The sequence below is a fragment of the Cohnella thermotolerans DSM 17683 genome (assembly GCF_000429825.1).
GTDB lineage: Bacteria > Bacillota > Bacilli > Paenibacillales > Paenibacillaceae > Cohnella > Cohnella thermotolerans.
On sequence record NZ_AUCP01000006.1, the window covers coordinates 1 to 115,343 of the forward strand.

Annotated in this window: 97 protein-coding genes, 2 pseudogenes and 1 riboswitch (1 of these 100 running past the window's edge); of the genes and pseudogenes, 22 read left to right on the top strand and 77 right to left on the bottom strand. The window is 60.0% G+C overall.

What is annotated here, in order from left to right; translation table 11 throughout:
- Positions 1–35: 35 nt before the first annotated feature.
- From ltrA to G485_RS0102890, 4 genes and pseudogenes are all read right to left on the bottom strand, one after another.
- Positions 36–1,472: a group II intron reverse transcriptase/maturase gene (gene ltrA / locus G485_RS0102875; RefSeq protein ID WP_027091291.1), complete on the bottom strand. Its 1,437-nt coding sequence runs from the start codon at positions 1,470–1,472 to the stop codon at positions 36–38.
- Positions 1,473–1,943: 471 nt separating this feature from the next.
- Positions 1,944–2,303 (bottom strand): annotated as a pseudogene (gene trxA / locus G485_RS0102880) (thioredoxin); the annotation flags it as partial.
- A 55-nt stretch (positions 2,304–2,358) separates the two neighbouring features.
- Positions 2,359–2,784 (bottom strand): RrF2 family transcriptional regulator, encoded by a 426-nt coding sequence (locus G485_RS0102885; protein WP_027091293.1) that lies wholly within the window; start codon positions 2,782–2,784, stop codon positions 2,359–2,361.
- A 62-nt stretch (positions 2,785–2,846) separates the two neighbouring features.
- Entirely contained in the window at positions 2,847–3,674 is an 828-nt protein-coding gene (locus tag G485_RS0102890; protein ID WP_027091294.1) for an aldo/keto reductase, read from the bottom strand.
- A gap of 131 nt (positions 3,675–3,805) precedes the next feature.
- Here G485_RS0102890 and G485_RS0102895 point away from each other — a divergent pair, with 131 nt between their 5' ends.
- On the top strand, positions 3,806–4,462 hold the full coding sequence (locus tag G485_RS0102895) for a DsbA family oxidoreductase (RefSeq protein WP_027091295.1): 657 nt from the start codon (positions 3,806–3,808) through the stop codon (positions 4,460–4,462).
- A gap of 666 nt (positions 4,463–5,128) precedes the next feature.
- On the opposite strand, the gene G485_RS0102900 is transcribed toward G485_RS0102895, so the two are convergent.
- The 9 genes and pseudogenes from G485_RS0102900 to G485_RS24880 form a co-directional block, all read right to left on the bottom strand.
- Positions 5,129–6,103, bottom strand: a complete 975-nt coding sequence (locus tag G485_RS0102900; RefSeq protein WP_027091296.1) for an ABC transporter ATP-binding protein — start codon at positions 6,101–6,103, stop codon at positions 5,129–5,131.
- Positions 6,100–7,092 carry an ABC transporter ATP-binding protein gene (locus G485_RS0102905; RefSeq protein WP_027091297.1) on the bottom strand — a complete coding sequence of 331 codons (993 nt, stop codon included), beginning with the start codon at positions 7,090–7,092 and terminating at the stop codon, positions 6,100–6,102. Before G485_RS0102905 ends, G485_RS0102900 begins: the two co-directional genes overlap by 4 nt.
- Positions 7,059–8,021 carry an ABC transporter permease gene (locus G485_RS0102910; RefSeq protein ID WP_027091298.1) on the bottom strand — a complete coding sequence of 321 codons (963 nt, stop codon included), beginning with the start codon at positions 8,019–8,021 and terminating at the stop codon, positions 7,059–7,061. The genes G485_RS0102905 and G485_RS0102910 overlap by 34 nt, the downstream gene beginning before the upstream one ends.
- Positions 8,018–8,989: an ABC transporter permease gene (locus G485_RS0102915; RefSeq protein WP_027091299.1), complete on the bottom strand. Its 972-nt coding sequence runs from the start codon at positions 8,987–8,989 to the stop codon at positions 8,018–8,020. Before G485_RS0102915 ends, G485_RS0102910 begins: the two co-directional genes overlap by 4 nt.
- Before the next feature lie 92 nt (positions 8,990–9,081).
- Positions 9,082–10,833, bottom strand: a complete 1,752-nt coding sequence (locus tag G485_RS0102920; RefSeq protein ID WP_027091300.1) for an ABC transporter substrate-binding protein — start codon at positions 10,831–10,833, stop codon at positions 9,082–9,084.
- A 427-nt stretch (positions 10,834–11,260) separates the two neighbouring features.
- Entirely contained in the window at positions 11,261–12,730 is a 1,470-nt protein-coding gene (locus G485_RS0102930; RefSeq protein ID WP_156922077.1) for an NAD(P)/FAD-dependent oxidoreductase, read from the bottom strand.
- Between the two features lie 81 nt (positions 12,731–12,811).
- Positions 12,812–12,911, bottom strand: a riboswitch (purine riboswitch).
- Positions 12,912–13,106: 195 nt separating this feature from the next.
- Positions 13,107–13,283, bottom strand: a pseudogene (locus tag G485_RS28730) (transglutaminase family protein); the annotation flags it as partial.
- Complete coding sequence (locus G485_RS0102935; RefSeq protein WP_027091302.1) at positions 13,217–13,402, bottom strand: hypothetical protein; 186 nt, start codon at positions 13,400–13,402, stop codon at positions 13,217–13,219. The pseudogene G485_RS28730 and the gene G485_RS0102935, both read right to left, overlap by 67 nt.
- Before the next feature lie 233 nt (positions 13,403–13,635).
- Complete coding sequence (locus tag G485_RS24880) at positions 13,636–14,127, bottom strand: CcdC family protein (RefSeq protein ID WP_035154537.1); 492 nt, start codon at positions 14,125–14,127, stop codon at positions 13,636–13,638.
- A 284-nt stretch (positions 14,128–14,411) separates the two neighbouring features.
- Between G485_RS24880 and G485_RS0102945 the strand changes: the two genes are divergently transcribed.
- Complete coding sequence (locus tag G485_RS0102945; RefSeq protein WP_027091303.1) at positions 14,412–15,317, top strand: cation diffusion facilitator family transporter; 906 nt, start codon at positions 14,412–14,414, stop codon at positions 15,315–15,317.
- A 104-nt stretch (positions 15,318–15,421) separates the two neighbouring features.
- Here G485_RS0102945 and cyoD read toward each other — a convergent pair whose 3' ends face one another.
- From cyoD to G485_RS24890, 5 genes are all read right to left on the bottom strand, one after another.
- The gene (gene cyoD, locus G485_RS0102950) at positions 15,422–15,763 is read right to left on the bottom strand and encodes a cytochrome o ubiquinol oxidase subunit IV (protein WP_027091304.1); all 342 of its coding nucleotides are present in this window, start codon (positions 15,761–15,763) and stop codon (positions 15,422–15,424) included.
- A 1-nt stretch (position 15,764) separates the two neighbouring features.
- A complete protein-coding gene (cyoC, locus tag G485_RS0102955) occupies positions 15,765–16,391 on the bottom strand; it encodes a cytochrome o ubiquinol oxidase subunit III (RefSeq protein WP_027091305.1) in 627 nt (208 codons plus the stop codon).
- Complete coding sequence (locus tag G485_RS0102960) at positions 16,391–18,358, bottom strand: cbb3-type cytochrome c oxidase subunit I (protein WP_420805716.1); 1,968 nt, start codon at positions 18,356–18,358, stop codon at positions 16,391–16,393. The genes cyoC and G485_RS0102960 overlap by 1 nt, the downstream gene beginning before the upstream one ends.
- 20 nt (positions 18,359–18,378) lie before the next feature.
- Positions 18,379–19,407: a ubiquinol oxidase subunit II gene (gene cyoA / locus G485_RS24885; protein WP_084423084.1), complete on the bottom strand. Its 1,029-nt coding sequence runs from the start codon at positions 19,405–19,407 to the stop codon at positions 18,379–18,381.
- 267 nt (positions 19,408–19,674) lie between these two features.
- Complete coding sequence (locus tag G485_RS24890; RefSeq protein ID WP_051317977.1) at positions 19,675–19,908, bottom strand: hypothetical protein; 234 nt, start codon at positions 19,906–19,908, stop codon at positions 19,675–19,677.
- A 396-nt stretch (positions 19,909–20,304) separates the two neighbouring features.
- Between G485_RS24890 and G485_RS0102975 the strand changes: the two genes are divergently transcribed.
- The 3 genes from G485_RS0102975 (at position 20,305) to G485_RS0102985 (ending at position 22,266) form a co-directional block, all read left to right on the top strand.
- The gene (locus G485_RS0102975) at positions 20,305–20,862 is read left to right on the top strand and encodes an HAAS signaling domain-containing protein (protein ID WP_027091307.1); all 558 of its coding nucleotides are present in this window, start codon (positions 20,305–20,307) and stop codon (positions 20,860–20,862) included.
- A gap of 3 nt (positions 20,863–20,865) precedes the next feature.
- Positions 20,866–21,720, top strand: coding sequence for a DUF4097 family beta strand repeat-containing protein (locus G485_RS24895; protein ID WP_051317978.1), 855 nt, complete (start codon positions 20,866–20,868; stop codon positions 21,718–21,720).
- Between the two features lie 117 nt (positions 21,721–21,837).
- Positions 21,838–22,266 (top strand): MarR family winged helix-turn-helix transcriptional regulator, encoded by a 429-nt coding sequence (locus tag G485_RS0102985; protein WP_027091308.1) that lies wholly within the window; start codon positions 21,838–21,840, stop codon positions 22,264–22,266.
- A 60-nt stretch (positions 22,267–22,326) separates the two neighbouring features.
- Here G485_RS0102985 and G485_RS0102990 read toward each other — a convergent pair whose 3' ends face one another.
- The 4 genes from G485_RS0102990 to G485_RS0103005 are packed head-to-tail and all read right to left on the bottom strand — an operon-like array spanning position 22,327 to position 25,123.
- On the bottom strand, positions 22,327–23,964 hold the full coding sequence (locus G485_RS0102990; protein ID WP_027091309.1) for a b(o/a)3-type cytochrome-c oxidase subunit 1: 1,638 nt from the start codon (positions 23,962–23,964) through the stop codon (positions 22,327–22,329).
- Positions 23,965–23,995: 31 nt separating this feature from the next.
- Positions 23,996–24,469 (bottom strand): cytochrome c oxidase subunit II, encoded by a 474-nt coding sequence (locus G485_RS0102995; protein WP_027091310.1) that lies wholly within the window; start codon positions 24,467–24,469, stop codon positions 23,996–23,998.
- A 33-nt stretch (positions 24,470–24,502) separates the two neighbouring features.
- Positions 24,503–24,688 (bottom strand): hypothetical protein, encoded by a 186-nt coding sequence (locus G485_RS0103000; RefSeq protein ID WP_027091311.1) that lies wholly within the window; start codon positions 24,686–24,688, stop codon positions 24,503–24,505.
- A 33-nt stretch (positions 24,689–24,721) separates the two neighbouring features.
- Positions 24,722–25,123, bottom strand: coding sequence for a cupredoxin domain-containing protein (locus tag G485_RS0103005; RefSeq protein WP_027091312.1), 402 nt, complete (start codon positions 25,121–25,123; stop codon positions 24,722–24,724).
- A gap of 118 nt (positions 25,124–25,241) precedes the next feature.
- On the opposite strand from G485_RS0103005, the gene G485_RS0103010 reads away from it, so the two are divergent.
- Together G485_RS0103010 and G485_RS0103015 are read left to right on the top strand one after the other, a co-directional pair.
- Positions 25,242–25,481, top strand: a complete 240-nt coding sequence (locus G485_RS0103010) for an AfsR/SARP family transcriptional regulator (RefSeq protein ID WP_156922079.1) — start codon at positions 25,242–25,244, stop codon at positions 25,479–25,481.
- A gap of 86 nt (positions 25,482–25,567) precedes the next feature.
- A complete protein-coding gene (locus G485_RS0103015; RefSeq protein WP_156922081.1) occupies positions 25,568–25,750 on the top strand; it encodes a hypothetical protein in 183 nt (60 codons plus the stop codon).
- On the opposite strand, the gene G485_RS0103020 is transcribed toward G485_RS0103015, so the two are convergent.
- The gene (locus tag G485_RS0103020) at positions 25,747–26,100 is read right to left on the bottom strand and encodes a winged helix-turn-helix transcriptional regulator (protein ID WP_035154574.1); all 354 of its coding nucleotides are present in this window, start codon (positions 26,098–26,100) and stop codon (positions 25,747–25,749) included. The genes G485_RS0103015 and G485_RS0103020 overlap by 4 nt on opposite strands.
- A gap of 712 nt (positions 26,101–26,812) precedes the next feature.
- A complete protein-coding gene (gene purT / locus G485_RS0103030; protein WP_027091316.1) occupies positions 26,813–27,973 on the bottom strand; it encodes a phosphoribosylglycinamide formyltransferase 2 in 1,161 nt (386 codons plus the stop codon).
- A gap of 144 nt (positions 27,974–28,117) precedes the next feature.
- Between purT and G485_RS28735 the strand changes: the two genes are divergently transcribed.
- The 3 genes from G485_RS28735 to G485_RS0103045 all read left to right on the top strand — a co-directional run bounded on the left by G485_RS28735 (position 28,118) and on the right by G485_RS0103045 (position 29,687).
- On the top strand, positions 28,118–28,273 hold the full coding sequence (locus G485_RS28735) for a DUF1540 domain-containing protein (RefSeq protein ID WP_084423085.1): 156 nt from the start codon (positions 28,118–28,120) through the stop codon (positions 28,271–28,273).
- A gap of 331 nt (positions 28,274–28,604) precedes the next feature.
- Positions 28,605–28,739, top strand: coding sequence for a hypothetical protein (locus G485_RS31190; RefSeq protein ID WP_276203328.1), 135 nt, complete (start codon positions 28,605–28,607; stop codon positions 28,737–28,739).
- A 252-nt stretch (positions 28,740–28,991) separates the two neighbouring features.
- A complete protein-coding gene (locus G485_RS0103045) occupies positions 28,992–29,687 on the top strand; it encodes a type 1 glutamine amidotransferase (RefSeq protein WP_027091317.1) in 696 nt (231 codons plus the stop codon).
- A 132-nt stretch (positions 29,688–29,819) separates the two neighbouring features.
- Here the strand turns inward: G485_RS0103045 and G485_RS0103050 are convergent, their stop codons facing one another.
- Both G485_RS0103050 and G485_RS0103055 read right to left on the bottom strand, forming a co-directional pair.
- A complete protein-coding gene (locus G485_RS0103050; protein WP_027091318.1) occupies positions 29,820–30,824 on the bottom strand; it encodes an aldose 1-epimerase in 1,005 nt (334 codons plus the stop codon).
- A gap of 272 nt (positions 30,825–31,096) precedes the next feature.
- The gene (locus G485_RS0103055; protein ID WP_027091319.1) at positions 31,097–31,747 is read right to left on the bottom strand and encodes an outer membrane protein assembly factor BamB family protein; all 651 of its coding nucleotides are present in this window, start codon (positions 31,745–31,747) and stop codon (positions 31,097–31,099) included.
- Positions 31,748–31,837: 90 nt separating this feature from the next.
- On the opposite strand from G485_RS0103055, the gene fumC reads away from it, so the two are divergent.
- Positions 31,838–33,229, top strand: a complete 1,392-nt coding sequence (gene fumC, locus G485_RS0103060) for a class II fumarate hydratase (protein ID WP_027091320.1) — start codon at positions 31,838–31,840, stop codon at positions 33,227–33,229.
- Between the two features lie 905 nt (positions 33,230–34,134).
- Here the strand turns inward: fumC and G485_RS24900 are convergent.
- Both G485_RS24900 and G485_RS0103070 read right to left on the bottom strand, forming a co-directional pair.
- Positions 34,135–37,359, bottom strand: a complete 3,225-nt coding sequence (locus tag G485_RS24900) for an efflux RND transporter permease subunit (protein WP_051317979.1) — start codon at positions 37,357–37,359, stop codon at positions 34,135–34,137.
- A 27-nt stretch (positions 37,360–37,386) separates the two neighbouring features.
- Positions 37,387–37,827 (bottom strand): MarR family transcriptional regulator, encoded by a 441-nt coding sequence (locus tag G485_RS0103070; RefSeq protein WP_027091321.1) that lies wholly within the window; start codon positions 37,825–37,827, stop codon positions 37,387–37,389.
- A 156-nt stretch (positions 37,828–37,983) separates the two neighbouring features.
- On the opposite strand from G485_RS0103070, the gene G485_RS29680 reads away from it, so the two are divergent.
- Positions 37,984–38,151 carry a hypothetical protein gene (locus G485_RS29680; protein WP_156922083.1) on the top strand — a complete coding sequence of 56 codons (168 nt, stop codon included), beginning with the start codon at positions 37,984–37,986 and terminating at the stop codon, positions 38,149–38,151.
- A 69-nt stretch (positions 38,152–38,220) separates the two neighbouring features.
- Here the strand turns inward: G485_RS29680 and G485_RS0103080 are convergent, their stop codons facing one another.
- The 8 genes from G485_RS0103080 to G485_RS0103115 form a co-directional block, all read right to left on the bottom strand.
- On the bottom strand, positions 38,221–39,333 hold the full coding sequence (locus G485_RS0103080) for a glycosyl hydrolase family 18 protein (protein WP_084423086.1): 1,113 nt from the start codon (positions 39,331–39,333) through the stop codon (positions 38,221–38,223).
- Between the two features lie 27 nt (positions 39,334–39,360).
- Complete coding sequence (locus tag G485_RS0103085) at positions 39,361–41,127, bottom strand: polysaccharide deacetylase family protein (RefSeq protein WP_027091323.1); 1,767 nt, start codon at positions 41,125–41,127, stop codon at positions 39,361–39,363.
- A 15-nt stretch (positions 41,128–41,142) separates the two neighbouring features.
- Positions 41,143–42,969, bottom strand: coding sequence for a glycosyltransferase family 2 protein (locus G485_RS0103090; protein WP_051317987.1), 1,827 nt, complete (start codon positions 42,967–42,969; stop codon positions 41,143–41,145).
- Positions 42,970–43,038: 69 nt separating this feature from the next.
- Positions 43,039–44,352: a nucleotide sugar dehydrogenase gene (locus tag G485_RS0103095; protein ID WP_027091325.1), complete on the bottom strand. Its 1,314-nt coding sequence runs from the start codon at positions 44,350–44,352 to the stop codon at positions 43,039–43,041.
- A gap of 30 nt (positions 44,353–44,382) precedes the next feature.
- The gene (locus tag G485_RS0103100; protein ID WP_027091326.1) at positions 44,383–45,819 is read right to left on the bottom strand and encodes a polysaccharide deacetylase family protein; all 1,437 of its coding nucleotides are present in this window, start codon (positions 45,817–45,819) and stop codon (positions 44,383–44,385) included.
- A gap of 22 nt (positions 45,820–45,841) precedes the next feature.
- Positions 45,842–47,299, bottom strand: coding sequence for a polysaccharide deacetylase family protein (locus tag G485_RS0103105; protein WP_035154544.1), 1,458 nt, complete (start codon positions 47,297–47,299; stop codon positions 45,842–45,844).
- Positions 47,300–47,768: 469 nt separating this feature from the next.
- Positions 47,769–48,704, bottom strand: a complete 936-nt coding sequence (locus G485_RS0103110) for an alpha/beta hydrolase (RefSeq protein ID WP_027091328.1) — start codon at positions 48,702–48,704, stop codon at positions 47,769–47,771.
- Between the two features lie 173 nt (positions 48,705–48,877).
- Positions 48,878–50,893: an elongation factor G gene (locus G485_RS0103115; protein ID WP_035154545.1), complete on the bottom strand. Its 2,016-nt coding sequence runs from the start codon at positions 50,891–50,893 to the stop codon at positions 48,878–48,880.
- 132 nt (positions 50,894–51,025) lie between these two features.
- Here G485_RS0103115 and G485_RS0103120 point away from each other — a divergent pair, with 132 nt between their 5' ends.
- Complete coding sequence (locus tag G485_RS0103120; RefSeq protein WP_027091330.1) at positions 51,026–53,176, top strand: YhgE/Pip domain-containing protein; 2,151 nt, start codon at positions 51,026–51,028, stop codon at positions 53,174–53,176.
- Here the strand turns inward: G485_RS0103120 and G485_RS0103125 are convergent.
- The 9 genes from G485_RS0103125 to G485_RS0103175 all read right to left on the bottom strand — a co-directional run bounded on the left by G485_RS0103125 (position 53,166) and on the right by G485_RS0103175 (position 62,651).
- Complete coding sequence (locus G485_RS0103125; protein WP_169732285.1) at positions 53,166–54,311, bottom strand: response regulator; 1,146 nt, start codon at positions 54,309–54,311, stop codon at positions 53,166–53,168. The two genes, G485_RS0103120 and G485_RS0103125, sit on opposite strands and share 11 nt — an antisense overlap.
- A 158-nt stretch (positions 54,312–54,469) precedes the next feature.
- Complete coding sequence (locus G485_RS30320; protein ID WP_169732286.1) at positions 54,470–54,634, bottom strand: hypothetical protein; 165 nt, start codon at positions 54,632–54,634, stop codon at positions 54,470–54,472.
- Entirely contained in the window at positions 54,628–55,137 is a 510-nt protein-coding gene (locus G485_RS30325) for a hypothetical protein (RefSeq protein WP_169732287.1), read from the bottom strand. The genes G485_RS30320 and G485_RS30325 overlap by 7 nt, the downstream gene beginning before the upstream one ends.
- Before the next feature lie 433 nt (positions 55,138–55,570).
- A complete protein-coding gene (locus tag G485_RS0103145) occupies positions 55,571–55,933 on the bottom strand; it encodes a response regulator (RefSeq protein ID WP_027091334.1) in 363 nt (120 codons plus the stop codon).
- A gap of 667 nt (positions 55,934–56,600) precedes the next feature.
- Positions 56,601–57,248, bottom strand: a complete 648-nt coding sequence (locus G485_RS0103150; RefSeq protein ID WP_027091335.1) for a nitroreductase family protein — start codon at positions 57,246–57,248, stop codon at positions 56,601–56,603.
- A 198-nt stretch (positions 57,249–57,446) separates the two neighbouring features.
- Entirely contained in the window at positions 57,447–59,705 is a 2,259-nt protein-coding gene (locus G485_RS0103155; RefSeq protein ID WP_027091336.1) for a hypothetical protein, read from the bottom strand.
- A gap of 233 nt (positions 59,706–59,938) precedes the next feature.
- Positions 59,939–61,150: a DUF3900 domain-containing protein gene (locus G485_RS0103160; RefSeq protein ID WP_027091337.1), complete on the bottom strand. Its 1,212-nt coding sequence runs from the start codon at positions 61,148–61,150 to the stop codon at positions 59,939–59,941.
- A gap of 268 nt (positions 61,151–61,418) precedes the next feature.
- Positions 61,419–61,706, bottom strand: a complete 288-nt coding sequence (locus G485_RS0103170) for an alpha/beta-type small acid-soluble spore protein (protein ID WP_027091338.1) — start codon at positions 61,704–61,706, stop codon at positions 61,419–61,421.
- Positions 61,707–61,796: 90 nt separating this feature from the next.
- Positions 61,797–62,651 carry a helix-turn-helix transcriptional regulator gene (locus tag G485_RS0103175; RefSeq protein ID WP_027091339.1) on the bottom strand — a complete coding sequence of 285 codons (855 nt, stop codon included), beginning with the start codon at positions 62,649–62,651 and terminating at the stop codon, positions 61,797–61,799.
- 181 nt (positions 62,652–62,832) lie between these two features.
- Here G485_RS0103175 and G485_RS0103180 point away from each other — a divergent pair, with 181 nt between their 5' ends.
- Positions 62,833–64,551 carry a hypothetical protein gene (locus G485_RS0103180; protein ID WP_027091340.1) on the top strand — a complete coding sequence of 573 codons (1,719 nt, stop codon included), beginning with the start codon at positions 62,833–62,835 and terminating at the stop codon, positions 64,549–64,551.
- Positions 64,552–64,759: 208 nt separating this feature from the next.
- On the opposite strand, the gene G485_RS0103185 is transcribed toward G485_RS0103180, so the two are convergent.
- From G485_RS0103185 to G485_RS0103205, 5 genes are all read right to left on the bottom strand, one after another.
- The gene (locus G485_RS0103185; RefSeq protein ID WP_035154553.1) at positions 64,760–65,968 is read right to left on the bottom strand and encodes a multidrug effflux MFS transporter; all 1,209 of its coding nucleotides are present in this window, start codon (positions 65,966–65,968) and stop codon (positions 64,760–64,762) included.
- Between the two features lie 369 nt (positions 65,969–66,337).
- Positions 66,338–67,639 (bottom strand): 6-phospho-beta-glucosidase, encoded by a 1,302-nt coding sequence (locus G485_RS0103190; protein ID WP_027091342.1) that lies wholly within the window; start codon positions 67,637–67,639, stop codon positions 66,338–66,340.
- A 21-nt stretch (positions 67,640–67,660) separates the two neighbouring features.
- The gene (locus tag G485_RS0103195; protein ID WP_027091343.1) at positions 67,661–68,635 is read right to left on the bottom strand and encodes an N-acetylglucosamine kinase; all 975 of its coding nucleotides are present in this window, start codon (positions 68,633–68,635) and stop codon (positions 67,661–67,663) included.
- Between the two features lie 32 nt (positions 68,636–68,667).
- Entirely contained in the window at positions 68,668–69,660 is a 993-nt protein-coding gene (locus G485_RS0103200; protein ID WP_027091344.1) for a LacI family DNA-binding transcriptional regulator, read from the bottom strand.
- 22 nt (positions 69,661–69,682) lie between these two features.
- Positions 69,683–69,922 (bottom strand): hypothetical protein, encoded by a 240-nt coding sequence (locus G485_RS0103205; RefSeq protein WP_027091345.1) that lies wholly within the window; start codon positions 69,920–69,922, stop codon positions 69,683–69,685.
- A gap of 295 nt (positions 69,923–70,217) precedes the next feature.
- Between G485_RS0103205 and G485_RS0103210 the strand changes: the two genes are divergently transcribed.
- The gene (locus G485_RS0103210) at positions 70,218–72,527 is read left to right on the top strand and encodes an ATP-binding protein (RefSeq protein ID WP_027091346.1); all 2,310 of its coding nucleotides are present in this window, start codon (positions 70,218–70,220) and stop codon (positions 72,525–72,527) included.
- A gap of 29 nt (positions 72,528–72,556) precedes the next feature.
- Here G485_RS0103210 and ald read toward each other — a convergent pair whose 3' ends face one another.
- The 4 genes from ald to G485_RS0103235 form a co-directional block, all read right to left on the bottom strand.
- Positions 72,557–73,690: an alanine dehydrogenase gene (ald, locus tag G485_RS0103215; protein ID WP_027091347.1), complete on the bottom strand. Its 1,134-nt coding sequence runs from the start codon at positions 73,688–73,690 to the stop codon at positions 72,557–72,559.
- A gap of 17 nt (positions 73,691–73,707) precedes the next feature.
- Positions 73,708–75,054, bottom strand: coding sequence for an aspartate aminotransferase family protein (locus G485_RS0103220; protein ID WP_027091348.1), 1,347 nt, complete (start codon positions 75,052–75,054; stop codon positions 73,708–73,710).
- A gap of 24 nt (positions 75,055–75,078) precedes the next feature.
- Complete coding sequence (locus tag G485_RS0103225) at positions 75,079–76,554, bottom strand: CoA-acylating methylmalonate-semialdehyde dehydrogenase (RefSeq protein ID WP_051317980.1); 1,476 nt, start codon at positions 76,552–76,554, stop codon at positions 75,079–75,081.
- Positions 76,555–77,489: 935 nt separating this feature from the next.
- Entirely contained in the window at positions 77,490–78,407 is a 918-nt protein-coding gene (locus tag G485_RS0103235) for a nucleoside hydrolase (protein WP_027091351.1), read from the bottom strand.
- 167 nt (positions 78,408–78,574) lie between these two features.
- Between G485_RS0103235 and G485_RS0103240 the strand changes: the two genes are divergently transcribed.
- Complete coding sequence (locus tag G485_RS0103240; RefSeq protein ID WP_035154556.1) at positions 78,575–79,396, top strand: DUF6492 family protein; 822 nt, start codon at positions 78,575–78,577, stop codon at positions 79,394–79,396.
- Positions 79,397–79,514: 118 nt separating this feature from the next.
- Here the strand turns inward: G485_RS0103240 and G485_RS0103245 are convergent, their stop codons facing one another.
- The 10 genes from G485_RS0103245 to G485_RS0103290 all read right to left on the bottom strand — a co-directional run bounded on the left by G485_RS0103245 (position 79,515) and on the right by G485_RS0103290 (position 95,600).
- Positions 79,515–80,426, bottom strand: a complete 912-nt coding sequence (locus G485_RS0103245) for a carbohydrate ABC transporter permease (protein WP_027091353.1) — start codon at positions 80,424–80,426, stop codon at positions 79,515–79,517.
- A 13-nt stretch (positions 80,427–80,439) separates the two neighbouring features.
- The gene (locus G485_RS0103250) at positions 80,440–81,330 is read right to left on the bottom strand and encodes an ABC transporter permease (RefSeq protein ID WP_420805719.1); all 891 of its coding nucleotides are present in this window, start codon (positions 81,328–81,330) and stop codon (positions 80,440–80,442) included.
- Between the two features lie 174 nt (positions 81,331–81,504).
- A complete protein-coding gene (locus G485_RS0103255) occupies positions 81,505–83,226 on the bottom strand; it encodes an ABC transporter substrate-binding protein (protein WP_027091355.1) in 1,722 nt (573 codons plus the stop codon).
- An 87-nt stretch (positions 83,227–83,313) separates the two neighbouring features.
- Entirely contained in the window at positions 83,314–84,888 is a 1,575-nt protein-coding gene (locus G485_RS0103260; RefSeq protein WP_027091356.1) for a response regulator, read from the bottom strand.
- Between the two features lies 1 nt (position 84,889).
- Positions 84,890–86,692, bottom strand: coding sequence for a sensor histidine kinase (locus G485_RS0103265; RefSeq protein ID WP_027091357.1), 1,803 nt, complete (start codon positions 86,690–86,692; stop codon positions 84,890–84,892).
- Positions 86,689–88,218: a helix-turn-helix domain-containing protein gene (locus G485_RS0103270; RefSeq protein WP_027091358.1), complete on the bottom strand. Its 1,530-nt coding sequence runs from the start codon at positions 88,216–88,218 to the stop codon at positions 86,689–86,691. Before G485_RS0103270 ends, G485_RS0103265 begins: the two co-directional genes overlap by 4 nt.
- A gap of 238 nt (positions 88,219–88,456) precedes the next feature.
- A complete protein-coding gene (locus G485_RS0103275; protein ID WP_027091359.1) occupies positions 88,457–90,556 on the bottom strand; it encodes a glycoside hydrolase family 36 protein in 2,100 nt (699 codons plus the stop codon).
- Between the two features lie 132 nt (positions 90,557–90,688).
- A complete protein-coding gene (locus G485_RS0103280; protein WP_027091360.1) occupies positions 90,689–92,020 on the bottom strand; it encodes an ABC transporter substrate-binding protein in 1,332 nt (443 codons plus the stop codon).
- 129 nt (positions 92,021–92,149) lie between these two features.
- Positions 92,150–93,790 carry a response regulator transcription factor gene (locus G485_RS0103285; RefSeq protein ID WP_027091361.1) on the bottom strand — a complete coding sequence of 547 codons (1,641 nt, stop codon included), beginning with the start codon at positions 93,788–93,790 and terminating at the stop codon, positions 92,150–92,152.
- Positions 93,783–95,600 (bottom strand): cache domain-containing sensor histidine kinase, encoded by a 1,818-nt coding sequence (locus tag G485_RS0103290; RefSeq protein WP_035154559.1) that lies wholly within the window; start codon positions 95,598–95,600, stop codon positions 93,783–93,785. Before G485_RS0103290 ends, G485_RS0103285 begins: the two co-directional genes overlap by 8 nt.
- 183 nt (positions 95,601–95,783) lie before the next feature.
- Between G485_RS0103290 and G485_RS0103295 the strand changes: the two genes are divergently transcribed.
- The 5 genes from G485_RS0103295 to pepT all read left to right on the top strand — a co-directional run bounded on the left by G485_RS0103295 (position 95,784) and on the right by pepT (position 100,746).
- Positions 95,784–96,671, top strand: coding sequence for a carbohydrate ABC transporter permease (locus G485_RS0103295; protein WP_027091363.1), 888 nt, complete (start codon positions 95,784–95,786; stop codon positions 96,669–96,671).
- Positions 96,671–97,501, top strand: a complete 831-nt coding sequence (locus tag G485_RS0103300; RefSeq protein WP_027091364.1) for a carbohydrate ABC transporter permease — start codon at positions 96,671–96,673, stop codon at positions 97,499–97,501. The genes G485_RS0103295 and G485_RS0103300 overlap by 1 nt, the downstream gene beginning before the upstream one ends.
- Positions 97,502–97,885: 384 nt before the next feature.
- Entirely contained in the window at positions 97,886–98,326 is a 441-nt protein-coding gene (locus G485_RS0103305) for a DUF1284 domain-containing protein (RefSeq protein WP_027091365.1), read from the top strand.
- A 333-nt stretch (positions 98,327–98,659) separates the two neighbouring features.
- Complete coding sequence (locus G485_RS0103310; protein WP_027091366.1) at positions 98,660–99,511, top strand: lipoate--protein ligase family protein; 852 nt, start codon at positions 98,660–98,662, stop codon at positions 99,509–99,511.
- 2 nt (positions 99,512–99,513) lie between these two features.
- Positions 99,514–100,746 carry a peptidase T gene (pepT, locus tag G485_RS0103315; RefSeq protein ID WP_027091367.1) on the top strand — a complete coding sequence of 411 codons (1,233 nt, stop codon included), beginning with the start codon at positions 99,514–99,516 and terminating at the stop codon, positions 100,744–100,746.
- A 160-nt stretch (positions 100,747–100,906) separates the two neighbouring features.
- On the opposite strand, the gene G485_RS0103320 is transcribed toward pepT, so the two are convergent.
- The 6 genes from G485_RS0103320 to G485_RS0103345 all read right to left on the bottom strand — a co-directional run bounded on the left by G485_RS0103320 (position 100,907) and on the right by G485_RS0103345 (position 106,058).
- The gene (locus G485_RS0103320; RefSeq protein ID WP_027091368.1) at positions 100,907–101,230 is read right to left on the bottom strand and encodes an MGMT family protein; all 324 of its coding nucleotides are present in this window, start codon (positions 101,228–101,230) and stop codon (positions 100,907–100,909) included.
- Positions 101,194–101,592: a hypothetical protein gene (locus G485_RS0103325; RefSeq protein ID WP_027091369.1), complete on the bottom strand. Its 399-nt coding sequence runs from the start codon at positions 101,590–101,592 to the stop codon at positions 101,194–101,196. Before G485_RS0103325 ends, G485_RS0103320 begins: the two co-directional genes overlap by 37 nt.
- 121 nt (positions 101,593–101,713) lie before the next feature.
- Entirely contained in the window at positions 101,714–101,941 is a 228-nt protein-coding gene (locus tag G485_RS0103330; protein WP_027091370.1) for a hypothetical protein, read from the bottom strand.
- A complete protein-coding gene (gene hydA / locus G485_RS0103335; protein WP_027091371.1) occupies positions 101,941–103,368 on the bottom strand; it encodes a dihydropyrimidinase in 1,428 nt (475 codons plus the stop codon). The genes G485_RS0103330 and hydA overlap by 1 nt, the downstream gene beginning before the upstream one ends.
- A 3-nt stretch (positions 103,369–103,371) precedes the next feature.
- The gene (preA, locus tag G485_RS0103340; protein ID WP_027091372.1) at positions 103,372–104,655 is read right to left on the bottom strand and encodes an NAD-dependent dihydropyrimidine dehydrogenase subunit PreA; all 1,284 of its coding nucleotides are present in this window, start codon (positions 104,653–104,655) and stop codon (positions 103,372–103,374) included.
- A gap of 20 nt (positions 104,656–104,675) precedes the next feature.
- Positions 104,676–106,058 carry an NAD(P)-dependent oxidoreductase gene (locus G485_RS0103345; RefSeq protein ID WP_027091373.1) on the bottom strand — a complete coding sequence of 461 codons (1,383 nt, stop codon included), beginning with the start codon at positions 106,056–106,058 and terminating at the stop codon, positions 104,676–104,678.
- 134 nt (positions 106,059–106,192) lie between these two features.
- Here G485_RS0103345 and G485_RS0103350 point away from each other — a divergent pair, with 134 nt between their 5' ends.
- Positions 106,193–107,872 (top strand): PucR family transcriptional regulator, encoded by a 1,680-nt coding sequence (locus G485_RS0103350; RefSeq protein WP_027091374.1) that lies wholly within the window; start codon positions 106,193–106,195, stop codon positions 107,870–107,872.
- 78 nt (positions 107,873–107,950) lie between these two features.
- On the opposite strand, the gene G485_RS0103355 is transcribed toward G485_RS0103350, so the two are convergent.
- The 7 genes from G485_RS0103355 to G485_RS0103385 form a co-directional block, all read right to left on the bottom strand.
- On the bottom strand, positions 107,951–109,069 hold the full coding sequence (locus G485_RS0103355) for an ABC transporter substrate-binding protein (protein ID WP_027091375.1): 1,119 nt from the start codon (positions 109,067–109,069) through the stop codon (positions 107,951–107,953).
- A gap of 124 nt (positions 109,070–109,193) precedes the next feature.
- The gene (locus G485_RS0103360) at positions 109,194–110,042 is read right to left on the bottom strand and encodes an ABC transporter permease (protein ID WP_027091376.1); all 849 of its coding nucleotides are present in this window, start codon (positions 110,040–110,042) and stop codon (positions 109,194–109,196) included.
- A complete protein-coding gene (locus G485_RS0103365; protein ID WP_035154564.1) occupies positions 110,042–110,854 on the bottom strand; it encodes an ABC transporter permease in 813 nt (270 codons plus the stop codon). The genes G485_RS0103360 and G485_RS0103365 overlap by 1 nt, the downstream gene beginning before the upstream one ends.
- A gap of 3 nt (positions 110,855–110,857) precedes the next feature.
- Positions 110,858–111,640, bottom strand: a complete 783-nt coding sequence (locus tag G485_RS0103370; protein WP_027091378.1) for an ABC transporter ATP-binding protein — start codon at positions 111,638–111,640, stop codon at positions 110,858–110,860.
- Positions 111,641–112,249: 609 nt separating this feature from the next.
- On the bottom strand, positions 112,250–113,431 hold the full coding sequence (locus tag G485_RS0103375) for an NAD(P)/FAD-dependent oxidoreductase (protein WP_027091379.1): 1,182 nt from the start codon (positions 113,429–113,431) through the stop codon (positions 112,250–112,252).
- A 35-nt stretch (positions 113,432–113,466) separates the two neighbouring features.
- A complete protein-coding gene (locus tag G485_RS0103380) occupies positions 113,467–113,901 on the bottom strand; it encodes a helical membrane plugin domain-containing protein (RefSeq protein WP_027091380.1) in 435 nt (144 codons plus the stop codon).
- Positions 113,902–114,336: 435 nt separating this feature from the next.
- Positions 114,337–115,343 carry the 3' portion of a sn-glycerol-1-phosphate dehydrogenase gene (locus G485_RS0103385; protein ID WP_027091381.1) on the bottom strand. Its footprint extends 169 nt past the window's final position, so 1,007 of the gene's 1,176 nt are visible here — the last part of the coding sequence; its start codon lies off the right edge, out of view; it ends in the stop codon at positions 114,337–114,339.

A 115,343-nucleotide genomic window follows, 5' to 3' on the forward strand; every position in this document is an offset into this window, starting at 1 on the left:
AATCGAGTAGGAGGAGGCGCCTAGCCTCCGTCCTCTCACACCACCGTACATGCGGGTCCGCATACGGCGGTTCCAAAAGGGTAACAAAGCTCCATATAACGAGTAAGCAAACTTTTCAGCCCTTTCGCTTCCCAATAGGAGGTCGGGAGGGCATTGTTTGTGTTTCGAGACATTTCCCATGCTCCTCGCCTGGAATAAGCCATCACGCGGCCTGCCCATTCTGGGACCCCAAGTGCTCGGAGCTCTCGGATTCGGGTCCGTACCCGTTTCCATTGCTTCCACAGGCACATGCGCAGTCTGCGGCGAATCCACTGGTCGAATTTCTCGCAGTGACCTTTCGCCGAAGCTAGTCGGAAATAGCCGATCCAGCCGATCATGTAGCGGTTTAGTTGCATAATCCGGTTTTCCATAGACATTGATCGCGTTCGGTTCGTCAGCTCTCGTATTCTCTCCTTGAATCGCGAGATGGTTTGTGGAGCTAAACGAATCGTGGCTTTCTTGTCCCTCAGGAAACTGAATCCGAGGAACTTACGGTTCCAAGGGCGATCGACCGCGCTTTTCTCTCGATTCACTTTCAGTTTCAGCTTTCCTTCTACAAAGCGTGTTACCGAATCCATGACGCGTTCACCCGCACGTTTACTGGCAACGAAGATATTGCAGTCGTCCGCGTAGCGGACAAATCGCAACCCTCGTTCCGTTAGCTCTTTGTCCAAGTCGTCTAGCAGAATGTTCGCTAAAAGCGGGCTTAGTGGTCCGCCCTGCGGCGTACCCTCTCCCGTTCTCTCGAACACGCCATTCGCCATGACCCCTGCGTTTAGATAGGCTCGAATAAGCTTTAGGACACGCTTGTCCGTCACTTTTCGGGCTACCCTTGCCATGAGCATGTCGTGGTTCACTCGGTCAAAGAACTTCGCTAAATCCATATCTACGACCCAGCGAAAGCCTTCTTGAATGTAATGCTGTGCTTGTTTTACCGCGTCATGTGCTCGCTTCCCGGGGCGGAAGCCATAGCTATGCCTCGAGAAACCAGCATCGAAGATCGGGTTCATCACTTGCAGAAGGGCTTGTTGAAGAAAGCGGTCCATCACGGTCGGGATGCCGAGCAGCCTTACGCCGCCTCCGGGTTTGGGGATTTCCACCCGTTTGACGGGCATGGGTCTGTAGGTTCCCGCGAGAAGTTCGGTCCTCACCGTCTCCCAGTGTGTTTTCAGGTAAGCTTGTAGATTCGCTACCGTTACACTGTCCACACCGGGCGCTCCTCCGTTCTGCACCACTCGCTTGTAGGCGAGCCTAAGGTTATCTCCTTTGAGCATTCGTTCTAACAAGTCGTTATTCGCTTCGCGAGAGGAAGGGGCGACTTGTGCCGACGAAGAACTCGGCACTCCGGCATACCCTGACGGCTTCACCGCTTCTCTTTGCCGCAAGCTCCCTTGCGGGATATTCTGCTGTCTTTGCTCTTCATGCGAACGCATCGGTTTCCTCTCTCCTTTCGGTTCAGCCCTTCCGGTTTCCGGCGTCCCGTACTCCCGTACTATGGCCTCTGCTGACTCCTGTAGATTCAGCGCGGCTTCTCAGCCGCGGTTACGAAATGATTTCGCGTATTCCACAGGCCTCCCCAGATAAGAACGTCATCTTTCTGCCCGCAACCACTCCATTTACACAGATAGCCTTTGGCGACTTTGGATTTCGTCATGTCGTGGTGACTCATCCGACTATCTCTGCCTCAGATGGAGTTTGTGTCCCTTGGCTCGTGCATTTGCCTCCAGCTTCCTTCAGATTCCACCTCACGGTGGACACCCTTGCTCTTGGCTAACGGTAGGCGTTCGCCAGCCCCCGTTCGGGACTTTCACCCTAGAGATGACGCCCATGCTGGGCGTACACGCAAACAAGCACCCGGGCCTGAAGGGCTTCGGGTGCTTGCCGAGCAACATATGCAGCTAAAATTACAGTTGGCTTTGAATTTTGGATTTGAGCGCGTCCTTGCTTTGCAGACCGACCAGCTTGTCGACCGGTTGGCCGTTCTTGAACAGGATCAGCGTCGGAATGCTCATGACGCCGAATTGGGAAGCCAGTTCCGGTTCTTCGTCGACGTTCACTTTCGCGATCGTAGCTTGGCCCTTCAGTTCTTCGGCCAGCTCTTCGACGATCGGGAGCTGCATTTTGCAAGGTCCGCACCAGGGCGCCCAGAAATCGAGCAGGGATACGCCTTCGGAGACCGTTGCGTTGAAATTTTCTTTCGTTACGGCTACTGCCATGTTACTCCACTCCTTTTGGGAATATATGATTGGATATTCATGCAATTTATGATGATCGGGATTGAATGAACCCCCGTTGCATCCTCATAAACCATCCCCCCGGCTAGACGTGTTGACGCTCCTTGATTTGCGCCAGCATCGAGCCGATCGTGATCTGCGAAAAGTAGCTCTCGAGCTGCTTCTCCGCTCCGCAAAACACTGAATTCATGACGTCCTGCATGTTCGAACCGACCAGACAGTCCATCTCGGGATTGCCCGAGCACCAGCTCGGCGCGAGCGAGCCAGCGGCCATCGCTCGATAGACGTCGGCCAGCGTCACGTTGTCCGGCTCTTGCGTCAGCTTGTAGCCGCCGCCCGAGCCTTCGCGGGTCGCCACAAACCCCAATTTGCGGAGACAACCGAGCACCTTCCGAACCCTCGCCGGATGGGTACAGACATTCGCGGCGATCTCTTCGCTGGAAGCCATCCCCTCCGGTCGGTGCGCCAGGAGCACGAGACTGTGGACGGCAATTACAAATTCGCTATTCATTGCGCGTCGCCTCCCCGGTTGTTACTGTAATAATATCAATTACAGTTGAACTTGTCAAGCGATCAGAAATCGACTTGATCGGGATCCGCCCCGAACCGCCGGTCTTCGTTCAAGCCGTCGATCCGCTCCATATCCTCCCGCGTCAGACGGAAATCGAACACATTCGCATTTTCGCGGATGCGTTCGGGCCGCACCGACTTCGGAATCGTTACGACGCCGAGCTGCAGATGCCACCGAATCAAAATTTGCGCCGGCGTCTTGCCGTACTTGTCCGCAAGCTCTTGCAGCAACGACACGTCCAGCCTGCCGTTCATCAGGGGGCGCCAGCTCTCCAGCTGGATGCCCTCGCGCTTGCAAAATTCGAGCAGCGGCTTGCGCGTCAGCAGCGGATGCATCTCCACCTGGTTGACCATCGGCTTGATCCGGCAGGAGCCCATCAAGTCCTCCAGGTGATGGATGAGGAAGTTGCTGACGCCGATCGCCCGCACCTTGCCTTCCTCATAGAGCGTCTCCAGCGCGCGGTACGTCTCTTTGTACTTGCCCGGAACCGGCCAATGCACCAAATAAAGGTCGACGTAGCCGGTGCCCAGACGTTCGAGACTGCGGTGAAAAGCTTCCAGCGTGGAATCGTACCCTTGCTCGCTGTTCCACACTTTCGTCGTGATGAACACCTGTTCCCGCGGAAGGCCGGAAGCGCGCACCGCCCGTCCCACGCTTTCCTCGTTCTCGTAGAGCGAAGCCGTATCGATCGCACGATACCCGGCTTGCAGCGCCGCGGCCACCGCGTTCTCCGTTTCCTCTCCCTGCTTGGACCTCCAGACGCCCAGGCCGAGCCTCGGCATCGAGATGCCGTTCAGCAGCTCCACCGTCGAATCGACGGATAAGTTCATGATGGTTCTTCCCTTCTTCGGTTATTCGTCGTCAGCACATATTTTATCATCTGCGCCCGGGCGCTGCACATTTGTATCCCGCCAACCGGTCTGTCATACTAGGGGGGACTACTCCCGACGAGGTGAAAACGATGCATATCCGCCTTTATTCCGATATGGTCTGTCCTTGGTGCCGCATCGGCAAGAAGAACTTATCCGACGCCATCCGCGAATGGGAAGACCGTACCGCCGAGGATATCACGGTCAGTTACCACGCTTTCCTGTTGGACCCGTCCCTGCCTCCGGAAGGCCTTCCTTTTAAACAAGCGATGTCTGCCAAAATGGGCGGAGAAAGCCGCCTCGCTTCCGCGCTCGAAAGGGTGCGGGAAGCCGGAGCGAACGTCGGCGTCACGTTCCGGTGGGACCGGGTAACGCGCATGCCGAACACGGTGCTCGCCCATCGGATTACCGCGCTGCTCCCCGAGGATCGCCGCGAGGAGTGGGTGGACGCCGTCATGACGGCGCATTTCGAATACGGGCGCGATATCGCCAAGCAGGATGTGCTGCTGGAGCTGGCGAACGACCTTGGGCACGACCCGAATGGATTGGCCGACCGGCTTGCCGCCGGCGAAGGAGAAGCCGAAGTGCAAGCGGATCTGCAGCGAGCGCAAAGGATGGGCATTAGCGGCGTGCCGTTCTTCGTCATCGATGACAAATTCGGATTGTCCGGCGCCTATCCGGCCGCCGAATTCGTTCGCGCGTTCGAGAAAATTGCCGAGCAAGCTAAAGCTTCGGAAGAGGCGCAATAAGCCGGAACAGCCGTCATGCCGTGCAATTGGGCCGGGCGGGCGATCTCTTCCGTGTACGATCGCCCCCCTCATCCCGAGCGGACACAGTCGAAATGGCCGCGATTTTCATCCCTGAGGCTCAACAAGGTGCTTTTGGGGCCTTGTTCGCTCGCTCCCTCCAGCCCAGACGCCCAACAAGGCGCTTTTCCGGCCTTGTTTACCCGCTCCTTCGGTCCCAGGCGCCCAACAAGGTGCATTTCGGGCCTTATTCATCAGCTCCCTCGGCCCCTGACGCTCAACAAGGTGCTTTTGGGGCCTTGTTCACCCGCTACCTCCGCCCCAGGCGCCCAACAAGGTGGTTTTTTGACCTTGTTGCTCGAGAGCGGCTGCGAGGTGAAAAAAAAGCCCGACCGTCGCGGCTCCCGGAGGGACGCGAAACGGACAGGCGTTTGAGACGTTCGCGGCGTTTGCGACGTTTGCGGAAATTGCGGTGTTTCCAACCCTTCCGAATCCTCCTGCGGCACTTGCTCAACTTGCGGCACTCCCTGCACTTGCAGCCCTGCACTTACGGCACTTACGGCACTTCCTGCGCTTCCACGCTTCCGAGACTCGCCGCATTTTGGGCGCTTGCCTTTGTTGCATTCGCTAACGAGCGTATCACCCACCCGGCAAACTCCGCCATCCCGCTCAGAACAGCGGGAAATGGCACGCGGCTTGCCGGCCCGGCGCCGCCTCCACTAAGGCCGGCTCCTCGACGCGGCACCTCTCTTTCGCGAACGGACAACGCGGGTGGAAGCGGCAGCCGGAAGGCGGATTCGCCGGCGAAGGCACTTCGCCCTGCAGAATGATCCGCTCCCGCTTACCCCGCAGCCGCGGCTGCGGAATGGCCGAGAGCAGCACCGCCGTGTACGGGTGCAGCGGCTTCGCGAACAGCTCGTCCGTACTCGCGACCTCCACTATTTTCCCCAGGTACATGACGCCGACCCGATTCGAAATATGCCGCACGACGTTGAGGCCGTGAGCAATGAACAAGTATGTAAGCCCCAGCTCCTGTTGGAGCTTCATCAACAGGTTCAGCACCTGCGACTGCACCGACACGTCGAGCGCCGACACCGCTTCGTCGGCGACGATGAATTTCGGCTCGAGCGCGATCGCGCGGGCGATGCCGATCCGCTGCCGCTGGCCGCCGGAGAACTCGTGCGGGTAGCGGTTGCGGCGGGTCGCGTCGAGCCCGACCAGCTCCATCAGCTGCACGACGCGGTCGTCGATCTCGGACGCGGACATTTTCCGATGCAAGCGCAGCGGCTCTCCGATCAGATCCTTCACAAGGAACCGGGGATTGAGCGAGCCCATCGGATCCTGGAAAATAATTTGCATCTCTTCGCGCAAGCCGCGCAGCTCCCCGGAGCCCAGCCGCTGAATGTCGCGGCCTTCGAACCGCACTTCCCCGTCCGTCGCCCGCTTCAGGTTCAGCATGACGCGGCCGAGCGTCGATTTGCCGCAGCCGGATTCGCCGACAAGGCCGAACGTCTCGCCCGGCCGAACGCCGAAGGATACATCATCGACAGCCTTCACATTGCCGACGACGCGGCTGAACAGCCCACGCTTGATCGGAAAATATTTTTTCAAATGACGGGCTTCGATCAAATACGGCTCGCTCATGACGTCTTCACCTCCGGTCCGCTCTCCAACCAGCACGCCGATCGATGGCCGTCCGGCGTCGGCAGCAGCGGCGGCTCCTCCCGGAAGCACCGCTCCTTCGCGTGCGGGCATCGCGGATTGAACCGGCACCCGGCCGGCAAGTCGCCGATGCCCGGAATGCCGCCGCGAATTGTGTAAAGCGTCGTGCCGCGTTCTCCCGTCAGCCCCGGAATGGACTGAAGCAGCCCGAGCGTATATGGGTGGCGCGGCCGCTCGAAAATTTCCTCCGCGGTCCCTTCCTCCACGATCGCGCCCGCGTACATGACGGCGATCCGGTCCGCCATCTCGGCGGCTACGCCCATATCGTGCGTAATGAGCAAGATGGACGTCTTCAGTTCACGCTTCAGCTTCTGCAGCAGCTCCAGGATTTGCGCCTGAACGGTGACGTCCAGCGCCGTCGTAGGCTCGTCTGCGATAATGAGCTCCGGGTCGCACGCCAGCGCCATGGCGATGACGACGCGCTGGCACATGCCGCCGGACAATTCGTGCGGATACTGCCCCGCGCGCACTTCCGGATCGGGAATGCCGACCAGCCGCAGCATGTCGACAGCTTTGTTCCAGGCTTCTCTAGCATTCATTTGCTTGTGGATACGGAGGGTCTCCGCGATCTGGTCCCCGACCGTAAATACCGGGTTCAGCGCGGACATCGGGTCCTGGAACACCATCGAGATCCGGTTGCCGCGAATCCGCATCATCTCGTCCTGCGGCTTGTTCGTCAACTCGTCGCCGTGGAATTTGATCTCCCCTTCGGCGATCACGCCGCCGGCGTAGTCGATCAGCCGCATTACGGCGAGCGAGGTGACGCTCTTGCCGCTGCCGGATTCGCCCACGACGCAGAGTGTCTGTCCCTTCTCGAGCGAGAGCGACACGCGGTCCGCCGCTTTGACGAAGCCCTTGTCCGTCAAGAAGCCGACCGTCAAGTCTTTGATTTCAAGAAGCTTTGGCGCCATCGGTCGAACCTCCTTCCGGTCAGAAGCGTCTTCTTCCTCGGGTCCATCGCGTCGCGGATGCCGTCGCCGATGAAGTTGACGGCCAGCACGACGATCAGGATGCACAAGCCCGGGTACACCGCCTGCATCGGATCGATGAGCATGTAAGCCTGCGCGTTGGACAGCATCAATCCCCAACTGGTTTGCGGCATCTGGATGCCGAGTCCCAGATAGGACAAGCCGGATTCGCTCAGAATCGCGTTGCCGACCATCAGCGTCGCGTTGACAATGATCGGAGCGGACGCGTTGCGCAGCAGATGGCGGAAGATGATGCCCCAGTCGGACACGCCGATCGCCCGGGCCGCTTCGACGTATTGCATCTCCCGAAGCTGCAGGAACGTGCCGCGCACGAGACGGGCGACGCTCATCCAGCCGGTCAGAGACAGAATCAGAATCATATAGGAAAATTTAGAGCCGAAAATGGCCAGTACCAGAATGTTCAGGAACAGCAGCGGGATGGAGTTCATGACGTCGACGAGACGCATGAAGAACGAGTCGATCCAGCCGCCGAAATAGCCGGAGATCGCGCCGATGAGCGTGCCGATGGCGACAGCGGCAACCGCGACGCTGAAGCCGACCAGCAGCGAAATCCGGCTGCTGTAGAGCAGCCGCGAGAATATATCGCGTCCCAGATCGTCCGTTCCGAGCAGATGGTTGCCGGAGCCGGCGGGCAAATTCGGGAACATCATATCGATCTTGGCGGGATCGTAGGGCGCGATCAAGGGCGTAAACAGAGCGACAAGAATGAAGAAGCCGAGCACAATGAGGCCGGTGACGGCTAAGCGGTTGCGCTTGAACTTCTTCCAGCCCGTTCGCCAAGCGCCCGGAGCGCGGGTGACGACATTCGCGCGATCGCCGCGAGAAGGTGCGGTCGAGACGGTCGGACTCATGCGGCTGCTCCCCCTCTCCTCGACAGCTTGACGCGGGGGTCGACGATCGCGTACATGATGTCGGCGACGAAATTGCCGACAATGACGAAGACGGCCGTTATAAGCGCGATCGCCATCAGCACGGAATATTCGCGGGCGACGGCCATTTGCACGAACAGCCGGCCCATGCCCGGCCAGTTGAAGACGCTCTCCGTGAGCGCCGCTCCGGATACGAGAATCGGCAGATCGAGCCCGATCACCGTGATGATCGGAATAAGCGCGTTGCGCAGCGCGTGCCGGAACACGACGCGGCGTTCCTTAAGCCCCTTCGCCCGGGCCGTGCGGATATAGTCCTGGTCGAGCACCTCCAGCATGCTCGCCCGCGCGTATTTCATGTAACCCGCCAGGAAGCCGAGCGACAGAACGGTCACCGGCAGCACCAGATGGTAGATCAAATTGCCGATGTCGCCTTTCTTGCCGATCGTGTACATGTCCGACAGCGGAAGCCAATCCAGCTTCAGCGCGAAAATCTCCTGCAAAATAATGCCGAACCAGAACGTCGGCATCGCGAAGCCGATGTAGGAGAGGAAAGAGGCGGTATGGTCGGACAGCCCGTACTCGGCGGTGCTGTTGTAAATCCCCCACGGAATGGCGATGACGAGGGAGAGCAGCCAGGCCGCGCCCATCAGCACCATCGTATTTTTGACGGTCGGCCAAATAATCTCGCCGACCGGGATATTGTTCTTGAACGTATACCCCAAATCGCCGCGCAGCAAATCGCCGACCCAACTCAAGTACTGCAACGGAAGCGGCCGGTCGAGCCCCATATTATGCGCCTGGATTTTGGCCACTTCCGGCGACAGGCCCGGAGACAGGAAAATCTGCCTGGGACCTCCCGGCGCGGCATGAATGAGCATAAACGTAAATAGCGAGATGAGCACGAGCACAAGGACGGACTGCAGGGTGCGGCGGATCAAATACTCGGTCATCGAAATCCCCCTAATCGTGTTAAGAGAGGGGGAGGATCCGCAGAACCCCCCCCTCTCCCCCCGTGTGCGTTACGCCTATGTTGTAAGGTCTTCTATTTGACCCACCAGTTGATGATATGGTAGAAATATCCGTACGCTATCGTGGGTTCCGGTTTGTCATCCTCCGCGTATTGCACCTTGGTGCTGACCGCTTCCGGCAAGCCGTATTGGTACAGGAAGACGTACGGTAGGTCGGTCGAGATTTCCTTGCCGACCTCCTTGTAGATAGCTGCGCGCTCGCTCTGGTCGACGGTGGAGTAGCCCTTCACCCACAAGTCGTCGAGCTTCTCGTTCTTGTACCAGCCCTGGTTCTGCCCGGCCGGGGGGAAGTACTTGGACGAGAAGATGCTCTCGGCGTCCGGATCCGGAGTGCTCAGCGACCAACCCATCAGAATCGCCGGGTATTTGCCCGGCGTCAGGTTCTGCTCGACCCAAGCGGAGAAATCGATCGCTTTGGGCGTCACTTCGATGCCGACGTCCTTCAGGTTCTGCTGAATGACGGCCGCAACTTGCTCGCGGCGGCTGTTGCCCGCATTGTATTGCAGCTCGAAGGAGAATTTATGTCCGTCCTTCTCGAGAATGCCGTCCTTCCCTGCTTTCCAGCCGTCTTCGGCGAGCAGCGCCTTCGCCTTCTCGGGGTCGTAGCTGTAGTTGACGGCCTCGTCGCCCGGATCGGCCCAGGAGCCCGGCAGGAACGGCGCGTTCATGAGGGCGCCGGTGCCTTTGAGGATGTTGTCGACCATGCCTTGGCGGTTCAGCGCGTAAGCGATCGCTTGCCGCGTCTTCTGGCCCTTGAACGGCGACCATTTGTCCGGGAAGTTGTCGTCCTTGAAGTTGAAGCCGAGGTATTCGTATTGCGGACCCGGCGCCAGAATGACGTTCAGGTTTTTGTTCGCCTTGACCGTATCCAGCAGCGGGAGCGGCACGGCGGAAGTGAGGTCCGCTTCGCCCTTCAGGATGGCCTGAATCTCCGTATTCTGGTCGGCGTAGATCTTGTAGGTCAGCTTCTGAATGTGCGGCTTGACGGAGCCCCAATAGTTCGGATCGGCTTCGAAGGTCAAATATTGGCCCTTCTGCCATTCCGTCCATTTCCACGGGCCGTTGGTGACCGTCTTGGCGATGTCGGCGCCGTAAGGATTCTTCACCAGATCTTTGACCGGAACGTCCTTCAACACGTGGGAAGGAGCGAGTTGGAGATGAAGCGAATATAAGAACGGCGCGTAGACGGATTTCAGCTTGATGTCGACCGTGTGATCGTCTACTTTGGTCATCTTCTCGATCTTGTCGAGCGTGCTGATTAACGGGGAGCCCGCATCCTTGTTAATCGCGGTTTGGATCGTAAAAATCAAGTCGTCGGCCGTTACGGGCTGGCCGTCGCTCCACTTGGCTTCCGGCCTCAGCTTGACCGTATAAGTCAAGCCGTCGGAACTGATCGTGGGCAGTTCGGCCGCAAGCGACCAGGGATCGGCGACGACGCTGCCGTGGCGGTCGAGGTCGTACAAGTAAGAAAGGATAAAGTTGGCCGTCTCTTGAGAGGCGGTGTCTTGAATATAAATCGGGTTCAGGTTGACAACGTCCGAGAAGGAGCTGATGACCAGATTGCCGCCGTCGACCGGTTGATTGGCGTCGGCGGAAGGGCTGGCGGACGGAGAAGCGGAGGCGCTGGACGAAGCTTCGGATGCCGGGGCGCTGGGCGAAGCGGAAGAACTGGAATTGGCCTTGTTGTTGCTGTTGCAGCCGGTCAGCAAGGCTCCCGCCAAAGCAAATACCGATAATAGCACGGTGAACTTGTTCGGGCTTTTCATAAGACGGATCACTCCTTTATTCGCATGGCTTCTTGCCGTACTCTGCGGTTCATCTTCACCGCAAAAATTCCCTTCGACATTTTCCGACTTTTCCGAATATTTCTGCCCCAAAAGAACCGGTATGTAGATAAATATTGCTTAAATGGACAAGTTCACCTCCGATGGGACCTGCATCCTATATCAGTTCTTCAGAAATTATATATTTTTATCCCAGAATTTACAATTGAAATCTCCTGTTTTTACAATCTTTTTTCATATTTATATGTATCTCTGGAATAAAAATACTTCATCGGAGAGAAGCTTTAAAGTGCCGTCAGGAAAAAGTTTTAAAAGGAAAAACGAACCTAAAGGCATGAACCGGTCCGAAAAATGAGAAAGCGGAACTCCGTCCGGATGTTCCGCCTTGGTGTGCGCCTTCATGATCTCCTTACGACAACGCCGGGGCCGCTTCCTTCGCGCCGACGCGCTCCGCGATGGCGCGGGCGATCCAGACGCCCGCCGCCCCGGCTTGCGCCAGGCCGCGCGTGACGCCGGCGCCGTCCCCGCCGCAATAGAGCCCTTCGATCTCCGACTCCAATCGATCGGTCAACAGCGGCCGCGCCGAATAAAATTTCGCCTCCACGCCGTAGAACAACGTATGCTCCGAGGCAATGCCCGGCGTCACCTTCTCCAGCGCTTCGACCATCTCGACGAGACTGCGCATCGTATTGTAGGGCAGCACGAGGCCGAGATCGCCCGGCACCGCTTCCTTGAGCGTCGGTTCCAGGAAGCCTTCCTTGATCCGCGATGCGGTCGAGCGCCGGCCGCGCAGAATGTCCCCATACTTCTGCACGATCACGCCCCCGTTCGACAGATCGTTCGCCCGCTTGCAAATTTCCCGCGCGTATTCGTTCGGCTTGTCGAACGGCTCCGTGAACTTGTGCGATACGAGGAGCGCGAAGTTCGTGTTCTGCGAGCCGAGCGCCGGGTCCTTGAACGCATGGCCGTTCGCCGCCATAACGCCGCTATGGTTTTCCACGACGACGTGCCCGGACGGATTGCTGCAGAACGTTCGCACCCGCGTGCCGACCGACGTGTTGAAAATAAATTTCCCCTCGTACAAGTGCTCGTTGATCTCGCGCATGACGATGTCCGACGTCTCCACGCGCACCCCGACGTCGACTTGATTGTTGTACATCTTGAGGCGGCGCTTCTTCAGCACGTCCGTCAGCCAGGCGGAGCCGTCCCGCCCCGGCGCGACGACCACGGTGTCGGCTTCGATCTCCTCCCCGTTCTTGAGCAGGATGCCGCGCACCCGGTGCTTGCCTTCCCTTTTCTCCGTCAGCAGGTCTTCGACTTCCGTCTTGAACCGCATATCGACGCGCGATTCCAAGTAATCGGCGATCGACTTCATAATCTCCAGGTTCTGCTCCGTGCCCAGATGGCGCACCTGCGCCCGCAGCAGCTTCAAGCCCGCGGCGTACGCGCGCTGTTCGATCTGCCGGACGACGTCGGTCGTCGGGTCGGTGATCGTCTCGGTCGCCCCGTGCTCCAGGTTGACCTGATCGACGTAGCGGATGAGCGACAGCACTTGCGACGACGGCAAATAATCGGTGAGCCAGCCCCCGAACTCCGTCGTGATGTTGAATTTCCCGTCGCTGTAGGCGCCCGCGCCTCCGAAGCCCGCGGTAATGGAGCAGGCCGGCAGGCATCCGGCGAACTCCTTCTTGCCGGCGGCCGGGGGGCAGAGCTTGATTTTCTCCTCGAGGATGGGACAGCTGCGGCGGCGGATCTCGTGCCCTTTGTCCACCAGCAGCACCTTCAGGCCCGGGGCCTTCCGCGTCAATTCGTAACAGGCAAAAATACCGGCCGGGCCGGCGCCGACAACGACGACATCATACCGATTCAATGAAGTCATCCTCCTGTAGTTAGGCTTCGTTCTGGCGTCCGCGGCCGGCTCTATGCAAAAAAATTCCCGACTGCGGACAGGTAGCGGATACAAGGATTCCACTTCCGTCGTAGTCAGGAATTTGCGGTTCCCGGTAGAGACTCCCGGCCCGTATTGCCGGGGATATACGATGGAAAGAAAAAACGTCTATGGCTTAGTTACGCAACCCAAATGCTACTCCGTTTATCCGCACATGTCAAGCGATAACCGCCAAAATTATTCGCCATTTCAAAATTAAATCGGAGCTATTGTCGAATTTTCGCCTAAAAAATCCTTTAAACCCGAACATTCCACCTGCCTAAAGCGATCTATTCTCCGGATTCCTTCGATTTCCCTTTGCCGGCTCTTATTCCCCCGCCGCCAGCCGAACGTCCACCTTCACCTCGAGCGTCTGCTCCGGGGTGCCGCGGTACACCCCCCTGACCGGCACGATGTCCAAATAGTCGCGGCCGTGGGCTAGCTTGACGTAACGCCAATCGACGAGGCTGTTGTTCGTCGGATCGAAGCCCTGCCAGCCGACGCCTCCAGCAGGAAGCCGAACACGCCTTCCTCCTCGCCTCCGATGCCCTTCGCATAGGCGGCGACGTCCGGATGGAAAGAAGCGTACACGGTCGGAAGCAGGTATTCCGCGTTGTCGTTCACGAACGCCTCGCTTCGGACTTTCGCAGCGCGATCGACACCGCCGTTCCTTGAAACGCCTCGAGCCCCTGTCAATATTTATTACGCAAAAGTCACAAATTCAACCCGTACAATTACGTGGACATTTCCTTTTGCGTTAGTTTTGAGTAATATTTCAACAAAAAAAGAAGCGATTTGCCTCTCCCGGGCATCTCGCTTCCGAACGTTCGGATTTGGCTCGTTCGATGCATCCTTCTTCAGGCCTGCGGCTCGGCGTCCAGCTTGCGCTTCAGCGCGATGAAGCCTCTGGCCATGGCGATCCGCCAGGGCAGAAGCATGCCGAACGCGAGCAGGAAGAACAGCGCCCCCGTCTGCGGAATCGTCACATGCCGCTCGACGACGTCGTGAAGCAGAATCCGCACCACAAGCAGAACGACGATAATGACGACGAACATTTTCGAGCGTTTGAGATAAATCTCGCCGTTCACAACCTCGAAGCGGGACGTCAGAATGAGCGGATAGGAGAAAAAGACCGCACCGACGGCGAATGCGGCGAGGCCCCACAACCATGGCACCCGCATCGCCGGAACGACGAACATGAGGAAGCCCGTGGCCATTCCGAACGGAGGCGCGACGATTTTGCGCAAAGCGGTGGGCTTGCTCGTCCCCCGAAGCCGGACAGCGATCACTAGCGCCCCTGCCAGGAGAGAGACGACGAGCGATAATATTTGCGGATGCGAAGTAGGCATGCGGTTTCGAACTCCTTTCGGACGGGAACATGCACCCTTCCTCTATTGTAATAGGCGCAACCGGCCGTAGCAAACCCCTGTCGAATTCGGAGATTAGAATTTGGCTCCCGTCTGTGTTAAACTAGAAAGAAGTGTGCAAGATAAGAAAGACGGAGAGGGTGATCGTCACCCATGAGACGGCGCAACGACAATCCGAACGGACGCGAACAGGCCTTCAACCGACCGGTTGAAGGCCTTCTTTCTTTTTTGCGCTCGGCAAACACTTTTTGAAGGAGTCATCATCCATGCCCCCAGCTCGTTCCAAACGTTTATTCGCCATTTGGATCAGCCTTGTCAGCAACGTCGTGCTGACCGTCATGAAAATCGTCGTGGGCCTGCTCGCAGGCAGCGCCGTCCTCGTGGCGGACGGCGTGCACAACGCGGGCGACATTCTCGCCACGGTGGCGGCCCTCAGTTCTTCGATGGTGTCGAAGAAGCCGGCGGACGAAGACCATCCGTACGGCCACGGCAAAGCCGAGGTCATCGCTTCCGCCATGGTGGCCATCATTCTCGTCGTCGCCGCTGTGTGGATCGGCTACCATTCCATCCTCTCGCTGTTCGAGCCGCCCAACGCCGAGAGCTGGCTGCCGTTCGTCGCGGCTTGCATCTCGCTCGTCTGGAAGCAAGCTCTGTACCTGTACACGATCCGGATCGGACGCGCGGAGAAGAGCAAGAGCGTGCTCGCCACCGCCTACGACCATCTGGCCGACGTCTACGCCTCTCTCGCTGCGGTCGTCGGCATCGGACTGGCCCTCATCGGCGGCAGGCTCGGCTGGGACTGGACGGCCTACGGCGACCCGGTCGCGGGCATCATCGTCTCCCTGCTCGTGCTGAAGCTCGGCATCGAGATCGGCAAAGATTCGGTCGACATTCTGATGGAACGAACAGTTCCCGCAGAGCAGCTCGCTCATTACGAGTCGCTGATCTCGGGTCTGGACGAGATCAAGCGCATCGACCGCGTGCGGGCGCGGGAACACGGCCACTATATTATCGTCGATGTGCGCGTGGGCGTTCCGAGCCATTATACGATCCAGCAGGGGCACGACATCAGCCGCCAGATCAAAAGCTGCATTATGGACAACGATCCCGAAGTGGTCGAGGTGATGGTGCACTTGAATCCGTGGAACGAAGGGGAGGACACGATCGTCTAGAACGCGCAAAGGACGCAAAGGGCTGCCCCCAGCGCGTGCCAAAAAGGCGCCGCCCCCGAGCCCGTCGTTGACGGGCCGCGAGGCGGCGCCTTTTTTTCGCCGCGTCAGGCGACGGCGTTGTAGGTCATAATCCAAATCGAGCCGATGACGATCGTCAGCACGATCACGAGGCCGAGAATGAGCGCCATCAGGTTCCAGCGCGGCTTCTTCTCTTCCCGCAAATGCATGAAGAAGAACAGCTGCACGACGAACTGCAGAACGGCCGTGACGAGCAGCACGACGCGAGCCGCCGTACCCTCCACGATGTCGTTCAGCACGGCGACCAGCGGAATGATGGTCAGCACGAGCGACAGAACGAAACCGATGACGTAAGACTTCAGCGAGCCGTGCGATTCGTGGGAATCGCCGTGCGCATCGTGCGAATGGCCGGTTGGATGCTGCGCCATCTTACATCACCCCCATCATGTAGACGATCGTGAAGACGAAGATCCACACGACGTCGAGAAAGTGCCAGTACAAGCTGATGACGTTCACTTTCCGCTTCGTTACGGAAGTGATGCCGCGCTTGCCGAGCTGGATCATCAGCGCGACCATCCAGCAGAGACCGACGGAGACGTGAAGTCCGTGCGTTCCGACCAGCGTGAAGAAGCCGGACAGGAAGGCGCTCGTCGAAATTTTCGCCCCTTCGTCCACCATCTTGATGAACTCGGACACTTCGAGTCCGATAAAGGAGGCGCCCAGGATGGCCGTTACGATCAGCCAGCCGATCAAGCCTTTGCGGCTGCCGCGGTTCATGCACAGAACCGCGAGGCCGCTGGTGAAGCTAGACGTGAGCAAGATGAACGTCTCGGCGATGACGCCCGGCATCTCGAACAGCTCGGATGCCGTCGGTCCTCCCGCGGTATTGTTATGAAGAACGATATAGGTTGCGAACAACGTTCCGAACAAAATACAGTCGGTGATGAGGAACAACCAGAACCCCATCTGCCGCAAGGCTTCCAGGTCGTGATGACCTCCATGCCCGTGATCGTGGCCATGCGCTCCTGCGACCGCATGGTTTCCTTGATTCGCCATCAGACTCCCCTCCTTGCAGCAGCTTCGGTGCGTTCGATCTCATCCACCGGAATGTAATAGTCGGTATCGTAATTGAACGAGTGCGCCAGCATGCAGGCTGCAACCCCGATCAGGCCCGGAATGGCCATCCACATCCAGTCGAAGACGAAGCCGAAGCCGGCGATGAACCAGAATGTCGCCTTGATGAACGGCATGCCGGAGTTCTTCGGCATATGGATCGGCTCCAGCGCAGGCTTCGGCCGCGGCGCGCCGCCGCTCGCCAGACGCTGCTTCTCTTCCCACCAGTCGTCGACTTCGCGGACTTGAGGATCGGTCGCGAAGTTGTACATCGGGGCCGGAGACGGAATCGACCATTCGAGCGTTCTGCCGTCCCACGGGTCGCCCGTCGTATCCTTCTCCATGAACTTGATGCTGTGCAGGATTTGCCACACTTGGAACAGGAAGCCCGCCCCCATCAGGAAGGCGCCGATCGTCGACACGAGGTTCAGGCCGAACCAGCCGGTGTCCCAGCCGTACGTGCTGTAGCGGCGCGTCATGCCCATCAGGCCGAGTACGTACTGCGGCATGAAGCAGACATAGAAGCCGATGTTCCAGAGCCAGAACGCCCATTTGCCGAGCTTCTCGTTCAGGCTGAAGCCGAACATTTTCGGCCACCAGTAGTACAGGCCGGCGAAGTAGCCGAAGGCGACGCCGCCGATCAGCACCTGGTGGAAGTGCGCGATCAGGAAGTAGCTGTTATGGAACTGGAAGTCCGCAGGCGCCACGGAGAGCAGCACCCCGGTCATACCGCCGACGACGAAGCACGGAATGAATCCCATCGTCCACAGCATCGGCGTTTTGAACGATATTTTGCCCTTGTACATCGTCAGAATCCAGTTGAACACCTTGACGCCGGTCGGAATCGCGATAATCATCGTCGAGATGGCGAAGAACGCGTTGACGTTGGCGCCGGAGCCCATCGTGAAGAAGTGGTGGGCCCAGGTGAAGAACGAGACGACGCTGATGCTCATGAGCGCGAACACCATCGAGGTATAGCCGAACAGCTTCTTCTTCGAGAAGGTGGCCACGACCTCGGAGAAAATCCCGAAGGCCGGCAAGATGACGATGTAAACCTCGGGGTGACCCCACATCCAGATGAGGTTGATGTACATCATCGGGTTGCCGCCGCCGTCGAGCGTGAAGAAGTGGGCGCCGAGGAAGCGGTCGATGAAGAGCAGCGCCAGCGTAACGGTCAGAATCGGGAACGCCAGAATGATCGTCAGGCTGCTCGCGAGCACCGACCATGTAAACATCGGCATCTTCATCAGCGTCATGCCGGGCGCGCGCATCTTCAGAATCGTGACGATAAAGTTGATCCCCGTCATCAAGCTCCCGATCCCGGAGATCTGAATGCCCCAGATATAGAAGTCCTGTCCGACGCCCGGACTGAACATCTTCTCCGTCAGCGGGGGATACGCCAGCCAGCCGCCGTTCGGCGAACCGCCGATGACGAACGACAGGTTGAACAGCATCGCGCCCATGAAGAAGAGCCAGAAGCTAAGCGAGTTCAGAACCGGGAACGCGACGTCGCGCGCGCCGATCTGCAGCGGAACCGCAATGTTAAACAAGCCGAACATGAGCGGCATCGCCATGAACAAAATCATGATGACGCCGTGCGTTGTGAAAATCTCGTTGTAGTGCTCCGGCTTCAGGAAGTCCATATTCGGCATGATGAGCTGCGTCCGCATGAGCAGCGCGTCCACGCCGCCGCGGAACAGCATCAGCAGCGCCGCCAGAATGTACATAATGCCGATCTTCTTATGGTCGACGGTCGTCAGCCATTCGCGCCAGAGCCAGCCCCACTTCTTAAAGTAGGTCAACACCGCGACGATGGCGACCGTCACAAGGACGATCGCCACGTCCGCGCCGTAAATCAGCGGGTCCCCGGTCACGAAGAAATCGGACGCGAAATCTTTAATCTTGTCCATTATGGGACACCCTCCTTCTCCTATTCATGATGATGCTCGTGCTCTTCCGTCGCGGCCGTCTGGCTCGCGGAAGACGCAGTCGCGCCCTCCGCCCCCATGTCCATGCCCTCGTGGTTCATGCCTTCGTGGCCGGAATCGTTCGCTTCGCCGGCCGACGACGAGGAGCCGTGATGGTGTCCGGAGCCGGTGCCCGCGCTGTACTTGGTGACGATCCTGTCGAACAATCCGTCCGGGAACGAAGAGTAGGTCACCTTCGTATCGATCACGCTTTGTTCGGCCAATTCGTCGTAACCTTGCTGCGACAGACTCGGCGACGACTTCTTGACGTCCGCGACCCACTGGTCGAATTCTTCCTGCGACGAAGCCTTCGCAATGAAGCCCATCTTGCCGAAGTGCTCGCCGGTGAAGTTCGCGCCCTTGCCCGGGTATTCCCCTTCTTCGTCGGCGATCAAATTGAGCTCCATGGCCATGCCGGACATCGTATAGATCTGTCCGCCGAGCTGCGGAATCCAGAACGAATTCATCGGCGAGTCGGCCGTCAGCTTGAATTCGACGGGCACGCCTTTCGGGAATTGAACGAAGTTGACCGTCGCGATTCCCTGCTCGGGGTAGAGGAACAACCATTTCCAATCAAGCGAGACGACTTCGATCGTGATCGGCTTCTCTTCGGAAGCGAGAGCCTTCGAAGGCTCCAGCTTGTGGGTGAACTGCACCGTAATGATCGCCAGAATCAAAATAATGACGATCGGAACGCCCCACATGACCGCCTCGATCTTGCCGCTGTGAGACCAGTTCGGTTTATAGGCCGCATCGCCTTGCTTCCGGTTGCTGCGGTACTTCCAGGCAATCCAGAAAGTCATGACCAGCACCGGCACCAAAATGATGACGCAAAGAATCGATGAAATAATAATCAAATCCAGCTGCTGGCGGGCAATGGTTCCCTTCGGATCGAGAACGCCCATGTTAACGCCGCATCCCGACAGAAGGAAGGCGATCGCTGCCAGCGGAAGCATGGCGGCGAGGCGACGATACCATCCCTTCATCTTCATTCAATCTCATCTCCTACTGCCTGTCGGCAACGTCATTGCGCGGCGGAACACACCCTTACCCGCGCTGCTGAACATAAGATATCAGAAAGTCCGGCAACATACCGCACAGTTAACAAAGGCGTCAATGAACGTTTGATAATTTGCAATAATTTGTTCACCGTTTCGACTTATGTGCAAACAAGCCCAATAAAAAAAGAAAGCCCGTGCGGAGAATACTCTCTGCACAGGCAATCTTTGCAGTTTGAGGGAGATGGTGCTTCCCGATGATTAGGTTCCTTCTTCGGCCGACTCCGGCACGTTCTCGCTGTTCTTCTGCATGAGAGGGGCGATCATGCCGAACATCAAAATTTGAACGCCGCCGACCAAGAAGCCGATGCCGATCATCAGCCCGAGATTCCGGTCGTTGAATTCGCGCATGTTCCAAACACAGCAGACGATCCCGCACAAGATGACGATCGCCGATATCCATTTAAGAGCTCTGAACATATCGAATCGCTTCATGTTCAATGCACTCCTTCCGTGAAAGCGCTATATGTGAACATTATATCACGGATTTGTGGCAAAATCATGTCTTTTGTTAAAAATAGTTGGATATCTATTCCTATTATGTGTCGAAGTCATGGCAAGGCACTCCCCGGCAGCATCCCCCTGATCGCGCCGCTTCATTCACGATGACGTTGCGAAAAGGCTAATCCCCAGGCGTCAGGACGACCCGCGAACATCGGTCATTAGATCCGTTCCATTGTTCTCCACAACCTCGACTCGGGTCGAGGGCGAAACTAAACCCCCGGCCGTTCGGATCCCGCCGCGGATGCCTTACAATTAAAGTCAGCAAAAAGAGCGGCGTCCCCATCCGGAGACAACCGGGAGAGGCCCGGATCGAACAAGGAGATTAACATGAATAAAAACGAATTTCTAGCAGCGCTCTACTATTACTTGGCCGAGATGCCCGAGCCGGAGCGAAGCAAACTGATGTGGGATTACGAAGCCTACTTCGCCTATAACCTGCAGAACGGCAAGTCTGAGGAAGAGATCGTCCGTGGGCTGGGGGACCCGGCGCGTCTGGCCGCGGAGGCACTTCGGGCAAGGCGCTTGCCGCCCCCGCCCCCTCAGCCGCAGGAGCGGCCGCAACGAATAGACGTCGCCAGGACGGTCGGCGTAACGCTGGTGCTCGTCTTGCTGAACTTGTTCCTGCTGCCGGTCGGCGTCTCGCTGTGGTCGGCGTTGCTGGCGTTCGGCGCCGGAACGCTTGCCGCCATCCTGGCCCCGTTGACGGTGGCGGCCGACTGGGCGTTTAACGGGGAATTTTCCCCCGCGACGCTGTTCGCCAGCATTGCGGCGACAGGAGCCGGCATTCTGATGGCGATCGTATTCGTCCAACTGGCCAAAGTCGGGCTGCGGGCGTCGGCCGCCTACGGACGCTGGACGCTGCGAACCTGGAGAGGAAGGAATTAAACGATGAGCAAACGTTGGCTATTCGTCGCGGCCGGACTCATTCTCGTCGGCATCGGAGGCGCGGCGTTTTACGGCTTCAATTTCAGCAAACCCCTCCCGGAATACCGGCAGCAATGGACGTTCGATTCGGGCGACCTTCGCGATCTCGAAATTTCGCTGGATTACCAATCGGTCAACATCGACTTCGTCCCCAGCAAGGACGGAACCAATTCCGTTCGGGTCGAAGGCAAGGCGAAGCAGGAAGTGATCGACCGGCTCAAAAACGTTCAGGTCAGCGACGGCAGCCTGATCATCGACCTGGACGAAAAGGCTCGTTGGTTCGGCTTGTCTCTCGGTAGCTTCAACGTCAAGCAGCAGGTCACCGTCGCTTTGACCGACGAAGCGGCTGCGGCGCTGGACCGCTTGCGCGTCTCGAGCGATGCCGGTTCCGTAACCGTCAACGGCGCCTCGGCGCGCTCGTCGGAGCTGAGCTCGGACGCCGGGAGCATTCGCGTTACCGATTATGAGGGAGAGCAATTGAAGCTCCGGTCCGACGCCGGCACCATCCGCGCGGACAACGTCAAAGCCCGCCTGGAGGCTTCTACCGATGCCGGGGGCATTCAGGTTCAGCATTTGACCGGGACCGCCAAGCTGTCGACCGATTCGGGAAGCGTCAAGCTGATCAAGGACGACACGTCGGGAGCCGATATCAAAACCGATGCGGGCAGCGTCCGGGTGCAGCTGCCGAAGACGTTCGGCGGCATTTACGATTTGCAGACGGATATCGGTTCCATCCATGCGCCGGAATCGAAGCATCTCACCGAGGACGTCGTCAAAGTGCGCACCGATGTCGGGAGCATTCACATTATCGAGGAATAGCGTTGAAGGCAAGAGGACGAGAAGTTCCCTCTTGCCTTTATTTATAGGAATACGCTCTGGCGATAACGGCCAATTTATGAGAAAATCTAAGAAACTAGGACATTTGGAGGCTTTGATGTGACCAAGCACGAAGAACTTGTCGAACTTTTCGGTTTGATCCGGCTTCATAATCGCCTGTGGAGGCAGGAATGGAGCAAGGATAATCCCCAGGACATTTCGATCAGTCAGGTGCAGACGTTGGATATCCTCGCCTCCGAAGGGCCCAAATCCAGCTCGTACCTCTCGCAAATGTTGGGCGTCACATCCGGGGGAATGACCGTCATCTCCGACAAGCTCGTCCGGCAGAATCTCGCCCAACGCATTAACGACGCCACCGACCGAAGGGTCGTCAAGCTGGAAATTACCGAAGAAGGTCTTGAGGCCTTGAAGGCCGTTCATAATAAAAGAGTCGCCCTCATGGAGAAAATGTTCCATACGCTGGACCAATCGGAAATTCGCTTCCTGATCGAAATATACCGCAAGCTGCTGAAGAGCTACCAAGAATGACTACAACGCCGCAAGGCCCGCATCCGTCGCCGGACCGGGCCTTGTTCGTTGTTAGAGGCGTCACCACATCTTGTAGCCGGGCGACCCCTTTCCGCCGCCGATCATGTCGATTAGCGGAAGCGTGTAGGCGATCACGATCAGAGCCGCCGATATCGCCACCCACAGCCCCCAGCGCTCGAACACTCGGGGCGTCTTCTCCGCCGTGTCGATCACCTCGCCGATCGGATATTCCTCTTCGCCTCTTGGCGCCCGCAGCAAGCCGACGACGGCGCACATCAGGACGATGAGACTAAGGAACAGAATGATGCCGCCGATCGCCATCGCCACATGATAAGGCATCCAGAGCACCGATTCGGGACTGTCGTTGTACGTCGTGTAATCGGTTCGGCGCGGATCGCCGAGCAGTCCGGAGCCGTGCATCGAGCCGGACATGAACAGCATCCCGACGCACCATAGCACGACTTGCAGAATGCCGATCCTGTTCAATCTCGCCGTCAGCCTTCTGCCCGTGACGACCGGAATGAGCCAGTAGCCGATGCCGAAGAAGGTGAGCGCGACGCTGGTCGCCACGGTCAGGTGGAAGTGCCCCGTCACCCACAGCGTGTTGTGCACGACGGCGTCCATCTGGTTGCTCGCGTTGACGAGCCCGCCCGCTCCGGCCGGAATGAATACGAGCATCCCCATGAAGGGCGCGAAGAAGCGCACGTCCCGCCAGGGCAGCTTCTTTAGCCAGCCGAACAGACCGGTCGCGCCTCTGGCCCGCCCGCTCAGCTCGAACGTCGCAAACAAAGAGAACGCGGTAATGAGCGACGGAACGACGACCATGAAGGTGAGCACTACCTGAAGGAACTTCCAGAAAGGCGCGATGCCCGGCTCCATCAGCTGGTGGTGGAAGCCGACCGGGATCGAGAACAGCAGCAGCAGAATAAACGAGAGCCGCGCGAGCGCGTCGCTGTATATTTTGCCGCCGATAATTTTCGGAACGATGACGTACCAGCACATGTAGGCCGGCATCAGCCAGAAATAGACGAGCGGATGGCCGAAATACCAGAACAGCGTACGGCTGAGCAGCACGTTGATCGTATCGACCCAGCCGAACGACCAGGGAATGAACTGAAGCAGCACGGTCGCCGCCACGCCGAGCGTCGCGATCTGCCACATGAGCATCGTGACGACGCCCATGAACGCCAGCAGAGGCGACAGCTTGCCGCGGTTGGTTCGCCGCCACGTCCGGTACTGGGCGAACACCCCGTAGCCGCTCAGCCAGCTGCCGACCACAAGCAGAACCAGCGCAATGTAAAAATACGGAGAAGCTTTAAGCGGGGCGTAAAACGTATACAGCACGGTCGCTTTGTTCAGCAGCACCATGACAACGCCAAGCGCGGTTCCCGCCCCCATGAGCGCGAAGCCGGCCCATCCCAGCTTGCGGGAGACCCCCGTCAGCGCTCCCCCCAGCGTGCGGCTCATCCCGGAATACAGAAATCCGATGATAAAAAAGGTAGTGAACACCAGCGCCATCAAGACGCCGTGCGCGGTCAGCAGCTGGTAATAGCCGATGCCCGCCGGAAGCGTCACCGATCCGCTCCTCACCATGCTCTGCAGCATGCCGCAAATGCCGCCCAGGAACAGGGCGGCGTATGCGAACAACAGGTGCGCCAGCACCAGCCTGCCGTCCTTGCGGTCAAACGACTGGATCATATATGCATCGTCCTTTCGGCGTTGCGTCTTTTTACTTCACGACCAGCTTCGTGAACATCATCTGATGCCCGATGCCGCAATACTCGTTGCATAGAATCAAATACTCTCCCGGTTTATCGAACGTATGGGACACCTGATTGATCTCGCCGGGCAGCACCATCATGTTGACGTTCGTTCCGGGAATTTCGAAGCCGTGCACGACGTCCGAGCTGGTAACCGTGAAGCGGACGGTTGAACCGGCCGGAACTTCCAGCGTTGCCGGGCTGTAGCCGAAAGCGTAAGCGACCATGACGGCCTCGTATTGCTTGTCGCCGATCCGCTTGATCTCCGGTTTGTCGAACGGCGGCGTCTTGTCTACCTTGGCCGGATCGATCGAATGGGAATGCCCTGCGCCCGGCGTATCCATCCCCATCGTGAAGGCCGACAGCCCGAGCACGAGCAGGAAGACGACCAGCATCGTCACCCCGAAGGTCAGCCATATTTTTTCCAAGCGATGAATGTGCATGAAGCTCCTTCTCCCCTCGTCGGCGAATGCCGGCTAATTCCGATGCACGTAAAGAACGAACACGGAAACCCACGTGACAACGAGGAAGGCGCCGAGCAGCATCACCGATGCGAACGTTCCCTTGAGCGACGGCTCCCCGGCGTTCGCCGGCTTCTCCCCGCCGGCCGGCCGCTGGTCTCCCGGCTCCTCCTTGCGTACGTCCGATACGCGTTTGGCCACGTTCCAATCCCCCTTCGAACCCGTCGCGGGCCGTTATTCAACGATCAGCTTGCCCGTCATTTCCCCATGGCCCGTTCCGCACATCACGTTGCAATAGAACTTGAACTCTCCGGCCTTGTCGGCCGTGAACGTGACGGATTGGCCGCCTTTCGCTTCCTGATCGTAGCCTTCGATCTTGAGCGAGTGGTTGCCCTGGGCGTTGTTCAGCTTGATCGTGATCTTGTCTCCCTTGGCCACCTTGATCTCCTTCTGATCGAATTCGAAGTTCTTGGCTTCGACCGTGATTTCCTTCGCGCCTCCGGATGCCGTTTGCCCGGACGATTCGGCCGACGCCGGCGCGGAGGAAGCCTCTTTATTGTCGTTCCCTCCGCCGCAAGCGCTAAGCATCCATGCCGCCATCAGCAGGATACCGACTGCAACCGACCACTTCTTCATGCGAGAGTCCCTCCAATGGATTAGGATCAATCTGTCATCATGGATCATCTTAAGGTCGGCGCGCGGTCCCTCACTGTGACCGATCTCACAACCGGCAGGCCCGAGTCATGAACTTTCTGTGACTATGCTCGCTGCGGACGGAGATCAGAACCGGCCAAGACCGGTGGTCCGTAAAGACGCGCTGATCGAGATCCTATGGCCGGATATGGATGCCAAAGAAGCCTACAGCCAGCTGTATGCAGGGATTTATCAGCTCCGCCGGTCCCTGGAGTCGGCGGGCATGCCGATTCGGATCGTCAACACCGGCAACAGTTCCTCCCTGGATCTGGGCGGCTTGTCCAGCGACGTCGACCTGTGAGAGAAGCGCCTTGGGAACGAGGGTGAAGTGGAGAAGCTGTCTTCGGAACATTATAAGAATTGCTGAATCTGTACAGGGGGGATTTCTTGGGGGAACAAGATTACGTGTGGGCGGAGCACCAACGCCAGCGTTTGCGGAGCGTCTGGCACCATTACGCCTTGCGGCTCGGCAAACGGCTGGAGGAGAGCGAAGAGCTAACGCTGGCCGCGACCTGTTACATCAGGTGCAACAACGCATGCCGTATATGGAAGAGACAGGACTTCGCCTAGGAACGGAACTGCGTCCGATACTTCTCGCCCCACGATTGCAGCGACCGGATCAGCGGAACGAGCGTCCGGCCCAAGTCGGTCATCCGGTAGTAGATCCGAAGCGGGGAGTCCTGGCCGATTTCCCGCTCGATGACGCCGTTCTTCTCGAGCTCGCGGAGCTGCAGCGTGAGCATTCGCTGCGTAATGCCGGGAATCAAACGCCGCAGTTCATTAAACCGCAGCTTGTCTTGCGCCAGGTGATAGAGAATGATCGCCCTCCACTTGCCGCCCATGATGTGCATCGGGATGCCGACGTATACCGGAGCCTGCGAGCCGCCGTCGGACACCCTTTTTTCTTTCTTCGTAAGCATATAAACCTCCGTCATTTTTAAGTATTCCTATTGTAACCGGACGCTCTGAACAATTTCTTAAAGCGAACGCGCGGGCGATGTCTTTCCAAAACTCTCCGATCGGAGCGGTCATACATCCTATTGGGATGGGCAAACATACTGGCCAGGTGCGGAAACGACGCATCTTCGGAAAAAAACGGGCAGCCGTAAAGCCGCCCGGGTTTCTTTTCTATTTCGCAATCCATATATTCAACTCGTCCCCTCCCCCTTCTTCGGGATGAGGCGTTTCCTGCTCGATTTCTATAGGATTCGGCCGATCGACTTTGCTGCAAGCCACAGTAGGGTCCTCCTTATTCCGGAATGAACTTCCCCGCTATTTTGCACAACTGTCGGGAACGTATTCGAGTCCGGCGCTGATTCCATGACTGCAGCCGGTTCACTTTGACTTAACCGTCTTGATTTTCCGGCAACGTGACGGAGACCCCTACCGTCCGAGAGCCGCTGGACTTACGGCTGCTCAGGGCCGAAGTGCTGGACGCTTAAGAAGTTCGCTTTATCTCGATACGGAAATCGCCAGACTTGCAAAAAAGGCGCCCGGCCTTCCCGCGATCCAACGATCGCGATAAGGTTCGAACGCCTTGCGAATGCGTGCGGTTTACTTGCTGTGGGTTGCGATCTCCCAGTTGACCTCTTCCATCGTGACGCTGGCCAGCTCCAGTTCCATCGCCTTGTTTTAAACGCCCTCCAGCTTCAGCTTGCCCAGCGCTTCGGCCGCCTTCGCGCGGGCGGCTTCGACCGTCTCGGCGGCGGCCAGCGCGACCGCCATCCGGCGGCCGGTCTTCGTCACCGGCTTGCCGAATATCCGCAGCTGCGTATCGGGCAGCGCCAACGCCTCTTCCGCACCGGTCAGCCGGTACGAGGACCATTCCCCGTCCGCCTTCAGCGGCCGGCTCGCTCCCGGCGACACGAGCTTGATCTCCGGAATCGGCAGTCCCATAATCGCCCTGACGTGCAGCGCGAACTCCGACAAGTTCTGGCTGATCAGCGTGACGAGCCCCGTGTCGTGCGGGCGCGGCGACACTTCGCTGAAATACACCTTGTCGCCGGAGAGGAACAGCTCCACGCCGAAGATGCCGACGCCGCCGAGCGCGTCCGTGATGGCGCGGGCGATCCGCTTGGACTCGGCAATCTGCGCTTCCGTCATCGCATGCGGCTGCCACGATTCGATGTAGTCCCCGTCCTTCTGAATGTGGCCGATCGGCGCGCAAAATTGCGTGCCGCCCGCGGAACGGACCGTCAGCAGCGTAATTTCCGAGTCGAAGCGGATAAACTCCTCCAAGATGACGCGTCCTTGCTGAACACGGCCGCCCTCCATCGCCGTCTGCCAGCTTCGGGACAGCTCCTCCTCGGAGCGGCAGACGCTTTGGCCTTTGCCGGACGAGCTCATCAGCGGCTTGACGACGCACGGAAAGCCCATCTCCCGGGCGGCCGCCGCAAATTCCTCGTACGTATCGGCGAAGCGGTATTGCGCCGTCGGAAGCCCGAGTTCCTCCGCCGCCAGCCGGCGAATGCCTTCCCGGTCCATCGTCAGCCGCGCCGCGCGGGCCGTCGGAATGACGCGGAAGCCTTCCTCCTCCAGCTTCACCAGCTCCGCCGTCGCGATCGCTTCGATCTCCGGCACGATCCAATCCGGCTTCTCCCGCTCCACGAGCTCGCGAAGCGCCTGCTTGTCCAGCATATCGATCACATAGCTCCGATCCGCCACATGCATCGCCGGCGCGCCTTCGTACCGGTCCACCGCAACCGTCTCGACCCCAAGCCGCTGCGCTTCAATGATTACTTCTTTGCCGAGCTCGCCGGAACCGAGCAGCAGCAACTTCTTCGTATGGAACATGTCCGCCCCTCCATCGGATATTGTCGTAAATCCCATTATACACGAACGGCAAGACGCACCGAAACGAGGTTCCGGTGCCCGAGCGGAGTATGAACGGCGCACATTTCACCCATTCTATTAGGGAGGACGGGAGGTGAGAACGCCATGGCCAAAGACGTGTTATGCGAAGTGAATTCCTGCAAATACTGGGCGAACGGCAACAAGTGCGCCGCTACCTCGATCTACGTGGTCAGCAACCGGGGCAGGGAAGCCCGCAATTCCGAAGAGACGGACTGCAAAACGTTCGAGCCGAAGGTTTAAGCAGCGCTGCGCGAAACAGGGGGGCGGCTCGGCGCAGAGCCGTTCCCTTGCGTTGCCGCTTCCCCCAGCATTATGCCCGCAATTGAGAATAATTATCATAAGCTGCAGAAAATTTTTCCCTGCTCTAGCCATTCTGTCCGGTCGGATCGGATCCGGAGCGCCCCAAGCGCTCGCGAAGCTGCCGCTGGACGACAATGCCAAAGCTCAACTGCTGGCCTAGTGGAAAAGCGGAACGCTCGGCTCCGAAGCGCTGCGGCTCGTTCCCGCCGGCTATAGGGAAGCCGTCGTCCGCGAAAGCGTCCGCCTGTTTACGGACGGCCTGCAGACGACGATGTTCGTCTCCGCCGCCGCAAGCGTGGCCGGAGCCGCCCTGACCTTGCTGCTGTTCCGTCTGTCGGCAAGCAGACGGGGCGGCGTCCCCGCTTCGGCCGATTCCGTCGCGAATCGCTCGTCTTCCGCGCCCTGACAGGGTACCCTCTACCCGGCCTCGCTTTCGCGAGGCTTTTGGCGCGCCGGCATCGTCTTCATGCGCTGACGATTGACACAAAATCTAACATCATATTTTCTGTGAATGGTCTATAAATCCAAATCCGGATTCTATGCCACATTATCATGTTAACTATGTTGACGATATCCAAAAACGGCTATAAAATTACGAGCATATCTTACAGGATGCAATTGGAGATTGCCCGGAACGCGGCAAACGAGGAGGTAGCGTATGAGGATTTTGATGCTAAAGCATTTTTCCTTCGACGACGAGAGCGCGATTGCGGGCTGGGCGGAACGCAAAGGCCATCCCTATACGCTGATCGAACCTCCCGAACAAGGAACATTGCCGGATCTCGATTCCTTCGATCTGCTCATTATTCTGGGAGGGCCGATGAGCGTTTACGAGGAGAGCCGCTACCCTTGGCTCGTTCGGGAAAAGCGGTTCATCCGCTCGGCGGCGGGCGCGGGCAAAGCCGTGCTCGGCATCTGCCTGGGCGGCCAACTGCTCGCCGAGACGCTCGGCGGAAGCGTCTATCGGAACGTCCACAAGGAAATCGGGTTCCACCCGATTGGGCGCACCGCGATCAAGCACCCTCTGTTCGAAGGCATGCCGGAACGATTCCACTCTTACCAGTGGCACGGCGACGCGTTCGAACTGCCGCCCGGAGCGGAAAGACTCGCCTATTCGGACGCTTGTCCGAACCAGGCCTTCGCTTACGGGCCGAACATTCTGGGCTTGCAGTTCCACCTCGAGACGACGCCGGCCTGCATTGAAGAGATGCTGCACCGCTGGTCGGACGAACTGAAGGAAGCGCCGTATATCCAGGACGCCGGACGCATCCGGGAGCAGCTCGCGCGCACCCGCGACTCGCACGCCATGCTTCACGGCATCCTGGACAATTTCGAGAAAGTCGGGGCGTTGTAAGGCAGCGGAGCCGAACGAACTGCTCCCGCCGATAGGCATGCCTGAGTTCCAATCTTCTCCAAGGAGCACCAAAATGAAGAAGCGGAGCCGCGCACAGACGTCTTCGCCTGCCGAAACTCCGCTCTCGATCTTTTAGCCGATGACGTACAATCTGCTCGTCTCTTCCCAGATTTCGCCCTTCTCCAGCCCGATCAATCCGATCTCTTCGGCCGGAAGCTCGACGTTCGGCGCGTTCACCAGATTCACCTGCGGCTCCGGACAGAAGAAGCCGCCTTGCGCTCCATTGTTCCAGATCATCCATTGCTTGTAGCCGGCGCCGACGTCGTAGACCAGCTTGACGCCCGCCCGCGTGTCGGTCAACTCCATGTAATTCCGCCCGTTCTGCGTCCGGGATGTGTAGTGATTGTCCATCGGTTCGAAGAACGGCGACTGCGTGCCCTCGATCATCTTCTTCTCGCCTTCGGACAGCGGCTGACGGCGTCCGGTCGGAAGCATCCGGCCGTCCGCTCCCATCTCCCAGCGCTCGCCGATCGTCAGCTTGAACCGGACGTCGTCCCGTCCGCTTCCCGGCGCGAACGGCGCGTTCACCGCCGTGTGGAACGCCAGCAGGCAAGGCAGCCGCTTGGCGCCGTTGTTGCGCACGGTAACCCGCTGAAGCAGCCCCTCTTCGCTCAGCGTATATTGCAGCTTCAGCGTGAATTCGAACGGCATATACTCGTAGATCGGGTGACCGGAATCGACCGTCAGCGACAGCGTGACGCGGCTCTCCAGCTTGTCCGCTCCGAAGTGGTCCACCTTCCACGCGGCCGTGTGCGCGAAGCCGTGAAGGTGGTTGCCTCTAGCCGTCTCGTTCACCGGGAATTGATACGTCGTGCCGTCCCACGGAAATTTGCCGGCGTCGTAGCGGTTGGGCGGGAACAGCACGGGAATGCCGTGAATGCCCGGGTTCGCTTTAAACGCTTCCATTTCCTCCGCGGCAGGCTCCCGCAGGAAAACGAAGTTCCGCTCCGTATCCCGGAACGCGATCAGATTGGCGCCGATCTGCGGCAGCACTGCCGCCTCGTAGGGCCCGGCCTGCAGCCAGACCGCTTGCTCTCCTTGATAGGTGCCCTCGTACGCCTTAGGAATCGTAACCATAAGATCCTCCTCAAGATCGATCGAAAAATGACTTGTACGTACATCTATCTCTAGCATAACACACTATGGCGGGAGAAGAGTAGTCCGAGCGCAGGCGGTCGAAGCGGCTATCGTTCGCAATCCCTTTGACCGAGAGGTCGCGGGCGGCCCCAATGAAAAGCGGCTGTCGCCGGGTTCCCTGAACCCGAGGACAGCCGTCTCTATTTCCGCATCAACGCTTCCGAGCGCTTCGAAGAACGGACGCAGCGGTATGTACAGCCGGTTGTCCGTCATCATCGGGGCCGGCTCGAGCGGCTTGACCGTTCCGTCGATTTTAAGCGTCGACCGGACTGTGGTTCATGTCCCCGCGGCCTCCGCCCCCGCCGGGAGTCCCCAACTTGAATTCGCGGCATTTGCGCCTCGGGCGCGTTGGCGTTCCTCCACTTCGCCTTGCCTGTCGCCGCGTCGATCGCGGTCCACCCGCCGCCGGACACGAACACCGTGTCTCCGTCCGCCAACAGCACGGGAAGCGCCGTACTGTTCGTTTGGTACGTCCACGCAAGCTTGCCCGAGGAAGCGTTCAGCTTGACCACCTTCCCGGACGCCGACGCGGCGTAAAGGTAGCCTCCCGCGATCTGCGGCGTTCCCCGTACCTTTTTGAGCGCATATTTCCATAACGTTTTGCCCGTATTCAAGGTCAGAGCCGTAATCCCGTCAGCCTTCACGATGTAGACCTTGTCTCCGGACACCGCTATGCGGTCGGCGATCGTCTCCGTCGTCGGAAGGCCCAAATCCGCCGTCCAGCGCGGGCTCGCCGCCGCCACCTTCCGGTCGAAGCTGTACGTTGTGTGCAAGTTGTACTTCGTCGCCCCCGCCGCCTGCGCGGCTTGCATCGTCCCCGTCGCGACCGTGCCGGCTAGAAGCAGTCCGGCCGTCGCCAGCATCCATTTTCGCTTCCGGCCGTGCAACTAAAACAACGATGAAGGGTAAGATTGCATGGGGAGTACCATTAGACAATCGGGAGGTCGGGCAAAATGGAGTTTCGCACGGAACACGATACGATGGGGGAAATTCAGGTTCCCGCCGAAGCGATGTGGGGCGCGCAGACCGAGCGGAGCCGGCAGCATTTCCGGATCGGCACGGAGAAGATGCCGCTGGAGCTGATTCGGGCGTTCGCCCTCCTCAAGAAAACGGCGGCCTCCGTCAACCGGGAGCTCGGGACGCTGGAGCCGGAGAAGGCGGACGCCATTATCGCCGCGGCCGAGGAGGTTTCCGAGGGCCGGTGGGACGAGCATTTCCCGCTTGTCGTCTGGCAGACGGGCAGCGGAACGCAGTCCAACATGAACGTGAACGAGGTCATCGCGCGAAGGGCCAATCAATTGTTGGAAAAATCGGGCAGCACGCTGCGCGTCCATCCGAACGACGACGTCAACAAGTCGCAAAGCTCGAACGACACGTTCCCGACCGCGATGCACATCGCAGGCAAGATCGCGGTCGAAGACGTTCTGATCCCCGCGCTCGACACCTTGAAGGAGACGCTGCGGGAGAAGATGGAGGCGTTCCGGCACATCGTCAAAATCGGCCGCACGCATCTGCAGGACGCCACCCCCTTGTCGCTGGGGCAGGAGATTAGCGGCTGGTGGGCGATGCTGGACCGCTCCGGACTCATGATCTGGGAGAGCGCGAAATCGCTGGGCGAGCTGGCGATCGGCGGCACCGCCGTCGGCACGGGCATCAACGCGCATCCTTCGTTCGGCGACAAAGTCGCCGAGGCGCTCAGCAAGGAGACCGGCAAAACGTTCGTCTCCTCGACGAACAAGTTCCACGCGCTGACGAGCCATGATCAGATGGTCTACGCGCATGGAGCGCTCAAAGCGCTGGCCGCCGATCTGATGAAGATCGCCAACGACGTGCGGTGGCTGGCGAGCGGCCCGCGCTGCGGCATCGGGGAGATCGTCATTCCCGAGAACGAGCCGGGCAGCTCGATCATGCCGGGCAAGGTCAATCCGACCCAATGCGAAGCGATGACGATGGTCGCCTGCCAGGTCATGGGCAACGATGCGGTCATCGGCTTCGCGGCGAGTCAGGGCAATTTCGAGCTGAACGTGTTCAAGCCGGTCATCTTGCACAACTTCATGCAGTCGGTGCGGTTGCTGGCGGACGCCATACGCTCGTTCAACGAGCATTGCGCCGTCGGCATCGAGCCGAACGAGCGGGTCATTCGTCGCAACCTCGAGCAATCGCTCATGCTCGTGACCGCGCTGAATCCGCACATCGGATACGAGAACGCGGCGAAAATCGCCAAGCTGGCCCACAAGGAAGGGCTCTCGCTGAAGGAAGCCGCCCTTGCCACCGGACTGCTGACCGCGGAGCAGTTCGACCGGATTATGCGGCCGGAAGACATGATCGGTGAGGTAAAGCTTTAATTTGCAGGCTTTTAACAGCCGCACGGGAGGCCGGGCGGCTGTTCGCGCGCAACCTCCGCCAGCTTTGCATAAAAACTTCAGATGCTTGTCCGGGATACTTCAGGGGATGTTTATCCCGTACAAAGTCCCCTTTCTTATTCGCGTCGGCACTCCGACTCCAATCGGGGGATTGCCTTGCTCTTACGGACCCTGGATCCGCTATTTCACGCCTGGAAGCTTATTTAAGCAATGGAACGGACAGACGATCCGTTATTTGCTTCAAAGCGTACCCCTAACGGGGAAAAACCGACGCATAGCGGAACCAGGGTCCGTTAGAATCTCAAAAACGCGATTTTCTAGCAAATAGCGGCCCCTGTGTCCGTTAGCGTTCGGATTTCTGCTCGGGTATGCTCCGAAGACGTTTTTGCTTGTGGAAAAATAGCTTGATGACTCCCGATGTTGTTTATGCAAAGCTGGCGCGCAAAATCGCCTTGCTCGTTATGCTTATTTATGCACGTCTGCCGCGTCATCGGACAGCGCCCCTTCCGATTTCGCTTCCGTCGCCGCAGCCAAGCAACGCCTCCTAGCAGCATAACCGCCTCCCGCCCATTTGCACGCTTATCTTCGTACCTCAGAAGCGACATTCGACGGCTCTCCCATCGAACCCCCTTGCCTAGCAACATATCTCCCTCCGACACATTTGCACGCTTATCCCCGCACCTCAGAAGGGACGCTCGACGGCTCCGCCTATTAAAGCCTCCCTGCTTTCCCCATCTTTTCGCGCACACGGACGGGCGAACAAGTTCCGCTGAGCAGCGGGGATAAGCCCGCAAAAATAGGCCAAGAGGGAATCCGCTCCCCTCCTAGAACAAAAGAAGCTTCCCCCAACGGTAGCCCGTCGTGCGGGGAAGCTTCTTTTCACTCGCTCAAACGCCGTCGCCGAGCGCTCCCGCCGTTGCCTGCGAAGAGCCGCCGCGACCCGCGCTTGCCGAAGATGAGCCGGCGGCGTCCGCGCCTTGCCCGCCGCGGCCCATGAACGGCCACCAATTGACCGGGCCGAACAAGCGGACCATGACGGGAATGAACAACGGCAGAATGACGACCGCGTACAAGAACAGGCCGCACAGGACGATGACGGCAATCTGCATCAGCGACAGCACGCCGGACGGCAGCATCGCCGCGAACGTTCCGCCCAGAATGATCGCCGCGGACAGAATGACCGTTCCCATGCTGCGCATCGCCTTCAGGATCGCCTCCTGCGGCGACAGCAGATGGCGGTATTCCTTGAAGCGGTCCATCAGGAAGATGCTGTAGTCGACTCCCAGCGCCATCAGCATGACGAAGCCGAAGAACGGGATAACCCAACTCGTGCCCGAATAGCCGAGCATCCGGACGAAGATCAGCTCCGTGGCCGCCATGGACGTGTAATACGTTGCGAGAAGCGACACGAGCAGGTAGAGCGGAATGACGACCGAACGGAACAGGACGAACAAGATGAGCGCGATTCCGACAATCATCAGAATGACCGTTTGCCTGTAGTCGTTCGACGAAATTTCATGCAGGTCGTTGTTCACGCTGGTGACCCCGCCGATCGCCACTTGCGCTTGATCGTAGCCGGCGCTCTTGAGCGTGCGCAGCGCCGCTTCGTTCAGGTCGTCCGTTTTCTTCATCGTCTCCACGTCGTAAGGATTGCCGGAGAAGACAACTTCGAATTTGGCGATTTTGCGGTCCGCCGACAGGTAAGTGTCCAGCGACGCTTGGAAATCGGCGTTCTTCAGCGCGTCGTTCGGAATGAACCAGCCGCTCATTTGTTTGTCGGAGGCGTCCGACAGCTCGCCCAGATAGCTCTGAGCGGATTTCAATCCTCCGCTCACTTGCGACAGGCCGTCGACGCTGTCTTGAAGCCCGCTCGTCAATTGGCCGAGCTGGCCGCTTAACGCCGCGACGCCCGATGCCAGCTTCTCCTGGCCCGCGGCAATCTCCTTCGCGCCCGCCGACAGGCTCGGCACTTGCGCCACAACTTGCCCTTGCCCGCTGGCGGCTTGCTCGATACCGCTGCGCAGCTCGCCGATGCCGGCCGCCAGCGACTTCAGCCCCTTCGCCAACTCGGCTTGCCCGCCGGCAGCTTGCTTCAAGCCGGCATTGGCCTGGCTAAGCCCTTGCGCATAGCCTTGCAGCTGCCCGTTCAACTCCCGCAGCCGGGCGCTCGTCTCCGAGGCACTGCCTTGCAGGCTTCCGACCGCCGCCTGCGCTTGCAGAAACGCCTCGTCCTTCTGCAGCTCCGGATACTTCTGCGCCAATCCGTCAAGACCGGTGCCGAGATCGCCCAGCCCTTGCGCCAGAGCCTCCTGCTTCGAGGCGATGTCGGCGTAACCGGCGGCCAGAGAGTTCATTCCGGCGCCCAGCTTCTCGTACTGCCCTTGCAGCTGCTCGCTCGCAAGAGCCAGCTGCTCCGCGCTCTTCTGCGCTTGCGCCAGACTGTCGCCCAGCTGAGCGGCGCCGGCCGATCCGTCCCGAAGCCCCGCCTCGATCCGGCGCAGCGCGTCGCCCAGCCGTCCGATGCCCGCCTCCAGATCCCGGGTCCCGCTCGCCAGCTTCTCGGCCCCGTCGGCCGCGCTTTGCAGCTGCGGCGATTGGCCGGCTAGGCTGTCGCCCGCTTTCTGGAGCCCGGCCGCCACCCGATCGATCCCGGCGGTTCCCTGGCCGATGCCGCTGTCCAGCTGGCCGACCTGATTGGACACCTGCAAGTCGGCGAGCGGTTCGCCGGTCGGCCGCGTGGCGCTGCGGACGGTCTTCACGCCCTCCGTCTGCGCCAATTCCCGCGTCAGCCGCTCGATCATCGCAAGCCCGTCAGTCGTGTCGAGCGCCTTGTCGGACTTGACCACGACGGTCGTCGGCAGCGAATCCCCGGGCCCGAAGCTGTCCGAAATGTAGTTGAAGGCCTTGACGGAATCGTACTTCTCGCCGATCTCTTCGAGCGAGTTGAACGAGACCGAGCCCTTATAAACGCTGAGCAGAGGAACGATGACGACGGCGAGCAGCAGCAGGGCGATCAGCGGGCGGTGGTAAGAGAAGCCGCCGACCGCCCCCCATACGCGGTTCGGCTTATGCTCGAGCGACCCGCGGGACGGCCAGAAAATCGCGTTCCCCATCGTCGCCAGGAAGAACGGCACGATCGTGAACAGCGCCGCGAGCAGCACGGCGACGCCCACCGCCACCGCGACCGCCGACCGGAAGAGGCTGAACGTGGAGAACCCGATCGTCGCGAAGCCGACGAGCACCGCGATGCCCGAGAACAGCACCGTCCGGCCTGAAGTGCGGTACGTCGTGAGAATCGCCTGCAGCCGGTCGCTTCCGTGCGCCAGTTCTTCCTTGAACCGGCTGATCAGCAAGATGCAATAGTCCGTTCCGATGCCGAACATGATCGCCACCAGAAAAATTTGTGTAAAAGTTGACAACGGAAAATCGAGGTATTTGACCAGATAAGCGACGATCGACTGCGACGCCAGGTAGCTGATTCCGATCGTCAGCAGCGGCACGAACGGCGCGAAGGCCGAGCGGAACACGACGAACAGAATGGCCAGAATGAAGACGACGGTAATCCATTCCGTCTTCTTGAGGCCTTCCTCGGAACTTTGGACGACATCCTCCTGGATGAGCCAATTGCCCGTATAGTAGTGTTCGACCTTCACGTCCTTCACGGCGTCGTAAAGCGCGTCTCTCGCCTCGGCGGCCGTGCGGCCTTCGAGGGACACTTCCACCAGCGCGAGCACGGTGCGGCCGTCGGCCGACACTTCCTGCTTGGCCAGCTCCGGCGTGTCGAAGGAATTGATGACCGAGCGAATGCCAAGCTTGTCTCGGTTGCTCTTCAGCTCTTCGATGCCGTGGCGGATGTCCTCCATCTCGGCGTCGCTCAGCTTCCGTTCGCCATGGAACACGAGCACCGTCGATTCCGTATCCGAGCCGGAATTCGCCCCGCTCATTTCCGCCAGCAGGCGGTTCGCTTCCATCGAAGGATAGTTGTCCGGAACGGTGATTTGTCCCTTGTCCCGAACCAACTGCTGCATATCCGGCGCGCCGAGCGCGAGCCCGACAACCGCCGCGAGCCACAGCGCAACCACCAGCCATCTGAACCGGATGATGTACTTCATCGATCGCTTTCTCCTCTCCTCTATGCTCTATGTCTCAAGCAAGACGTTCGCCAGCTTCTCGTAGGTTTCCAGGAACCGCTGGGCTTCCTCGTCGGTGAACCGATTCAGATAATTTCCCATGAGCCCCTCGATCTTCAAGTCGATCTCCGCGGCAAGCTTCTCCCCTTCCTCCGTAAGCGACAAATAAATGACGCGACGATCCTTCTCGTCGGGGATTCGCCGAATCCAGCGCTTGTCGAACAGCCGGGCGATAATGGCGGTGATGGAGCTTTTGCCGACGCAGAAAATATCGGCGAGCTCCGACGACGTACATTGCCCCTGGGATCGAATGGAGCTGAGAATGTAATACTGATCGACCGTCAATTCTTCCGGCATCAGCTCGCGAACGATCGCATTAAATCGGCGGTTGACCGTAAACATCGCTGCCGAATACCGCTCAATCGCTTGCTTCAACGTTTGTTCGTCCATAAAATATTTTCATCCTCAAATAATTTGATTGTTGAACTATTCAACGAATGAACTATAGCAAAAAATGGGCGGCGCGTCAACGCTTATTTCCGCCCGCTCGGTCTCATAATAGGGTCGAGCTCGCATTGCCAATTTCGTGCAAGGAGGAACATGATCGTGAGCCAAGACGACTATGAATTCGCCCCGCTTCGGCAGGACGACGTGGAAGAAATCCGCGCTTTGGAGGACAGACTGAGCTCCCGCAGCGGATATCCGGTTACGCTGATCGCCTACGGGCCGTCCGGCGAAGCGGCGGAACACGCAAAGAGTGCAGAAGATCGTTAAGCGAACCGCCGCGAAAATGCAACAAAGAGGTGCGCGAGCACCCCTTTGGCAAACTTGAAGCCGAACTTCTCAGCCGTTGTCCGAAGCCGCGAAACCGGCCGCTAGCCCCTCGAGCGTCCCTTCCCCCAGCTCGCCCAGACGCCAGATCGCGATCGAGGACAAGCCCGCCTCCCTCGCCGTTTGCGCCCATCGGGCCAAGGTGGCCCCATCCGCGTACCAGACGGTTCGTTTCTTCTTGTCCGCGTCTGTAAATTCGAAATGAAGGCTCCCGCTGTCCTTGTCCCGGCTAGGGGGATTCGGGCTTTTCTCCGCCAGCAGGGCGGCTTGCCGCTCCGTAATGCCCGCGGCTTTGCCCGAGCCGGAACCGGAATCGCCCGGCCATACGAAGCCTCCGGTCGCCAAGGCGAGCCCGGGGCTTCCGGGCAGTGCAGCCATCCGCGCGGCAAGCTTGCGGATGAACGCGTCGTCCGCCTTCGGCCCCGGCCCGCTGTGGCCGCCGTACAAGTTGTAGGCCATGACCACGTACACCGGGCCTTCCGGCAGCTGCAACCGGTCGAACGGCGCTCCCGGCTCCAGAACGACGCGCAGCGTCTTGCCCGTCCGCTGCAGCCTCGGATACAGCTCGGCGATCAGCTTGCAGAAGTTGTCCCAGTCGCCGCCGCTGACCTTCTCATAGTCCAGCTCCACGCCGCCGAAGCCGTAGCGGTTCGCCGCTTCTTCAATTTCCGCGATGTGGCGGCTGCGGCTCTCCTCGTCGGCGACGAGCCTCGAGAGGAGCGCCGTATCCTTCCGGCTCTCCGTGCCGTCGGCGCGGAGAATATCGTTGACAAGCGTCAAATCGAGGCGCGTTCGCCCGCTCTCCCCCGCCGCTTCCCGAATTTGCGGGAACCCTTCGAGGAATTCGTCCGTGAAGCGAAGTCGATCGGATTCGTCGAAATAGGCCGCGAATATCTGCAAGCTGTCCAGCCTTCCCGCCGTCTTCTTCAGGTCTTCAACGCCGGCGCTCCATTGCCAATCGGCGATCCATGCCGACAGCTCCGCCGCCTTCTCCCCCTGGGGCGTCTTCGGGGCGCCGGAGGGCGCCTGCCGGCTCCAAATCCATGCGATCGCCGCCGCAACGGCTGCCCCTGCAATCAAGAGGAGAACGACAACGAACGGCCGCGCCTGTCGGCTGCTGTTCATGATGCGGTGACCTCCCTGGCCATCGGATTAGAAGGTGTCGATCATCCAATCGACGCTTGCATTCCAAGCGCGCTTCACTGCGGCGGCGACTTGCTCCAGGCCGGCAAGACGGTTGCTGTATAGGACGTCGCCCTTCTCGCCGTCCGCCTGAAGCGCCGTCACCTGGACGTCGTCGAATACGCCGTCGTAAATGTCGTCGTTGTCGCCCTGCTTGTGGTAAGCCGATTCAAGGGCGATCGAGCCGGACGCAATCGAAGCGTCGATCGCTTGACCGGTCAGCAGCGGCCGGCCGTCCACCAGAACGTTCAGCTTCCCGCCTTGAACGGATACGGCAAGCTTCCTCGTCCTCTTGAGGTTGACCGGATATTGCGTCTCTTCCGTTAAATCGACGGTCGACGTCTCTTCCCTCGTATAGTAAGTCGCTTTGTTCAAAGTAAGATCGCCGGCATTCCAGTCGATCGTCTCCAGCTCCCGGTCCAACAGCCTCTCCACCGCTTGACCCGGCTTTTTCTGCTCGACGATGACGTGGTTGTTGTCCAGCGTCACCCGAACATAAGCGTCCTGCTTGCGATCGTAGCGGACATAAATCGACTGCTTGCCCACAACGTTGCCCCCGAGCGTGGCGGATACTTCCACATCCCGGTCCTGCTCGCTGCCGTTCAGCACCAGCTGCCCCGTTCCGCCGGCTTCGGAAGTGAGCGCGATCCGATTGTCCTTGAATTCGGCGGCTCCGTGGACAAGCGTCCATTTTTGCGCCCGCTTCTTGTCGCCCTCCACGAACTTCATGTCTTCTCCGGTATCGGCTCCGATTCGCATGAGCAAATGATTCGTATACCAATAAGCGGCCGGCTGCACCCGCGTCAGGTCGTAAATGCTGTCCGACCGGGTGTTGAACGCATGGCCTTCCCGGTTGAAATGAATGTTGAACAGCTTCTCGATGTTCGCTTCGTTAATGTCGGCAACGAGGCGGTTCATGCCGGAGCCGAGCGTGTTGGCGTGCATGATCATATAGACGTTCGGCACGAAGCCCAGCCGCTTCGTATAAATCTCCTTCATTTGATCGTAATCGTACGAGATGCGCGCTTCCATCTGCTTCCGGTTCTCCGCCGGCACCATATTGCTGTCGCGGATGAAATCCATCAGATAATGATTGTAGTAGGCGATCTTCATCTTGTTGCGCAGCTCGTTCTCGTTCTTGACGCCGAGAAAGTTGCCCTCGCTGTCGACCACATTGATATAGGCGAGGCGATAGCCGTTGGTGCCCATCTCCCAGTAGCCGGTCTTCATCATCTTCTTCATGTCTTTGGGCTGAAGGAACTTGCGTTCCCCGTCCCCCAGCTTGTTGGCGTAAGACAGGAACGTCGCCTTGTCGCCCAACTTCTCCATGATCGGCTGGGCAAACAGCGCGGAATCGTTGCGGCCGTCCTCGAAGGAGAGGAACATCGCCTTGTCCGGCAGCTTCTTCCCGTTGCGATAGTAATCGATAATATCCTGCTGAGAGATCGTCACGTAGCCTTGATCCTTCAGCGCCTTGAGCTGCTCCTCCAGTTGATCCTTGCCGATCAGCTTCGGCGTCCCCGTACGGCTCACCCCGAAATAGGAAACCGCGATAAAGCCTTTGTCGCTCGTCCACTTCGTCCGATCCGGTTCGGCGTACTTCTTCGTTCCCGCCAACGCGTCGTAGACCAGGTAGAACACAACAAGCAAAATCGCGAGCTGTACGGCCGATTTGACGTATTTGCGGCGGTTCTTCTTCCGGTAATCCAGAGCCAAATTTCGTTTCTGATTCCGCATTTCTGCCACTCCTGTCTACGACGGCAATTCGAAATGATCTTTGCCCTTGCGCTTCCGCGCCGCCTTCTTGTTGCGCGCTTCGACGTCCTGCGGCGTCTCTCTCGTCCCCCAGGTCGACTTCCAGAACGTAACCCAGGCGACCGGCATCTGCCATAACAGCACGAATTCGTAGAAAACGCAGAAGACGAATCCGAAAATCCACAGCCTGCTTTTGCGGAAGAACAAATGAGCCAGACTCATGAGCAATGCCATCATCAGGAGCCCCATCAGGAACGTGCCGGGAAAAACGCCGTACATGATCGGCACATAAAGCAAGTTGTACAGCACGATCACGGGAGCGGCAATCGGGACGATCAGGCCGATGAGGAAAAACAGCATCATGAACGGTTCCTTGCGCCAGATAAACGTGCACGCCCGCAGCGACTCCCGCAGCCAGGACCGCTTCCAGCGCATTTGCTGCTTCAGGAAGACGCTCATTTTCGAAGGCACGATCGTCGAGCAAATGGCGGAGTCCTGATAGCCCGTGCGATGGGTTCTCAGAATGAAGTTCGTCATGCTCCGGTCGTCCCCGAACGTGGCCGGCTGTCCGAGGAACTTCTGCTTCAGCCAGGCGTCGGCATGCTGCAAAATCAGCTCTTTCCGGTAGCAGGAGAGCGGACCGGACAGGCAGGTTACGCTGTCGAACCACGATTCGGCGGCTTTCATGATGCGGAAGGCGACATAGTAGCGCACCGTCTGCAGCTTCGTAATCGAATTCGTATATTTGTTCTCGACGTCGGTCCGGCCGGCCACCCCGCCCATCTTGGGGTCCTGGAAAGGTTGGACCAAATGCTTGATCGCCGTCGGATCGAGGAAGCTGTCGGAATCGACGAACACGACCAGATCGTGCTTGGCCATCTCCACGCCCTTCACCAGCGCTGCGCGCTTGCCTCCGTTCACCGGAAGAACGTGCATTTTGACGCGCTCTCTGGTGGCGTAACGCTCCGCTTCCCGATGCACCATCTCGATCACTTCCCGGATGCGCTCCGCAGATCGGTCCGTCGAGCGGTCGTCCACGACGATCACTTCGAGCTTATCCACCGGATAGTCCTGATTGACGCAGCTCAGAATCGTGCGGTGAATCCACTCTTCCTCGTTGAAGCAAGGAATGATAATCGACACGCCCGGCGTATAATCCGGATTGACCGGCACGTTCCGGTAAAGCGCTCCGAAGAAATAACGGGACAACAGGAACGCCGCGGCGATCAAGCTGTATAGGTAGAGAAAGTAGTTGTATTTGAAGTAAATGACGCTCTCCGCGCGCATCAGCATGACGAAGCCGGCCGCGAAGAACAGCATCGTGCTGGCCAGGTAGACGGAATAACCCCATCTTCTCCGCTTCAAATATTCGGTCAGCGGCTTCTCGAACTCGAACGCCAGCATGTGCCGCTCTTTGCCGTCGCGCTCCTGGGAGAAGACCCGCACCGCAGTCGCCGACGTGCGGACCGCCGACTCGAAGCCTTCCGGCATCGTCCCGGGAGGAATGCGGAAGCGGATGTCCACCCGGTCTCCAACCCGGAAGGCGCCGACATCGGGCTCGAACGCCGCGAGGATGCCGGTGGACGAGATGTCGACGGCGCGGCCTTTGATCCCGCTGCGCCGTTTGCCCCCCTTGGCCGCGACCGTTACGTCGAAATCCGCCATGTACCGCAGGCTGAGCATCCGGATTCGGCTCAAGTAATCGGCGTCCCCCGCCGAGACGTCATCCGCGCCCCGCTGTCCTCTCCGGTCGGGCTTCGTCCGGATGGCTTCCGGGTCGGGAACGTTGGATAAGGTCCGCCGGTCTTCCCGTGGGACCGCCATCACTTCCGCAATCCGTTCGGTATTCTTCTTCTTTAACACCGTCCATGTCTCCAATCCGGGATTCGATCCTTATAAACTCCAATAATGATAGCCGTTTGCTTCGAACTCCGATCTCGCGTATACGCCCTTGATGTCGAACATAATCTTGGTTCCGCCGGAAGCGAACAGTCCGTCGTAATCGCGGACGGTCAACGCGGTGAACGGCTCGTGCGGCACGGCAAGCACGACGACGTCCAGATCGTTCATCCCGGACAAATCGGTCAGTTCGATCCCGTACGCCTCATAGGCCGCTTGGCGATCCGCGAACGGGTCGGCCACCAGAGGAACGATCCCGTAATCGCCGAGCTCCCGAATGATGTCCGTCACCTTCGTGTTGCGAATGTCCGAGCAGTTCTCTTTATACGTCAGACCGAGGATGCCGATGCGGGTCCGGTTCGTGTCCCGCTTGAGCTTCACCAGCGTCTTGATGATGTTCTGGGCGACATACTTGCCCATGCAGTCGTTGATATGCCGTCCGGCCAGAATGATCCTGGACCGGTAGCCGGTATCCTCCGCCTTGTAGGTCAGGTAGTAAGGATCGATCCCGATGCAATGCCCGCCCACGAGACCGGGCGAGAAACGAAGAAAGTTCCATTTCGTCGCGGCGGCTTCCAGCACCGCCTTCGTCTCGATGCCCATCTGGTGGAACAGCATCGACAGCTCGTTCATAAAGGCGATATTGACGTCGCGCTGCGCGTTCTCGATCACTTTGGCCGCCTCGGCCACCCGGATGCTGCCGGCTCTGTACACGCCGGCCTCGATAATGAGCTCGTACACCTTCGCGACGGTGTCAAGCGTCTCTTCGTCCATGCCGGACACGATCTTCACGGTATTTTCCAGCCGATGCTCCTTATCGCCCGGATTGATGCGCTCCGGCGAATACCCGACCTTGAAATCCTTGCCGCAGCGAAGCCCGGATTCGGCTTCCAGAATGGGAATGCACACCTCTTCCGTCACGCCGGGGTAGACCGTCGATTCGAACACGACGATCGCCCCTTCGCTCAGCTTGCGGCCGACGATCCGGCTTGCGTTCTCTACATATTTCAGATCGGGCACGTTGCCGCTCTGGATCGGGGTCGGAACCGCGACGATGAAGAAGCGGGACCGCTCCAGCTGCGACTCGTCGGAGGTGAAGCGGACGGCGCTCGCCCGGACGGCTTCGTCGCCGACGTCGCCGGTCACGTCCACGCCGCTCAGGTAACTGGCGATTTTACGTTCGTTCAGGTCGAAGCCGATGACGTCCACCCGCTTCGAGAACGCGATGGCGAGCGGCAATCCTACATAGCCAAGGCCGATGACGGCCAGAGGCTCCATTCGTTCTACAATACGTTCGTACAATGTCATGTTGACGCTCCTATCGATTCGTCACGGCTGCTAGCCGAGCCAATCTCCCATTTTTACGAAGGTATATCCTTGCGCTTGCAGCCGTTCGATGGCAACGGGCAGCGCTTCAAGCGTATGGATGTCGTCCAGCATATGAAGAAGAATGACGCTTCCCTTCTCGGTCTGTTCGAGAATGGCGTTTACAATGTGGTCGGCGTCGTTGTTCACATCCCAGTCAAAAGTCGTCACGTCGTAGAGCGCGATGTTCTTGTAACCGGTCGCGGCGATGATCCGGGCCGTCTCGTCGTCGATCTCGCCTGTCGGCGGACGGAACAGCATCGTCGGCTGCTGCTGGATGGCTTCCATAATGACCTGGTAGCCTTTGACGACTTCCTCCTGCAGTTCCTTCGGCGTCAGCGTCGTGACAACCGGATGCGAGTAGGAGTGATTGGCGATCTCGTGGCCTTCTTCGACGATGGCTCTCGCGAGATTCGGATTCGCCTCTACGCCTTTCGCCCGCGCGAAGAACGTCGCCTTGACCCCGTAACGATCGAGAATTTCCAATATTCTCGTAATCGTATAATCCGTTCCCCAATCGTCGAACGTGAGCGCAATCTCCTTCTTGTCGGTCAGGTGGTCGTAAACGAGATTGTATTGCGCGTTCCTGTAATCCGGATTGAGCCGAATCGCATCGTGACCCGGAAGCTGTTCGAGCGGCTTCCGCTCGCCTCCGTGCTTCACCAGCTCGTCGAGAAGGATCAGCCGATAGCCGACTTCCTTGACCGCTTCGGCAATGATCGGCACGACCCCGACGACATCGTCGAATTCTTCCGTGTCGACGGCGATGATGCCGCCGCGCGTGATATATTTGCGGACGTACAAATACTTCTCCCGCTCGCTCTCTCCCTTCCAGTTGTGGAGGAAGAGACTGTACACGACGACGGCGTCCATCCCGTTATGCGCCGCCGCGAGCCGGACGTCGTCGTTGTAGTCGCCGGACTTCGTACGGACGTAACGCGGCGTGACGCCGGTCTCCCGCTCGATCACTTCGTTGCCGAGACGAATCTCGTCATCGATTTGTTGATAACCGAGCTTCGTCATATCCAGGCGGCTCAGCGTATTGTTCTCGATCTCGTGGCCGCGGGAGACGATCTCCTTCGCCAGCTCCGGCTCTTCCGCCACCCGCATGCCGGGTACGAAGAACGTCGCCTTGATGTTGTACTTGTCGAGCTCGCCCAACAGCCGGAGCATCGTCTTATCGTCCGCCAGCCCGTTGAAGGTCAGCGCCAATTCCTTGCCGCTCGTATAGACGAAGGGCAGCGCCTTGCTCGGCTCTCCCTCGTACCGGACCACTTGAGGTTTCGCAGTCGCCGTCTCGCGATCGGCGTCAATAGACTCGCCGCCGCCGAACAAACCGCAGCCCGTCAGCCATGCGAACGCCACGGCCGCCACCGGCAGCCGGAGCCATCCGTTCATTTTCCTTCTCATCGATTTGCCCCTGCCGTTTCCACTAGTTCTTCTCCCCGATCAATTCGGTCACCGTTACCAGCTTGTACCCTTTCCGCTCCAACCCTTCGATCACGGCCGGCAGCGCTTCTTCCGTATGAGTATCGTCCAGCATGTGCATCAGGACGATGCTGCCGTCATGAGCCTGGGACAGGACGTCGTCGGTGATCTGCTTCGCCGTATGATCCCTCAGGTAGTCCGAAGAGTCGACGTCGTACTGTGCGATCTTGTCGTATCCCATCGCCGCGATCACCTTGGCCGTCGTCTCGTCGATCTTGCCCGTCGGCGGGCGGAACAGCATCGTCGGCCGCTCCTGAATCGCTTCCGTGATCACCCGATAAGCTCTCAGAATATCTTCCTGCAGGCGCTCCGGCGACAGGGTGGTTACGACGGGATGAGAATACGTATGATTGGCCACTTCGTCTCCGTCGTCCAGGATGGCTCTCGCGAGGTTGGGATTCGCCTCCACCCCGTTCGCCCGCAGGAAAAAGGTCGCCTTGACGCGATACTTGTCCAGAATGTCCAGAATCTTCGTAATCGTATAGTCCGTTCCCCAATCGTCGAAGGTGAGCGCGATTTTTTTCCCGGCGTTCGGTTTGTTGTAGATCAAGTCGTACTTTGCGTTCCCATAGTCCGCGTTCATTCGGATCGCGTCGTAGCCTTCGATTTGCTCCAGCGGCTTGCGTTCGCTCCCGTGCCTGACCAACTCGTCCAGAAGCACGAACCGGTACCCGACTTCCTTGGCCGCTTCGGCGAAGAGCGGGATGACGGAAGCGACGTCGTCCAGCTCTTCCGTGTCGACCGTCAAGATGCCGCCCCGGGTCGTATGCTTCCGGATGTACAGCAGTTTCTCTCGCTCGCTCTGTCCATTCCAGTTGTGCAGGAAAAAGCTCGACCGGACGACAGCCTTCATCCCCTCTTGCGCGGCAACAAGCCGGACATCGTCGTTGTAATCGCCGGATTTGGTGCGGACATAGCTCGGCCTCACGCCGGTCTCCCGCTCGATAATCTCGTTGTCCAGGTGAATCTCGTTATAGATTTGTTCATAGTTGAGCTTGGTCATGTCCAACCGGCTCAGCGTGTTGTTCTCGATCTCGTGCCCGCGGGAGACGATCTCCTTCACCAGATCCGGCTCCTCCGCCGCACGCATGCCCGGGACGAAGAACGTCGCCTTGATGCCGTACTTGTCGAGCTCGTCCAACAGCGCGCGTAATGTCTTATCGTCCGCCAAGCCGTTGAAGGTCAGCGCCAGCTCCCTCCGGCCCGTATAGACGAACGGGAGCTCCTTGCTCGGCTCGCCGTCGTATCGGACCACCTGCGGCTTCGCGCTTGCCGCTTCGCTTCCCGCGACCTTGGAGGCGCCGTCTCCGCCAAGCAGGCTGCAGCCCGGGAGAGCGGCGATCGCAGCTGCCGACAGCAGCAGCCGCAACAAAATAGGAAATAAGCCCCTCTTATTCGACATTTTTTGATTCACCTTCCGGATGGCTGGCAGAGTAAACGCCGATAAAAAACTATAAACCGAGTATAATACAACGAAACTGATTCGTTATACCCAGGAAAATTTTACTACTCCAATCCAGCGCACCTATTCTATCAATCCTCTCTAAACAATTTCTGAAAGTTCTATCCATAAAACACAAAAAAAGAAGAAGCCACCCCGTGAAGGATGCGTACAGATGCGTTCGGCCAAAAAACGGCTGCGCCGTTCGGTGACTCCTTCGCCCAGATGACCACGAGACGGTGCCGGCTGCAAGGTCGATTTTCGTTCTTACAGCGCACAATCGCACCCAGACCTCCGCCCCGCCCCGCGCCCCTTCGTGGAGAACATGCGCCCTGCTGCAGCGACTCTTCGCTGGCTTTGCCATAACAAAGGGCGATCCCCAGGTCTCCAAGACCTTCGGGGACAGCCCTTATCGACTTCGGTTGGGCAATCAAGTCGCGTACCGGTTTATAAAGCCTATGACCGCGTTTTTATAGCCCTGGGGATCGACCAGAAACGACATGGCGTGCGGCGCCCCGGGAACGGTAAGCCGCTCCTTCTCTCCGGGAATCGCTTCGTATATTTCGTGCGCCATGGAGAAGGGAACGAAGGTGTCCTCTTCGCCGTGAATGAGCAGAATCGGCTTCGTCGCGCGCCGAAGCTGCCGCAAGGTCGAAGCTTCGCCGAAGAAATAACCCGCCTTCCATTTGCAGATAAGACTGGTAAGCGGCAGCAGCGGGAACGCAGGCAGCCTGAACATCTGCTTGAGATGATACTTCAGGATCCCGATAACCGAGCTGTAGGCGCAGTCCGAGATGACGCATTTCACCTGCTCGGGCAGCGGCTCCCCGGTTGTCATCAGAACCGCGCCGCCGCCCATGGAGACGCCGTGAAGCACAATTTGCGCCCGATCGCCGATCCGCTTCACAAGGTATTCGATCCACCGGACGTAATCTTTGCGGTCGTGCCAGCCGAAGCCGATATAGTGTCCGTCGCTTTGCCCGTGTCCCCGGTTGTCCGGCATCAGCACCCGGTAGCCGAGCTCGTGGTAAAACTGCGCGAAGCAGGCCATATCCCGGCCTCGCCCGGAATAGCCGTGGGCCAGAATCACCGCCCGCTCGGTCGGCTCATCCGCTTCCAAATAATGCGCGCGCAACGTCAAGCCGTCGTCGGACCGGATGGCGACGTCTTCGAAAGGCTGCGAGCGGAACCATTCGTACATCGCCTTCACGGCTTCCGCCTCCGCCTTCGGCAGGCTCGATTCGTCGCCCATGAACCATTTGCGGTTGCGATGTATGGCCAAACGGTAAAGATGCAGGCAGAACGCCAGCAGCAAAATCAGCAAAGCTCCCGCTCCGACCAGCACGATCGTCCACCCGCGAGACATCGATTCTCTCCTCCCGTCGTATCGCCCGTTGGGGTATTAGTTTAACACCGCGCCAAAGGAACATGCAGGAGGTTTCGCGATTTTCTCCCCTTCCGCTCATAATGCGGCCAAAAAAGCCCGGCTGCGCGGAAGGCGCAGCCGGGCCAGTGCTATGCGGCCCATGATCGTCCGACTTATCCGGCGGACAAGGCTTTGCGGGTGGCCAGAATGTATTTGGCCTGGTCGAGCGGATTGACGCCTCTTCGCGGCCGCTCCGCGTTCACGTCGGGCGGGCATTCCCGATAGCCTTCGAAGAAGGCGGACAGCACGCCCCGCCCCTTCGTCATGGAGCCCAGCCGCGACGGAAAATCGAGCGACGTGGCGACCGGAAGCAGCCCTTCGAGCTCGATGCGTCCTCCGGCGATGACCGGAGGCTCGAACGACCCGCGCATCAGAATCAGCTCGTTCATCAGCTTGCCTCCGAATTCCTCGGGAGCGGACAGCCGGAATCGAAGGATCGGCTCCAGCAGCTTCGTCCCGATCCGCGCCAGTCCGTCCATGATGCCCATCGGCGTCGCGACGACAAAATCGAGCGGGTGCGTGTGCCATACGTGATGCTCGCCTTCCACCAGCGTCACCTTCAGGTCCGTCACCTCCCAACCGCGAAGCCCTTGCTGCAGCGCTTCCGGCACCCGGCGGGCCACCTCGTTCTGGTAGCTGTCCAGCAGGTTCTCGGGCCGGACGACCGAAGCGTATTGCAGCCCGCTCCCGCGCGCTCCCGGCTCCATGCGGAACCGCAAAATCGCCCAGCAGGGCTTCGGCATCGTATAGGCGATGAAGCCCTCGCCCGATCCGGCCAGCGTCTCCTTGTAAATGACCGAGGGAGCGCCGAACGTCACAGTCAGGCCGAACCGGCTTCGCATCAGATGCGCGAGCACCTCCATTTGGATCGTCCCCATGACCTTCAAATGCAGCTCGCGTTCGTCCTGCAGCCATTGCAGGTCGAGCAGCGGATCCTCGTCCGCCAGCTCCTGGAAGGCCGCGACGACGGCGGGATACTCGGCTTCGTTCGCCCAGTGCACCTGCACCGTCAGCAGCGGCACGGCCAGCCTCCGTTCGCCGGGCACGCCTTCCGGGGAGCCGACAATGTCGCCGATGCGCGCCTGCGCAAGCCCGTAGACGGCGGCGATGTCGCCCGCCTGCAGCAAGCCGACGTCCTCCGACTTGCTGCCGTCGACCTTGCGGATTTGCGTCACCTTGTCCCAGACATCTCTGGTCGCGTTGTAGACGGAATCCCGATTCCGCACCGTTCCGTTATAAAGGCGCACATAAGCGATCCTGCCCATAGCCGGATCGCGCTCCAGCTTAAACACGACGCCCGACAACGGCGCCTGGTCGTCTCCGCCCGGTCCGGGCAAAAAGTCGGCCATGGCGTCCAGGAGCGCTTCCACGCCGATTCCCCGTCCGGAAGCGCCGAACAGAACCGGATACAGCTCGCCCTTCCGCGCGCCTTCGAGCAGCACGGGAAGCATCTCGGCCGCCTCCAGCGCCTCCTTCTCGAAATAGCGCTGCAGAAGCTCTTCGTCCCGCTCGGCGACCGCCTCCTGCAGCAAGCGCAAGAAGGGCTCGGCTTCCGCCCCCGCAACGGCGGCCGGTCCGTCCGCCTTCGCAAGCAAGCTCGCCGGGCCGACAAAGCCGCCTTCCGACCCGATCGGGGCTTGAATCGGAACGGCGGCCGGAGACAGAAGCTTGCGGATCTGGCCGAGCGCGGCCTCCGCGTCCGCGCCGATGCGGTCCATCTTGTTCACGTATATAAGCGTAGGAATGCTCATCTCGCGCAAGGCCTGCCAGACGACTTCCGTTTGCGCCTGCACGCCCTCCGCCGCCGAGACGATCAGCACCGCGCCGTCCATGACGCGAAGCGAACGCTCGACTTCGGACAGGAAGTCGACGTGGCCCGGCGTATCCACGAGATTCATGGAGACGCCCCGCCACTCAAGCCTTGTCACCGCCGCCCGGACGGAGATGCCCCGTTCTCTCTCGACGTCCAGCCAATCGGTCTGCGCCGTCCCGTCGTCGACGCTGCCCGGCGCCCGGATTCTCCCGCTCCGGTACAGCATCTGCTCGGTCGTCGTCGTTTTACCCGCGTCCACATGGGCGAAAATCCCGATATTCCGCAGCGGACGCCCTATATCGTTATGTACGGTCATCCCTTTTTCCCCTTTGCTAGCCCTCTCCGTTCATTGTAAGCCATTGCAGGAAGGTGTCAATTTCCGGCTTGGCGGCATCATTCCGCGATTGTGCTGCAATACTATAGGCAAAAAAAAAGCGGGGAGAGCGCCTTGAGAGCCATCGCTTCCATTTACGCCCGCGATCTGCGCCGGATCGCGACGAATCCGGCCGCCGCCGTCATCATTTTGGGACTTGTCCTCTTGCCTTCCCTGTACGCGTGGTTCAATATCGAAGCTTCCTGGGACCCTTATTCGCAGACGGGCCGCCTTCCCGTCGCCGTCGTCAATCGGGATGCCGGCACGACGATCCGCGGCCGCCCGGTCAACGTAGGCAAAGAGCTCGTCGCCGCCCTTCGGGACAACCCGAAGATCGGCTGGGTATTCGTGGGCGAGAAGGAGGCGATGCAGGGCGTGCGTTACGGCGATTATTACGCGGCCATCGTCATTCCGCCGGAGTTCTCCGCCCGGCTCGCCACGGCGGTGGAGGGGACGCCGCAGCAGGCGCAAATCGAATATTACGTCAACGAGAAGATCAATGCCGTCGCCCCGAAGATCACGTCCAGCGGCGCTAGCGGGATCATCGAAGAGGTGAGCAGCCGCTTCGTGGAGACGGCGAACGGGATTATCTTTCAAATATTCAACCGATTGGGGAGCGAGCTGGAAGCGAATCTGCCCGAGATCGAGCAGCTTCGGTCGCTCATCTTCAAGCTGGAGGAGAAATTTCCGGAGATTCGCCAGACCGCAGAGACGGCTAGGAACGATGCCGTCAAGCTGAATCGGATCGTCGCGGCCGCACAGTCCCGGCTTCCGGAAGTCGCCGGGCTGGCGAAGGACGGCGCGGAGCTGGCCGGCCAAGTCGGCGACGTCATCGGGAAGAGCAAGACGGCGCTGGCCGCGATGGCTCCCCAGCTCAAGCAGGATCTGATCCTTCTGCGCCAGACGGCGGGCGCAGCGGCGGCGGTAACCGACCTTCTCGGCGAGGCCGATGCCGATCCGGAAGCGGTCAAGACGGCAATGAGCTCGGCGGCCGGGCGGCTCGCGACGGGGGCGGATGTGGCGGATCGGATCGCGGACGCGTTCCGGAGGCTGGATACGCTGGCCGGCAACAACCGGTTAAGTGCGGCGATTGCCAGGCTGGAGCAAGTCCGCGACGGCTTCCGGCGCCAATCGGAGACGCTGAGCGCCATTCGCGCCGCAATCGACAAGGGCGAGGCGCCGGCGGCAGCGCTGACGAGCCGATTGAACAGCCAGGCCGCAGAGACGGCGGGCCTCCTGGATAAGCTGATCGCCGGATTCGACAGCGACATCGCCCCGCGGATCCGGCAAGCCGTCGCCCGGGCGTCTTCGGCCGCTTCCGAGGCGCAAAGCGTTTTGTCCGGCGCCGTGAAGAGCTTGCCCGAGGTTCAGGGGCTTCTCGCCCGCGCCTCCAGGGCGCTGGCCGTCGGCACAAAGGAGCTCGACGCCGTCCGGGCGGAGCTGCCCGCGGCGCAAGCGAAGGTTGAGGCGTTGGCGGACAAGATCCGGTCGTTCGAGAAGGAGGGGAATCTGCGGGAGCTGATCGATCTGCTCAAGCGCAACGCGCGGCGGGAGAGCGAGTTTTTCGCCGAGCCGGTCGCGCTGAAGGAGAACAGACTGTTTCCGATTCCAAGCTACGGCTCCGCTATGTCCCCCTTTTTCTCCACATTGTCTTTGTGGGTCGGTGCGCTGCTCCTCGTCTCCATGCTCTCCGTGGAAGTTCATGAAGAGGGGATCCGCTATCCCAGCTACCAGGTTTACTTCGGACGTTTCCTGACGTTCGGAACGCTTGCCGTTCTGCAATCGCTGGCGGTGACGCTGGGGGATATCTATATCCTGAACGTCTATGTCCTGGAGAAAGGCTGGTTCGTCCTGTTCGGCATGCTGCTGAGCGCGGTGTTCATGCTGATCGTCTACACTCTCGTCTCCGTCTTCGACAATGTCGGCAAAGCGATGGCGATCGTCCTGCTCGTGCTGCAGCTTGCCGGGGCGGGAGGCACGTTCCCGATTCAGCTCACGCCTCCGTTCTTCCAGGCGGTACACCCGTTCTTGCCGTTCACCTACGCCATCGGCATGATGAGGGAAGCGGTCGGCGGCATCCTATGGGATCTTGTGCAAGAGGACGTGCTGGTCCTGCTCGTGTTCGCTTGGGCCGCGCTTGTCGTCGGCCTGGGGCTGAAGTGGCCGATCAACCGTCTGACCGCGGGACTCGTGGCGAAGGCGAGAGCGAGCCGGCTCATTCACTAAGCGCTCCCGGCTTCGCCATGCGAATGTCGGCGAACAGACGCTTGGTCTTCTCCGAAGGCTCGATCTCAAGCTCCTCCAGCCGGGCGAGCATCTGCCGGTAGACGCGGAACACTTCGTCGTGCTTGCCTTCGGCATAGTAGCCTCTCATCAGCAAGCGGCACGCTTCCTCGTCGTAAGGCGAATGCGCGAGCTGCCGCTGCGCCGCTTCGATCATTTTCCCGTATTCGCGCCTCCGCTCGTACTGCTTCGCGAGCTCCGTCCGAAGCTCTCCTGCGGCTTGCTCCAAGTGACGGACCTCGTCTTCGGCCCAAGGATAATCCTCGTCCTTGAACAACGTTCCCTGATAGAGCGACAGCACCCGCTCCATCTCCTCCACGCGGTCGCCGGCCGGGTCCTGCTTAATGGCCCGGATAGCGTCGAGCCACCGTTCGTAGTCCGTCTCGATCGCGCCCGGCTCCAAATAATATTTCTCGTCCTCGTATTTCAAGATGCCTTCGAAGCCGAGCCGCCGGAGGTCCTTCCGCAAGAAGCTGACGCAAGTATGCAAGTACCCCTTCGCTTTCCGGTAATTCTCCTCCGGCCACAGCGCGTTCAGCAGGACGTCCCGGTGAATGCGCTCTTTGCCCCGCAGCGCCAGGAAGGCGAACAGCTCCTTCTCTTTGCCCGTGCGCCATTTGATCCGCTCCTGGCCGGCTCCTTCGGCGGCGATGTCGCCCATCAGACGCACCCGCAGCACCGGGTTGTCGCCGGGCGCCGGCGAAGGGCGCTGCTTGGCCGCTTCCCGCTTCAGCCGCTGCACCGTCTTCGCCAGCCGATCCTTCTCCAGCGGCTTGAGCAAATAATCGACCGCCTCCTGCTCGAACGCGGAGATGGCGTATTGGTCGTAGGCCGTGACGAACACGATCTGAATGTCAAGATGCTCGCTGAGGATGAGCTCGGCCAGTTCGACCCCGTTCATCCCCGGCATTTCGATATCGAGGAAAGCGACATCCGGACGAAGCGCCCGCAGCCGCTCGATCGCGTCGAAGCCGTTGCTGGCCGTGCCGACCACTTCAACCTCGCCCGTACGAAGCAGCAGCAATTTAAGAATGTTCAAAGCGTGCTCCTCATCGTCCGCCAGAAAAGCCCGTATCATTCCAAGCACCTCCGTTATCGTTTTCGATCTTTCGCGGACAGCGGCAGCCAAATCGTAATCCGGGCGCCTTCGACGGGGATGCTTTCCAGACGAGGCAACCTCCCCGTCGCCGAACACGGCAAGCGTCCCGCTCTCCGTTCGGCGCAAGCCCTGGCCGATCAGGTTCGAGAGCACCTGCAGCAGCCGCTTCTCGTCCGTCCGGGCATAGCCCGGAGCGGGAACTCGTCCTTCATCTGATCCGCCGCCTGAAGCCGCGCCGCCAGTTCGGACATGGAGCGGTAAGTGAGGAAATAGCGGCGGGCGAGCATTGTGACGGTCAGCATAATAAACAGCAGCACCAGCGAATCCGACAAGACGAGCGGCAGAAAAGTCGAAATCCGGATGCAGGAACGTATTCAAGATGAACATCGTAATTGAAGCCGATGAGCACCGCGACGAACAGCGCGAACACGATCGGGATGCACGCGAACGCCTCCCGCAGCCCCATAGCGTAGATCCGGTACGAAAGCAACGGAATGCAGGCGCAGTAAGCCGACATCAAGGACCGGTCGACCAGATCAGCTTCCGATAGGCGCTCGAACGGAAATAGCAGCAGGCGTAGACGCAAAGGATCGGATAGATGACGAACATTGAGAAATCCTTGATTTTCCAGGCCACTTCGAACGGCACTTCGGGGCGCATCTTTATGAACGTCCTCTGGCCGTTGAAGAAAATCGTTGCGCTGAAGAACAGAAAGAACAGGCCGAACAGCAGAAACAGCCAGATTGCGGTTGAAAAGCATGTAGAGACTGAGAAAAAAGACGGCGAAAATAAGCAGCACGATCAATGCCGCCCACTCCAGCGCGATTTGGAATTGTCCGGCCGCCGACAGCTCGCGGCTCAGCCCGAATCACGTCGGCATGACGATGCCGCCGCTTCTGAAGTCGTCATTGGCGACTCAGTCGGTTCGGGTAAAACTCCCATTCGCCGTTCAGACTCACCCGGCCTTGCCGGTCGAAGTCCCGGCCCTTTCAGATCGGGGACTCCCCGGACGGCGTTCGGCGACGGCTTCTCCGCCCGGCCGGCAAACTGAATCGCCGCGAAGACGAGGATAGCCCTCGCTGCGAGGAGCAACAGGAAAAAATCTATCGATTGGATGGCCCTAAGCAGCTTCGATCACCGCGCCCCGATTCCGAATTTCCCGTTCTCGATTTCCATTGTAAACCTAACGGACATAGTCCGATAGTCCCGGCGGAGACGAATAGGCGAGCGCCGCATCGTTAGGCCAGCAACGTTTCGACGACTTCGATCAGCCTCTCCCGCATAACCGGCTTGACGATGAAATCTTTGGCTCCCGCCTCAATCGCCTCTATGACCATCTGTTGCTGGCTTACGGCCGAACAGATCACGATCTTCGCTTTCGGATCGAACGCCTTGATCTCCTTCATCGCCTGCAGTCCGTCCACCCCGGGGAGGGTCAAATCCAGAGTAACGAGATCCGGCTTCAGCTGCCTGTACAGATGGACGGCTTCCGCTCCGTCGGACGCCTCGGCGACGACCTCGTAACCGCCGGAGCGGAAGATGTCCTTCAAAATGTTGCGTATAAACGTCGTGTCGTCCACGACCATGATTTTTCCGGACATGAATTCGCCTCTCTCGCCATGAATGAATCTCCGGTCTTAAGCTAACTATGCCTCATGGTGCTTAAAATCCTCTTAAACGCTTGGCGAAGCTTCACTTATCCCCAGTTTGCACACAAGTTGTCCACAGGGTTGTGTGAAAAAAGGGGGGGGCATTTTACAGACGGGGCTGCGGCGCTTTTGCGTCCTGTAAGATCGAAAATCGTGCTTACAGTCGGAGATGCGCCACTTCTACGCTCTGTAAGATCGAAAATCGATCTTACAGCCTGACCTGCGGCACCTTTGCGCTCTGTAAGATCGAAAATCGATCTTGCAGTCGGACCTGCGGCACCTTTGCGCTCTGTAAGATCGAAAATCGTGCTTACAGTCGGAGATGCGCCACTTCTGCGCTCTGTAAGATCGAAAATCGATCTTACAGGACGAAGTCAAGGTAAAGCGGTCACTGCAGCAAGATGGAAACTGTAGAGGGAAAGGGCAAACGTCATTCGCCGTCATCCAAGAAGCCGAGAAGCAAGAAGTGGGGTATTGAAAGAAATGAACGCGCCGTGGATTCCATCGTTCTATGCTTCTAGTAGGTCGGAAGTAATAAGCCTTGAGTTCGACCGCCAACCGAAATGGAAAAAGGGCGACGCAGGGATAAGCTCCCTTACGTCGCCCTTGCAAGCCGAACTCAGGATTTGTTCAAGCTGTTCCAGAACGTGATGTCGTCGATCGGCAGGCGAGCCGTCAGACGGCCCGGCGTCGCCGCTTTGCCGACGGCGATGAGCATGATCGGCACGAGATGGTCCGGTATCGAGAACTCCTCCACCAGCTTTTGCGGGTTGAACCCGCCCATAGGGACGGTGTCATACCCTCTCGACTTCGCTGTCAGCATGAACTGCATGCTGACGAGACCGCCGTCGATTTGCACGATGCTTCTCATTTTCTCCGGCGGCAAGCTGGCGTACAGCTTCAGGCTGTTCTCGGTAAACTGCTTGGCGAAGTCCTCCGGCATGTAACCGGCTTTGACGGCCATGTCGTTGATGCGGCCGATCTCCTTGTACCCGTTCAAATCCCCGAGCACGGCAATGGTCGCCGCAGCCTCGACGACTTGCTTCTGGTTGTTGGCGATCGGAAGCAGCCTTTGCTTGGCTTCCGGATCGTCAATGACCAGGAACCGCCACGTTTGCGTATTGCTGCTCGAAGGCGCCAGCGACGCTTCCGCCAACATCTCCTTCAGCTCATCCCTCGGAATGGTCACGGACGGATCGTAATGGCGGACCGAGTGCCGCTCTCTGACGACGGTGCCGTAATCCTTCGTTTGTACCGTTGCCGGCATGGAAATCACGCTCCCCAAATAAGATGATCTTCGCGCGTCATGTATAATCGATATCTTTTATTGCCACAGTTAAGAGAAGGAATAACTGTGTTTCTACAAGCACAGTATAAAGTGGCGGGACTCCGCTGTCAATCTTCTTTATCGACCGGGGAAGAACGACCGCGATTCCGTCCCTAGCATCCCCTCCGAACCGCGGTCTCATTCGCTTCCGGTCCCGTCCGTCCATCCGATGTCGTCCAGCATCGCCTTGCCCGGACCGTTCCCGAACCGGAAAGCCACCCGGACGATCCGGTCGGCGGACCATGCCGGATTCGCCGCCTTGAAGCGGGCAAGCGGAATTTCATACGTCTGGAAGACGGGTTGGATCTCTTCCTTGTACTTGCCGTCTTCGAGCGTCTCCTCCAGCCAGCCCAGCCAGGTGAACGTCGTTCGCGGAACCGGCTGTACGGGCATCACCTCGTCAAGCGGCACCCGGGCGACATTGCCGTCGCCGTCTTCCAATTCCACCGTTACTTGCACCGTCTTCCGTGCGTCGCCGCCTTCCATATCCCAGGTCAGATCCGACATCGCAAAAGCCAGAGAAGCCGCCGCCCCCTCATCCGAAGACATCCCAAAGCCCGGATCGGATTGCAGCTCGTAGACGGCTTCCCGTTCCCATTGCAGCGCGACTCCGCGGTTGCCTGTGCCGTTGCGTTCCCGATCCAGCGCCTCTTCGTGCGCCCACAATGTCATTCCCCTCGCCGCAGCGGTTGCGCCGGAAGGAAGACGGGTCAAGCTGTCCGCGTCGTCGTATCTGGCGATCGCGCGGAATGAGCCTTCTTCGAATCGGTTAAAATAGCGGGCATCCGGCAGGAAAGCCGCCCCGGCGCGGTAATCCCGGAACAACGCCGCGTACGCCTCCTGCCCGTGCAAGTTCAGCTCCAGAAACGCGGACACGTAAGCTTTGGCGATTTGCCGCTGCTCTTCGCCGCTCAGCCCCGGCTTCTTCAGGAACAATCCCGTCGGGAGCGATTCGTCGCGATCGCCCCAATCGGTGTTGAATTGCCCGTGGTTGGCGTCCGCAATATAGAGCGAAGCTTTGACGCCGGACGAACCGGGCGCAAAGCCGGTTCTCGCGTACTGCCGCTCGCCGTCGAAGCTGCTGACATCGGCGTCGCTCGCTCCCTGCATCGTCAAGTAGGACACGTCCTGCAGCCGGGCTTTTTGGCCGTCGACCGCCATATCGGTCGGAGCCAGCGCGACGACCGCGCGAACGGCGTAGCTGTCTTCGTCCGGAAGCCCGGCGTCGCCCGCGAACCAGGTATCCCGGTCGGCGGCCATCGCGGCCGCCTGCCCGCCCCGGGAGTGGCCGATCAGCGCGATCCGGCCGAAATCCAGGCGCCCGTAGAATGGCGTGGACGGATCCGCCGCGAACTGCTGCAGCTGACCGATCTGCTTGAGCAGCATCCAGGCGCGCACCTTCATATCCTCCTTCGGAATGCCCGCCCAGACCGAGTAGTTGAGGAAATTCTCGTCTACGGACACGGCGGCGAAGCCCCGGCTCGCCAGAAGCTCGCCCAAATAAGCGTAGCCCTCGTCCGAGAAATCCTCCATCAAGTGGTTGCCGTGAACCATGAGCACAACCGGAAAAGGCCCCTCCCCTTCCGGCATCCAAACCCGGCCGTTGACCGGCAGCTCCCGTTCGTCGAAGCCCCAATACTGCTTCCGCAGCCACGACCAATCGTCGATGTAGGCCGAAGCGTCCACCGACTTCGAGCGCAGATCGGCTTCGCCGGCGAATTCTGCGCGATGCTTGTCTTCCCCGCTCCCGTACGTAAACGTACGGAACTTATAAGCTCCGGGTACGGACGGATCGGGAGCGTTCAGCGATTCCGCCGCATCCGGACTCCCCGCATCCGTGCCGCCCACCGCCGTGGACGCCGGGGTCGCCTCGCGGGCATCGGTCAAAGCCCCGTAGACGAATCCGACAGCGACGACGGCCAGCAGAGCAGCCCCCAGCTTCGCCCGCAGCGGGAACCGCCGGTCGATCCAAATGCCTGCCAGCACGCCCAATCCCGCGCCAATACCTACAAACAGCAAGGCGAGGACGAGCGAAAATAAAAAATCCATCTCTCCGAAGAAGAGGATGAGCGTAACCAGCAGGACGGCGTATAGAGCGCCTCCGGCCGTCAGCGGCGGCGCCGCCAGTCCGAGCAGGCGGAACAGCCACGCCGCGAGGGAACACGTGACGGCCAAGCCGGCGAAATTCAGCACGATCGCGGCCGAGACGTCGAACGCCGTTCCGAGCCCGGTCGGCGCTCCCAACATGCCGATGGCCGCCCCGGCTGCGCTCGCCGCCCCGATTCCCGCGAACGCCCCCCGCCACAGTCCTCTATCGAGACTATAGGATCGGCCGGCGCGCAAGCGGACTTCTCTTAAGGAACGCCTCCCCTGGCTGTAAATCGGTTCCAAGTTCATTTTCCCAACGCCTCGATCATATAAACCTTGATGCCTTTAACGCCGCTCCTTGCCCGCACGGAGACCAACGCCCGTCGCGACAAATCCGTGTTCCGCAGCGCGTCTTTGGCAGGTTCGATTCTTGTACGCAGCACATATTAATAGGGAGATTCGCCGGGCGACAAGTCGGAGGACGAGTGCTCCTGGGTAAAAAAGCACGTGCCGTGCATCGTTATCACCCGTCCCCAGATCGATCAGTACGGATAGTCGTCCTGCGCCTGTCGGCGGGCCGTTTGACGTTCGTTCATGCGCCGCAGCACATCCTCGATCTCCTCGGGGTAGAGCAATTCGACCGGCGAGATTCCCTTCTCGAACTGGAAGGCGTCTCCCTCGATAAGCACGACGTACCGGCCGTTCATCCGGGCGATATGAACGCGCTCGCCGTAATCGGACAGCTTCCCCTTGACCGCGACGTCGTCCAGCTTGAACTTCAACTCGAGATCCGGCTGGAACTCCGCCAGCTTCGCCGTCGCCTGGGCCACGTCCTCGTGTGTCCATTTCTCCTGCAGCTGCCGTTTGTCCGACGCCGCCCAAGCCTCGAACTGCCACTCCTCCCGCTGGCGCTGCGGACTCCAGCCCGGCTCGGCGTTCGGCACAGGCATCGGCGCCGGGGCCGCTTCGTCCTCGATCGGCTCCGACAGCTGCGGCAGCGTCTCTTCCGCCTCCCAAGCGGCGGACGCCTCGGGGTTTCCCTGCCACTTCGTCTCGATATACTGCTGAACCATCTCCATCACCTGATCGGTCACGATCTCGGGCTTCGACTTTTCATAGGTGACGAACTTAAGGAAATCCTCGAAATAGCGGGCGTGCGAAGCCTGATGGATCTTCAGCTCGTAAGGCTCGAGCATGCCTTCCTCCGGCATGTGCGGGTACTGGATCGATTTGATGTTCCGGGCGCTGATGGCCATCTCCACCTTCGAGATGAGGCTGCGCTCGTCCGATACGCGGGCGATCTTCGATTCGAAGTCGCACTTGAGCACGAACACGAACGGATCGTCGAACAGCTCGTTCAGCTTGGCCAGCGCGACGATAAAGGCGCCTCCCCTCACCGCGCTCGTGTCCATATAGAGTCGGACCATATCGTCGCTGGCCGCGTGGAACCGCTCCTTGTCCGGCGCCGTCCGCAGCTTCTGGAACAGGTTGTAGTTCGGATTGCTGTCCAAGTCGTGGCCCGGCTCCAGCATGAACCTGCCGATCTTGGTCGGCGCGTTGTCCGTCGGCGAATGAACCTCCGCCTTGCGCTTGCCGATGCGGGTAAATTCGCTGTCGAGGAACGACTTGATCTCGCTGTCCTCATAGCCGAAATGGTCGAGCGTCTGATAGTGCTTGTACCGCTTGATCGGGTCCTGCTCCTGCCCGTCGTTGTGGATGACGAAGAACGATAGATATTGAATGGAGAATTTCATAGACGGCTCCTTTGAGGTCGCAAATCTACGGATGTCGGCGGTATGCCTTCGGTCGTAACAATCTGTTGTTCATCATACCACCCCCTCCGCCCGCCCTTCAACGCTTCTACCGGGACGCCGTTTAGCCGCCGGAGCCCGGCTTCGTCAGGCTGGGACGGCCCGAGTCCGGCGGGCTCCTGCCTCCCGCACGCTTCGCCGTCAAATTGAGAAAGCCGCGGGACGCCCCGCGGCTTTCTCTCATTATCGTCGTTCCGGCATCCATCCATCATTAAGGCTCGGAACGTTTGGCCAGCTTCTCCTGCGCCAGCCGAATCATCTCGCGGACCATCGTCCCGCCGATTTTGCCCCCGACATGGCCGACCGACTCCGTCGACAGCTGCCCGTTGTCGCCGGGCTGAAGCGGCACGCCGAGCGATTTGGCCACCTCGTACTTCACGTCGTCCGGCCGGTTCGGGTTCACCGCGTAGCCTTCCCGCTTCATCACGTCGGCCTTGAACGCTTCGACGCCCTGCTCCGCGCCCGGGACGACGAGCCGCCTCCGGCTTCTTCTAGACAATCGTAACGCCCCCTTATCCGATAATATCGCAGCGCCGTCGCTTCTCCAGATCGTTCCCCGGGCCTACGCGAATTATGCAGGGGCGTTCCTCTAGCGTACGAACCGCAGCCGAAATTCCCGCGGCGTCACGCCTTCACGCCGGCTGAAGCATGCCGTGAAATAAGCCGCCTGCCGAAACCCCGTCTCCAGGGCGATCTGCGCGATCGGCAGATCGGTTTGCAGCAGCAGCCGCTTCGCCTGCTCCAGCCGGTAGCGGATCAAATATTCCATCGGCGAGCAGCCGAACTGCTTCTGCATCCGACGGGCGATATAGACGGGATGGAAATTCAGCTCCGAAGCCAAATCCCGCGAGGATATCTGCTCCTTGTAATGCAGCCTCAGGAAAGAAGCCGCCCGGTCGGCGATGTCCTCTCCCGGACGGGGCCGTTCCGCCTGAAGCGACTCCGCGAGCAGCATGAGCACCTCCTGAAACACCGTCTGCTGCTCCCAGCGCACCGAATCGAGATGGGATTGCCGGTCCAGATCGATCAGCCGCTGCAGCCGCTCGTACATTTTCGCCGGGTGAAGCAGCCGGGTGAATTGCGGGATGTCGATCGTAAACGCCGGCATCCGGGACCGTTCCTTCGTCCCGTCCTCCACTTCCGCTTCGTCCGCCATCCGCCAACCCCCGCCCGCCTGAAAATGCAGCCAGAACGAGCCCGTCAACGTCCGGCAGCCTTCCGTCGGATAGTGGTGCAGGTCCGGCCGCAGCACCAGCGCATGACCTTCCGACACCTCGTAGCTGCGGCCCTCTTCCCCGATATAAAGGCAGCCCATCTTCACGACGAGCAGATCGAACTCCCCGATCGCCCAGCGCTCCGGATGCTTGCGGCCGGGACCGGCAAGGCTGTAGCCGTTGTTAATGAAATAAGGCAGCGGCAAAGCGTCGAAACGGATGACGGACATGCGCGTTCCCTCTCCCATCAGGTTGCGATCGTGATAGCTTTGGTTCAATAGCTGAAACTACAGCACCAGTATACCACCTATAATCGGAACTGAATAACGGAAATAAAACGTTTTCTGCTCGCATGCAACCTAGGTTTCATGGACGAAATTCGACCGATATCGGAGCAAAGGAGAACCGAACATGTCCCATCCCTCATACGATTCCTTCAAGCTGGCCGTCTACTGTACGGCGGGCTGCCTGAACGGCGATTTCGGGCGGCTGGAACGGGAATTGGCGTTTTTCCGCAAGCATTTGAAGCTGTCCAAAGTGTACATCGAGAACCACCGGGGAGACGTCAGCCTGAGCCGCGAAAGGCTGCTTGCGCTCAAAGGCTTCTTCGAAGAGCGGGGCGTCGAGACGGCGGGAGGCATTACGCCGACGCTCGGAGACGCCTACCGGCCGGGGTACGAGCGGTTGTTCGGCGGCATCTGCTATACCGACGAAGCTTCGCGCGCAAAGTTCCGGGAAGCGGTGGAGACGGCGGCTTCGGTGTTTGACGAGGTCATCTTCGACGATTTCTTCTTCACCAATTGCGGCTGCGACGATTGCCTCGCGCGCAAGGGCGACCGAAGCTGGGAGGAGTTTCGGCTGGAGTTGATGGCGGAGGTGTCGGAAAATCTGATTTTGAAGCCGGCGAGAGCGGTCAATCCGAACGCGCGAATGGTGATCAAATACCCGAACTGGAACGAAGCGTACCAAGCCTCCGGTTACAACACCGAGAAGCAGCCGCTGCTCTTCGACGCGGTCTATACGGGTACCGAAACCCGCGACCCGGCGATCAGCCAGCAGCACATTCCCCGTTATGCCTCCTACTCGCTGCTCCGCTGGATGGACAACCTCGCGCCGGGGCGCAACGGCGGAGCCTGGTTCGACAGTCTGGACTGCACTTATATCGATTACTATCTGGAGCAGGCGAACCTTAGCGTCTTCGGCAAAGCGAAGGAACTGACGCTGTTCTGCTATTCGTTGCTCAAGGACAGCGTGCACGTTCCCGCGCTCGGCTATCAGCTCGACAAGCTGGACGCGGTCGCGGGAGCGCTTGGCCGTCCGGTCGGAGCCCTTGTTTACGAGCCGCACCATGCCAAGGGCGAGGATCACCTGTACGATTATCTGGGCATGCTGGGCATCTCCTTCGAGCTGACGCCGAGCTTCCCGTCCGATACGTCCGCGCCGCTGCTCATTACGCAGAACGCCGCGCGGGACGAAGCGATCATCGGGAAAATGCAGACGTATTTGCAAGCGGGCGGCCGGATCGTCATGACGAGCGGCTTCGTGGAACGGATGACGGGCCGAGGGATCGAGGAGTTCACGACGCTGCGCCCGACCGGCAAGAAGCTCGCCGTCCGGCAGTTCGCAATCGACACGTACAGCTGCACGTTCGACGACTTCTCCTACTCGCCCGAGGCGATCGCGTTCCCGGTTTTCGACTACAGCACGAACGCCACCTGGCAGTCCGTCGTCGCGCTGCGCGGCCACAACAACATTCCGATTCTGATGTACGACAATTACAGCAAAGGGAAAATCCATACGCTCGTCGTTCCCGACGATTATGCGGACCTGTGGAAGCTGCCCGGGAACGTCGTTACCCGCCTTCGGAGCGTGCTGTCGGGCGACTTGGCGCCTTGCCGGATCGAGGGTCCGGGCAACGCCGGATGGTTCCCTTACGACAACGGGGCGTTCGCGCTCGAGAATTTCGCGCCGATTCCGCAGCGCTGGAAGCTCGCCCTTCCGAAGGGCAAAGAGCTTCACGGGCTGACGCCCGACTCGCGCGCGTCCGCAGCCGGCGAAGCCGAAGACGGGTCGGCCCTCTACGAGGTGCGGCTGGCTCCCTCCCGCTTCGCGGCGTTCCAGGTCCGATAACGCGCCGAAAAACCCCCCGAACGACGGCTTGCGGCGGCGTTCGGGGGTTTGGTTTATTTTCGGCCGATCCGGGCCATGGCCGCCGGAATGTTCGGCACTTGCGCCGCGAACGTCATAACTGCGCCGGCTCGTAATGGCGATATTGTGCGCCGAATTCGGCTCTTCGTCGGCACTCCCGCACGGGATCGTCGATGTACCGCCGGGTCAACTACCGCCGCCGGCCGACCAGCGTGAAAAACGCCGCAACCGCCAGCACGTCCGCGGCCGCGATGATGATGCCCATCGGCATGGCGGTTTGGCTGCCGCCGAGGCCGACGAGCGGCATGACGACGCCGCCGAAAATATAGGACAAGACGCCGAGCAGCGCCGATGCGCTCCCTGCGGATTGGCCCTGGTTGCGCATGGCGAGGGGGAACGAGGCCGTGCCGACCAGACCGACGCAGGAGACGACGACGAACAGCAGCGGGAGAATGGCCCACAAACCCGCTCCAGACGCAATCGCCGCCAGCAGCGAGATGCCCCCCGCCGCCGCGATGAATAGACCGGCGATGAGCAGTTTGCGTTCGCCTACCCGGCCCGCCAGACGGCCGGCAAGCTGGCTCGCGACGATGATGCCGGCGCCGTTGGTCGCGAAGATCGCGCTGAACGTCTGCGCGGAGACGCCGTACAAGTCTTCCAGCACGAACGGCGAGCCCGAGATATAGGCGAACATGGCTGCGGACACCAAGCCTTGCGCCAGGGCATATCCCATGAACTCGCGGTCGCGTGTAATCCGGGCGATCGTACGCAGCGTCTCCGGGAGCCCGCCTTTGGTCCGCTTGGCGGGGGGCAGCGTCTCCGGGAGGCCGAACAGGACGGCGACCAGCGAGGCGGCGCCGATCAGGCTGAGCACAAGGAAGACGCCGCGCCAGTCGGTAATGTGCAGCAGTTGGCCGCCGGCTACGGGAGCCACAATCGGCGCCGCCCCGTTGACCAGCATGAGCAGGGAGAAAAATTTGGTCAGCTCGGTGCCGGAGTACATATCCCTGGCGACCGCGCGGGAGAGCACAATCCCGGCCGAACCGGCAAGCCCCTGCACGAAACGAAGCCCGACGAACGACCAGATCGACGGACTTAAGAGACATAGCAGCGAAACGACGGTATACAGGATGAGGCCCGCCGCGAGCGGAACGCGCCTGCCCCGGACGTCGCTGAAAGGGCCTACGAGCAGTTGGCCGAGCGCGAGGCCGACCAGGCAAGCCGTCAGGCTGAGCTGGGTGAGCGAGGCGCTGCTCTGGAGGTCGTCCGCCACCATGGGCAAAGCGGGCAGGTACATGTCGAGCGAGAAAGGCCCGAAAGCCGACAAGAGGCCGAGAATGGCCGCAGTCCCCAGTCTCCGCTTGCCTTGCAAAGCCGAAGCCGAGATCGATTGATTCATGAAGTCCAGCCTTTCCTGTACGATGAGGATGAAGATGCTCTTGCTGCAAGAATTATAGTTACAACGGTAGGCACCGTCAATGCGCAGGAAGAAACCAGAAGTTGCAGTGGAGGCCGCCGCTTCGTAACCAGAGAAGTTGCTCGACTGGCTCCGTGGGGCGCTGTAACCCGACAATAGCGGCCCGATCCGCCGATTGCGCTCCCACGGATCGTTGCACGCTTTCCACCAGCCGCAGATTGTACCCGCATCGGCCTCAGCACCCCCACGAGCGCCGGACCGCTAACGAATCAGCCTCAGCCGTCCCGCCCGAACGGCCCGCAAACCGCACCCGGCCGCGGGACGGTTCCCCCGACTCATCCATCAGCGCAATCACTTGAAAAAGGCCGGCAAATAAGGCCGATTGCGTTCCAGCATCTCCGCCAGCAGCACTTTGGCGACGCCGACGGACGGAACGAGCGGATGCGCCGCCATCGCCTGGAGCGCCAAATCACGGCTCCCTTCCACCGCCGCCGCGATCGTCAGCCGCTCGTACGTTTTCACCGCATGAATGAGTCCCTTCGCCTGTTCCGGCACCCGCGTCACCGGCAAAGGCAGCGGCCCTTGACCGGTCACGACGCAGTTGACCTCGATGCAAGCGTCCTTCGGCAGAAAATCCAGCGTCCCCCCGTTGGCGACGTTCAGCGTCTGGATGTCCCGCCTGTCGTTGTGCAGCGATTCCATCAAATGGACGGCCGCTTCCGAATAATAAGCGCCTCCGCGCTTCTCGAGCTGCTTCGGCTTCTCCTGCAAATTCGGGTCCTTGTACAGCTCGAACAGCTCGTCTTCGACCCGCTTCACCACTTCCGCCCGGGTTCCGTTCGCCCGCAGCGATTCGAGCTGCTCCGCCAGCATGGCGTCCGTCATGTAATAGTACTTCAAATAATAAGAGGGCAATCCGCCGAACGAGCGCAGGAAGTCCGCATCCCATTCGGTGGCCGGCACGTTCTTGCCCGAATATTCCTCGCGGCGGTTCAACAGCTCCGGCAGCTTGTCTTCGCCGTTCACTTCGATCCGCGTCACCCAGTGCAAATGATTGAGTCCGACGAATTCGGTGAAAATCCGCTCGGCCGAGACGCCGTATTTGCCGCTCAGCCACTTCTGCAGCCCGATCGGGGCGTTGCACAGGCCGATGCTGCGGACGCGGGAATGGCGATGGATCGCTTCGGTCACCATCCCGGCCGGATTGGTGAAATTGAGCAGCCAAGCGTTGGGGCTTAGCTCCTCGATATCCCTGCAGATGTCGAGCAGCACCGGAATCGTGCGCAGCGCCTTCATCATCCCGCCGGGACCCGTCGTCTCCTGGCCGATGACGCCATGAAGATTCGGGATATGCTCATCCCATTTGCGCGCTTCGAGCAAGCCTACCCTCAACTGCGTGGAGACAAAATCGGCTCCCTCGATCGCCTTGCGGCGGTCGAGCGTCAAGTGAACCTGAATCGGCAGCCCCGAGCGAGCCACCATACGCTGCGCCAATGCGCCGACAATCTCCAGCTTATGCCGGCCTTCCTCGATGTCGACCAGCCACAGCTCCCGAACGGGCAGCGAATCGTATTTGCGAATGAATCCTTCGACGATTTCCGGCGTATAGGAAGAACCGCCGCCGATGACGGCGATTTTGAGGCCTTCTGCCATCTGGATGCACATCCTGTCCGTTTAAATTTGTTGAAAGTCCTTGACGACCCGCAGACGCTCGAAAAGCTCGCCCGGCAGCGCCTGCCCGGCGGCTTCGCAAGCCATCCAAACCGCACCGACGACGGGCTCCGTCTCCAGCTTGACGACCGAAGCGTCCGGCGCGGCGCCCCGCACCGCCTCCCGGATCGGCTCGACGACGTAATCGCCCTCTCCCCGCATCAGCACGCTCCCGGCGAGCACGACGTCGAACGCCTCTTCTTCCATGCCGAGCCTGCGAATGACCGCGGAAGCGGATTTGCCCAGCTCGACGCCTTGCCGCCGCAAGATGTCCGACGCGACGGCGTCGCCCCGATTCGCGGCTTCGAACAGCAGCTTCGTCAAGTCGCGGGGCGGCGTCTTCACATGGTCCAGATAGTCGTCGAACATCGCCTGCACGGAATCGTAGCCCAGGCTCCCGAGCACCAGCTCCGTCAGCAGCGTCGGCTGCTCCCGGCCGTCCCAGGCGCGGATGACCGAGCGAAACGCCTCGACGGACAGCGAACCGCCGCCGCCGAAGTCCCCGAACAGGTACGAGAAGCCGCCGCATTGGTACGTCTCCCCCGCAGGATTGCGTCCCGCGCTGTTCGTCCCGCTGCCGCAGATGAGAACGACCCCGTACGAGCGGCTCGTTCCCGCCCGCAGCCCGATCATCGTATCGCAGACGATGTCGTGCTGCGGTATCCCCAGCTCCGCAATCATCGGGCGCAGAATGCGGAAGTCCGCCTCCCGGTCCGCTCCGGCGAGGCCGAAGCAAGCCCTGTCGATCTGCTCCGGGGAGAGTCTCGCGGACGCTAGAGCCTGACCCACCGCTTCCCCGATATGCCGCCTCGCCTGCTCGTACCCCAGCTGATGATTGCCGTTGCCGCTCGAGCCCGTGCCCACGATATTTCCTTGCCCGTCGGCGATCAGGGCGTACGTTTTGCTGCCCCCGCCGTCCACTCCCAAATAGTAGCTCATCGATTAGACCTCTCATTACCGCATTGCGGCGGTCAGGTTATTCGTGCTGTCGATTCCCTCACGATCAGCTCCGGCTCCAGCTGTACGGTGGCGTTCCGCCGCGAAGAGCCGTCGATCCACTTCAGCAGCAGGTCGACGCCGTGCTTGCCGATCTGTTCGGCCGGCTGGCGGATCGTCGTCAGCATCGGCCGGAATTGGGACGCGATGATCTGGTCGTCGAAGCCGACGATCGACAGATCCTGCGGCACGCGGATTCCTTCGTTTTTCATCGCGTCCATGACGCCGAGCGCGATATAGTCGTCCGCGGCGAACACGGCGGTCGGAAGGCTCCCCGCCTCGATCCAGCGCCGGGCGATCGCGTAGCCGGACGAGATCTCAAACGTCCCCCGCTCGACGCCGAAGGGCTGCAAGCCCGCTTCCGTTAGCGCCGCCCGGAACCCCCTCTCGCGCTCCTTGCTGCTGAGGAACCAGTCCGGTCCGGCAATGTGCGCGATGCGCGTATGGCCGAGCTCGATCAGATGCCGCGCGGCGTCGTAGCCCCCCTTGTAGTTGTCCACGATAACGGATGGGGCCTGGGAAGCGCGAAGCTGATTGTCCAGCAGGACGAACGGAATTTTTTTCTTCTTGAGCTCGAGCACGTATTCTTCCTCGCGGAGCGGAGACAGCAGGATGACGCCGTCCACGCGATCCTCCTGGAAGAGCGTCCGATGAAAGGAAGAATCCTCGTACCCTGCGATGGACATGGCGAGGAAATACCCCCGTTCCGCCAGCCGGTCGCCGACCTCCTTGACGACGGCGTCGAAGACGGAATCGTTCAGCGTCGTGAGCGCCAGGCCGATGACGCCGGTTCGGCCTCTGGCCAGGCTGCGCGCCGCGGCGTTCGGCTGATAATCCAGCTCTTTCATCGCCTGCAGCACTTTCTCCCGGTTTTTCTCCCGGACGGAAGAGGCGTTGTTCAGCACTCTGGATACGGTCACGACGGACAGACCCGCCTTCTTCGCCACGTCGAAAATGCTTACTTTCATACTCCCAACAGCTCCCGGAACATCAGTGTATACCCTTACAGTACCATATGCCGCGCGGACGCACTGGAGCAACGAAGGAGGAACGAGTCCGCGATTCGGACGCGCCCCTCCCGATTCGCCATTGTTTGTTCACGTGTCCCGGCAGCTTCGTGAGCTTATCCTCGATAACGGGAAGAACGTCCTCGGCCTTCCGGTCGCCGTTCTCCACGCCGGTCAGCTCGTTGATAAACAGCTCGTTGATCTGCGAATCGTTCGAGATCAAGCGGTTGTACGACTCGAAGCCCTACGTCTTGCAACGCACGGTTCGCGAGCAAAAAACGGCTGTCATTTCTCGCCAAACTCTCACAAAAAGTTAAAACGCTTTAACTTTTAAAGCCGGCGGAAACGAAAAACCACTCTTTCATGCGTCTATTTTATTCCAACTCTGCAACCGATTTCAACAAAAAGTTTAAACGCTTTAATTTTTGTCGAATACCGACAACCATTCGCTCCAATTGACAGATGAGGACCGTCGTTGTCTAATGATACCACAGACATCTTAGACCGGAGGAAGTCCCTTGTCCATTAAAGCCAAGCTTTCGATTTTCATTTTCGCGCTGGTAGCGGCGATTCTTATCCTTAATATATCTATCTACTACGCATCGACCAGTGCCGACCTGGAAGCCCGAACGGAGCAGCAGATGAAGGTCATCGCCAAGCAGGTCGGAGCGACGGTCGAGGCGACCCAGTTATCCAGGAGGAACATGGAGGAGACTTCCGGCGTCATGCTGCGGAACGCGGCGATCGCCGCCAAGGGGCGGCTCGATCCCGACATCGACCGCGTCAGCAACGAAGAATTGGTGCAATTGAGCCGGGAGCTGGGCGTCGATCAGATTACGCTGTGGGTCCGGAAGGAGGACGGCGATATCGTCGCGGCCAAGTCCTCCGACCCGGATGAGCTGGGCCAGAGCTCGCGAACTTGGGACTACTGGTTCACGGCGTTCAACCAGCTGTTCGACAAGCGGAATGTGACGATCCCCCAGGGCCAGAAGCTGGAGCACTACTGGTCCGGGCCGATCAACTTCGCCACCAGCAATCCCGACCACATAAACAAATGGGGATATTACTACGACGGAACGACGAATTATATCATTAACCCCTTCATCGACGCGAAGCAGTTTCTGGACTACGAGGAGACGTCCGGCACCGAGGCGGTCATCGGCAAGATTATGCGGGACAACCCGGACGTGCTCGATATAACGGGGTTCGACCCGCAGTTTTTCGGCAAAGAGAAGATTATTAAATATAAGAAAGGCAAACCGGTCTACAATCTCGACGTGCGCGACATTCTGTTCGGGTCATACCGGTTCAGCGATCCGAGCGACACGGAGAACATTATGAAGGCGTCCGAGACGGGCGAGATGGTCACCGTTCAGCGGCAATTCGGCGGCGTCAAGGTGATCAAGAGCTTCATCCCCATTTCCGGTCCCTCCCGCTACGTCATCGGCTTCAGCTTCAACGGGGATTCGATCCGCAAGCAAGTCAACCATCAGCTGACCGTCCATGTCATCATCTCCTCGGTGCTGACCGTGACGGCGCTCGTGGCCAGCTACCTGCTCGCCGGCCTGATGCTTCGCCCGGTGAACCGCATCCTGGCGACGGTCAACGAGATCGCCCAAGGCCGCTTCGGCAGCAAGCTGAAGGTCAAGACCAAAGACGAATTGGGCCTGCTCGCCGACCGGATCAACGCCATGGGAGACAGCCTCCAGCATTACATGTCGCGGCTGCAAGAATCTGCGGAAGAGCTGCGCAGCACGAAGCAGTATTTGGAATCGTTCGTCAATCATACGTCAGACGCGATTCACGTATCCGACCTCGAAGGGCGCGTCATGCAGGTCAACCGCGCCTTCGAGACGATGTACGGCTGGAGCGAGAAGGAGATCGTCGGCAACGTCTTGCGCAACGTTCCGAAGGAGCAGGAGAAGGAATTTGCGGAAGTATGGGACACGGTGCTCAAAGGCGGCTCGGTCGCCGACCTGGAGACCGTCCGGTTCGCCAAGGACGGCAAGCCGTTCGACGTCAGCCTGACCGTCTCCTCCATCCGGGACGAATCGGAGGCCATCGTCGCCGTGGCCACTATCTCGCGCAATATTACGGCGCGGAAGGAAACGGAGGAGCTTCTCCGCCGGTCGGAGAAATTGTCCGCCGTCGGCCAGCTTGCCGCCGGCATCGCCCACGAAATCCGCAATCCGCTGACCACGCTAAGAGGCTTCGTGCAGCTGCAGCAGAAGCAAGGCTCGCTGGCGCCTTCCTACTTGCAGATCATGCTGTCGGAGCTGGACCGGATCAATTATATCGTCAGCGAGCTGCTCGTCTTCGCGAAGCCGCAAGCCGACCGCTTCCGCTATGCGCCGATCGCGGACATCGTGCTGGATATCACCCTGCTGCTCGATTCGCAGGCGCGGATGACCAACGTCCAGATCGAAACCCGGTTCTCGGCCGACCTTCCCTCCATCTGGTGCGAGGCCAACCAATTGAAGCAGGTGTTCCTGAACCTGCTGAAGAACGGCATCGAAGCGATGCCGGATGGGGGCTTGCTGCTGGTGGAGGCTTACGCGGAACCGGAGAACGGGGAGATCGTCGTCCGGATTGCCGACGAGGGCGAAGGCATCGCGGAGGAGCATCTTCCCCGTCTCGGCGAGCCTTTCTATTCGACGAAGGAGAACGGCAACGGCCTCGGTCTGATGGTCAGCCAGCAAATTATCTCGAACCATAAGGGGACGATGGCGTTCGACAGCAAGCCGGGGGAGGGAACCCGGGTGGAGGTCCGTCTCCCGCTCGCGAGCGAAGGGAAGCGTGCGGACTTCCCCGGCCGCGTTCTTCCTTAGCCGGAGCGTCCCCGCTTCCCCTCGATGTGTCAGGCCGACACCGCCGAACTTCTGAGCACTTCGTAAATGTCGGCATGCTCGTACCCGTGCGCCTCCGCGACCGCCTTGAAGGTGATTTTCCCTTGGGCCGTATTGATGCCCTTGGCGAGCGCCGGGTTGTCCAATGCGGCTTGGCGGTAGCCCTTGCCCGCGATCAGCAAGCCGTACGGCGCGGTGACGTTCGTCAGCGCGATCGTCGACGTGCGGGCGACGGCGCCCGGCATGTTGGCGACGGCGTAGTGAACGACGCCGTGCTTGATGTAGATCGGATCGTCGTGCGTCGTGATCCGGTCGATCGTCTCGATCGACCCGCCCTGATCGATCGCCACGTCGACGATGACCGAGCCGGGCGACATGGCGCGCACCATCTCCTCCGTGACGAGGCGGGGCGCGCGCGCGCCGGGAATGAGCACCGCGCCGACGACCAGATCCGCGGACCGGACCGCCTCGCCGATGTTGTGGTGGTTCGACATCAGCGTCTTGACGCGGCCCTGGAACAGATCGTCGAGATGGCGCAGGCGGTCGGCGTTAATATCGAGGATGCTGACGTCCGCCCCGAGCCCCAGCGCGATGCGGGCCGCATTCGTTCCGACGATCCCGCCGCCCACGATGGCGACTTTCGCCGGGGCGACGCCCGGGACGCCGCTCATCAGCACCCCCTTGCCGCCGTGCGCCTTCTCCAGGAAATGCGCCCCGATCTGAATCGACATCCGCCCCGCCACTTCGCTCATCGGCGTCAGCAGAGGCAAGCTGCCGTCGCTCAGTTGAATCGTCTCGTACGCGATCGCCGTTACCTTGCGGTCGACCAGCGCTTTCGTCAGCTCGTATTCCGGCGCCAGGTGAAGATACGTGTACAGAATCAACCCTTCGCGGAAAAAGCCGAACTCCTCCTTCAGCGGTTCCTTCACTTTCACGACCATATCCGCGGACCAGGCCTCCGAAGCCGTCTCCACGATTCGGGCGCCGGCCTCCGCGTAATCCTTGTCCGCATAGCCTACGCCGGCCCCCGCATTCGTCTCCACGAGCACCTCGTGGCCCGCCCGGACGTACGATACGACCGTCCCGGGCGTCAGGCCGACGCGGCTCTCGTTGTTTTTGATCTCCTTCGGTACTCCGATGCGCATGGCGACCCCTCCCGCTTTTACGATTGGCGCATGACTTCTTTGAACGTGCCGACGATAAAGGCCAGATCCTCGTCCGTCGAAGACAACGGAGGAGAGAACGTCAACACATTATTATATCCGGCGACGGTATCCCCGTTCTTCCCAATGATCAGCCCTTTGGCCTTGCAGCCGGCGATGATCCGGGCGACGTCCGGCAGCGGAAGCGGTTCCTTCGTCGTCTTGTCGCTCACCAGCTCGATGCCCATCAGAAACCCGAATCGGCGAATGTCTCCGACGAGCGGATGATTCCGCAGCTCGCCTATCTCCTCCGCCAGCTTCTCGCCCAAATAGCGGGATCTCTCCACTAGATTTTCCCGTTCCATGATTTCTAAATTCTTCAGCGACAGCGCGCAGGCGGCCGGATTGCCCCCGAACGTGCTCACGTGGCGGAAGTGGCTGTATTCGGCCCCACCCTGAAAAGCTTCGTAAATGTCCTTGCGCACCGCCGTCGCGGACAACGGCAAGTAGGCGCTGGTCAGCCCCTTGGCCATCGTCACGATGTCCGGCTTCACGCCGAAGTTCATATGCCCGAACTTCCGTCCCGAGCGCCCGAACCCGCAAATGACTTCGTCGATAATGAGCAGCACGCCGTATTTCCGGCAAATCCGCTGCACCTCGTCCATGTAGACCTGATGCGGAACGAGAACGCCCCCGCCGGTGATCGCCGGTTCCATAATGACGGCGGCGACCGTCTCCCGGCCTTCCCAGACGATCGTGTTCTCGATCTCGCGGGCGCACTGCAAATTGAACTGCTCCTCCGTCATCCCTTCCGGCCGGCGATAGCTGTCCGGCGGGCTGACGTGCAGGAACCCCGAGGCGAGAGGCTCATAGCGGAATTTGCGCTGCGCTTGTCCGGAGGCGGCGAGCGCCCCCATCGAGTTGCCGTGGTAGGCCCGATAGCGCGAGATGAATTTGTAGCGGCTGTGCTCGCCGATCTGCTGGTAGTATTGCCTGACGATTTTGAACGCCACCTCGTTCGCGTCCGAGCCGCTGTTGGAGAAGAAAACGACGTAGTCGTCCTCCAGCCATTCGTTCAGCTTCTCGGCCAGCCGGATGGCGGGCTTGTGGCTCTGCGTCAGGGGAAAATAGCTCAGCTTGACCATCTGGTCGTAAGCGGCCTTGGCCAGCTCCTCCCGCCCGTAGCCGACGTTGACGCACCACAGTCCGGACATGGCGTCCAGATAGCGGTTGCCGTCCACGTCCGTAATCCAGGAGCCGCGCCCCTCCTCGGCGATCAACGGAGGAGACTTCTCATTGTAGGACGCCATCGCATGCCAGACGTACTTCCGGTCCTTCGCGAGCAGCCCTTCGTTCTCGGTAATCATTCTCTCATTCCTCCTCCAGCCGGATTAGTAGCGTGCCGTCAGCATTTTTTTGCGGGTGTAAAATTCGACGCCGTCCCTGCCGTTCGCATGCAGGTCGCCGTAGAACGATTTCTTGTAGCCGGAAAAAGGGAAGAACGCCATCGGCGCGGGGACGCCCAGGTTGACGCCCAGCATCCCGGCGTCGATCTCGTCGCGGAACTGCCGGACGGCCTTGGCGCTGTCGGTGTACAAGCACGCCCCGTTCGCGAATTCGGATGCGTTGGCGATCGCGATCGCCTCCGTCAAATCGCGGGCCCGGACGACGGACAGCACCGGCGCGAAAATCTCGTCCGTCCAAATTTTCATCCCCGGCCGGACCCGGTCGAAAATCGTCGGCCCGACGAAATAACCCTTACCCGATACCGCTTCGTCCAGCCTTCCGTCGCGAACGAGCTCGGCTCCTTCCGCCACGCCGCTCTCGATGTAGCGGATCGTGCGCGCCTTGTTCTCCTCGCGGATGACCGGGCCGAGGAAGACGCCCTCCTCCAGCCCGTTGCCGATCCGAATCTCGTCCGCCGCTTTCGCCAGGCGCGAGACGAGCTCGTCGGCCACGCCGCCCACCGCGACGACGACCGACGCCGCCATGCAGCGCTCGCCCGCCGATCCGAACGCGGCGCTAATAATGTTGCTGACGGCGTTGTCCAGGTCCGCGTCGGGCATGACGATGGAGTGGTTTTTGGCGCCGGCGAGCGCTTGAACCCGCTTGCCGCCGGCCGCCGCCGTCTTGTAAATGTACTCGGCGACCGGCTGCGAGCCGACGAACGAGATCGCCTTCACCTTCTCGTTCTCCAGCAGTCCGTTCACCACGTCGTGCGCGCCGTGAACGATATTGAGCACGCCGGCGGGCAGCCCCGCTTCCGCGAACAGCTCCGCCAGCCGACAGGCAAGCAAAGGCGTCCGTTCGGAGGGCTTCAGCACGAACGTATTGCCGCAGGCGATGGCGAGCGGGAACATCCAGCACGGCACCATCATCGGGAAGTTGAACGGCGTAATGCCGCCGACGACCCCGAGCGGGTAGCGGTACAGGCCGGATTCGATGCCCGTCGCGATGTCCGGAAGCTGGCTGCCCATCATCAGCGTCGGCGCTCCGGCGGCGAATTCGACGCATTCGATGCCGCGCTGCACTTCTCCGTGCGCTTCCGTATAGCTCTTGCCGTTCTCCAGCGTCACCAAGCGGGCGAGCTCTTCCCAATGCTCCGTCAGCAGCTGCTGGTAGCGGAACAGAATGCGCGCCCGGCGCGGCACCGCCGTCTTGCTCCAGCCGGGGAACGCCCGATGCGCGGCTTCGACCGCCGCGTCCAGCTCCGCCCTCGCGGAGATCGGCACCTCCGCGAGCGTCTCTCCCGTCGCCGGGTTCGGCACGCTCTCGTAGCGGGAGGCGGCGGACTCCGCCCAGACTCCGCCGATATAATTGCGAAGCTTCGTTCCCTGCGCCTTCGGCTTCGCTGCGGTATCGTTCATCCTTCATTCGCTCCTTTCGGATGCCCCGCCATCGTTCGTGTGAGGTTTCATCCCAATTATATCGCCCGAGATGGGGACCGCATTAGACAATACGTTAAAAAATAAAGGGGCCTAGGCGTACACGGCGGGCGGATCGAATATTGCGTTAAGTTTTATTGCATAGTTATGACGTGACAGATGCCTGTATTCGGCACCTTTCCCGGTTTATCCCCGGCTCATCCCCCTGCTTATCCCGGCTTATCTCCGGCTTATCCCCGCTCCTCAGACGCCTCATACCGGACACCCCGCGACCTTCGCAACGATCTCCCCTGCCTCGAGAGCTCCGGGAAGTTCGCACACCGCCGGCCGGCCTTCCTCCGGGAGCCGATCGAGCTAACGAACTCAGCAACCGCTATCCGACCCAAAATCCGCGTTCTCAACACCCTAACGAATCTGAGAACCGCTATCGTACGGATTTTACTGGTATGAAGCCCTTCTGCAAGCAAATAAGGCATGTCCGGTTCGTTAAGCTGCTCCTACAGGCTTTGCAACGCGAAATAACGTGTCTGAAGTTCGTAAGCTTCTGCCACGCCAAGCTCCGCCAAAATAAGCTGCGGACATGTTCAGACGAAGAAGACGCCATGTACGCGGACGTTTGGGGAGCAACTTTGTTTGACGGTTTAGATGCCGCAGAGGGAAGCGCATAAGTATACGGGGCTATTTTTCCACAAGCAAACATGTCTTCGGCGTCTTTAGAGCTTCATGGAGCATGACCGAGCAGAAATCCGAACACTTCGCAAGGGAGGGGGAAACGCTCGAGCGAAGATCGGCTCAAGGGGTGGAGTGAAGGGGGCAAGCTGCTTTCGCGAACCGCTTCTGGCACACCGCCGTGCCGGTCCATACGCCAAGAAGCCGCTTCGCCATCGGCGCGAAGCGGCTCCTCCATCTGCTCTCTCTTAAATAACCCGGCTCAGGAAATGCTCCAAAAACCGCTCCTCCTGAACATCCACGCATACGCTGACGTTGGGCTCGCCGCCCGGCTGCTCGGCCGTCCGCGCCAGCGTCTCGCCCTCGGTGTCGACGACGATCCGCATGCGCTCCAGCGTCACGAAGCTCGGATCGATCACGACGCCGATCGCCAGCGGGTCGTGCAGCGCGCATCCGCCGATGCCGGGATAACCCTTTTCGTAGAAATCGATATAGAAATCCGTCATATCCGCGAAATACCGTCCCAGCTCCCCGCTCCGCTCTCTCCAAACTTGCACGCGGGAGGAAGGCAGCAGCGTTCTCATCGTCACGTCGAGCCCGACCAGCGTAATCGGCAATCCCGAACGGAACACGATATCCGCCGCTTCCGGGTCGCTGTAGATATTCGCTTCCGCATACGGGGTCACATTGCCCCGCCTCCGGACGGCGCCGCCCATGATGACGACCTGATCGACGAGGCCGGCGATGCCCGGATCCTTCTGCACGGCTAATGCCAAATTGGTAAGCGGACCTACGAAGACGAGCGTCACTTGGCCCTCGCGCGCGCGGACCTGCTCGATGATGAAGTCGACGGCGGGCGTCGGCAGCGGCTTCCGCTTCGGTTCGACCCATTCGGCCCCGCCAAGCCCGTGCTCGCCGTGGATGTGCCTCGGGTAATCCGTCTTCACGCGGCGAAGCGGCTGCTCCGCTCCCGACGCGACGGGGACGTCGCTGCCCAGCTTTTCCAACACGATGAGGGAGTTGCGGGTCGCTTCCTTCACGGTGATGTTGCCGAACGTCGTCGTGAGTCCAAGCACGTCCAGCTCGGGGGAACGGATGGCGTAAGCGATGGCCAACGCGTCGTCTACGCCGGTGTCGACATCCAGTATGATCGGTTTGGCAGTCAATGGATAACCTCCCTGTTCGTTAAGCAAAATCGATGCTTTACTCAACATATCATATTTTGGCCTTTTCCGCCCAACGCCGCCTAATCGTTTCACCCGGCCGAACGCGCAATCATAGGATGTCGCAGCGATTTCTGCGCGCATCTTACAGAAGGGACGGAAAAGCCCAAATGACCCCAAAAGCGATCCGAACGGCAGGTATCGGCTCAAGCAAGGCCATTGACGTCCTCATTCCCGCCATCGAGAAGGATCTCGCCACGCTCCCCCACACCATTGACAGCATCCGCAAGCACGTTGGGCACCCTATCGGCTCCATCTACATCGTCTCGCCCGAGAGCGAGCGGATCCGACGGTTGTGCCGCCGCAAAAAATGCAAATTCGTTCACGAAAGCTCCGTTTTGGACCTGAAAAAAAGCCGGATCGGATACCGCTCCAAGACGTTCGAGCGTTCCGGCTGGCTTTATCAGCAGCTATTAAAGCTGAGCGGGGACACCGTCGCCTCCCGCCCCTGCTTTCTGGTCGTCGACGCCGACACCGTGTTCATTCGGCCGCATCGGTTCCTGACCGGTTCCAAGACGATCTTCTATTGCCGCAATTGGAGCCAGCCGGAATATTTCCGAACGTATCGCAAACTGCTTGGAGGCCGGGCTCCCGCGCGTTCTTCCTTCGTGACGCACTACATGCTGTTCGAGAAGAAGAAGCTGGCCCGGTTGAAAAAAACGATCGAGCGCAAGCACGGAACGAAGTGGTACAAGGCGATCCTGAAGAGCATCGACAAGACCAAGCCGTTCGGCTTCTCCGAATTCGAGACGTACGGCAACTTCGTCTATGCGTCCGACCCGTCCGCAGCGATGCTGAGAAAAGCCCGCAACAAGCATATCCACCGCAGCTTCGCTTCCTTGTCCTCCTCAGAGTTGAGACGGCTGGCGGGCAAATTCCGGTCGCTCTCTTTTCACCAGCGGAAAGCTTACTCGCGCAAACGGTCTAGATAGGCTCTGCCGTCCAAGCCGGACCGGGCGCGGCGAACGCCTTTTATCCCTGCACCGTGTCGCCCCGGCCGTACCACGATCATTCCCCTTTCCCGATTGGATGAATGAGATCGATGTGCCGCTATTCCTTCACGCTCCCCAGTTGCATTCCCGCGACGAAATACTTCTGCAGGAACGGATACACGACGAGAATCGGCACCGCCGCCACGATCGTGATCGCGGCCCGGATCGACAGAGGCGTCACCATGCCGGTCGTCGAAGGATCGTGATTGACGCCGGCGGCAAGACCCGGATTGCCGTTCGAATTCATCGTCGAGGAGAGCAGCTTCATCAGCTCGTATTGCAACGTGCTCAAATCTTGTTTGGAGGACGCGTACAGGAAGGTGTCGAACCAGGAGTTCCACTGGCCGACCGCGATGAACAGGGCGACGGTCGCCAGCACCGGGGTGCAGAGCGGCAAAATGACGCTGAGGTAAATGCGGAAGTCCCCCGCCCCGTCGATTTTCGCCGATTCCACGAGGCTCTCCGGCAGCGTCCGGATGTACGTCCGGATGACGATCAGGTTGAAGGCGCTGATGAGCCCCGGCAAAATGTAGACCAGAAACGTGTTCAGCAGATGCAAGTCCTTGATCAGGAAGTACGTCGGAATGAGGCCCGCGCTGAAATACATCGTGAGCACGAACACGGTCGTAATGAACTTGCGGAACATGAATTCCGGACGGCTCAGCACGTAGGCGAGCATGGACGTCAGGAAAACGCCGAGCACGGTGCCGATAACGGTGCGGGCGACGGAGATCCAGAACGCATGGCCGATATGCCCCGTGATGAACACCGCCTCGTAGTTTTGAAGCGTCCAGTAGCGGGGCCAGAGGTAGATGCCTCCGCGCGTCGTGTCGGTTCCTTCGTTGAAGGAGACCGCGAGCGTATTCAGGAACGGATACACCGTCACGACGACGACGAACAGCATGATCAAATAGTTGACCGTGTGGAAAATGAGCGGCTCGGCTTGCAGCTGTCTTTTGGCTGTCGGCATTCGGAACTCCCCTTTAAATCAATCGTTCTTCGCCGAGACGCTTGGCGATGGAATTGGCCAGGAACAGCAGAACGATGCTGACGACGGTTTTGAACATGCCGGCCGCGGTCGCGAGCGAATAATTGCCGACCTTCAGGCCGTACTTCAGCACGAAGATGTCGATCGTTTGCGACCAGTCGACCACCTGCCCGTTGCCGAGCAAATATTGCACCTCGAACCCCGCATCCAGAATGTGGCCCAGGTTCATGATGAGCAGAATAATGATGACGGGCTTGATGCCGGGCAGCGTAATGTGCAGCATTTTCCGGTACCGGTTCGCGCCGTCGATCTCCGCGGCTTCGTAGAGGGACGGATCGACCGAGGCGATCGCGGCCAAATAGATGATGGCGTTCCAGCCGACTTCCTTCCACACGTGCGAGGCGCCGACGATGCCCCAGAAATATTTGCCTTCGCCGAGCCATAAAATCGGCGAATCGATCAGGTGCAGCTTCATGAGCACGATGTTGACGATGCCGTCCTCGGTCGAGAGCGACGTCGCGACGATGCCCGTCACGATCACCCACGAGAGGAAGTGGGGCAAGTACGAGATCGTCTGAATAAAGCGCTTCGCCAGCGACTTCCGGATTTCGTTGAGCAGAATCGCGAAGCCGATCGCCGTCACGAACCCGAGCACCATGTTGATCAGGCTCATTGCCACGGTGTTCCGGAGCACCTGAAGGAAGCCTTCGTCCGAGAACAGGAAGTGGAACTGATCCCATCCCACCCATTGCTGGTTGAACACCGAGAAGCCCGGCCGATATTGTTGAAAAGCCATCAACCAGCCCCAAATCGGGACGTAAGCGAACAATACGATATAGATGAGCAAAGGAAACGACATCCAAATGAGCTGCCGCTGACTCCACATCCGCTTCCGGATCGTGCCGGTCCGTCGCTCCGTCCGTCTCGGGGCATCGCTTCCCAGGACCGTATCCTGCATGATTCTTCCTCCTCTTCCGCCGCCTTCGCCGCCCGCGCGGCTTCCGGCTATTGTCTGAAATGAGGAAGGCACGAAGGAACTCTTCATGCCTTCCGTCCGTGCTTATTTCACGCTCCAGTTGTCCATCCGGTACTTCAATTGCTCGTTGATGCGGTCCTCGTAAGCCTTGACGTCGACCTTGCCGATTTGCTTCACATATTCGTCCCAGACGCTGTCGAACTCCTCCGGCTTGGACAGGATCGCTTTCGGCAAATATTTGACGCCAAGATCCTCCAGCTTCGTGGAAGCGATCTTCGCCGGCGAGCCGTCGATCAGGTCGATGCTCCACGCCGGGTAAGAGATCCGGTTTTCCGGCGCCGGCGAGAAGAAGTCGGAGGGCAGCTTCACGCCGTAAGCCGAGAACAGCTCCTTGTCGATGTCCTTCAACGTCGCGAAATACTCATCCGGTTGGCTTCCCGCGTCGGTAGCGTTGCCGTCGCTGTATTGGCCTTCGATTTTCGGAACATAAGTGAGGAACGACGAAGCCCGGTTCGCTTGCTTCCAGGTGACGTCCTCCTGCTGATTCCGCATCTCGGGCGTCCGGTAGAACTTGCCTTTGTCGTCCACCAGGTAGTCCTCGCCCTCGATTCCCCAATTGAGCACCTTCGACCACTTTTCGTCGAGCAGCGTATCGAGGAACTTGAGAATGCGGACCGGATCCTTGGCGTCGACCGAGATGCCGAACCCGTTCTGCAGGTTCAAAGCCGGCCGGTCCAAGTAATAGTCTCTGATGGTGTCGTCGTAGACGAGCGGGATGCCCAGGTACGTCCGTTCGAACTTCTGCTGGGTGACGAGCGAATCTTCGCCTTGTTGGAAGTTCCAGTGCTGGTCGAACATGCCGAGCACGCGGCCGCTGGAGATTTTGGCCAAATACTGATCGTAGTTTTGGGCGAAAGCTTCCTTGTCGATGATGCCCTTGGCGTTCTCTTCGTTCAGCTTCTTGTAGTACTTCTTGGCGATCTCTTTGTCGGCGAAAATTTGCGCGGTATTCGTCTTGGGATCGACGACGACCCCGCCGTCGTTCGGATACCCGGCCAGATGCTCCGGCGCGTTCAGCAGCGGGAACTTCCGCCAGTCGTAGGCGAGGGTGGTGAACCCGATCGTCGGCTGTCCGTCGATCTCCGGATGTTTGGCCTTATACTGCTCGATGAGGTTGAAATAGTCGTCCAGCGTCTTAAGCTTCGGATAGCCGAACTCCTTCAGTACCCCCTTCTGAATCCAGAAGGCCGGTCCGGAATAATAGGTGGAGACGTAATTGCCCTGATAGACCCCGTAATTCGGCAGCCAGTAGATGTGTCCGTCGGACGGGTCCTTCATCATGTTCCACACTTTCTCGTAGTGCTTCTTGATATTCGGCGCATATTGCTCGATCAGGTCCTCCAGCGGAATGACCGCCTTGGCGGCCGTCAGCTTCGGCGACGCCGTGATGAGGTCCGGATAATCGCCGCCGGCGATCATGACGCCGAGCTTCTGCTCCAGGTCGCCGACGAGGTATTCTTCCTTGAGCGTAACGCCGAGCTCGTCTCTGATTTTCTTGTAAATCTTGTTGTTCTCCGTCGGAATCGGACCCGAGGCGCCGTAGAACACCGAAATTGTAAACGGTTCCGTTTTTGCGTTGCCCGAAGCTCCGGCGGAAGCCGATGCGCCGGCCGATCCGCCGGTCGTTCCCGACGCCGACGGGCTCGCTTCCCCGTTTCCTTTTCCCGAACAACCCGCCAGCAGCAGGCCGAACGCAAATACCGCGCTCAAGCCTGCGAGAGCCGATCGCTTGACATGAACCCCCATCCCATTCCCTCCTTAGGCAATTGCGGAACCGGGCCGACGCCCGGTATTCGATCCGCTCCTTTTTTATTATCCGGTTCCTGAATGCGGTTACAATGAACGGATTTCAGGTTCATCCCCCTCATTTTGCGAATCGGCCGCGAGCGAAGTCGGCTTCGCCCCGCAGCGCTTCTCGAACTGCTTCAGGAAGTGGTTGTAATGGGCGTAGCCGACGCTTTCCGCGATGTCCGCCATTTTCCGTCCGGGGTCCTCCCGAATCAGCCGGAGCGCTTCGGCAATCCGCAGGTCGTGCACGCGCTCGAGCACGCTCTTCCCGTAACGCGCCTGGTAAGCTTGACCCAGGTAGGCCGCGTTGAGGAAAAACGTTTCCGCAAGCCCCTTCACGCTGATCGGTTCCCGGAAATGCTCGCGAATGTACCGGTCGGCCGCTTGCAGCGGATGCGCCCCGCGAAGCGCCCTCGCTTCCGCCATCGCCTCCGCGGCGGCTTCGGCGAAGCGCTCGAGCGCCGCGAAGCTGCCGTCCAGGCTGGGGAGCGCTCCCTGGCCGGAGGTGAAGCTCTCCCATTCGCGCAGCCGCTCGGCCGGATCGATGCCCGCTTGCTGCAAGACCAGCGCGCTGCGGTAGAGGAGATGGTCGAGAAACGCGGCGACGGAGGACGGGCTCTGCCGTCCGTCGCGGAGCGTCTCTCGCAGCTGCGCGGCTTCCGCCCGAAGCCGCGCGCCGTCGCCCCATTCGAGCGCTTCGAGAAACGGGCGCCCGTCGGCAAGTCCTAAGCCTGCCGCCGCGGACGGCGCAGGCTCCTTTTCCGCGTACCGGACCGCGTCCCGTGCGCGATCGAAATAGAAGGCCTGCAGCACGGCCAGGGCGGACGCGTACGAGTGCCGTATCGTCCGCAGATCCCGCTGCGGAAGACCGACGGCCAACCGGTAAGCGGAGTGCGCCTCCGGCCGGTCCAGGGTCTCCCGGATCGCGTTCACGAACGCTTCCGCCCCAGCGAAGCAGGACGTCCCGCACACCGCCGCCGCCGGACCGAACCCGGCATCGGCCGGCACGTAGGCGTGGCCGTGCCGGCGCGCGGCTTCGCGAACCGCCCGTCCGGCATCGTCCGGCTGCTCGGCCTCGAGCAGCAGAACGCGCCACTCCTCGCATTGGCGGGACAACGCCTCGAGGTCGTCGTCCCAAACGGCGTCCTCCGCGTCTTCCCCATCCGCTTCGAGCAGACGGGATAGCGCCGCGGCAAGCCGCTCTCTGTCCCGAAGCGCGCGCAGCGAATCGGCCGCGCGCGCCGCATCCAGCTTGCTTCGGATGTCGGCCAACACATACGCGGCTTCTTCCGGAACGATAGGCTTCAGCAAGTAATGGGCCACTCCTTGACGAAGCGCGCTCCTCGCGTACTCGAACTCGCCGTACCCGCTCAAGACGACAAAGTGAACCCGCCGTCCGTACCGGCTTTGCGCGAGCTCGATGAGTTGAAGCCCGTCAACGGCGGGCATGCGGATGTCGGTCACGACGACATCCGGCCCGAGGCGGCCGATCGCCTCGAGCGCCTCTTCGCCGTCTTCGCAGGCGCCGCATATCTCGAAGCCGTGCGCCTCCCAATCGACGAACAGCTTGAGCGCGTCGATCGCGAACGGCTCGTCGTCCACCAGCAACGCCTTGTACATGTCAGACGGCTCCTTTCTCTTGCGAATCGGATTTCAACGGGATCCGGAACACCGCTTTCGTGCCGACATCCGGCAAGCTCTCGATCCGGAAGTCGACCCTGTCGTCGTAATAAAGCCGAAGACGCTGGTAGACGTTGCGCAGCCCGATGCTCGCTCCGTCCCCCCGCTTCTCCCGCATCTGCTCCGTGATCGCGTCCAACTGCTCCGGGCTCATGCCGATACCGTTGTCCTGCACCTCGACGATCAAATACGCGGACGAGAGCCGCGCTCCGACCCGGATGCCGCGTTGCCCCTTGACCGCTTGCAAGCCGTGCTTGCACGCATTCTCGACGAGCGTCTGCACGCACATTTTCGGCACCGGCACCTGCTTCGCTTCCTCCTCGGCCTCGATCGCGTAGTCGAACCGGTCGGCGAACCGGAACTTCTCGATCTGCAAGTACATCTCCGTAAAATGCAGCTCTTCCCGCAACGGGACGAGGTCCTCCGACCAATTGATCATTCGCCTCAGCAATAGCGACAGGTTCCGGATGATCTCCGCCACGTCCGCGTACTTGTTCTTGGCGCTTACGACAAGCAGCGCGTTCAGCGTGTTGAACAGGAAATGCGGGTTCATCTGGCTCTGCAGCAAGTTCATTTCCGCCCGAACCCGCTCCAGCTCCAGGTCTTTCTTCTGTAACTCCAATTCGTACACGTCGTGAATGAGGGAATGGATCTTGGCCGTCATCAGGTTAAAGTTGTGGATGAGCCCGCCGATCTCGTCCTTCCCTTCGGGGGAAGCGATCAGGTCGAACTTTCCGTTCTTCACCTTGGTCATATGGCGCAGCAGCCGCTTGATCCGTTGGTTGTAGGAGCGGAGAATGACGACGATGAGCGCCGTCGGCACAAACGTGCTGACGATGCCGAGCTGCCAAATGAATTTGCGCGATTTGAGCACCGCCTCGGATATTTGGCTTTTGTCTGTCGTCCCAACGAGCTTCCAGCCGGCCAAATATTCGTCTTCCCCCAGCGGTTCTTCGAGAAGGAGCATGTCTTTCTCGGCCTCCCCGCCGTCGAAGCGGACGAAGTCCGGATTTCGCGTATCTTCCTCTTGCGACGAAGAGAAGATGATTCTTCCGTCGGGATCGACCAGCTTGAGGTTCAAGTCCGGCCTGCCCTGATTCATCAGTTCGCTCAGCCTGCTCGTATTCAGATCGATTTTTAAAATCTTCAAATACTTGCCATAGATCGAAAAATCGTTCATCGTGCGGAGAATGCTGAAATACGTTTTTTGGCTTCTGGAGTTGAGCGGCTCCTTGTCCCGGTAAACGTACAAGGTGATTTTGCCCGGATTGGAGAGCGTGCGGAGATACCAGCCGGTCTTCTCGTCTTGCTCCTCCAGACGAAAATAGTTCCCCCCGCTCTCGATCGTATCGTTGTTCGTATAGATGCCGATCGTGTCCACGGACGTGTAAGCCGACAGGAAGGGGACCATCTTGCTTTTCAACCCGGCGTTGTAAGTCTCGTAGAAATCGACCGAATCGGCATAGTCCTTATCCAGCGGTTCGTAGAACGTACGGTCGGACGAAATCGAATGGCTGAGCGTCACTCCGCCGATGATGATGTCGTACACCGTCTTGACGGCACGGTCCATCGACGTCTGCAAGTTTCTCTCCTCGCGGGCCTGAACGCTCTTTGACACCTGCTCGTAAAAAAGAACGTTAATCGTGATAATCGGCAGCAAAACGCACAGCAGGTAGATGAGCGTGAATTTGTAGTTGAGCGAAATATCGTTTATGATTCCGAAAAGCCGGAACGGACGTCTCATCGGTTTGGCCACCCCCTGCGGCCCGGCGGATTCCGGTAGGCGGAAGGCGTCATTCCGGTCCGTTCCTTGAAATGGCGGACGAAATCCTCGGCATCGCCGTATCCGACGGTTCGGGCAACTTCCGCGATTTTCATCTCGGTCCGCCGAAGCAGCGTCTTCGCCGATTCGACGCGGTACGTATGTACGAATTGATGAAACGTCTCCCCCGTCGCCTTCTTGAACAGCTGCCCCAAGTAAGCCGGCTGCGCGCCGAGCGCGGCGGCGACATCCTGAAGCTTGAGCGGCTTGCGGAATTGTTCTTGGACGATTCGGATGGCCTCCGCGACGGCGGACCGGCGGCGATCGAACCGTTCGGCGGCCAGCCGGCCGTACCGGCATAGCCTGGCGCGCAGCTCCCGAACGCCCGCCGCTTGCGAGGAACCGACGGAACGCGGTCCCGGCAAATCTCCAGGCTGTTCGAAGGGGCCGTATCGCCGGTTCACCTCGACGGTCAGATCCGCGATGAACGCCCGGATGACGGACGGACCGGCCCCATTCGCGCGCATTCGTTCGAGCGCCTCGTCGAGCGCGGCTGCCATTCCGTCCGCATCGCCGGCTTCGATCAGCCGGAACAGCCTAGCGCCGGCTTCGGGATCGGGAATCGGAACGCGATATAGAGCCGAGGACGGGCATTGTGGCGCCATGAGGATGCCTTGGGCGATCTCGATGCCTGCGAAGGGCCGGTTGTCGCGAAGATGGGCCGCCTCTCGGTGAAGCGCTTTCAATCGCTCCGGTCCCTGACCCCAGCGGCTGACAAAAAGCCAGACGTCATCGCCTGTTTGATTCGCAAGCCGGCTGTGAAGATCGGACAGCACCGAGGCAAACCGCTCCGGCTTGCCGACGATAACCGCTCCAATGCCGCCTGAGCCGTCGTCGAAGAGCCGAACTCGGCCAGCTGCTTCCTCTTCCTCCAGGACGAAGGCGGTTCCAGCGTTTCCGTTTCCCTTCTCCGCCAAAACGACGCAGACGTCCGTGTCCTCCTCCATTCCCAGCATGGCCGAGGCACGCCGGCGCAGCTCCGGGTCGTCTTCTCCGCGGACAAGCAAGGCCAACGCCGCGGCGGCGGCTTCCTTCCGCTCCAGCGCCGCATCCTGCTCCTCCGCTCTCTCCCGTTCGAGCTCGATCCGCAGCTTCGCAAGAACGCGATCGAATTCGAAAGTGTCGATCGGCTTGAGCAAATAATCGGCCGCCTCGTGCCTCATGACGCTTTGGACGTACTCAAATTCGCCGTACCCGCTCAGCAAAATGAATTTGGCAGGGCAGTCGGCGCGCATCCGCGCCTGCCGGATCAGCTCAATCCCATCCATGACCGGCATGCGGATGTCGGTCACGACCAGATCGGGCCGGCAATCCAAGATCGCTGCGAACGCGTCCTCGCCGTCCCTCGCCTCGCCGCAAACCTCGAACCCTCGGGCCTTCCAATCGACCAGGAGTCTCAGCCCTTCAAGCACCAGCGGTTCATCGTCGACCAGAAATACCTTGTACAAGCTTCCGCCTCCTTTCCTTTTCTCCCCGACGTCCCATTCGGATATCTCTGATTGCGTTTACATATTTGGGTTCGAGTATAGGCAAGGAAAACATTTTCGTCAACGAGCCGGCTCTTTAATCCGCGTTCGATGGTGACTGAGGAATGCGCAAACCTCGATTGAGCAGCGGGGATAAGCAATGAAAAGAGCCTCATCCTCCACAAGGGAGCATGAGGCTCTTGCGCCGTCTATGCCTCCATTAGCGCTTGACTTTCAATTCGATCAAGCGCGCGGTTTTCTTCCGCGGGAGCGTGACCTTCAACTGTCCGGAAGAGGCGTGCCAGACGACGCGGCTGTCGCTTTCGCTCGGGTAGGCGATGCGAACCTCCGCGTCCGCGCCGGCCAGCTGCGGGATCGGCAAGACCGCTTCCGCGGATGGTCCGCCGAGCCGCCAAACGGCGACGTAAGCGCGGTCTCCGTGGCGAAGCCCGAAGCTGATCCAGTCGTCCTGCGCCGTCGGCAGGCCGAGCGGCCAGAAGGGCAGCGACTGGGCGATGTCCCCGCGAATCGTCTTGTAGTAGTCCAGCGCCTCCTTGACCAGCGCCCGCCGCCGCGGGCTGAGCTCGGCCAGATGGCCGCTCTGGTGAATGCGAAGCAGCATGGCGTTCACCATGTTGAAGACGACTTCCTCGTCGTCGCCTTCGCGCAGCGGATACGACCAGATCGCCGATTGCTCCGGCGTCAGCGCCGACGGCGAGCTCGCGGCGATCGCCGCGTACTTGACGTAATCCTCCTGGTCGCTGGTGGACTGAATGCTGTGCCGGCTCAGCATCGCATAGTCCATCCGCATGCCGCCGCTGGAGCAGTTCTCGATGACGAGATCCGGATATTTGGCGAAAATCGAGTCGAGCCAAGCGAGATACGCGCGGTTGTGCTGCAGCAGACCGTCCCCGAAGCTGTCGGCGTTCGTCTCGGTGCCGATGCCCGCGTTGATGTTGTAGTCCATCTTGATATAGCCTACGCCGTAGTCTTCGACCAATCGGCGAATGACCTCGTTCGCGTGCGCGACGACTTCCGGGTTCCGGTAATCGAGCTGGTAGCGGCTGCGGTCTTTGACCCGCTTCCCATGGCGCATAAAGAACCAGCCGTCGTTCGTCTCGGCAAGCTTCGGGCTCCGGATGCCCATGACCTCGAGCTCCAGCCAGAGGCCGGGAATCATGCCCTTGCCGCGGATGTAGTCCAGCACATATTTAATGCCTTCCGGGAACCGTTCGGAAGAAGGCAGCCATTCGCCGACCCCGTCCCACCATTCTCCGGAGGCGTACCAGCCGGCGTCGATGCAGAAGTATTCGCAGCCGATCTCCGCCGCCGCGTCGATAAGCGGGATTAGCTTCGCGGTCGTCGGGCTGCCCCACAGGCAATTCATATAATCGTTGAAAATGACCCGAAGCAGCCGGTTGTCGTCGTTCGGGCGGCGTATGGCGCGGCGGTACGTCGTGAGCTGGGCGATCGCCTGCTCGAAGCCGCCTTTGACCGCGCCTACGGCCGCCGGAACGGTCGCAAACTCCTCGCCCGGACGAAGCTGCTTCCACCAGTGGTTGTCATGCTCCGTCGGACCGCTGACGAGCAGCGTAAGGAAATTGAACTGATCGATGATTTCCCAATGCCAGGAGCCGTTGTGCTCGATTTGCCAGACGAGCGCCGTTCCCGCTTCCTTGTTTTCCAGCACCGCCATCGGAATATGCTCCGCGGCCGACCAGGAGCCGGTGTTGCTGCAGGAGATCCGCTTGGAGCTGCGGTCGGTCATATGCGACAAGCCCAGCTCGGGCAGCGTGTACGTCCGCCATTGCAGCTCGCTTTGCCAGCCGGAGTGCGGAATCGACACGGCGATCTTCGCGTCGCGGTCGAGCTCGCCTTCCTTGTCCAGCCCGGTCAGCGCGAAGGTGGAGACGTATTCGACGCCGACCGGCTCGCTTCCCGCGTTCTTGAGAACGGTCCAGCAGCGAACGACGGACACGCCTTCGTAGAACTGGATATGCGAAGTCGACTCCAGCTTCGTCTCCGGGTCGACGAGCGCAATCTCCAGCTTGCGGCCGATCTCGTTGCGGGAATCGTTGTGCGACTTGTATCGCATGCGCAAGCCCGGGAACGTGGCCCGGTGCGTTCGCCCGTGATACTCCGCCCGATCCTCGCCCGTTAACTGCAGCTCCAGAAGGCGGAAGCCCTCCTCCTGCTTCTCGGCCACCAGCTCGGGCCGGAACGGCTCCGGCCCGAAGTGCAGCAAGCGGACGTCTAGCGAATCGGTCACTTTCAAAACGAGATGCAGGCCGTTCTCCGTAATCTCGATCCATTTGCTCATCGCAACAGCACCCTCCGTCGATCCAATTGAGCGCGACGCCGCAATATAACCCGATCGTTGCGTTGCACGCCTAAACGCAAACTCAGCGCCTTTCAAGGCGCTGAGTCCAACCAAGCGTATTCCTTATTCCCTTTATTGGGCCGAGCCCAATTGCTGCCAGGCTTGCTCGATTTGGGAGATCGCGTCGTCCTTCTTCAGGTTGCCGCCGATGTAAGCCTGCATGATCTCGCCGAACTTCTGATGGAACGTGTCAAGCGAGTAGTTGATGGACAGATCGCCGGATTTCTCCGTCTTGAGGATCTCATTCATTTGCTTCGGCATGTCAAGGTTCGGCAGCGGAGCGTCCTTGATCGGAGGAATCACCTTCGCGATGTTGGAGAACCACTGCTTGCCGTAGTCGGACGTGTACAGCCAGTTGAAGAACGCGATCACTTCCTTGACGTTCTTCGAGTCCTTGTTGATGCGCAGCGCTTGGTCGGCGCCGGTGATGATTTGGGACTGTTCCGGCTTGTCGCTGACCGGGTAGCCCATGATGCCGATCTGAATATCCGGGTTGATCTTCTTGATCGCTTCTTCGTCCCAAGCCCCCTTGCCGGTCATGATCGCGGCTTTGCCGGAAGCGAAGTCGCTCACTTCAGCGTTGCTGTCGCGTTCAAGCGGCTTGTCCGTGCCGTGCTTGACGGTCGTGTCGATGAAGTTGAAGAAGTTGTTGTAGAGAATCGGATGGTCTTTGAACGTCGTTTTGCCGGCGATGAAGTCGGCCACGAGCGTCTTGGCGTCGGTTCCTGCATCCGTCGCCGCCGCGTCGACGAAGTGCTGGAAGATGTGCTTCCATACCCACCACTCTTTGTACGCGTTCGCGAACGGCGTAATGCCTTTCGCTTCGAGCTTGGCGATGGCGTCGTCCAATTGCGCCGTCGTCTTCGGCACCTCGGTGATGCCCGCTTCTTCGAACAGCTTCTTGTTGTAGATCAGGGCGAACAGGTTGCCCTTGACCGGAAGGCCGAGCACCTTGCCGTCGGAAGACGTCATGTTGGAGCGGACGGCGTCGGTCATCGCGGCCGCCAGCGGTTCGTTCGTCAGGTCCGCGCTGTATTCGGCGAACGTGTCGATGTCGCCGCCGGCCGTCGTCTGGAACACGTCCGGTATGTTGCCCGACGCGATGCGGGATTTCAGGACCGTGTTATAGTCCGACTGCATGATCTCCAGGTTGATCGTGACGTTCGGCTTCACCTTTTTGTATTCGGCGATGTAAGCGTTGAACGCATCGGTGTATTCCGGAGAAGCGGTAAACATATTGATCGTGACCGGTTTGGAAGAATCGGCGCCGCCCGAAGCCGATGCGGATGCGGCCGGAGATTCGCCGCCTGCCGCGTTGTTGTTGTCGCTGCTGCTGCCGCAAGCCGCCAACGCGCCGGCCATCAGGACCATACTGGCCGAAAGTGCCGTAACTCTCTTTAACATAGATTCGCCCCCACTCACAGGTGTTGATTTTGGATTTCGTAGCCTATTCTAAAGAAATCGGTTGTCGATAAAAATGTAGATAAGTGACCACTTGAGGGTAAAAAAGTGTAGTCCTCGTCCAGTTCACTTTTATCCATCCGATCGCTTCATCCGGTATTCGGAGGGCGAGATCGAGAAATAATTCCGGAACGCCTTGCTGAAGTAATTTTTGTCCTTGTAGCCGAGCATCTCGGAGATTTCCTGAATTTTGAGGTCCGATTCGCCCAGCAGCTCCTTCGCCTTTTCCATCCGGATTTTCTGCACGTATTCATGAATGCCGCAGCCGTACTGCTGCTTGAACAGCTTCATCAAATATTCCCGGCTCAGAAAATATTTCTCCGTGAACATCGAAATTTTGATGTCCTCGAAATAATGCTGGTCGATGTAATCTTTGATTTCGCTGATGTCGAACGAACGATCGGTGCTCGCGGCGCTGCGGATCTGGTAAGCGTAATAATCGGCGATCCGGCACAGAAGCGCCTCGTACTCGTCGAACCGGACGAAGTCGGACCCGATGCCGATCGCCTTCAAGCCCTCTGCGCCGCCCGTCGCCAGTTTATGCGAAGGAACGCCGAATTCCAGCGCCATATCGCCGAGGAGAATGAGGAACTCGTGCAAGATGCGGCTGGCGTCCTTCAAGCTGAAGCTGTCCAGGCTGCGAATTTTCTTCGTAAAATCGAGCACGATGCTTCGCACCTGATTCGCGTTGCCGGCCTCGATCGCGCTGCGAATCAGAGGAAGGCGGCTGGCGATCGTCGGGCTCTCCTTCGCGCTCGAGGGATCGGGCCGCCGGTCGGACACCGCCACGTCCCGCAGCTTTAGCAGATCGATCTCGTTTGCGGCCGTCTCCGCATATTCGTAGGAAGCCGCCAGCTTCGACACGTCGGGGTCGGACGTTCCGACGCCCGCTACGGAGATAATCCCGAACAGGTCCTTCAAGGCGCCGACGACCTTCTTCACGAAATGAATCGACCTTAGCGCAATGTCTTCCGGATAGCCGCCGGAGATCGTCTGAATGACGACGACTTCCCGCTCCCGCTTGGGATGGGCAAAGCCGAAGCTCTTGAAGCCCTCCTCCGCAAATTCGTTAATGACGTTGGACACGGCAAAAAGAAGAAGGTCCGTCTCCCCGTTGAAGCGCGCTTCCGTCACCTGCTCCAGGTTGAGCATCCGCACGACTGCGGCGCCGAACCGCTTGCCCGGATCGTCCGCGCCGATGAGCCGGAGGAACGCCTCGTTATTTTTAACCTTGAAATTGCGTTCGATCATCGAGAGATAAATATTTTCCTTGAGCTTCGGCACCGACATATTGAGCGTTATGTTGCGGTTGATGAACTCGCTCTCGCTTTCCTTCCGGGCCCGCAGCACGTCGATCGCCTTGCGGAGCGCTTGGTTCAGGTCCTGCCGGTTCACCGGCTTCAGCAAGTAATCGACGACCTTGGAGCGAATGGCCTGTCTCGTATATTCAAAATCGTTATAGCCGCTGATGACGATCGTAAACAGATTCGGATAATCTCTCTCCACATGCTGAAGAAACGCCATCCCGTCCATCTCGGGCATCTTCATGTCCACGAGCACGAGATCGGGTTTGCGCTCTTGCAGCAGCGCCAGGCCGGTTCTCCCGTCCCCGGCTTCCATCACTTCTTCCACACCGAGACCTTCCCAGTCTCCCAATATGCGAATCGCCTCGCGCGACGGTTCTTCGTCGTCGATAATCAGAACTTTATACATGGCTGCCTCCCCGCGGAATCATCATGCGCATCTCCGTTCCGGTCTCGTCCGTCGATATCGCAAGCCCCGCCTCTTCTCCGAAAATGAGTTGGAGTCTCGCGTTCAAGTTTTTGAGACCGATATTGTCCCCCTCGCGATCCTCCCATTCCGTCCGGAACGATTGCAGAATCTCCTTCAGCTTCTCCGGAGGAATGCCCGGCCCGTCGTCCTTCACGGAGATGACCGCGTGCGCCGGTTCGAGGTGGATGCCGATGACGATCGTGATCGTGCTGGAGACTTTCTCCAGCGCATGCTTGATGGAGTTCTCCACCAGCGACTGGATGGACAACTTGGGGATGGCGAGGTCCATCAGCGATTCGTCGAAATCGTAGACGACCTGCAGCCGGTTCCCGAATCGGGCTTTTTGCAGCGCCAAATATCGTTCGATATGTTTTATTTCTTCTTTAGCATGCACGATGTCTTTGCCGCTTATGCAATATCTTAGCGTCAGTGCCAGCGCGTCCACCATGTCGGCAATATCGTCCATTCCGTTCTTGAGCGCCTTCGTCGAAATGGCCTGAAGCGCGTTGTAGAGGAAGTGGGGATTGATCTCCGCCTCCAGCGCCTTCAGAATGGCGCTTTTCTCGACCAGCTTCATTTTGTAGCGCTCGTTGATCAGCTCGTTCGTCCGCTTGACCATCAAGTTGAAATGCTTGGACAAATACGCGATCTCGTCCCTCCCCTTCACCTCGGTCTCCGCGTCGAACATCCCCTTGCTGAAGCGGCTCATCTGGAGCGACAGCCGCTTGAGCGGCCGCGTGATGGCGTTCGAGGTCAACGTCACGAGCACAACGGACAGCGCCAGAAAGCCCAACCCGATGAGGATGCTGATCCGGCGGGCCGTCTGGGCCGTGCGGTTGATCTCGCTGTACGGAATCGGTTTGACGAGCTTCCAGCCGTCTCCTTCGCTTACGTTGTACACAACCAAATACCGCTTATCCCCTTCCGTCCAAGAGAAACGGTCGCGTCCCCCGCCCTGATCGAGCCGGTCGAAAAAGCCGGAAGAACGGACGTTCCGGTAAAAATTCACATCGTCCAAATGGAAAGGCACATTGTTCGAATCGAGGAAGAGCAGATGCTCCCCCTTGTTGAACGGGATGTCCCGGATGATGTCGTTTTTGCCGCTGTCGTTAAAATAAAAGCTCAGCACCGCCCTCGGCCTGCGGTCGGCGAGGGAGCGCAGCACCCGGTGATACGCCATGAAGCTGTCGCCCGTCCCGGTCGGATACCCCGTCTCCGTCGGAAAAACGAGCGACTGGATCGAGCGGTTCTTGTCGCTCTCCATCGCCTGCTTGTACCACGACTGCTGCGGAATGGTCGCGTCGGTTCCCGCCCGCACCGTCGCGTTATAGCGCTCGCGCGCGATGTAGATGTATTTGTGCTCGTCGACCAGATACAAGTAAATTTGCTCCAAATCGTGGCGCGAGTAGTACAAACTTCTCAGATAGTCTTCCAAATACAAGCGCGAAGCGTAATCGGTCTCGACGTGGTTGATGGCGTTGATGATGTCGTCGTATTTGATTTGCGGCAGCGACAGCTGCTCGATCTCCGCGAAGTAGTTCTCGAAGTTCTTGTTGACAAGCATCAGGTTGTTCGAGTTGCTGGCGATGCTATGATCGACCGATTCCTTCTCGATGATCATGTAGGAAATGACCGTGAGCGACGCCACCACCAGAATGATAATGGACGTGAAGAGTAAAATAAGTTTGTTTACCAGCCTGCGGGTCGCGAAGTTCCCCAGCTTCCGCACCGTTTTCCGGAACCAGTCCATCCGTTCTCTCTTGCCCCCTTGCGCGGGTACAGTTCACCTTATTACCCTTAACTGTTTACTTAAATCCATTTTTTCGGCCGAAATCGGTGTTTATAATGCAATATAGCCTAAACGCCTTGGGGATGTACAGCCGCCCCAAAGCGGCTTGCGAAAGTGAAGCGACATAAAAAAGAGGTGTGGGGTATGAACAATTTGCGCAGAAGGCTGGGCGCCAGGGTGGAATTCGGGCTGTTCACGTTGCCGGTCCTCATTTGCGTCCTGGTGGCTTTCTATATTCCGTTCGTCCTGACCGTCCGGTATTCCCTGACGAAGTGGAACGGGATCTCCAAGCATCCCAAATTTATCGGATTGGACAACTTCAAGCAAATTTTCATGGGCGACGCCAACTTCAGCCATGCGGCGTGGTTCACGGTCAAATACGCCGTGCTGTATATCGTCCTGATCAACGTGCTGGCCATCGTGCTCGCCGTTATTCTGGACATGAAGCTCAAGTCGAAAACGTTCCTGCGGGCCGCGTTCTTCATTCCGTACATTTTGAGCCTGGTCATCGTAGGGTTCATCTGGAAGTTCATCTTCATGCAAGGCTTCGAGTCGCTCGGCAACAGCACGGGCTGGAGCTTCTTCGGCTGGAGCTGGCTAGGGAAGCCGGGTCTGGCGTTCATCTCGGTGCTCTTCGTCTCGATCTGGCAGTCCATCGGCTTCTATCTCGTCATCTATATCGCCGGCCTGCAATCGGTGCCGGACGATCTGAAGGAAGCGGCCGTCATGGACGGAGCCGGACCGTTCCGGCGATTCTTCAGCGTGACGCTCCCGCTGCTCGCGCCTTCTGTCACGATCGCCGTCTTCATGGCGCTGACGAACTCGATCAAAGTGTTCGACGTCATTCTGTCGCTGACCGGCGGCGGACCCGGCGGCACGACTTTCAGCGTCGCCTACGACGTTTACCGCGATACGTTCCAGAACAACCTGTACGGTTACGGGACGGCCAAGGCGCTCATTCTGTTCGTCGCCGTCCTGATTATCACCATTCTTCAATTGACTATCTTCAAACGCAGGGAGGTTGAGGGCTAATGCGCGCCAACAAAGCCGGGATGGTCGTTCTGGAGATCGTGTTGATCCTGCTCGCCCTCCTGTTCCTGTATCCGTTGTTCCTGGCCATTTTCAACTCCTTCAAGAGCTTCCAGGAGGTCATGACCGACGTCATCGCCTTGCCGAAGCACTGGACGTTCGACAATTACTCGTACGTTTGGAAGTACATCAACTATCCGCGGCTGTTCCTGAACAACACGGTCATTACCGTTCTCGGTCTCGCGGGCATCATCCTCGTGTCCTCGATTGCGGCTTACAAGCTGTCGAGAACGAAGTCCCGCGCCAGCGCGATCGTTTACTTTATCTGCATCATGCCGATGCTCATTCCGTTCCAGTCCATCATGCTGACCGTGCTCAAGACGGCGCGCTTCCTGCACCTGTCCGACAGCACCTGGGGACTCGGCCTGCTGTACTGGGGCTTCGGCGCCCCGCTCGCCGTGTTCATCTATCACGGCTTCGTCAAGGGCATTCCGAAGGAGATCGACGAGAGCGCGATGATCGACGGCGCTTCCGGCTTCCGGCTGTTCTTCACCGTCATCTTCCCGCTGCTGAAGTCGGTTACGACGACGATCGTCATCATCGACGTCATGTGGATCTGGAACGACTTCCTGCTCCCGCTGCTCATGGTCAACGGCTCGCCGACGACCAAGACGCTGACGCTCGCGGCTTACACCTTCGTCGGCCAGTACACGTCCGACTGGCAATACGCGATGACCGCCATGGTCATGGCCGTGCTGCCTTCGATCATCGTGTTCATCTTCCTGCAGAAGTACATCGTCAAAGGCGTCGTCGCCGGGGCCGTCAAAGGCTGAGCGCGATTGCAGAGCCAGAAGCTTCCGTTCCCGCTGCGGGTTCGGAAGCTTGTTTTTTGTTTAGCCGCGCCGCGGTGCGCCGCTTGGGTCGCTGTAAGCCTGGGAGAAGAGCCCCGCGCATATAGAGGGCCACCGCCAAAGCCGGAAAAACGGAAAGCCGGAATATATCCTTAGCGGATTATAGTGTTGAGCGTCTCTCTTCTCCAAAGGCGGCTATCATCCGGCGGCCGCTCGCTATCATGAAGGGGATCATACGGTTCCTCCGCCCTTCCGCTCCTTGATTCGATGCAAATCTTTTCCTCATTCTCGCTCCAAAAACGTTAACCTGTATGATATAATTCAGTTAACATATATTGTTTGCTTCAGGAAAGGAACGAGACGGCGATGAACATCCGGCTTCGCGGGCACCATCTTCTCTGTCTTCTCGGCTACAGAGGCAAAGGCTATTCCGACGGCTTCTGCGCCAACATGACCGACGTCTACGAGACGTTAAGGAAGCGTCCGGACACAACGATCGACATCGTCGAAGGGCCGGACGACATCTGCCGGGCCTTCCCCGCCGATCAACCGTCGCATTGCGAAAATACGAGCGTCTACCGCAAAGACCAAGCGATCCTCGAACGATTGGGGCTGCGTACGGGCCGATCGCTCCGTTGGAAGACGATCTGCGAGAAAGTCTCCGCCTCCGTCGCCCCCGGCGATATCGCGCATTTGTGCGCCGATTGCCGCTGGCAGCCGCTCGGCCTGTGCAGCGAAGGCGTCGGCCATATGCGCCAAGACCCCGCCCGCAGGCTTCGGGAGCTGCCGGGGAACGTCCGCCCCTAAGCGATTGAACGCTCATTCGTCTTGCTCGTCGGCTGGAGAGCCACCGAGTTCTTACGCCCACGTGAGTCTCACGCAGAAAGCTAGATTGTAGAAGGCCGCGTTCGCGCCGGGGATGGACTCCTTCCCCGGCCGCCCCCCTTGCATCCAACCCCGAACCAACGCCGCATGATTCCTGTCTTGACACTTGTGCAACAAGGGGCCTCCCCGCCTATGAATCTATTATTCCGCACAATCGTCATTTTGGACTAATACCTGGTCCTTATCCTCCCGGCGCGGCTCTTTGTCCCCCGCGTTATTTGCGGTATGATAAGCGTATGGAAGGAGCCAGCCATCATGGGGGAACATGCGTCGTCCGATTTGAACGATCTGTTGATTCTGGACCGGACTAGGGACTGGACGGAAACCGACGCGCTCTATCCGTTCGCGCTGGACGAGCTGCTCTGCCGGCGAACGGGCGAAGGAGGACCCGCCGTCTGCCACCTGTGGCGGCATCCGCGAGCCTTCGTCATGGGATCGCGGGACAGCCGCCTGCCCGGTGCGGCCGCGGCCAAGCGGTGGCTGGAATCGGCGGGCTACGACGTCGTCGTCCGCAATTCCGGCGGCGCGGCCGTTCCGCTGGACCTGGGCGTCGTCAATTTGTCGCTCGTGCTGCCGCAGGACAAAGTAGGCGATTTCGGCTTCCGCCGGGATTTCGAGCGAATGTACGAGCTCATTCGCGAAGCGCTCGCCGGAACGGGCCGGTCTATCGAGAAAGGCGAAGTGCAGGGCGCGTACTGCCCGGGCGACTTCGATCTGAGCGTCGGCGGGCTGAAGTTCTGCGGCATCGCCCAGCGGCGGCAGACGAAGGCCTGCATCGTCCAGGCGTTCGTCGTCGCCGAAGGGTCCGGACGCAGCCGCGCCCGTCTCGTCCGCGAGTTCTACGAACGGGCTGCGGGCGAAGAGACGGACGCTTCGAAGTACCCGCAGGTGACGGAAGACAGCATGGCGAGCCTCGCCGAATGCGTCGGAATCGGGCTCGGGGCGGCGGAGATTTTCGCCGAAGAGGTTAAGCGGGTCGTACGCGCCCGCCAGACCGAGGAAGGATTGGCCGCTGCCGCAGCGAAGCTCCGGCTGCCGCAGCCGGAAGAAGTGCGGGAGTTGGCTCGGAAGATGAGAGCCCATTATTTCAACGAACTGGAGGTCTGACCGTGAGAGACGAGCTTCTGAGAAGGTTTACGACCTATGTGAAGGTCGATACGCAATCCGACGAGAACAGCGAGACGTGTCCGTCCACGCCCGGACAACTGACGCTCGGCCGGATGCTGACGGAAGAACTGAAGAGCATCGGCATGCAGGAGGTGACGATGGACGACAACGGCTACGTCATGGCCACGCTGCCGGCCAATACGGACAAGGAGGTGCCGACCATCGGCTTCCTCGCCCATATGGATACGGCGACCGATTTTACCGGGGCGGGCGTCAACCCTCAAGTGGTGGAGAATTACGACGGACAGGACATCGTCTTGAACGAGGAGCAACGCATCGTCCTGTCTCCGCGGGATTTCCCCGAGCTGGCCAAATACAAAGGCCATACGCTCGTGACGACGGACGGCACGACGCTGCTCGGCGCCGACAACAAAGCGGGCGTGGCCGAGATCATGACGGCGATGGCCCATCTGATCCGGCACCCGGAGATCGAACATGGCAAAATCCGAGTCGCCTTCACGCCGGACGAGGAGATCGGCCGCGGGCCGCACCGGTTCGACGTGGCCGCCTTCGGAGCCAAGTTCGCCTATACGGTGGACGGAGGGCCGCTCGGCGAGCTGGAATACGAGAGCTTCAACGCTGCGGTCGCGCGAATCAAGGTCCTGGGCAAGAACGTCCATCCCGGCACCGCCAAGGGCAAGATGGTCAACTCCGCCAAGATCGCCATGGAATTGCATTCGAAGCTGCCCGCGCAGGAGGCGCCCGAGTTCACCGAGGGCTACGAGGGCTTCTATCACTTGCAATGGATTCGGGGCGACGTCGAAGAGACGAGCCTGAGCTATCTCATTCGCGACTTCGACAAGAACCGGTTCCAAGCGCGCAAGGACGAGCTGGTCCGCATTGCGGAGGAACTGAAGGCGAAGTACGGGGAAGAGAGAATCGTCCTGGAGATCCGGGATCAATACTTCAATATGCGGGAGAAAATCGAGGAAGTCCCCGAAGTCGTGGAGCTCGCGCGGACAGCGATGCGGAACCTCGGGATCGAGCCGGTCGTTCGCCCGATCCGGGGCGGAACCGACGGTTCTCAGCTGAGCTACATGGGGCTGCCGACGCCGAATCTGTTCACCGGCGGGGAGAATTATCACGGCCGTTACGAATACGCGTCGCTGGACGTCATGGAGCTGGCGACGAAAGTCATCGTCGAGATCGCCAAGTTGGCCGTCCGGCAGGCCTAAGGACCGTCGCATGGCCAGAATCCGAACCTCCGGCTGTTCGTTCGCACTCGCGAATGGGCGTCCGGGGGTTTTTTGATTTTTCAGAATCCGCAAGTTCTGAATGATCTCCGCAGAGCTCCTTCGTTGTCGGAAGACGCCGAAGGCGTTTTTGCTCGCACGGTCAGACGCCGGTTTCCGACTCGGGCCAATACCGGTAGCGCTCCAGATCGAGCCGGCCTTGTCCGTCCGTCTCGACGCCCTCCTGCCGCAAATAATGCTCCTGCATATAGCGGGACTCCCCGTCCGTCAGGGCGATCTCTCCCTTGGCGTTCACCACGCGATGCCACGGCAAACGGTGCTTCCCGCTGAGCGAATGCAAGATCCGCACCACCTGCCGCGCCCCTCTCGGACTTCCCGCGCAAGCCGCGATTTGCCCGTAGGTCATGACCCGTCCTTCGGGAATGCTTTTCACAATATCGACGACTTTCGAAGTAAATGGTTGCATAGGAAGCTCCTTCTTACATCAAACCTCGTAGCTTCATTGTTGCACCGGCTCGCTTCAACAACGCGAATGGCGGATAGAAGAGCTGTTGCGCCCAAACGAAGTCTGTCGCTGCTGTAACCCGAAAAAAGCTCCGCTGAGTCCAGCGGCGCGAACAGCGTCTTGCCTTCTTGCGCGCAAGCGCTGTGGAAAGCCAAGTGGAATCGGGCCAACAGCTCTTGATGCGTCACCTTCGGCGAAGACAGGAAGTCGTACCGCACGCCATCGATAATTTCGTACCGCTCGTCGATCAGGTATCTTGCCGATTGCTCTTTGATTTTCTCGCCGGATCTCGGTGTCTTGGTCTTGGACTTCGTCTCGTTCATGGTCCGCACACCTCTTCTCGGACAATCGCAGGCAGACTGCGGGGTTTGTCTCCATGATACCACAACAACGCAAAAACGGCGCCTGCATGCGCGCATGCAGAACGCCGGTTCGACTTCGCGGCTATTGCGCCTTCGCTTCCGACTGCTGAACCAGAACTAGGTAAGAGACATACTTCCTCGCCTCCGCAGTCAGCAGCAGCACCTTCCTCCGGGCTTCCGGCTCGCTCTTCCGGACGAAGAGAACGTCCGCTCCGTCCAGCCGCTCGTACACCCCCGCGATCGAGAACCCTTGGCCGATCAGCTCGTCGATCGTCCGCTTCTCCTCGGCGTACTCGTCAAAGGCGGACATCAGCGCGCACCTCCGATCGGCAGCTTCTTGACCGCAGCCTGCTCCGCCTGCCCGAACCGCTTGCGGTGCAAATAGCGGCCGCCGCCGGCCCGGCCGACGAACGCCTTGTCGCGGATGACGAATTCGCCCCGCACGAGCACCGACACCGGCTCCCCGACAACCTCCATTCCCTCGAACGCATTGTAGTCGACATTCATATGATGCGTCTCGGCCGAGATCGTCCGCTTGACCTTCGGGTCGAAAATGACGATGTCCGCGTCGCTGCCGATGGCGATCGTGCCCTTCTGCGGGAACAAGCCGAACAACTTCGCGCTGGACGTCGAGACGATGTCGACGAACTTGTTGATGGAGATGCGGCCCTTCTCGACGCCCTCGGAATACAGCAAGGTGAAGCGATCCTCGATCGTCGGCCCGCCGTTCGGAATTTTCGAGAAGTCGCCGAGTCCGAGCTCCTTCTGCCCCTTGAAGTTGAAGGAACATTGATCGGAGCCGATCGTCTGAAGCTGGCCGTTCCACAACGCGTCCCACAGCGCTTGCTGATGGGATTTCTCGCGCAGCGGCGGGGACCAGACGTATTTGGCGCCTTCGAAATCGGGCTTCTCCAGATAGGAGACGTCCAGCGTCAAATATTGCGGGCACGTCTCGCCGTACACCTTCAGCCCTCTCCGGCGGGCTTCGGCGATTTTGTTCACGGCCTCGGCGCACGTCACATGCACGACGTACAGCTGGGAGTCCGCCATGCCGGTGAGCTCCGCCGCCCGTCCGGTCGCCTCGCCTTCCAGCTCGGGAGGCCGCGTAAGCGCGTGGTGGATCGGATCGGTGTTGCCTTCCTCCAGCGCCTTGGCGACCAGATAGTCGATGACGTCGCCGTTCTCGGCGTGCACCATGACCAGCGCGCCGTGCTCTTTGGCGAGCAGCAGCGTCCGGTACAGCGTGCCGTCGTCCGCCTGGAACACGTTCTTGTACGCCATGAACACTTTAAGCGACGTAATGCCTTCCTTCTCGATCATGAGCGGCAGCTCGCGCAGGACGTCGTCGTTCACTTCCGAGACCATCAAGTGGAACCCGTAGTCGACGACGGCTTTGTCCTTCGCCTTCGCATGCCAGTGCGCGACCGCGTCCGCCAGCGGCTTGCCCTTGTTCGTCAGGCAGAAGTCGATGACCGTCGTCGTGCCGCCGTATGCGGCCGCAATCGTGCCGGTCTCGAAATCGTCGGCCGTTACGGTGCCGCCGAACGGCATGTCGAGGTGCGTGTGGGGATCGATGCCCCCGGGAAACACATAGCAGCCCGAAGCGTCGACGATCTCCGCGCCTTCCGATTCGAGGTCGACGCCGATCATGACGACGATGCCGTCGTCGATGAGCACGTCTCCGAAGAAAGTGTCCGCCGCCGTGACGATCGTACCGTTCTTGATGATCTTTTTCATGTCCTACACAACCCCCATTTCCGCTTCGTTTAAGGCCGCCAGCGCCTTCTGGCGCTGGTTCCAGCTCATCGGGGCGAGCCCCTCGTCGATCTCGACCATGTCGATCGCGCCGTCCACCGGGCAGACGATCGAGCACAGGTTGCAGCCGACGCAGTCTTCCTCGCGGACGACGAGAATTTCCTTGCCTTCGGCGTTCGTCTTCCGCTCGATGCACTGATGCGACGTGTCCTCGCAGGCGATGTGGCATTTGTTGCAGTTGATGCAAGTCTCGGTGTTGATCCGGGCGACGACCTTGTAATTCAGATCGAGATCGCCCCAGGTCGAATACTTCTCGACCGACCGGCCGACCAGCTCCGCGACCGACGCGAGCCCCATCTCGTCCAGGTAGTTGTTCAGCCCGTCGATCATCTCTTCGACGATGCGAAAGCCGTGATGCATGGCGGCGGTGCAGATCTGCACGCCCGTCGCGCCCATCAGCATGAATTCGACCGCGTCCTGCCAGCTGGAGATGCCGCCGATGCCCGAGACCGGCACGCCGACCTCCGGATGTCTCGCGCACTCGGCCACCATGTTCAACGCGATCGGCTTGACGGCCGGCCCGCAGTAGCCGCCGTGCGCGCCCTTGCCGGCGACGTGGGGGATCGTGTTCCACGAATAGATGTCGACGCCCGCGAGCGAATTGATCGTGTTGATCAGGCTGATCGCGTCCGCCCCGCCTTTGACCGCGTGCCGGGCGACGACCGTAATGTCCGTAATGTTCGGGGTCAGCTTCACGATGACGGGCGTTGTCGCCGCTTCCTTGACCCAATACGTCTGCATCTCGACGAGATCGGGCTGCTGCCCGGAAGCCGCGCCCATGCCGCGCTCCGCCATCCCGTGCGGGCACCCGAAGTTCAGCTCCAGCCCGTCGACGCCGATCGCCTCCACCCGCTTGACGATCTCGTGCCACTTCTCCCGCTTCGGCTCCACCATGAGCGACGCGACGACGGCATGGTTCGGGAACCGCTTCTTCGTCTCGTAAATTTCCTTCAGGTTCACTTCGAGCGGCCGGTCGGTGATCAGCTCGATATTGTTGAAGCCGGCGACCCGCCGGCCGCCGAAGTGGACGGCCGCGAAGCGCGAAGACGTATTGATGATCGGATCGCCGAGCGTCTTCCACACCGCTCCGCCCCATCCGGCTTCGAACGCTCGCTGAACCTGATAGCCCGTGTTCGTCGGCGGCGCGGACGCCAGCCAGAACGGATTCGGCGACCGGATGCCCGCCAGATTGATGCCGAGGTCTGCCATCGTAACCATCCTCTCTTTCTTCAAATGGCGATCGTCTGCTGCGTTACGGAGAAATGCCGGCTGATCGCATGGGCGGCTTCCTTGCCTTGCTGGGCGGCGGAGACGACCATCGCCTCGCCCTGCCCGCCGCCGAAGACGATGTCTCCGGCCGCGTACACCTTCGGATGGGACGTGCGGCGGGTGGCCGGATCGATCTTGACGACGCCCCGTTCGTGCTCGAGCCCGAACGCCTCGATCAGCCCCGTATGCCGCGTCTGGCCGATCGCGACGATGACGGCGTCGACCGGCAGAAGAAACTCGGAGTCTTCGATCGGAACCGGCAGCCTGCGGCCGTCCCGTCCGGCTTCCGGCGACAAAGCCATCTTCACGCACTCCAGATGGGTCACCTTGCCGGATTTGTCCCCGATAATCCGGACCGGAGCCGTCAGCCAGCTGAATTCGACGCCCTCCTGCTTGGCGAACTCGTACTCGAATTCGTAAGCCGTCATCTCCTCGCGGGTGCGGCGGTAGACCATCTTCACATTCCCGGCGCCAAGCCGCACCGAGCACGTTGCGGCGTCGATCGCCGTATTCCCGGCGCCGATCACGGCGACGCGGGCCCCTTCCAGCTTCACGTCCGGCGCCGCCGTCTTCGTCGCCTCGACGAACCGGATGGCGTCGTACACGCCTTCGAGGTCCTCGCCTTCGATGCCGAGCTTCGGCACGTAGCCCATGCCCGCCGCCAGCACGACGGCGTCGTACTGCTCGAGCAGCTCCGACGGCGGCACGTCCGCTCCGACCTTGACGCCGGTCTTGATCGTCACGCCCAGCTTCTCGACCTGCTCGACTTCCCAGAGCGAGATCGGCTGCGGCAGGCGGAACGATACGATGCCGTACGTGTCGAGTCCTCCGGCCAGCTCCCTCGCTTCGTAGACGACGACCTCGAACCCGTCGCGGGCCAACTCGCGGGCTGCGGACAACCCGGCGGGCCCCCCGCCGACGACCGCGACCTTCTTCCCGTTGGGCGTCCCGGCCTGGAACAACGGCTTGCCGCTCTTGATCGCCCAGTCCGTCGCATAGCGCTGCAGCAGGCCGATTCGAATGGGCTCGGAGGCGTCGTTCAGCACGCAGGCGCCTTCGCACAGCTCCTCCGTCGGGCAAACGCGGGCGCAGCTGGCGCCGACGGGATTCGAATCCATGATCGTCGTCGCCGAGCCCTTCAGGTTGCCCGTCGCGATCCGTTTGATGAACGAAGGAATATTGATGCCGGTCGGACAAGCCTTGATGCAAGGGGCGTCATAGCAATACAAGCAGCGGTTGGCTTCTTCCACCGCGGACTTGACCGTCAATCCCGGCTCGGCCTCCGCGAAGTTCGCGGCGAACCGTTCCGCGGATAACGTCGTTAACGAAGCTGCTTTTCCCATCGGTTATCCCTCCATGTCATCGACAAAATGTTCTGAAAATACAATCTCTTTTATGGTAAGATGATGAACATCGGGCGGCATTCGACGCTATGGACCGCCGCACAACGATTGTTTGCGAAAGCGGGGATACACGCATGGATTCGGAAGAACGCTTTCTGACGGTTCGCGAAGCGCTGCAGCGCCCCTCGTTCCGCAACGCCCAGACGGTCGCGGGCGAGGACGGCCTGAGCCGCCGCGTCAGATGGGTCCACATTCTCGAGACGTTCAGCTTCGAGGCGCTCATTCACGGGGATGAGATGATCCTGACCACCGGAATGGCCTTCAAGCTGGAGACCCGCTCCTCCGTCGCCTTCATGGAAAAACTGATCAAACAAAACGCCGCCTGCCTGTGCATCGAGCTCGGCCAATATTTCGATTCCGTGCCCGACGAGCTCAAGGAGCTGGCCGAACGCCACCGGTTCCCGCTCATCGTCTTCCCGAGCACGGTCCGGTTCGTCGATATTACGCAAGATTTGCATTCCCTGATCATTAACCGGCATCATCGGATGCTGCAGGAGCTGGAGAGCATCTCACGCGAATTCTCCCGGCTGGCGCTGACCTCGCAAGCGACCGCGAACGTCCTCAAGCTGCTGCACCGGAGCGCGCAAGCCCAGGTCATCTATCGCCCGCTCGAAGGCAAGCCGGTCTTCATGCCGAACCCTTCCCCGGGCGAGCAGAACGCGATGCTGGAGCAGCTCGGCAGCTTCTGGGAAGAGACGGACGAGCTCAAAGTGAGCGGCGCCCCCTATTTGCGCGAGATCGAAGGAGCCACGTGGATCGTGAAGCCGGTCGGAGCGCTGGAGCAAATCTGGGCTTATCTGATTCTCGTCTGCCGCCATCAGCCCCGAGAGTTCGACTTCCTGCTTCTCGATTCCGCCTCGCTGTCGATCGCCCAGGAGCTGCTTCGCACCCGCTACATGGAAGAGCGCAAGCAGTTCGCGGAGAATATCTGGGTGGACGAGCTGCTGAGCGGCCGGGCCGACGACGACCAGCAGCTCAAGGCGCTCATCGGTCCCGACTTCAAAGGCTTGAACGAGCTCCACTTCCGGGTGTGCCTGTTCGAGATCGAAAACTTGTACGAGCTGAACCTCGATCCTTCGGAGAACGAGCTGGAGACGATCCGCTTCCACCTGTCCCTGCTGATCCGGTCGGCCTTCGAGAAGTTCTCCTTCCGGCCGCTCATCACGGTCAAGAACAACCGCCTGGCCGTCATTGCGCTCGACCGGAAGGCCAAAAGCCCGAACAGAGGCCGGCTCCAGCAGGCGCTGGAATCGGTTCTGTCGTTCCAGGCCGACGACAAGCTGAAGGAGCTGAAGCTGCTGGTCGGCGCGGGCAAGTCGCATCTGCATCTACGAAATGCATATTCCGGCTATCAGGAAGCCATTCAAGCTTTGTCGCTGTACGCCTGTTACAAGAAACCGATACTGTTCTACGAAGAACTCGGCGTCTTCCAACTGCTGCTCAACCTCAACGACGGGAAAACGCTGCAAGCCTTCATCCGCAATTATCTCGGCCCGATTATCGATTACGACGAAGCCCGCGGCAGCGAGCTGCTCACCACCCTGAAGGTATACCTCGACCACGACGGCTCCAAGCAAATCGCCGCCCAGAAGCTGTTCATCGTCCGGCAATCCCTGTATTACCGCCTGGAAAAGATCGCCGAGCTGCTGGGCGAAGACTTCATGTCGCCCGAGAACCGCATCTCCATTCAAGTGGCGCTGCGCGCCTACCAGCTGCTTCATCCCGACAAATTCGAGGAGAAGGCGGAGGGCTAAGCCCGAATCCCGCGAGTCCGCCTTCGGAGCGGACGGCTTCGCTCCGAAGCCATCCGCCATCCGCGGCCATTCGGGCGTCTATTTCATCGCCATCTCCACAATTTCGTTCGTGTAGGCTTTCGTCGGATCGGCCGCCGTCTTGATGACGCCGAATTGAAGGGCGATGTCGGCCGTCTGCTTGAAGGCCGCTTCGTCGATATAGCCGATCTTCGACTTGTCGAAGCCTTCCGGGGCGACCAGCTTGGCGACTTCCTGCATCATCGTCAGCTGATGCTCCTTCGTCGTGCTTCCGTCTTCGACGCTCTTCATGACGATATCCGTCGCGGCGGCCGGATCGGCGATCGCGTCTTGCCAGCCTTTGAGGGACGCCCTCACGAACTTGACAGCCGTCTCTTTGTTTTTATCCAGCCAACCCTTGTTCGCGAACAGGTTGTCTTCCAGCATGGCGACGCCTTCGGCGTTCATGTCGATGACGTTCATATCCTCCGCCTTCACGCCGGATTCCAGCGCGACGTGATATTCGTTGTACGTCATCGCGGAAGCCGCGTCCAGCTCGCCGGAGAGGAATTGGTCCATCGTGAAGCCTTGCTTCGTGAACTTGAGGTCTTTGTTCGGGTCGAGCTTATACTTGTCGAACAGCGCCAGCAGCTCGTACTCGTTGCCGCCCATCCAGTTGCCGACCTTCTTGCCCTTCAGATCGGCCGGGCCGTTAATGCCTGCGGACTTCTTGGAGACGAGCACCAGGCCGCTCTTCTGATAAATTTGCGAGATTTCGACCAGCGGCAGGCCCTGCTCCTGATGCGCCAAAAGGCTCGCGACCCAGTCGACGCCGATGTCGGCCGCGCCGTTCGCCACCTGCTGCTCCGGTACGATATCGGGTCCTCCCGGGACGATCTCGACGTCCAGCCCCTCGTCCTTGTAATAGCCTTTGTCCAGCGCGACGAAGTACCCCGCGAACTGGGCTTGCGGCACCCACTTGAGCTGCAGCTTCACCTTGACCGGCTCGGCGGACGGCGTCTCGCTCGCGGCTTCCGTGGAAGCCGGGGCGGCCGAGGACTCGGAAGCCGATCCGGACGGGCTCGGACTCGCCGCCGGCTCGTTGTTGCCTCCGCCTCCGCAAGCCGTCGCCGCCGCGACGAACACCAGCATCAGAGCCAATAGCCATACGCTTCTGTAATGCCCTTTTCTCCCGTTCATTCGGTTCTCTCCCTTATTTGGATGATGAACACAGCAGGATTTTGTGGAGTAAAGATTTTATGCGATCGGCAAAGCGGAGGCCGAACGGCCCGCCGTCCTGCCGGCTGTGCTGCCATGGTGCGGCTTACGTTCGTTGCGATGGATGCCAGCGGATGAACGCCTTCTCCAGGCGCTCCACGATCAGATAGAAGAGGACGCCCGCGACCGCCGCCACGACGATGCAGGACCAGCCGAGCGGCATCTGGGCCACCTTGATCGAATTGGAGAGCAGATAGCCGAGCCCGCGCGACGAGAAGAAAAACTCGCCGACGATCGCCCCGATCATACTGGCCGTCGCGTTGATCTTGAGCGCGGTGAACACGTAAGGAAGGCTGTTCGCGATGCGCAAATACGTGAACGTCTCGCGCTTCTTCGCCGCGTAGGAAACCATCAGGTCGAGCGCCAGCGGATCGACGCTGTTCAGCCCCTTGTACGCGTTCATCGCCATCGCGGCCATCGTCGTCGCCGTCACGATGGCAACGCGGGAGCCGATGCCGTCGCCGAACCACAGGTTCATGATCGGAGCGAGCGCGACGATCGGAACCGCGTTCAGCGCGGCGGCGAGCGGAATGCCGCCGAAGCCCCAGCGGGGCCACAGCGTGGCGACCAGCGCCGCCAGGAAGCCCAGCGCGGAGCCGGCGAGCATGCCGAGCACCGCTTCGCTCATCGTATAGCGCGTATAGGACAGAAGCAGATCGATGTTGCCGGTCACCGCCTTCCCAATGGCGGAGGGGAGCGGCAGCTGGTAAACCTTAAGCTGAAATAGCGAGTGAAAAACCTTGAACTGCCAGAGCGCCAGAAACAGAATACCCGCAGCCATCGGAAGCGCGATCCGGACGGCGGCTGCGCCCGTCCCCCGGCTTCTTCTCGCCGGAGCGCCCGCAGAGCTTGCGACGGCGGGTGCCGTGAGGCCCGTCAGGGATTCCCCTTCCATCAGCGAGCGCCTCCTTTCGCCCGGAAGTCGGGCTGCCAGGGCGAGACGGCACGTTCGAGCAGGCTGATGATCCAGTAGCTGAGCACGCCGAGCAGCGCGCCGACGATAACCGTCGCCCAGAACATATAAGCGTGGGAAGATCCGTAATAGAGGTTGCGAAGCATGATGACGCCGATGCCGTGCTGGGCACCCATCAGCTCGACCAGAATCGCTCCGGTCACCGACAGCGGGGCGGCGATCTTCAAGCCGCCGAACAATCCGGGCAGCGAGGCGGGAAAGCGCAGCTTCCAATAGACGCTCCACGGCTTGGCCGCGTAGGAATGCATAAGCTCCAGCGCCGAAGGCTGCACGCTGCGGAGCCCCCGAAGCATGTTGAGGGCGACCGGGAAGAAGGTGATGTAGCCGGAGATGAGAATGCGCGACAGCTTCTCGTCGCGGACGATTCCGTAGATGATCGGCGCCAGCCCCAGAATCGGAATCATCTGCGAGGCGATCGCATACGGGAACGCCAACTGCTCGATCCGCTTCGACGCGCTCATCAGCACGGCCAGCGCCGCTCCGGCAGCCGCCCCGAGAAGGAAGCCCAGCGCGGCGTTGCCGAAGGTGACTCTGCCTTCCTTCAGCAGGGTCGGGGCGTAGTCGCCCATCGTCCGAACGATCTCGTGCACGTAAGGAAGCTTGGATTGCGCGAGCGGCACGTGCCTCGCTTCAAGCAAATACCAGGAGACGAGCTCCCACAAAGCGAGCAAGGAGACGGCCCACACGAGGACCGGCAGCGCGCGGCCGCGCGACAGGAAGGTACGCCCTCTCACCCGCTACACCCCCTCGAAGCTGTCCCGAATCTTGGCGATGAGTCCGAAAAACTCCGGGCCGTTGCGCATCTCTTGGGTTCGCGGTCGGGGAAGCGGAATTTCCACGACGGCGGACAATCTTCCCGGGTGAGGCGAGAGGACGAACACCCGGTCGGAGAGGAAGACCGCCTCGGGGATGCTGTGGGTGACGAAGACGACCGTGCTCCCCACCTTGCTCCAGATCGACAGCAGTTCCTCGTTCAGCCGCTCGCGGGAGAACTCGTCGAGGGCGGAGAACGGTTCGTCCATGAGCAGAATTTCCGGCTCCATGGCCAGCGCCCGCGCGATGGCGACCCGCTGCTGCATGCCGCCGCTAAGCTGCCAAGGATATTTGTCGCGGAACTTCTCCAGACCGACAAGCTCGAGCAGCTCCGCCGCCTTCCGCTCGCGATCCGCCTTCTTCACCCCCATCAGCTCCAGCGGGAGCGTGATGTTGGTCTTCACCTTCCGCCAATCGTACAGCACCGGGCTTTGGAACACGATGCCGTACTTCTGGGCCAGCCTGGCTTCCCTGGCGCTCTTGCCGGCCACCGTCACCGAGCCTTCCGACGGCTGCAGCAGATCCGCCATGATCCGGAGCAGCGTCGTCTTGCCGCATCCGGACGGACCGAGCAGAGAGACGAACTCCCCTCTGCCGATGTTCAGACTCACCTGCTGAAGCGCCAGAACCTCGGAAGCATCCGTCCGGTAGCGCATGCTCACCTGCTCGAGCTGAATTTCCTGAACCGTCGTCGCGGTCATGGTCATCTTCGTTCCCCCTCCCAACCCGTTGCGCGCGAGAATCCGGTTTACGAACATAAGTTGTGTAATGTTTATGTTATTTTACATTACTCTAATTGATTAATACCCATCTTACACGCAGGAATATCGTTATTCATTAGACATTTCGTCAAATCGGCACCGTCCGTTTCAGTCAAAACGTCTATTTTCGAGCCTCTTGCGTCTTTTTTGTGTAATATAATATAACATTAACCCTTCGACTTCGCCTCCGGTCCCGCGACTGCGCATCGGTGTTCGAGCTCTATTGCAGGCTTATCCCCGTACCTCAGATGTTCACCCGCTCGGCCCCCCGTTCGCGCGGGCTCCCTTCGCACGCTTCCGCCGATCGCGGCTCCCCTTTCGCGGGAATCGCTCTTCCAGTTGCGGCTATCGGGCAGCTTATCCTCATCCCTAATCGCGGAGGATCGTGTCCGTCGCTTTCGCTTAGGACGATCGGCTGAGCGGAGGGGATAAGCCTACAAATGTCGGGGAAAGCGGAGAGAGGGCCGATCACGTGCATCGGACAAATAAAAAAAGAACGCCCGAAGGCGTTCTTCCGCAGCCGCAGCCGTCCGGCGAAGCCGGAGGCGGCAGGGTTTAATAAGCGTATGCGAACAAGCCGTTGATGTGCGACAGGTAGCGGATGTTGCTCGCTTCCTTCATGAGCGTCGCCGGCGTGCCTTTGAGTCGGATGTTGTTGCCGCCGATCATGGCGACGCCGTCTTTGCGGCCCAGGCTTCCGAGCGTGCCGGAGAAGACCGGGTTGAAGGCTTCCATCTTGCCGCCTTTGATCAGGGCAGCCAGGTTGCGGCCGACCGTCTCGCCCATCTGCCAGGCAAGCTGAGCCGTCGGCGGATAAGGACGGGCGCCTTCGCTCGGAATGACGACGGCGCAGTCTCCGGCCAGGAACACGTCCGGGTGCGAGGTGGATTGCAGCGTCTCGGTAACGGAAGCGCGGCCGCGGTTCACTTCGATGCCGCAGTTGGCGACGATCGGATGGCCTTGGACGCCGCCCGTCCAGATGATCGTGTTCGCTTCCAGCACGCGGCCATCCTTCAGCGATACCGAGTTCTTGGTCGCTTCCGTAATCGCTACGCCCGTGATGATTTCGACGCCGCGCTTCTCGAGGCTCGTGACCGCGCGCTCGATGAGCTCAGGCGGCAGAACCGGCAGAATGGCCGGGCCGGCTTCGACGACGTACAGCTTGATGTCGGCGAAGTCGATGCCTTTGGAGCGGCAAACTTCCGGCAGACGGTCGGCGAATTCGCCAACCAGCTCGATGCCGGTCAAGCCGCCGCCGCCCACGACGATCGTGGCGTCGGCTTTGTTGCCGGATTGCTTGTACGCATCCAGGCGGTCGTAGACGTGAGCGCGAATGCGGTTCGCGTCGTCGACGGATTTCAGCGTGAAGCTGTTTTCCTGCAGGCCCGGAATGCCGAAGAACGCCGTCTCGCTGCCGAGGGCGACGACGAGCGCGTCATAAGTGACGGTAGCGCCGCTGGCGAGCAATACTTTCTTGTCGTTCGGCTTGATCTCGGAGACCGTATCGATGAGAAGATTGACGTCTTTGCCCTTGAGCAGCTTCTCAAGCGGCAGCGCGACGGCTTTCTCCTTGATGGTGTCGCCGGCGAGGCGGTGAAGCTCGGTGATGATCTGGTGCGTCGGGTAACGGTTCACAAGCGTAATCCGGGCTTCGGCCGGGCTCAGGTCTTTGCGCGCCGTGAGAGCCGCCAACAAGCCGCCGTAACCGCCGCCCAGAATCAGAATATGTTTAGACATGTCCATCCTCCGTTCTTATCCGTTGTGAGGTTTGATCAGCGTTGTTGTTTGTTTTCCGCCAAAACGCTCAAGAAAGCTTGCGCGAAGCGCAGCGTCTTCTGCACTTGCGGATCCTTCAGCATCCGCAGAATGCCGAACAGCCCGATCGTGGTCGTGTCGGCTTGCGCGCGGTCGTTCGCTTCGATGGCCGCCGCGGCGATTCCTTTCGCCTTCTCGGCGACCGGCTTGACGAATTCGCCGATGCCGTGCGCAAAGTCGTTGATCAGCACCTTGTCGGTGGCGACGGTCTGCGCGAAATCGTACGCCTTGGTCAGGAAAGTGACCATTTCGGCCAGCTTGGGCAGGTTATCCACCAACACGGTAAGGGATTCCTGGACTTCCGGCTTCAACAATTGATCAAGCACATCTTGCGAATTGCGTTCTACTGGGGCTTCTTGCGTTTCGAGCGCTTCTTGCGAAATTTGCGACATGCGTGACGTCCTCCTTTGCAGTCATTTCCTAATCGGTTGCGGTCTCCGTTCCTGACGTGCACGTATCGATCCGGTCCCAGCCTGCGCGAACTTTGTACCATTTTTCACATAAAAGGCCGTCCCATGACGGCGGTATCCATGCAAAATCGCGTCGAAACAATTCTCAGCTGCTTCCGTCTTCGCTCACCGTGAACAGGCAGGTCGAATCTGAACCTTTCTTGTCTATTCTACACCGGATGAAGGCAAACTTAAAATAAAAATCTTTGCTTTTTCGATCGCTAAGTTCTGTAAATTGTGATTTATGGCACAAAATCCGACGGAATCGGCTTCATACGGCTATTATGGCGCTTCTGTTGCGCCTCTTATTCCCTCCGGCGGCGGCCGGCGCCGATTTTGCTGCGGACGCGCCAAGCCGCCGCCGGGGCCGGTCCGCCGTCAGGAACGGCGAGCGGCTTTGCCTTCGTTGTAAGCGCGCAGCAGCGTATGCCGGTTCAGGCGGACGCGATGCGCTTCCGCGAGGCTCCGTTCCAGCAGTTCGGGTTCGACGCCCAGCTCTTCGATCGTCGCCGGTCCCCCGACCTTCCGGAGCAGGCCGCGAATGGCGTCCGCCGAAGGGACGCGTTCCAGCGCCAGCCGAAGCTTCTCCGCGGCTTCCGCGCTTCCGGCGGCTTCCTCGAACGCGAGCGAATGATACAGGCCGCTGATCTCGGCGCAGGCGACGCCCACCTTGGCGCCGTGCAGCAACGCGCGCCGGCCCGTCCGCATGAATTCCATCTCCCAATAATGGGACAGGTGGTGTTCGGCGCCCGACGCGGGATGGGATTGGCCGAAAATGAGCATCGCCAGCCCGGATTCGATCAAAGCCCGGATGAGCAGGCGAATTCCCTCTTCCGTCCGGCTTCCGATCGCTTCCGCGTTCTCCGCGCAATCGGCCAGCGCCCGCTCCGTAATTGCCGCCACCAATTCGGAGTAGGGCTCGCCGGCCGTCAGTCGGCCGAACGTCCAGTCGAACAGCGACGTATACTTGCCGAGCATGTCCCCGAACCCGGCGGCCACCATCCGGGGAGGCGCCTGCCGGAGCACGTCGAGGTCGGCGAAAATCGCCAGCGGCCCGATGGCCTGGACCGTTATTTTCTCCCCTCGAATGACGATGGGCGCGCCTTTGGAATTGAAGCCGTCGACCGACGGGGCGGTCGGCACCGAGACGAACGGAATGCCCGCCGTATACGCGGCGTATCGCGAAATATCGTGCAGCGTGCCCGATCCGGCGGCTACGATCACGTCCGCCTTAACCCGCTGAACGTCCAGCAGCACCTGGACGATCGACGCTTCGTCCGCGATGACGTCGCCCAGTTTGTCCGGCTTCACCAGCGTCAGCTCCGGCTCCAGTCCAAGAGCCGCCAGATCCTGGAGCAGCCGGTCGCCGGCCACCTTCACAGTGT

What these genes read in the sequence shown, in the direction of transcription:
- ltrA (WP_027091291.1), bottom strand. Translation starts at nt 1,472, where the DNA reads ATGCGTTCGCATGAAGAGCAAAGACAGCAGAATATCCCGCAAGGGAGC.
- G485_RS0102885 (WP_027091293.1), bottom strand. Translation starts at nt 2,784, where the DNA reads ATGAATAGCGAATTTGTAATTGCCGTCCACAGTCTCGTGCTCCTGGCG.
- G485_RS0102890 (WP_027091294.1), bottom strand. Translation starts at nt 3,674, where the DNA reads ATGAACTTATCCGTCGATTCGACGGTGGAGCTGCTGAACGGCATCTCG.
- G485_RS0102895 (WP_027091295.1), top strand. Translation starts at nt 3,806, where the DNA reads ATGCATATCCGCCTTTATTCCGATATGGTCTGTCCTTGGTGCCGCATC.
- G485_RS0102900 (WP_027091296.1), bottom strand. Translation starts at nt 6,103, where the DNA reads ATGAGCGAGCCGTATTTGATCGAAGCCCGTCATTTGAAAAAATATTTT.
- G485_RS0102905 (WP_027091297.1), bottom strand. Translation starts at nt 7,092, where the DNA reads ATGGCGCCAAAGCTTCTTGAAATCAAAGACTTGACGGTCGGCTTCTTG.
- G485_RS0102910 (WP_027091298.1), bottom strand. Translation starts at nt 8,021, where the DNA reads ATGAGTCCGACCGTCTCGACCGCACCTTCTCGCGGCGATCGCGCGAAT.
- G485_RS0102915 (WP_027091299.1), bottom strand. Translation starts at nt 8,989, where the DNA reads ATGACCGAGTATTTGATCCGCCGCACCCTGCAGTCCGTCCTTGTGCTC.
- G485_RS0102920 (WP_027091300.1), bottom strand. Translation starts at nt 10,833, where the DNA reads ATGAAAAGCCCGAACAAGTTCACCGTGCTATTATCGGTATTTGCTTTG.
- G485_RS0102930 (WP_156922077.1), bottom strand. Translation starts at nt 12,730, where the DNA reads ATGACTTCATTGAATCGGTATGATGTCGTCGTTGTCGGCGCCGGCCCG.
- G485_RS24880 (WP_035154537.1), bottom strand. Translation starts at nt 14,127, where the DNA reads ATGCCTACTTCGCATCCGCAAATATTATCGCTCGTCGTCTCTCTCCTG.
- G485_RS0102945 (WP_027091303.1), top strand. Translation starts at nt 14,412, where the DNA reads ATGCCCCCAGCTCGTTCCAAACGTTTATTCGCCATTTGGATCAGCCTT.
- cyoD (WP_027091304.1), bottom strand. Translation starts at nt 15,763, where the DNA reads ATGGCGCAGCATCCAACCGGCCATTCGCACGATGCGCACGGCGATTCC.
- cyoC (WP_027091305.1), bottom strand. Translation starts at nt 16,391, where the DNA reads ATGGCGAATCAAGGAAACCATGCGGTCGCAGGAGCGCATGGCCACGAT.
- G485_RS0102960 (WP_420805716.1), bottom strand. Translation starts at nt 18,358, where the DNA reads ATGGACAAGATTAAAGATTTCGCGTCCGATTTCTTCGTGACCGGGGAC.
- cyoA (WP_084423084.1), bottom strand. Translation starts at nt 19,407, where the DNA reads ATGAAGATGAAGGGATGGTATCGTCGCCTCGCCGCCATGCTTCCGCTG.
- G485_RS24890 (WP_051317977.1), bottom strand. Translation starts at nt 19,908, where the DNA reads ATGAAGCGATTCGATATGTTCAGAGCTCTTAAATGGATATCGGCGATC.
- G485_RS0102975 (WP_027091307.1), top strand. Translation starts at nt 20,305, where the DNA reads ATGAATAAAAACGAATTTCTAGCAGCGCTCTACTATTACTTGGCCGAG.
- G485_RS24895 (WP_051317978.1), top strand. Translation starts at nt 20,866, where the DNA reads ATGAGCAAACGTTGGCTATTCGTCGCGGCCGGACTCATTCTCGTCGGC.
- G485_RS0102990 (WP_027091309.1), bottom strand. Translation starts at nt 23,964, where the DNA reads ATGATCCAGTCGTTTGACCGCAAGGACGGCAGGCTGGTGCTGGCGCAC.
- G485_RS0102995 (WP_027091310.1), bottom strand. Translation starts at nt 24,469, where the DNA reads ATGCACATTCATCGCTTGGAAAAAATATGGCTGACCTTCGGGGTGACG.
- G485_RS0103005 (WP_027091312.1), bottom strand. Translation starts at nt 25,123, where the DNA reads ATGAAGAAGTGGTCGGTTGCAGTCGGTATCCTGCTGATGGCGGCATGG.
- G485_RS0103020 (WP_035154574.1), bottom strand. Translation starts at nt 26,100, where the DNA reads ATGCTTACGAAGAAAGAAAAAAGGGTGTCCGACGGCGGCTCGCAGGCT.
- purT (WP_027091316.1), bottom strand. Translation starts at nt 27,973, where the DNA reads ATGTTCCATACGAAGAAGTTGCTGCTGCTCGGTTCCGGCGAGCTCGGC.
- G485_RS28735 (WP_084423085.1), top strand. Translation starts at nt 28,118, where the DNA reads ATGGCCAAAGACGTGTTATGCGAAGTGAATTCCTGCAAATACTGGGCG.
- G485_RS31190 (WP_276203328.1), top strand. Translation starts at nt 28,605, where the DNA reads ATGTTCGTCTCCGCCGCCGCAAGCGTGGCCGGAGCCGCCCTGACCTTG.
- G485_RS0103045 (WP_027091317.1), top strand. Translation starts at nt 28,992, where the DNA reads ATGAGGATTTTGATGCTAAAGCATTTTTCCTTCGACGACGAGAGCGCG.
- G485_RS0103050 (WP_027091318.1), bottom strand. Translation starts at nt 30,824, where the DNA reads ATGGTTACGATTCCTAAGGCGTACGAGGGCACCTATCAAGGAGAGCAA.
- G485_RS0103055 (WP_027091319.1), bottom strand. Translation starts at nt 31,747, where the DNA reads ATGCTGGCGACGGCCGGACTGCTTCTAGCCGGCACGGTCGCGACGGGG.
- fumC (WP_027091320.1), top strand. Translation starts at nt 31,838, where the DNA reads ATGGAGTTTCGCACGGAACACGATACGATGGGGGAAATTCAGGTTCCC.
- G485_RS24900 (WP_051317979.1), bottom strand. Translation starts at nt 37,359, where the DNA reads ATGAAGTACATCATCCGGTTCAGATGGCTGGTGGTTGCGCTGTGGCTC.
- G485_RS0103070 (WP_027091321.1), bottom strand. Translation starts at nt 37,827, where the DNA reads ATGGACGAACAAACGTTGAAGCAAGCGATTGAGCGGTATTCGGCAGCG.
- G485_RS0103080 (WP_084423086.1), bottom strand. Translation starts at nt 39,333, where the DNA reads ATGAACAGCAGCCGACAGGCGCGGCCGTTCGTTGTCGTTCTCCTCTTG.
- G485_RS0103085 (WP_027091323.1), bottom strand. Translation starts at nt 41,127, where the DNA reads ATGCGGAATCAGAAACGAAATTTGGCTCTGGATTACCGGAAGAAGAAC.
- G485_RS0103090 (WP_051317987.1), bottom strand. Translation starts at nt 42,969, where the DNA reads ATGGCGGTCCCACGGGAAGACCGGCGGACCTTATCCAACGTTCCCGAC.
- G485_RS0103095 (WP_027091325.1), bottom strand. Translation starts at nt 44,352, where the DNA reads ATGACATTGTACGAACGTATTGTAGAACGAATGGAGCCTCTGGCCGTC.
- G485_RS0103100 (WP_027091326.1), bottom strand. Translation starts at nt 45,819, where the DNA reads ATGAGAAGGAAAATGAACGGATGGCTCCGGCTGCCGGTGGCGGCCGTG.
- G485_RS0103105 (WP_035154544.1), bottom strand. Translation starts at nt 47,299, where the DNA reads ATGTCGAATAAGAGGGGCTTATTTCCTATTTTGTTGCGGCTGCTGCTG.
- G485_RS0103110 (WP_027091328.1), bottom strand. Translation starts at nt 48,704, where the DNA reads ATGTCTCGCGGGTGGACGATCGTGCTGGTCGGAGCGGGAGCTTTGCTG.
- G485_RS0103115 (WP_035154545.1), bottom strand. Translation starts at nt 50,893, where the DNA reads ATGACCGTACATAACGATATAGGGCGTCCGCTGCGGAATATCGGGATT.
- G485_RS0103125 (WP_169732285.1), bottom strand. Translation starts at nt 54,311, where the DNA reads ATGATACGGGCTTTTCTGGCGGACGATGAGGAGCACGCTTTGAACATT.
- G485_RS30320 (WP_169732286.1), bottom strand. Translation starts at nt 54,634, where the DNA reads ATGCTGACCGTCACAATGCTCGCCCGCCGCTATTTCCTCACTTACCGC.
- G485_RS0103145 (WP_027091334.1), bottom strand. Translation starts at nt 55,933, where the DNA reads ATGTCCGGAAAAATCATGGTCGTGGACGACACGACGTTTATACGCAAC.
- G485_RS0103150 (WP_027091335.1), bottom strand. Translation starts at nt 57,248, where the DNA reads ATGCCGGCAACGGTACAAACGAAGGATTACGGCACCGTCGTCAGAGAG.
- G485_RS0103155 (WP_027091336.1), bottom strand. Translation starts at nt 59,705, where the DNA reads ATGAACTTGGAACCGATTTACAGCCAGGGGAGGCGTTCCTTAAGAGAA.
- G485_RS0103160 (WP_027091337.1), bottom strand. Translation starts at nt 61,150, where the DNA reads ATGAAATTCTCCATTCAATATCTATCGTTCTTCGTCATCCACAACGAC.
- G485_RS0103175 (WP_027091339.1), bottom strand. Translation starts at nt 62,651, where the DNA reads ATGTCCGTCATCCGTTTCGACGCTTTGCCGCTGCCTTATTTCATTAAC.
- G485_RS0103180 (WP_027091340.1), top strand. Translation starts at nt 62,833, where the DNA reads ATGTCCCATCCCTCATACGATTCCTTCAAGCTGGCCGTCTACTGTACG.
- G485_RS0103185 (WP_035154553.1), bottom strand. Translation starts at nt 65,968, where the DNA reads ATGAATCAATCGATCTCGGCTTCGGCTTTGCAAGGCAAGCGGAGACTG.
- G485_RS0103190 (WP_027091342.1), bottom strand. Translation starts at nt 67,639, where the DNA reads ATGGCAGAAGGCCTCAAAATCGCCGTCATCGGCGGCGGTTCTTCCTAT.
- G485_RS0103195 (WP_027091343.1), bottom strand. Translation starts at nt 68,635, where the DNA reads ATGAGCTACTATTTGGGAGTGGACGGCGGGGGCAGCAAAACGTACGCC.
- G485_RS0103200 (WP_027091344.1), bottom strand. Translation starts at nt 69,660, where the DNA reads ATGAAAGTAAGCATTTTCGACGTGGCGAAGAAGGCGGGTCTGTCCGTC.
- ald (WP_027091347.1), bottom strand. Translation starts at nt 73,690, where the DNA reads ATGCGCATCGGAGTACCGAAGGAGATCAAAAACAACGAGAGCCGCGTC.
- G485_RS0103220 (WP_027091348.1), bottom strand. Translation starts at nt 75,054, where the DNA reads ATGATTACCGAGAACGAAGGGCTGCTCGCGAAGGACCGGAAGTACGTC.
- G485_RS0103225 (WP_051317980.1), bottom strand. Translation starts at nt 76,554, where the DNA reads ATGAACGATACCGCAGCGAAGCCGAAGGCGCAGGGAACGAAGCTTCGC.
- G485_RS0103240 (WP_035154556.1), top strand. Translation starts at nt 78,575, where the DNA reads ATGACCCCAAAAGCGATCCGAACGGCAGGTATCGGCTCAAGCAAGGCC.
- G485_RS0103245 (WP_027091353.1), bottom strand. Translation starts at nt 80,426, where the DNA reads ATGCCGACAGCCAAAAGACAGCTGCAAGCCGAGCCGCTCATTTTCCAC.
- G485_RS0103250 (WP_420805719.1), bottom strand. Translation starts at nt 81,330, where the DNA reads ATGTGGAGTCAGCGGCAGCTCATTTGGATGTCGTTTCCTTTGCTCATC.
- G485_RS0103255 (WP_027091355.1), bottom strand. Translation starts at nt 83,226, where the DNA reads ATGGGGGTTCATGTCAAGCGATCGGCTCTCGCAGGCTTGAGCGCGGTA.
- G485_RS0103260 (WP_027091356.1), bottom strand. Translation starts at nt 84,888, where the DNA reads ATGTACAAGGCGTTGCTGGTGGACGACGAGCCGTTCGCGATCGACGCG.
- G485_RS0103265 (WP_027091357.1), bottom strand. Translation starts at nt 86,692, where the DNA reads ATGAGACGTCCGTTCCGGCTTTTCGGAATCATAAACGATATTTCGCTC.
- G485_RS0103275 (WP_027091359.1), bottom strand. Translation starts at nt 90,556, where the DNA reads ATGAGCAAATGGATCGAGATTACGGAGAACGGCCTGCATCTCGTTTTG.
- G485_RS0103280 (WP_027091360.1), bottom strand. Translation starts at nt 92,020, where the DNA reads ATGTTAAAGAGAGTTACGGCACTTTCGGCCAGTATGGTCCTGATGGCC.
- G485_RS0103285 (WP_027091361.1), bottom strand. Translation starts at nt 93,790, where the DNA reads ATGTATAAAGTTCTGATTATCGACGACGAAGAACCGTCGCGCGAGGCG.
- G485_RS0103290 (WP_035154559.1), bottom strand. Translation starts at nt 95,600, where the DNA reads ATGGACTGGTTCCGGAAAACGGTGCGGAAGCTGGGGAACTTCGCGACC.
- G485_RS0103295 (WP_027091363.1), top strand. Translation starts at nt 95,784, where the DNA reads ATGAACAATTTGCGCAGAAGGCTGGGCGCCAGGGTGGAATTCGGGCTG.
- G485_RS0103300 (WP_027091364.1), top strand. Translation starts at nt 96,671, where the DNA reads ATGCGCGCCAACAAAGCCGGGATGGTCGTTCTGGAGATCGTGTTGATC.
- G485_RS0103305 (WP_027091365.1), top strand. Translation starts at nt 97,886, where the DNA reads ATGAACATCCGGCTTCGCGGGCACCATCTTCTCTGTCTTCTCGGCTAC.
- G485_RS0103310 (WP_027091366.1), top strand. Translation starts at nt 98,660, where the DNA reads ATGGGGGAACATGCGTCGTCCGATTTGAACGATCTGTTGATTCTGGAC.
- G485_RS0103320 (WP_027091368.1), bottom strand. Translation starts at nt 101,230, where the DNA reads ATGCAACCATTTACTTCGAAAGTCGTCGATATTGTGAAAAGCATTCCC.
- G485_RS0103325 (WP_027091369.1), bottom strand. Translation starts at nt 101,592, where the DNA reads ATGAACGAGACGAAGTCCAAGACCAAGACACCGAGATCCGGCGAGAAA.
- G485_RS0103330 (WP_027091370.1), bottom strand. Translation starts at nt 101,941, where the DNA reads ATGTCCGCCTTTGACGAGTACGCCGAGGAGAAGCGGACGATCGACGAG.
- hydA (WP_027091371.1), bottom strand. Translation starts at nt 103,368, where the DNA reads ATGAAAAAGATCATCAAGAACGGTACGATCGTCACGGCGGCGGACACT.
- preA (WP_027091372.1), bottom strand. Translation starts at nt 104,655, where the DNA reads ATGGCAGACCTCGGCATCAATCTGGCGGGCATCCGGTCGCCGAATCCG.
- G485_RS0103345 (WP_027091373.1), bottom strand. Translation starts at nt 106,058, where the DNA reads ATGGGAAAAGCAGCTTCGTTAACGACGTTATCCGCGGAACGGTTCGCC.
- G485_RS0103350 (WP_027091374.1), top strand. Translation starts at nt 106,193, where the DNA reads ATGGATTCGGAAGAACGCTTTCTGACGGTTCGCGAAGCGCTGCAGCGC.
- G485_RS0103355 (WP_027091375.1), bottom strand. Translation starts at nt 109,069, where the DNA reads ATGAACGGGAGAAAAGGGCATTACAGAAGCGTATGGCTATTGGCTCTG.
- G485_RS0103360 (WP_027091376.1), bottom strand. Translation starts at nt 110,042, where the DNA reads ATGGAAGGGGAATCCCTGACGGGCCTCACGGCACCCGCCGTCGCAAGC.
- G485_RS0103370 (WP_027091378.1), bottom strand. Translation starts at nt 111,640, where the DNA reads ATGACCATGACCGCGACGACGGTTCAGGAAATTCAGCTCGAGCAGGTG.
- G485_RS0103375 (WP_027091379.1), bottom strand. Translation starts at nt 113,431, where the DNA reads ATGTCTAAACATATTCTGATTCTGGGCGGCGGTTACGGCGGCTTGTTG.
- G485_RS0103380 (WP_027091380.1), bottom strand. Translation starts at nt 113,901, where the DNA reads ATGTCGCAAATTTCGCAAGAAGCGCTCGAAACGCAAGAAGCCCCAGTA.